Source organism: Bradyrhizobium sp. UFLA05-112 (assembly GCF_053572325.1).
In genome coordinates this window covers 1-100,030 of sequence record NZ_JBANBK010000025.1, presented here as the reverse complement: position 1 = coordinate 100,030, position 100,030 = coordinate 1, and the positions used below count along the sequence as shown (strand labels likewise).

General features: G+C 63.5%; 100 protein-coding genes and 1 pseudogene. 54 read left to right on the top strand and 47 right to left on the bottom strand.

Annotated features, from left to right (window positions below; translation table 11 throughout):
- Nucleotides 1-261: 261 nt before the first annotated feature.
- On the bottom strand, nt 262-1,635 hold the full coding sequence (locus tag SO180_RS17050; RefSeq protein ID WP_449379986.1) for a PleD family two-component system response regulator: 1,374 nt from the start codon (nt 1,633-1,635) through the stop codon (nt 262-264).
- A gap of 12 nt (nt 1,636-1,647) precedes the next feature.
- The gene (locus tag SO180_RS17045) at nt 1,648-2,013 is read right to left on the bottom strand and encodes a response regulator (protein WP_027523000.1); all 366 of its coding nucleotides are present in this window, start codon (nt 2,011-2,013) and stop codon (nt 1,648-1,650) included.
- 231 nt (nt 2,014-2,244) lie between these two features.
- Between SO180_RS17045 and SO180_RS17040 the strand changes: the two genes are divergently transcribed.
- On the top strand, nt 2,245-2,556 hold the full coding sequence (locus tag SO180_RS17040) for a DUF3572 domain-containing protein (protein WP_449379985.1): 312 nt from the start codon (nt 2,245-2,247) through the stop codon (nt 2,554-2,556).
- The gene (locus tag SO180_RS17035; RefSeq protein WP_449379984.1) at nt 2,553-3,845 is read left to right on the top strand and encodes a DNA polymerase IV; all 1,293 of its coding nucleotides are present in this window, start codon (nt 2,553-2,555) and stop codon (nt 3,843-3,845) included. The genes SO180_RS17040 and SO180_RS17035 overlap by 4 nt, the downstream gene beginning before the upstream one ends.
- Nucleotides 3,846-3,969: 124 nt before the next feature.
- Here SO180_RS17035 and SO180_RS17030 read toward each other — a convergent pair whose 3' ends face one another.
- The gene (locus SO180_RS17030; protein WP_449379983.1) at nt 3,970-4,371 is read right to left on the bottom strand and encodes a RidA family protein; all 402 of its coding nucleotides are present in this window, start codon (nt 4,369-4,371) and stop codon (nt 3,970-3,972) included.
- 250 nt (nt 4,372-4,621) lie between these two features.
- Complete coding sequence (locus tag SO180_RS17025) at nt 4,622-5,470, bottom strand: cell envelope integrity EipB family protein (protein WP_449379982.1); 849 nt, start codon at nt 5,468-5,470, stop codon at nt 4,622-4,624.
- Between SO180_RS17025 and SO180_RS17020 the strand changes: the two genes are divergently transcribed.
- The 5 genes from SO180_RS17020 to SO180_RS17000 all read left to right on the top strand — a co-directional run bounded on the left by SO180_RS17020 (nt 5,469) and on the right by SO180_RS17000 (nt 8,843).
- Nucleotides 5,469-5,678, top strand: coding sequence for a hypothetical protein (locus SO180_RS17020; protein ID WP_449379981.1), 210 nt, complete (start codon nt 5,469-5,471; stop codon nt 5,676-5,678). The genes SO180_RS17025 and SO180_RS17020 overlap by 2 nt on opposite strands.
- A 38-nt stretch (nt 5,679-5,716) precedes the next feature.
- The gene (locus SO180_RS17015) at nt 5,717-6,184 is read left to right on the top strand and encodes a RidA family protein (RefSeq protein ID WP_449379980.1); all 468 of its coding nucleotides are present in this window, start codon (nt 5,717-5,719) and stop codon (nt 6,182-6,184) included.
- A 16-nt stretch (nt 6,185-6,200) separates the two neighbouring features.
- Nucleotides 6,201-6,947 (top strand): glycerophosphodiester phosphodiesterase, encoded by a 747-nt coding sequence (locus SO180_RS17010; protein WP_449379979.1) that lies wholly within the window; start codon nt 6,201-6,203, stop codon nt 6,945-6,947.
- A gap of 178 nt (nt 6,948-7,125) precedes the next feature.
- Nucleotides 7,126-8,367, top strand: a complete 1,242-nt coding sequence (locus SO180_RS17005; RefSeq protein ID WP_449379978.1) for a GNAT family N-acetyltransferase — start codon at nt 7,126-7,128, stop codon at nt 8,365-8,367.
- Nucleotides 8,368-8,417: 50 nt separating this feature from the next.
- Entirely contained in the window at nt 8,418-8,843 is a 426-nt protein-coding gene (locus SO180_RS17000) for an HIT family protein (RefSeq protein WP_449379977.1), read from the top strand.
- Between the two features lie 34 nt (nt 8,844-8,877).
- Here the strand turns inward: SO180_RS17000 and tsaA are convergent, their stop codons facing one another.
- The 4 genes from tsaA to SO180_RS16980 all read right to left on the bottom strand — a co-directional run bounded on the left by tsaA (nt 8,878) and on the right by SO180_RS16980 (nt 11,734).
- Nucleotides 8,878-9,369, bottom strand: coding sequence for a tRNA (N6-threonylcarbamoyladenosine(37)-N6)-methyltransferase TrmO (tsaA, locus tag SO180_RS16995; RefSeq protein WP_449379976.1), 492 nt, complete (start codon nt 9,367-9,369; stop codon nt 8,878-8,880).
- A 178-nt stretch (nt 9,370-9,547) separates the two neighbouring features.
- Complete coding sequence (locus SO180_RS16990; protein ID WP_449379975.1) at nt 9,548-9,892, bottom strand: AzlD domain-containing protein; 345 nt, start codon at nt 9,890-9,892, stop codon at nt 9,548-9,550.
- On the bottom strand, nt 9,889-10,629 hold the full coding sequence (locus SO180_RS16985) for an AzlC family ABC transporter permease (RefSeq protein WP_449379974.1): 741 nt from the start codon (nt 10,627-10,629) through the stop codon (nt 9,889-9,891). The genes SO180_RS16990 and SO180_RS16985 overlap by 4 nt, the downstream gene beginning before the upstream one ends.
- 133 nt (nt 10,630-10,762) lie before the next feature.
- Nucleotides 10,763-11,734 (bottom strand): transglycosylase SLT domain-containing protein, encoded by a 972-nt coding sequence (locus SO180_RS16980; protein WP_449379973.1) that lies wholly within the window; start codon nt 11,732-11,734, stop codon nt 10,763-10,765.
- Nucleotides 11,735-11,875: 141 nt separating this feature from the next.
- Here SO180_RS16980 and SO180_RS16975 point away from each other — a divergent pair, with 141 nt between their 5' ends.
- Nucleotides 11,876-12,523: an HAD family hydrolase gene (locus SO180_RS16975; protein ID WP_449379972.1), complete on the top strand. Its 648-nt coding sequence runs from the start codon at nt 11,876-11,878 to the stop codon at nt 12,521-12,523.
- Nucleotides 12,524-12,554: 31 nt separating this feature from the next.
- Here SO180_RS16975 and SO180_RS16970 read toward each other — a convergent pair whose 3' ends face one another.
- A complete protein-coding gene (locus tag SO180_RS16970; RefSeq protein WP_449379971.1) occupies nt 12,555-13,571 on the bottom strand; it encodes a carbon-nitrogen hydrolase family protein in 1,017 nt (338 codons plus the stop codon).
- Between the two features lie 174 nt (nt 13,572-13,745).
- Here SO180_RS16970 and SO180_RS16965 point away from each other — a divergent pair, with 174 nt between their 5' ends.
- From SO180_RS16965 to SO180_RS16950, 4 genes are all read left to right on the top strand, one after another.
- Complete coding sequence (locus SO180_RS16965) at nt 13,746-14,699, top strand: AraC-like ligand-binding domain-containing protein (protein ID WP_449379970.1); 954 nt, start codon at nt 13,746-13,748, stop codon at nt 14,697-14,699.
- 15 nt (nt 14,700-14,714) lie between these two features.
- Nucleotides 14,715-15,866, top strand: coding sequence for a transporter substrate-binding domain-containing protein (locus tag SO180_RS16960; protein WP_449379969.1), 1,152 nt, complete (start codon nt 14,715-14,717; stop codon nt 15,864-15,866).
- A 195-nt stretch (nt 15,867-16,061) separates the two neighbouring features.
- Nucleotides 16,062-16,295: a hypothetical protein gene (locus SO180_RS16955; protein ID WP_449379968.1), complete on the top strand. Its 234-nt coding sequence runs from the start codon at nt 16,062-16,064 to the stop codon at nt 16,293-16,295.
- Between the two features lie 107 nt (nt 16,296-16,402).
- Complete coding sequence (locus SO180_RS16950) at nt 16,403-16,564, top strand: hypothetical protein (protein WP_449379967.1); 162 nt, start codon at nt 16,403-16,405, stop codon at nt 16,562-16,564.
- An 18-nt stretch (nt 16,565-16,582) separates the two neighbouring features.
- On the opposite strand, the gene SO180_RS16945 is transcribed toward SO180_RS16950, so the two are convergent.
- Entirely contained in the window at nt 16,583-17,470 is an 888-nt protein-coding gene (locus SO180_RS16945) for a helix-turn-helix transcriptional regulator (protein WP_449379966.1), read from the bottom strand.
- 180 nt (nt 17,471-17,650) lie between these two features.
- On the opposite strand from SO180_RS16945, the gene SO180_RS16940 reads away from it, so the two are divergent.
- Nucleotides 17,651-18,562, top strand: coding sequence for a DMT family transporter (locus SO180_RS16940; RefSeq protein WP_449379965.1), 912 nt, complete (start codon nt 17,651-17,653; stop codon nt 18,560-18,562).
- Nucleotides 18,563-18,730: 168 nt separating this feature from the next.
- Nucleotides 18,731-19,186, top strand: a complete 456-nt coding sequence (locus SO180_RS16935) for a PEGA domain-containing protein (RefSeq protein WP_449379964.1) — start codon at nt 18,731-18,733, stop codon at nt 19,184-19,186.
- A gap of 69 nt (nt 19,187-19,255) precedes the next feature.
- Here SO180_RS16935 and clpA read toward each other — a convergent pair whose 3' ends face one another.
- From clpA to SO180_RS16920, 3 genes are all read right to left on the bottom strand, one after another.
- Nucleotides 19,256-21,670, bottom strand: a complete 2,415-nt coding sequence (gene clpA / locus SO180_RS16930; RefSeq protein ID WP_449379963.1) for an ATP-dependent Clp protease ATP-binding subunit ClpA — start codon at nt 21,668-21,670, stop codon at nt 19,256-19,258.
- 188 nt (nt 21,671-21,858) lie between these two features.
- Entirely contained in the window at nt 21,859-22,191 is a 333-nt protein-coding gene (clpS, locus tag SO180_RS16925; RefSeq protein ID WP_027523020.1) for an ATP-dependent Clp protease adapter ClpS, read from the bottom strand.
- A gap of 726 nt (nt 22,192-22,917) precedes the next feature.
- The gene (locus SO180_RS16920; RefSeq protein WP_027523022.1) at nt 22,918-23,256 is read right to left on the bottom strand and encodes a phasin family protein; all 339 of its coding nucleotides are present in this window, start codon (nt 23,254-23,256) and stop codon (nt 22,918-22,920) included.
- Nucleotides 23,257-23,693: 437 nt separating this feature from the next.
- Between SO180_RS16920 and SO180_RS16915 the strand changes: the two genes are divergently transcribed.
- Nucleotides 23,694-25,514 (top strand): serine hydrolase, encoded by a 1,821-nt coding sequence (locus tag SO180_RS16915; RefSeq protein ID WP_449379962.1) that lies wholly within the window; start codon nt 23,694-23,696, stop codon nt 25,512-25,514.
- Between the two features lie 241 nt (nt 25,515-25,755).
- On the opposite strand, the gene SO180_RS16910 is transcribed toward SO180_RS16915, so the two are convergent.
- The 4 genes from SO180_RS16910 to SO180_RS16895 form a co-directional block, all read right to left on the bottom strand.
- Nucleotides 25,756-26,481, bottom strand: coding sequence for a DnaJ domain-containing protein (locus SO180_RS16910; RefSeq protein ID WP_449379961.1), 726 nt, complete (start codon nt 26,479-26,481; stop codon nt 25,756-25,758).
- Between the two features lie 67 nt (nt 26,482-26,548).
- Entirely contained in the window at nt 26,549-27,304 is a 756-nt protein-coding gene (locus SO180_RS16905) for a vWA domain-containing protein (protein WP_449379960.1), read from the bottom strand.
- Between the two features lie 130 nt (nt 27,305-27,434).
- On the bottom strand, nt 27,435-28,295 hold the full coding sequence (locus SO180_RS16900; protein ID WP_449379959.1) for an alpha/beta fold hydrolase: 861 nt from the start codon (nt 28,293-28,295) through the stop codon (nt 27,435-27,437).
- A gap of 333 nt (nt 28,296-28,628) precedes the next feature.
- Nucleotides 28,629-29,552 (bottom strand): division plane positioning ATPase MipZ, encoded by a 924-nt coding sequence (locus tag SO180_RS16895; RefSeq protein WP_449379958.1) that lies wholly within the window; start codon nt 29,550-29,552, stop codon nt 28,629-28,631.
- A 311-nt stretch (nt 29,553-29,863) separates the two neighbouring features.
- On the opposite strand from SO180_RS16895, the gene panC reads away from it, so the two are divergent.
- Nucleotides 29,864-30,715: a pantoate--beta-alanine ligase gene (gene panC, locus SO180_RS16890; RefSeq protein WP_449379957.1), complete on the top strand. Its 852-nt coding sequence runs from the start codon at nt 29,864-29,866 to the stop codon at nt 30,713-30,715.
- A gap of 19 nt (nt 30,716-30,734) precedes the next feature.
- Here the strand turns inward: panC and SO180_RS16885 are convergent, their stop codons facing one another.
- The 5 genes from SO180_RS16885 to SO180_RS16865 form a co-directional block, all read right to left on the bottom strand.
- On the bottom strand, nt 30,735-31,175 hold the full coding sequence (locus SO180_RS16885) for a DUF1489 family protein (RefSeq protein ID WP_449379956.1): 441 nt from the start codon (nt 31,173-31,175) through the stop codon (nt 30,735-30,737).
- Nucleotides 31,176-31,216: 41 nt separating this feature from the next.
- Nucleotides 31,217-32,194, bottom strand: coding sequence for a hypothetical protein (locus SO180_RS16880; RefSeq protein ID WP_449379955.1), 978 nt, complete (start codon nt 32,192-32,194; stop codon nt 31,217-31,219).
- Nucleotides 32,195-32,341: 147 nt separating this feature from the next.
- Complete coding sequence (locus tag SO180_RS16875) at nt 32,342-32,545, bottom strand: hypothetical protein (protein ID WP_156944292.1); 204 nt, start codon at nt 32,543-32,545, stop codon at nt 32,342-32,344.
- A gap of 196 nt (nt 32,546-32,741) precedes the next feature.
- The gene (locus SO180_RS16870) at nt 32,742-33,110 is read right to left on the bottom strand and encodes a YidB family protein (RefSeq protein ID WP_449379954.1); all 369 of its coding nucleotides are present in this window, start codon (nt 33,108-33,110) and stop codon (nt 32,742-32,744) included.
- Nucleotides 33,111-33,227: 117 nt separating this feature from the next.
- Nucleotides 33,228-33,887: a glutathione S-transferase family protein gene (locus SO180_RS16865; RefSeq protein ID WP_449379953.1), complete on the bottom strand. Its 660-nt coding sequence runs from the start codon at nt 33,885-33,887 to the stop codon at nt 33,228-33,230.
- Between the two features lie 125 nt (nt 33,888-34,012).
- Here SO180_RS16865 and SO180_RS16860 point away from each other — a divergent pair, with 125 nt between their 5' ends.
- On the top strand, nt 34,013-34,711 hold the full coding sequence (locus tag SO180_RS16860) for a DUF599 domain-containing protein (protein ID WP_449379992.1): 699 nt from the start codon (nt 34,013-34,015) through the stop codon (nt 34,709-34,711).
- An 8-nt stretch (nt 34,712-34,719) separates the two neighbouring features.
- On the opposite strand, the gene SO180_RS16855 is transcribed toward SO180_RS16860, so the two are convergent.
- A complete protein-coding gene (locus SO180_RS16855) occupies nt 34,720-34,929 on the bottom strand; it encodes a hypothetical protein (RefSeq protein WP_449379952.1) in 210 nt (69 codons plus the stop codon).
- 283 nt (nt 34,930-35,212) lie between these two features.
- Between SO180_RS16855 and SO180_RS16850 the strand changes: the two genes are divergently transcribed.
- Nucleotides 35,213-36,730 (top strand): hypothetical protein, encoded by a 1,518-nt coding sequence (locus SO180_RS16850; protein ID WP_449379951.1) that lies wholly within the window; start codon nt 35,213-35,215, stop codon nt 36,728-36,730.
- Nucleotides 36,731-36,736: 6 nt separating this feature from the next.
- Here the strand turns inward: SO180_RS16850 and SO180_RS16845 are convergent, their stop codons facing one another.
- From SO180_RS16845 to SO180_RS16820, 6 genes are all read right to left on the bottom strand, one after another.
- Nucleotides 36,737-37,462, bottom strand: a complete 726-nt coding sequence (locus tag SO180_RS16845; RefSeq protein ID WP_449379950.1) for an amino acid ABC transporter ATP-binding protein — start codon at nt 37,460-37,462, stop codon at nt 36,737-36,739.
- The gene (locus tag SO180_RS16840; RefSeq protein ID WP_449379949.1) at nt 37,459-38,208 is read right to left on the bottom strand and encodes an amino acid ABC transporter permease; all 750 of its coding nucleotides are present in this window, start codon (nt 38,206-38,208) and stop codon (nt 37,459-37,461) included. Before SO180_RS16840 ends, SO180_RS16845 begins: the two co-directional genes overlap by 4 nt.
- Entirely contained in the window at nt 38,205-38,918 is a 714-nt protein-coding gene (locus SO180_RS16835) for an amino acid ABC transporter permease (protein ID WP_449379948.1), read from the bottom strand. The genes SO180_RS16840 and SO180_RS16835 overlap by 4 nt, the downstream gene beginning before the upstream one ends.
- Nucleotides 38,919-38,948: 30 nt before the next feature.
- Entirely contained in the window at nt 38,949-39,779 is an 831-nt protein-coding gene (locus tag SO180_RS16830; RefSeq protein WP_449379947.1) for an ABC transporter substrate-binding protein, read from the bottom strand.
- A 169-nt stretch (nt 39,780-39,948) separates the two neighbouring features.
- Entirely contained in the window at nt 39,949-40,632 is a 684-nt protein-coding gene (locus SO180_RS16825) for an RraA family protein (RefSeq protein WP_449379946.1), read from the bottom strand.
- Between the two features lie 38 nt (nt 40,633-40,670).
- Nucleotides 40,671-41,330 (bottom strand): RraA family protein, encoded by a 660-nt coding sequence (locus SO180_RS16820; RefSeq protein WP_449379945.1) that lies wholly within the window; start codon nt 41,328-41,330, stop codon nt 40,671-40,673.
- 182 nt (nt 41,331-41,512) lie between these two features.
- Here SO180_RS16820 and SO180_RS16815 point away from each other — a divergent pair, with 182 nt between their 5' ends.
- Nucleotides 41,513-42,412 (top strand): LysR family transcriptional regulator, encoded by a 900-nt coding sequence (locus tag SO180_RS16815; RefSeq protein ID WP_449379944.1) that lies wholly within the window; start codon nt 41,513-41,515, stop codon nt 42,410-42,412.
- 187 nt (nt 42,413-42,599) lie between these two features.
- On the opposite strand, the gene SO180_RS16810 is transcribed toward SO180_RS16815, so the two are convergent.
- The 4 genes from SO180_RS16810 to mgtE all read right to left on the bottom strand — a co-directional run bounded on the left by SO180_RS16810 (nt 42,600) and on the right by mgtE (nt 46,182).
- Nucleotides 42,600-43,424: a hypothetical protein gene (locus tag SO180_RS16810; RefSeq protein ID WP_449379943.1), complete on the bottom strand. Its 825-nt coding sequence runs from the start codon at nt 43,422-43,424 to the stop codon at nt 42,600-42,602.
- Nucleotides 43,425-43,473: 49 nt separating this feature from the next.
- Nucleotides 43,474-44,292, bottom strand: a complete 819-nt coding sequence (locus SO180_RS16805; protein ID WP_449379942.1) for an aldo/keto reductase — start codon at nt 44,290-44,292, stop codon at nt 43,474-43,476.
- A 108-nt stretch (nt 44,293-44,400) separates the two neighbouring features.
- Nucleotides 44,401-44,697, bottom strand: coding sequence for a helix-turn-helix domain-containing protein (locus SO180_RS16800; RefSeq protein WP_449379941.1), 297 nt, complete (start codon nt 44,695-44,697; stop codon nt 44,401-44,403).
- Between the two features lie 63 nt (nt 44,698-44,760).
- A complete protein-coding gene (mgtE, locus tag SO180_RS16795; RefSeq protein WP_449379940.1) occupies nt 44,761-46,182 on the bottom strand; it encodes a magnesium transporter in 1,422 nt (473 codons plus the stop codon).
- Between the two features lie 82 nt (nt 46,183-46,264).
- Between mgtE and SO180_RS16790 the strand changes: the two genes are divergently transcribed.
- A complete protein-coding gene (locus tag SO180_RS16790; RefSeq protein WP_449379939.1) occupies nt 46,265-47,065 on the top strand; it encodes a polysaccharide deacetylase family protein in 801 nt (266 codons plus the stop codon).
- 181 nt (nt 47,066-47,246) lie between these two features.
- The gene (locus SO180_RS16785; protein WP_449379938.1) at nt 47,247-48,512 is read left to right on the top strand and encodes a polysaccharide deacetylase family protein; all 1,266 of its coding nucleotides are present in this window, start codon (nt 47,247-47,249) and stop codon (nt 48,510-48,512) included.
- Between the two features lie 14 nt (nt 48,513-48,526).
- On the opposite strand, the gene SO180_RS16780 is transcribed toward SO180_RS16785, so the two are convergent.
- Nucleotides 48,527-48,901, bottom strand: a complete 375-nt coding sequence (locus tag SO180_RS16780; RefSeq protein WP_449379937.1) for a hypothetical protein — start codon at nt 48,899-48,901, stop codon at nt 48,527-48,529.
- A 342-nt stretch (nt 48,902-49,243) separates the two neighbouring features.
- On the opposite strand from SO180_RS16780, the gene SO180_RS16775 reads away from it, so the two are divergent.
- Nucleotides 49,244-49,501: a hypothetical protein gene (locus tag SO180_RS16775; RefSeq protein ID WP_449379936.1), complete on the top strand. Its 258-nt coding sequence runs from the start codon at nt 49,244-49,246 to the stop codon at nt 49,499-49,501.
- A gap of 130 nt (nt 49,502-49,631) precedes the next feature.
- Here SO180_RS16775 and SO180_RS16770 read toward each other — a convergent pair whose 3' ends face one another.
- Complete coding sequence (locus tag SO180_RS16770) at nt 49,632-50,057, bottom strand: Lrp/AsnC family transcriptional regulator (protein WP_449379991.1); 426 nt, start codon at nt 50,055-50,057, stop codon at nt 49,632-49,634.
- Between the two features lie 120 nt (nt 50,058-50,177).
- Here SO180_RS16770 and SO180_RS16765 point away from each other — a divergent pair.
- Nucleotides 50,178-51,188 (top strand): annotated as a pseudogene (locus tag SO180_RS16765) (ornithine cyclodeaminase); the annotation flags it as partial.
- 244 nt (nt 51,189-51,432) lie between these two features.
- Here the strand turns inward: SO180_RS16765 and SO180_RS16760 are convergent.
- A complete protein-coding gene (locus tag SO180_RS16760; protein WP_449379935.1) occupies nt 51,433-52,251 on the bottom strand; it encodes an IclR family transcriptional regulator in 819 nt (272 codons plus the stop codon).
- Nucleotides 52,252-52,403: 152 nt separating this feature from the next.
- On the opposite strand from SO180_RS16760, the gene SO180_RS16755 reads away from it, so the two are divergent.
- Genes SO180_RS16755 through SO180_RS16715 form a run of 9 tightly spaced genes read left to right on the top strand, consistent with a single transcriptional unit; the run spans nt 52,404 to nt 61,227 of the window.
- Nucleotides 52,404-53,399 carry an ABC transporter ATP-binding protein gene (locus tag SO180_RS16755; protein WP_449379934.1) on the top strand — a complete coding sequence of 332 codons (996 nt, stop codon included), beginning with the start codon at nt 52,404-52,406 and terminating at the stop codon, nt 53,397-53,399.
- Nucleotides 53,392-54,087, top strand: coding sequence for an SDR family NAD(P)-dependent oxidoreductase (locus tag SO180_RS16750; RefSeq protein ID WP_449379933.1), 696 nt, complete (start codon nt 53,392-53,394; stop codon nt 54,085-54,087). Before SO180_RS16755 ends, SO180_RS16750 begins: the two co-directional genes overlap by 8 nt.
- A gap of 44 nt (nt 54,088-54,131) precedes the next feature.
- On the top strand, nt 54,132-54,368 hold the full coding sequence (locus SO180_RS16745; RefSeq protein ID WP_449379990.1) for a (2Fe-2S)-binding protein: 237 nt from the start codon (nt 54,132-54,134) through the stop codon (nt 54,366-54,368).
- On the top strand, nt 54,365-55,735 hold the full coding sequence (locus SO180_RS16740; protein WP_449379932.1) for an FAD/NAD(P)-dependent oxidoreductase: 1,371 nt from the start codon (nt 54,365-54,367) through the stop codon (nt 55,733-55,735). Before SO180_RS16745 ends, SO180_RS16740 begins: the two co-directional genes overlap by 4 nt.
- Nucleotides 55,732-56,892 (top strand): NAD(P)/FAD-dependent oxidoreductase, encoded by a 1,161-nt coding sequence (locus SO180_RS16735; RefSeq protein WP_449379931.1) that lies wholly within the window; start codon nt 55,732-55,734, stop codon nt 56,890-56,892. The genes SO180_RS16740 and SO180_RS16735 overlap by 4 nt, the downstream gene beginning before the upstream one ends.
- Nucleotides 56,870-58,420 carry an ABC transporter substrate-binding protein gene (locus tag SO180_RS16730; protein WP_449379930.1) on the top strand — a complete coding sequence of 517 codons (1,551 nt, stop codon included), beginning with the start codon at nt 56,870-56,872 and terminating at the stop codon, nt 58,418-58,420. The genes SO180_RS16735 and SO180_RS16730 overlap by 23 nt, the downstream gene beginning before the upstream one ends.
- A gap of 31 nt (nt 58,421-58,451) precedes the next feature.
- Nucleotides 58,452-59,390, top strand: coding sequence for an ABC transporter permease (locus SO180_RS16725; RefSeq protein WP_449379929.1), 939 nt, complete (start codon nt 58,452-58,454; stop codon nt 59,388-59,390).
- Nucleotides 59,387-60,256: an ABC transporter permease gene (locus tag SO180_RS16720; protein ID WP_449379928.1), complete on the top strand. Its 870-nt coding sequence runs from the start codon at nt 59,387-59,389 to the stop codon at nt 60,254-60,256. Before SO180_RS16725 ends, SO180_RS16720 begins: the two co-directional genes overlap by 4 nt.
- Complete coding sequence (locus tag SO180_RS16715; protein WP_449379927.1) at nt 60,253-61,227, top strand: ABC transporter ATP-binding protein; 975 nt, start codon at nt 60,253-60,255, stop codon at nt 61,225-61,227. The genes SO180_RS16720 and SO180_RS16715 overlap by 4 nt, the downstream gene beginning before the upstream one ends.
- A gap of 100 nt (nt 61,228-61,327) precedes the next feature.
- On the opposite strand, the gene SO180_RS16710 is transcribed toward SO180_RS16715, so the two are convergent.
- The gene (locus SO180_RS16710) at nt 61,328-62,089 is read right to left on the bottom strand and encodes an enoyl-CoA hydratase-related protein (RefSeq protein ID WP_449379926.1); all 762 of its coding nucleotides are present in this window, start codon (nt 62,087-62,089) and stop codon (nt 61,328-61,330) included.
- A 26-nt stretch (nt 62,090-62,115) separates the two neighbouring features.
- On the bottom strand, nt 62,116-63,036 hold the full coding sequence (locus tag SO180_RS16705) for a LysR substrate-binding domain-containing protein (RefSeq protein WP_449379925.1): 921 nt from the start codon (nt 63,034-63,036) through the stop codon (nt 62,116-62,118).
- A 98-nt stretch (nt 63,037-63,134) separates the two neighbouring features.
- On the opposite strand from SO180_RS16705, the gene SO180_RS16700 reads away from it, so the two are divergent.
- From SO180_RS16700 to SO180_RS16600, 21 genes are all read left to right on the top strand, one after another.
- Entirely contained in the window at nt 63,135-63,911 is a 777-nt protein-coding gene (locus SO180_RS16700) for an ABC transporter ATP-binding protein (protein WP_449379924.1), read from the top strand.
- On the top strand, nt 63,908-64,630 hold the full coding sequence (locus SO180_RS16695) for an ABC transporter ATP-binding protein (protein ID WP_449379923.1): 723 nt from the start codon (nt 63,908-63,910) through the stop codon (nt 64,628-64,630). Before SO180_RS16700 ends, SO180_RS16695 begins: the two co-directional genes overlap by 4 nt.
- A 1-nt stretch (nt 64,631) precedes the next feature.
- Nucleotides 64,632-65,546 carry a branched-chain amino acid ABC transporter permease gene (locus tag SO180_RS16690; protein WP_449379922.1) on the top strand — a complete coding sequence of 305 codons (915 nt, stop codon included), beginning with the start codon at nt 64,632-64,634 and terminating at the stop codon, nt 65,544-65,546.
- Between the two features lie 4 nt (nt 65,547-65,550).
- The gene (locus SO180_RS16685; protein ID WP_449379921.1) at nt 65,551-66,624 is read left to right on the top strand and encodes a branched-chain amino acid ABC transporter permease; all 1,074 of its coding nucleotides are present in this window, start codon (nt 65,551-65,553) and stop codon (nt 66,622-66,624) included.
- 30 nt (nt 66,625-66,654) lie between these two features.
- The gene (locus SO180_RS16680) at nt 66,655-67,842 is read left to right on the top strand and encodes an ABC transporter substrate-binding protein (protein ID WP_449379920.1); all 1,188 of its coding nucleotides are present in this window, start codon (nt 66,655-66,657) and stop codon (nt 67,840-67,842) included.
- Nucleotides 67,843-67,930: 88 nt separating this feature from the next.
- Complete coding sequence (gene pxpA / locus SO180_RS16675; RefSeq protein WP_449379919.1) at nt 67,931-68,659, top strand: 5-oxoprolinase subunit PxpA; 729 nt, start codon at nt 67,931-67,933, stop codon at nt 68,657-68,659.
- Between the two features lie 43 nt (nt 68,660-68,702).
- Nucleotides 68,703-68,945, top strand: coding sequence for an acetyl-CoA carboxylase (locus SO180_RS16670; protein WP_449379918.1), 243 nt, complete (start codon nt 68,703-68,705; stop codon nt 68,943-68,945).
- Nucleotides 68,946-68,961: 16 nt separating this feature from the next.
- A complete protein-coding gene (locus SO180_RS16665) occupies nt 68,962-70,356 on the top strand; it encodes an acetyl-CoA carboxylase biotin carboxylase subunit (RefSeq protein ID WP_449379917.1) in 1,395 nt (464 codons plus the stop codon).
- Nucleotides 70,357-70,399: 43 nt separating this feature from the next.
- On the top strand, nt 70,400-71,275 hold the full coding sequence (locus SO180_RS16660) for a 5-oxoprolinase subunit B family protein (protein ID WP_449379916.1): 876 nt from the start codon (nt 70,400-70,402) through the stop codon (nt 71,273-71,275).
- The gene (locus SO180_RS16655) at nt 71,265-72,242 is read left to right on the top strand and encodes a 5-oxoprolinase subunit C family protein (RefSeq protein WP_449379915.1); all 978 of its coding nucleotides are present in this window, start codon (nt 71,265-71,267) and stop codon (nt 72,240-72,242) included. Before SO180_RS16660 ends, SO180_RS16655 begins: the two co-directional genes overlap by 11 nt.
- A 186-nt stretch (nt 72,243-72,428) precedes the next feature.
- Nucleotides 72,429-73,394 carry a LysR family transcriptional regulator gene (locus tag SO180_RS16650; protein ID WP_449379989.1) on the top strand — a complete coding sequence of 322 codons (966 nt, stop codon included), beginning with the start codon at nt 72,429-72,431 and terminating at the stop codon, nt 73,392-73,394.
- A gap of 106 nt (nt 73,395-73,500) precedes the next feature.
- Nucleotides 73,501-74,460, top strand: coding sequence for an AraC-like ligand-binding domain-containing protein (locus SO180_RS16645; RefSeq protein WP_449379914.1), 960 nt, complete (start codon nt 73,501-73,503; stop codon nt 74,458-74,460).
- Nucleotides 74,461-74,629: 169 nt separating this feature from the next.
- Entirely contained in the window at nt 74,630-76,654 is a 2,025-nt protein-coding gene (locus SO180_RS16640) for a hydantoinase/oxoprolinase family protein (protein ID WP_449379988.1), read from the top strand.
- A gap of 3 nt (nt 76,655-76,657) precedes the next feature.
- On the top strand, nt 76,658-78,613 hold the full coding sequence (locus SO180_RS16635; protein WP_449379913.1) for a hydantoinase B/oxoprolinase family protein: 1,956 nt from the start codon (nt 76,658-76,660) through the stop codon (nt 78,611-78,613).
- Between the two features lie 105 nt (nt 78,614-78,718).
- Complete coding sequence (gene torT / locus SO180_RS16630; RefSeq protein ID WP_449379912.1) at nt 78,719-79,819, top strand: TMAO reductase system periplasmic protein TorT; 1,101 nt, start codon at nt 78,719-78,721, stop codon at nt 79,817-79,819.
- 66 nt (nt 79,820-79,885) lie between these two features.
- Nucleotides 79,886-81,424, top strand: a complete 1,539-nt coding sequence (locus tag SO180_RS16625) for a sugar ABC transporter ATP-binding protein (RefSeq protein WP_449379911.1) — start codon at nt 79,886-79,888, stop codon at nt 81,422-81,424.
- Nucleotides 81,421-82,437: an ABC transporter permease gene (locus SO180_RS16620; protein ID WP_449379910.1), complete on the top strand. Its 1,017-nt coding sequence runs from the start codon at nt 81,421-81,423 to the stop codon at nt 82,435-82,437. The genes SO180_RS16625 and SO180_RS16620 overlap by 4 nt, the downstream gene beginning before the upstream one ends.
- Nucleotides 82,430-83,443 carry an ABC transporter permease gene (locus SO180_RS16615; protein WP_449379909.1) on the top strand — a complete coding sequence of 338 codons (1,014 nt, stop codon included), beginning with the start codon at nt 82,430-82,432 and terminating at the stop codon, nt 83,441-83,443. Before SO180_RS16620 ends, SO180_RS16615 begins: the two co-directional genes overlap by 8 nt.
- Nucleotides 83,440-84,333, top strand: coding sequence for an FAD binding domain-containing protein (locus SO180_RS16610; RefSeq protein ID WP_449379908.1), 894 nt, complete (start codon nt 83,440-83,442; stop codon nt 84,331-84,333). Before SO180_RS16615 ends, SO180_RS16610 begins: the two co-directional genes overlap by 4 nt.
- Nucleotides 84,334-84,349: 16 nt before the next feature.
- Nucleotides 84,350-84,805, top strand: coding sequence for a (2Fe-2S)-binding protein (locus tag SO180_RS16605; protein ID WP_449379907.1), 456 nt, complete (start codon nt 84,350-84,352; stop codon nt 84,803-84,805).
- Nucleotides 84,806-84,823: 18 nt separating this feature from the next.
- Nucleotides 84,824-87,196: a xanthine dehydrogenase family protein molybdopterin-binding subunit gene (locus SO180_RS16600; protein WP_449379906.1), complete on the top strand. Its 2,373-nt coding sequence runs from the start codon at nt 84,824-84,826 to the stop codon at nt 87,194-87,196.
- A gap of 65 nt (nt 87,197-87,261) precedes the next feature.
- Here SO180_RS16600 and SO180_RS16595 read toward each other — a convergent pair whose 3' ends face one another.
- The 5 genes from SO180_RS16595 to SO180_RS16575 form a co-directional block, all read right to left on the bottom strand.
- Nucleotides 87,262-90,366 carry a DEAD/DEAH box helicase gene (locus SO180_RS16595; protein WP_449379987.1) on the bottom strand — a complete coding sequence of 1,035 codons (3,105 nt, stop codon included), beginning with the start codon at nt 90,364-90,366 and terminating at the stop codon, nt 87,262-87,264.
- Nucleotides 90,367-90,560: 194 nt separating this feature from the next.
- Nucleotides 90,561-91,064, bottom strand: coding sequence for a hypothetical protein (locus SO180_RS16590; RefSeq protein ID WP_449379905.1), 504 nt, complete (start codon nt 91,062-91,064; stop codon nt 90,561-90,563).
- A 132-nt stretch (nt 91,065-91,196) separates the two neighbouring features.
- Nucleotides 91,197-92,729: an AMP-binding protein gene (locus tag SO180_RS16585; protein ID WP_449379904.1), complete on the bottom strand. Its 1,533-nt coding sequence runs from the start codon at nt 92,727-92,729 to the stop codon at nt 91,197-91,199.
- 56 nt (nt 92,730-92,785) lie between these two features.
- Nucleotides 92,786-93,907, bottom strand: coding sequence for a DUF5938 domain-containing protein (locus tag SO180_RS16580; protein WP_449379903.1), 1,122 nt, complete (start codon nt 93,905-93,907; stop codon nt 92,786-92,788).
- A gap of 132 nt (nt 93,908-94,039) precedes the next feature.
- Nucleotides 94,040-94,843, bottom strand: coding sequence for an SDR family NAD(P)-dependent oxidoreductase (locus tag SO180_RS16575; protein ID WP_449379902.1), 804 nt, complete (start codon nt 94,841-94,843; stop codon nt 94,040-94,042).
- Nucleotides 94,844-95,167: 324 nt separating this feature from the next.
- Here SO180_RS16575 and SO180_RS16570 point away from each other — a divergent pair, with 324 nt between their 5' ends.
- On the top strand, nt 95,168-95,806 hold the full coding sequence (locus tag SO180_RS16570) for a TetR/AcrR family transcriptional regulator (RefSeq protein ID WP_449379901.1): 639 nt from the start codon (nt 95,168-95,170) through the stop codon (nt 95,804-95,806).
- A 128-nt stretch (nt 95,807-95,934) separates the two neighbouring features.
- Here SO180_RS16570 and SO180_RS16565 read toward each other — a convergent pair whose 3' ends face one another.
- The 4 genes from SO180_RS16565 to SO180_RS16550 all read right to left on the bottom strand — a co-directional run bounded on the left by SO180_RS16565 (nt 95,935) and on the right by SO180_RS16550 (nt 99,888).
- A complete protein-coding gene (locus SO180_RS16565; RefSeq protein WP_449379900.1) occupies nt 95,935-96,939 on the bottom strand; it encodes a substrate-binding domain-containing protein in 1,005 nt (334 codons plus the stop codon).
- Between the two features lie 55 nt (nt 96,940-96,994).
- Nucleotides 96,995-98,098 carry an ABC transporter permease gene (locus SO180_RS16560; RefSeq protein WP_449379899.1) on the bottom strand — a complete coding sequence of 368 codons (1,104 nt, stop codon included), beginning with the start codon at nt 98,096-98,098 and terminating at the stop codon, nt 96,995-96,997.
- Entirely contained in the window at nt 98,088-98,873 is a 786-nt protein-coding gene (locus tag SO180_RS16555; protein WP_449379898.1) for an ATP-binding cassette domain-containing protein, read from the bottom strand. The genes SO180_RS16560 and SO180_RS16555 overlap by 11 nt, the downstream gene beginning before the upstream one ends.
- Nucleotides 98,874-99,078: 205 nt before the next feature.
- Complete coding sequence (locus SO180_RS16550; protein WP_449379897.1) at nt 99,079-99,888, bottom strand: SDR family oxidoreductase; 810 nt, start codon at nt 99,886-99,888, stop codon at nt 99,079-99,081.
- Nucleotides 99,889-100,030: the final 142 nt, after the last annotated feature.

Below are 100,030 nucleotides of genomic sequence, written 5' to 3'. Positions count from 1 at the left end.
CCTTGACGCCCGCCGCACCACAGGCGGCCAGCCGTCTTGAGGTCAGGACCAGCAGACGTCCGCCTCCTTCGAACAAGCAGATGATCTGAAATGATCTAACAACCACTCATCCTTGACCAAGCCCATACAAGTATTCCAGAGACGGTTGTTGGATACTGATAGGCTGCGGCGTACTGGATTCCCCGCTTTCGCGGGGAATGACGGCGGAGTGGACGGCAAGAACAACGCGCCCCTCACCCGCCCTGAATCACGCCTTCAGCCTCACGCCGCCTGGGCCACCACGCGATTGCGGCCGTCGTGCTTGGCGCGATAGAGCGCGGTGTCGGCGCGCTTGAGCACATCGGCCACTGCTTCGCCCTTCGTCTCCAGCGTGGTGAGGCCGATCGAGATCGTGACCTCGATGCGCTTGGTGCCCTTGTGGACGGAGAATGACTCGCCCGCGATCGAGCGGCGCAGGCGCTCGGCGACCATGCCGGCAACGTGCAGGTCGGTCTCCGGCATCACGATGACGAACTCCTCGCCGCCATAGCGGCAGGCGAGATCGATGCCGCGAATTGATTTGCGCACGCGCACCGCGAATTCGCGCAAGACGTCGTCGCCGGCATCATGGCCGTAATTGTCATTGATCGACTTGAAATAGTCGATGTCCAGAATCATCAGCGCCAGCGGCTTGCCGCGTGTCGAGGCCTGTTCGGCGAGCGTTGCCAGATGGCTTTCCATGTAGCGGCGATTGTGCAGGCCGGTGAGCGCGTCGGTGATCGCCATCTCGATCGAGTTCTGCACGTTGTCGCGCAGATGATCGGTGTAGCGGCGACGGCGGATCTGCGTGCGCGCACGCGCGAGCAGCTCGTTCTTGTCGACGGGGCGGAGGAGATAGTCGTTGACGCCGATCTCGAGCCCGCGAAGCAGCCGCGTGCCGCTATCGGCGTCGGCAATGGCGAGGATCGGCACGTGGCGGGTGCGCTCCAGCGAGCGCGCCTGGCTGCATAGCCGAAGCCCATCGAAATTGTTGAGGTCGAGCGAGACGATCAGCAGGTCATAATTGCCCTCGGCGGCGTGGAACAGCGCCTCCGTCGGGTTGGGCTCGACGTCGACGGTGTGCTCGGCGGCGAGCAGGCTCGCCAGCCGTTCATAGGAGGACTGGCGGTCGTCGACCAGGAGGATGCGACCGCCCTTGCCGGTGTCGGCCACCGCGCTGCGCTCCGGCGCTTGCACGCCGATCTCGAGCGAGGTGATGGCGCGCATGCGCAATTCGTCCGTCATCATCTTCAGCCGCGTCAGCGAGCGCACGCGCGCGATCAGCACGACGTCGGAGACGGGCTTGGTGAGAAAGTCATCGGCGCCGGCTTCCAGCCCGCGCACGCGATCAGCGGGGCTGTCGAGCGCGGTCACCATCACGACGGGAATGTGATGTGTCTGCGGATCGGTCTTCAGCCGGCGGCAGACCTCGAACCCGTCGATGTCGGGCATCATGACGTCGAGCAGGATGATGTCGCACTCGGCTCTCCGGCAGATCGCCAGCGCCTCGGCGCCGTTCGAGGCCGTCATCACGTCGAAATATTCGGCCGAGAGTCTGGCTTCCAGCAACTTGACGTTGGCAGGGACGTCGTCGACGACGAGGATACGCGCGGACACCTGACTCACTCCCTACCCGATAAAACGCCGGACCGTCTCGATGAATTTGCCGACCGAGATCGGCTTGGAAAGATACGCCTCGCAGCCGCCCTCGCGTATGCGCTCTTCGTCACCCTTCATCGCGAACGCGGTCACCGCGACGACGGGAATGTTGCGCAGCTCCGGATCATCCTTGATCCAGCGCGTCACCTCGAGCCCCGACACCTGCGGCAGCTGAATATCCATCAGCACGAGATCGGGACGCATCTTGCGAACGAGATCGAGCGCCTCGTAGCCGTTGCTGGTGCCCGACGTTTGATAGCCGTGCGCCTCCAACAGGTCGCGAAAGAGCTTCATGTTGAGCTCGTTGTCCTCCACGATCAGGACGGTCTTAGCCATCCCGTCCCTCCCAATTGTCAGGAGACCTGTTCGACATCTGACGCCTCAGGCGCCTTCCGCGGGCGCTTCGAAAACTGGATTCAAACTAGCCTCAGATTCGCTCTAGTTTCGTTAAACCCGGGGGCCAACTTTCCGCGATGTGGTTTCCAGTTGCTTGTCTGGGCTTACTAGACTCGGGCATGATGATTCCAAATTAGAGCCCGAAAGTTAACGGAAAGGCAAATCGTCCGCTTGAAAAAGCCTGTTCAAAACCCCCGCGAAGTAGCTGAAATCGTTGCGATTCAAGCCTTATCCTTCGTCGCCGGCGATCCCGAGCGGCTGGGCCTGTTTCTGGCCGAGACAGGCATCGGGCCGGAGACGCTGCGGAACGCGGCCTCCGACCCCAATTTCCTGATCAGCGTGCTCGATTTCGTGCTGCGCGATGACGCGACCGTGAAGGCCTTTGCGGGCGCCTCGGAGCTCCATCCGACCAACATTGCCGCGGCCCGGCAAGTCCTTGGAGATGCGCTGGGTGACCCGCATTGGGAGCGTGACGTGCCGTGACCACTCCTGAGGCGGCCGGGCCCCGCTGCTTCTGCCGGGATTGTCTGGCCGACCAGGGCGTGACCGCACGGCGCTGTTCCGCCTGCGGTTCCCCGCGCCTCGCCCGCCACCGCGCGCTCGCCGCGCTGACCATCGCCCATATCGACTGCGACGCGTTCTACGCGACGGTCGAGAAGCGCGACAATCCCGACATCGCCGACAAGCCCGTGATCATCGGCGGGGGAAAACGCGGCGTAGTGTCGGCCGCCTGCTACATCGCGCGCACTTTTGGCGTGCGCTCGGCCATGCCGATGTTCAAAGCGCTGGAAGCCTGCCCGCACGCGACGGTGATCCGGCCGGACATGGCCAAATACGTCCGCGTCGGCCGCGAGGTGCGCCACGCCATGCAGGCGCTGACGCCACTGGTCGAACCACTCTCGATCGACGAGGCATTTCTCGATCTCTCCGGCACCGAGCGCGTTCACGGCATGATCCCGGCCAAGGTGCTGGCGCGCTTTGCCCGCGACGTCGAACGTGACATCGGCATCACCGTGTCGGTCGGGCTCTCCTGCAACAAGTTTCTGGCCAAGATCGCCTCCGACCTCGACAAGCCGCGCGGCTTTGCGACCCTCGACCAGGAGGAAGCGCGCGTGATGCTGGCCGACAAGCCGGTCGGCTTCATCTTCGGTGTGGGACCGGCGACGCAAGAGCGGCTGGTGCAGCGCGGCTTCCGCATCATCGCGGACCTGCAGAAGGCCGACGAGATCGAGCTGATGCGGCAGTTTCCGAGCGATGGCCGCAGGCTCTGGCGGCTCGCGCGCGGCATCGACGATCGCCGCGTCGAGCCCGATCGCGGCGCCAAGACGATTTCCAGCGAGACTACATTCGAGAGCGACATCCGCGACTTCGCGACGCTCGAGAAGATCCTGTGGCGGCTCTGCGAGAAGACCTCGTCACGGCTCAAGAGCAGCGAGCTTGCAGGCTCGACCATCACGTTGAAGCTGAAGACCGCCGACTTCCGCCAGCGCACCCGCTCACAGTCGATCAACGCGCCGACGCAGCTTGCCGCAAAGATATTTTCGATCTGCCGCGAGATGCTGGCCAAGGAGATCGACGGCACCGCCTTCCGCCTCATGGGCGCCGGCGTCAGCGCACTCCGCACGGGCTCGGCCGCCGACGATACCGACATGCTCGACCGGCGCGCCGCCCACGCCGAACGCGCCATCGACGGCTTGCGCAAGAAGTTCGGCAGCGCCGCCGTGATCCGCGGGATTGCCTATGACGGGCCGGAGAAGGCCGAGCAGGAGTGAGGGACAGCATGTCCCTGCCCACATACCGGCGTCATGCCCCGGCTCGACCGGGCATCCAGTACGCCGCGGCTTCTCGATTGATCACGACCGCCTCTGAGCGCGTGCGCCAATCTACGATCGCGCCTCAATCCGCGACCGCCACCGCCTCGATCTCGATCAGCCATTCCGGCGCCGCGAGCGCCGTGACACCGACGAGCGTGCTCGCCGGCGGGTCCATGCCTTCGAAGAAGGCGGAGCGCGCCTTGCCGATGATCGGACGGAGTTCAGGTTTGTAGCCGACCACGAAGGTCGTGATCTTCACGATGTTGGCGTAGGTCGCACCCGTAGCCTTGAGCGCGAGACCAAGATTCTGCATCACCTGCGTCGTCTGCGCTGCAAGATTGCCTTCGCCGACCACCCGTCCCTCCTCGTCCACGGAGACCTGCCCCGAGATGTAGATCGTGCGCGCGCCGGAGGCCGTGACGACGTGGGAATAGGCCGGGTTGTGGTGCAGGCCGCTCGGGCGGAGATGGTCGATTTTCGGCATGTGTGCCTCCCTGATGTTTGTGATTGGGAGGGAGCGTAGCGGGGGACAGAGCTCAAAGCCAGACCGTCATTGCGAACACAGCAAAGCGACGAAGTGCCGGACCCTCAGCCTGAGGAGCGCGCTCTTCGCGCGCGTCTCGAAGGGCGAGGCCACCAGCGGGGCCTTCATCCTTCGAGACGCGCGTTCCGCGCTCCTCAGGATGAGGAATTAAGGTTGGACTATCTCGCGCCCCCCGGAATGATGACGCTTGTCAATTACACGGCTTCGTATCCTTGACGTCGAACTTGCCGAGTGCGCCCGAGATGACGAAATCGTTGTAGTCGAGCACCAGCGCGCGGGAGACACCGTTTTCGTAGAGCTCGAACGACATCGCGTAGACGGGGGTCTGCTCCCCCTCTTTCTGCTGGGCTTCGCGATCGAAATAGCTGACCGTGACCGGCCAGCGCGTCAGCGACTTCATGTGCTCGTCCGCTGTCGACGGATCGGGCGAGGACGCCGCGCGGTCGGCCGGGATCGGCTGCCCGATCACGGTCAGCGTGTTGTAGACCTTCTCGCCATTGTCGGAGCCGTCATAGACGGAAAGCTCGAGCAGCGACTTGCCCTCCTTGGCGGCGGCAATGATGCGCTGGATCTGCTCGGTCGGAAACACCGTCCTGCCGTCGAGCGTGAAAGTCTTCGGCGCCGGCAGCTTCAATTTGACGTTGATGTGGTCGCCATCGCGCTCGGCCGATCCATCGACCTGGCTCGAGTCGACGTCGTTCATTCGCGTCTCGATCTTGAAGCGATAGCTTTTGCCGGCCGCGTCCTCCCAGGAATTGGAGCGGAGGTCGCTGAGCGTGACCTTGCCCTCACCGCTGTCGAGCTCGGAGACCTGGCGGAATTCCGACGTGTAGCCCTCGCAGGAATTGCCGGCGAAATTGTAGAGGATGCGCCCGCGCGCGCTGTTGATCGAACTCGAACGCGACTTGACCAGGCTTAAATCGTACAGGGCCTGATGCGAGAGGAACGGACCATTCGCGGCCTCAGCCCTGCCAGAAACGCCAACAGCCACAACCGCGAGCGCCATGACACCGAGCGACGTCCGGAAAAGGTGCACCATGAATATTCCTTGGGAAATCGAGATTCGTCATTTTAATGACCGGCGCATTGCGTCGCAACTGCGGCCGCTTCACGGAAAGTTGCGCTTTTTCCCAGAAAATCGCAGCCTTGCCTCGGAAACATGCAACCCTGCCGGGCGTCCGGGCCATCGCCTCGCCGCCTTGCATGTCACCGCGCAATCGGCGAAACAGGCGCGCCGGCCGGCTTGAGGCCGGGCAGAATTTCCAGATGACATCGAGGTCGGAACATGGCGGGCACGGTCGAGCAGAAACTGGCGGAACAGGGCATCAAGCTGCACGAGGCCCCCACTCCCGTGGCCAATTACGTGCCGTTCGTGCGGACCGGCAACCTCCTCTTCGTTTCGGGCCAGCTCTGCTTCGATCCCACCGGCACGCTGATCGCCAAGGGCAAGCTGGGCGCCGGCGTCTCCATCGAAGAGGGTGCAGCGGCGGCGCGCGGCTGCGCCATCAACTTGCTGGCGCAGGTCAAGGCGGCGCTCGGCGATCTCGACAAGGTCGTGCGCGTCGTGCGGCTCGGCGGCTTCATCAACTCGGCGCCGGATTTCGTCGACGGGCCGAAGGTGCTGAACGGCGCCTCCGACCTGATGGTCGCTGCCTTCGGCGACAAGGGCCGCCATGCCCGCACCACCGTCGGCGTCGCCTCGCTGCCGGCGGACGCGGCGGTCGAGGTCGAAGGCCTGTTCGAGGTCGCCTGATCCGGGAGCAACAGACGTGCGTGCTCCGGATTGGCTGACGGCGCGGCCGGTCGCGCACCGCGGCCTGCATGACATCTCACGTGGTATCGTCGAGAACATGCCGGGCGCCGTGCAGGCTGCGATCGCGGGCAATTTCGCCATCGAGGTCGACATCCAGCTCTCCGCCGATGGCGAGGCCATGGTGCATCACGACCATGCGCTCGGCCGCCTGACCGAGGACGAGGGCGAGCTGATCAAGAAGACCGCGGCCGAGCTCAGGGCTGTCAAGTTCAAGGACACGCCCGAGCGGATGATGTCGTTGTCCGACCTCTGCGCCATGGTCGCCGGTCGGGTTCCGCTGGTGATCGAGGTGAAGAGCCATTTTGGCGGCGACCGCAAGCTCGTGAAGCGGATGGCGGAGGTGCTGGCCTCCTATGACGGCCCCGCCGTCGGCATGTCCTTCGATCCCGACCAGGTGCTGGCGCTGCGGGAGCTGTTGCCGTCACGCCCGCGCGGTATCGTGGCGCAGCGGACCTATGAGGACGAGTACTGGGCAAAGCTCACGCAGGCACAGCGCGACGGCATGCTGTACTTGCGCCACGGCGTTCAGACCCAGCCGCATTTCGTCGCCTTCAAGGTCGATCATCTGCCGGCGCCGGCGCCATGGATCGCGCGCAACGTGTTCGGCTGCGCGCTGCTCGGCTGGACCGTGCGCACGCCGGAACAGCGGGCGCAGGCCGGACAATATGCAGACCAGATGATCTTTGAGGGGTTCGTGCCGTAGGGAGTCTGCCTTCCCAACGTCGTCCTGGCGAAAGCCACAACCTCACCCTGGATCCTGGCTTTCGCCAGGACGACACGTGGATGGACCTGAGCATTCATCCCCCGGTGTGAGTTCCTGCCCCCTTGAAGTCGCTGCTGCAATGCACGATCTTCGGCTAGTGGGTTCTTCAAGACACGCGATGGCATCATCCGAAATCACGCTCGAGGCCGTGCCTTCCATTGGCGACGTTTCCGCTGAGGGTTGGGACGCCTGCGCCAATCCTGCTCGTGTCTGCAACGGCAAGGACGCGGGAACTTCATCCGGGCTGGCCGGCGCCTCCATCGCGCTCTCAAAACCGGCCTATAACCCCTTCGTCTCCCATGCCTTTTTGTCAGCAGCGGAGAATTCGGGTTCAGCAACTGCGCGGACCGGCTGGGGAGCACGGCATCTCGTTGCCAAGCTCAACGGCCGCGTCGCAGGCGTTGTGCCCTGCTATCTGAAATCGCATTCGCAGGGCGAGTACGTTTTCGACCGCGGCTGGGCCGACGCCTATCAGCGCGCTGGCGGGCGCTACTATCCCAAGCTGCAGGTCTCGGTTCCCTTCACACCGGCAACCGGCCCGCGCCTTCTGATCCGCGACGGGGTTGATCGCGAGCGCATTGCCTCCGCGCTGGCGAGCGGGCTGATCGCGTTGTGTGGGGTGAGCAAGGCCTCCTCGGTCCACGTCACCTTCGCGCGCGAGGCCGAATGGAAGCTGCTCGCCGAGCACGGCTTCCTGCAACGGACCGACCAGCAGTTCCACTGGCACAACGATGGCTTCGCGACCTTCGACGACTTCCTCGCCACCCTGAATTCGCGCCACCGCAAATCGATCAAGCGCGAGCGGCGCGATGCGCTTGCCGCCGGCATCAGCATCCACTGGCTCACCGGAAGCGACATCACCGAGGAGGCCTGGGACGCGTTCTTCGAGTTCTACATGGAGACGGGCTCGCGCAAATGGGGCCGCCCGTATCTGACGCGCGAATTCTTCTCGCTGATCGGCGAGACCATGAGCAACGACGTGCTGTTGGTGATGGCCCGCCGCAATCACCGCTGGATTGCGGGCGCCATCAACTTCATCGGCTCGGACACGCTGTTCGGCCGCAACTGGGGCGCGGTCGAGCATCATCCGTTCCTGCATTTCGAGGTCTGCTACTACCAGGCCATCGACTTTGCGATCAAACACGGCTTGACGCATGTCGAGGCCGGCGCGCAAGGCGAGCACAAGATCGCGCGCGGGTATCTGCCGCGAACGACGCATTCGGCGCATTTCATCGCCGATCCAGGCCTGCGCCGGGCCATCGACGATTACCTCAAGCGCGAGCGCGCCTATGTCGCGGAAGCCGGCCGCGAGCTCGCCGATCTGGGCCCGTTCCGCAAGGGCGCCGAAGAGGCGCCTTGACGGCTTCTTCGAGGTGATGACAGTAAGGCCGCAACTTCAGGAGCTGCCGCATGACCGCCTACGATCCCAACAATATCTTCGCAAAGATCCTGCGCGGCGAATTCCCCTGCTACAAGGTCTACGAGGACGAGCACGTGCTCGCGTTCCTCGACATCATGCCGCGCTCGCCCGGCCATACGCTCGTCATCCCGAAAGCCCCGGCCCGCAATATCCTCGACATCAAGCCCGACGACTACGCCCATGTCGCGCGCGGCGCGCACAGGATCGCTGCCGCCGCGATGAAGGCGTTCGATGCCGACGGCATCACCGTGCAGCAGTTCAACGAGCCCGCCGGCGGCCAGGTCGTGTTTCACCTGCACATGCACGTGATGCCGCGCCACGACGGCGTCGCACTGCTGCCGCCGGCGAGCCGCAAGGAAGACGGCAAGGTGCTGGAAGAGCATACGGCGAAGCTGATCGCGGCGTTGAAGGGCTAGGTCCTTCCCCTCGGCAACGACGACGGTGAGACCGTCACTCCGTCTCGAAATCCCCGGCCTGCGGCGCGGCAAGCGGCGTGAACTCGCAGCGGTCCGGCTTGATGTCGATCAGCGGCGTGTTGTCGATGCAGTCGAGGCCGCGCACCAGGATGGTGTTGCCCTCGATGCCGACCAGCTTGACGATCGAGGTGCCTATCGGATTGGGCCGCACCGGCGAACGCAGCGAAAACGTGCCGCGGGTCTTTTCGTTGTTCTTCGGGCTCTGCAGGATGATGTCGCGACGCGACCGGTCGAGCCAGTAGAGCACTTCGAGATTGCTGTAGAAATCGACGCCCTTGATCGCCGGCACGAAGGGCTCAAAAATCTCCAGCCGGCACACGGGGCCGTCATGCCGCCCCTGCCGCGGCGTCTCCAGCCGCGAGGTCCAGGGCGTGCGGATCCGGCCGATGAAGACCAGGCCGGCGTCCTGCGTCGCCGGCAGCTCGATCGCGACCTCGCCTTCGCGGAGCTCATTTTCGCGAACCATTTTTCTGTTCCTTGCTGTTCGAGCAGAGTCTAACCGATCAGCGCGCTGCGGCAAACACGGCTCTCTCCCCTCATCCTGAGGAGCGCGGAACGCGCGTCTCGAAGGATGAAGGCCACCAGCCGGGGCTGCATGGTTCGAGACGGCCGCTCCGCGGCCTCCTCACCATGAGGAGCAGCAGCTACCCCAGCCACCACCTGCCGGCCAGCATGAACAGCTCGCCGGTGACGACGCCGGCAAAGATCGAGCGGCGTGTCAGCATGAAGACGATGAAGCCCGCAACCACCGCGCCATAGCGTAGCACGTCCGGCACGCTGGCGAGCGCGCCCGGCGGCTGGACCACGATCTGGGCGATGACGCCGGCCAGGATCGCGGTCGCCACCGCCCTCACCCAGACCAGAAGCTCCGAGCCCTCGTCGATGCCGCCGCCGAACCACAGGCCCAGCATGCGCCATATCTGGTTGGGAATAACGCCGGCCACGAACAGCACGGCAAGCGCATGCCAATCGCCGATGAAGGCACTCATGTGCGCGCCTCCCGCCAAAGATGAACGCCATAGGCGATGGTGCCCGCCACGACACCGCTGACGAGGATGTCGAGGCCGCTGTTCATCTTCGCGGCCAGCGGATAGAGCACGAGCCCGAGCACCAGCGCGACGACGTCGGCGATCTCGCGGCTGTTGCGCGCGGTCGAGAACAGGAACGACAACGGCGTGAGCAGCAGGATCGCCGCGCCCAGCGTCTGCGTGAGGTTGGCGGCGAGGAAATAGCCGACCGTATTGGCAGTCAGGCACACCGAGACCAGGCCGCAGCCGAGCCCGTGGACGAAGGCAATGCGTCGCTCGCGCGGCACCTGCGGCAGGAAGCGATGGCATTCGACCCACAGTGTCACGGCGGTGAGATGCGCCGCGAAGATCATTTCGCGCCGTTTTGTCGTCGGCGTGCGCATCAGCGGCAGGACCGACACCACCATCGGAAACAGCCGGATGGCGCTGACCGTAACGGCGATCGCCGACTGGATGATGGTCGCCCCGGAGCCAAGCGTGGTGATCAGGATGATCTGCGCCGGCCCCGCCCAGACGAACAGCGTCGAGGCCAGCGCCCACGCCAGGCTGAAATGCGTGTCGTGGGCGAGCGCCCCGATGCCGAGATAGGTCACGAACAGCACGACGGTGAGGATGGTCTGCGTGATCGAGCGCAGCCCCCACGCAAAAGCGCGGAAGGCACTGTGCCATTCAGGTGAATCGAGCGGAGGAAGCGCCACGGAGAGACTTGGTCGGGAGAGGAATCGTGCCTGCATAACGGGCAATACGAAGCGTCACGTCAAGGAACCAGGCGGCGGGGCTGGCATGCACGCGCACCAACCGCCCGTCATTCCGAGCGCGACCCGGAAGCCCCTACCCCGTAACGCCCCTGTTCTTCAGCACGAAGCAGGCACCGCCGGCTCTACGGATGCGGTTGCAGAGATCATCCGCCTCTGGCCGCGTATCGGCACCGATGCGCACCTGATAGAAGGTGTGGGTGCCGCGGCTGCGCATCACCGAGGAAAGCAAGCTCGGGTCGCGATCGCCGACCACCGAGCTCAGGCGCGTGACCGCGCGGGAATACATCGCGAGCGCCTTGTTGCGGTCGAAGCCGGCGGCGAGCTGCACGCCCCAGATCTTCGCGGCGGCAAGCTCGACGTGCTGCTCGAGCCCGGCGACGAACGGGTTGGGCGCGCGCTTGAGCAGCGCCATCAGTTCGCGGCAGCTCGTCGGCGGTGAGCTTTGCAGCGTCTTGCCGCCGCGCCCGGCCGCCTTCCAGTCCTCGACTGTCGAGCCGGTGATGGCGACGACGTAGTTGCGCGTCTGCTCGGGCATGCCGCCGGTGCCGGCGAGCCACTCCAGCACGCGGCGGGGACCGGCATTGTAGGCGGCCGCCGCAAGCCCGAGATTGCCGAACTGGCTGCGCAGCTCGTTCAGGAATTCCGCCGATTTCGGCAGCGCCTGCACCGGATTGAAGGGATCAAGCAGCCCGCGCTCGCTCGCGGTGCCCGGCATGAACTGCGCGATGCCCTGCGCGCGCTCACCGCTGCGCGTCACCGGGCCGACCGCGTCGCTCTGGAACCGGCTCTCCTGCCAGATCACGCGGGCAAAGAATTCGAGCGGCAGGCTGGCATCGCGCGCCGCCGCCTCGATGATCAGGCAGATCGATTCCCGCGTGTCGCTCTCGCGCGCCGCCTCCGCGGGCTTTGCCGGCGGCATCGCGAGCTCCTCGACGCTCGGCACGGCGACGTCAGTCTTCGCTGGCGAATTGTCCCAGGCCGCCGCCGGCGCAACCAAGAACAGCGAGGCGGCGGCCTGGCAGAGCGCATATCGGGCTCGTGTCATTGGCAGGTACCGGCGATATCGGGCAGATCGGCTTGAACTCCAAGGCCCTTGAACTTCAAGGCACTTGAACTCCAAGGCACTTGAACTCCAAGGCCAAGCCAACTAGCAACTGGCGGCATAATCAACGCAGGCCGGGGCGGAATGGCAACAATCTATTTTGATCTCGACGGCACGCTGACCGATCCGAAGCCGGGGATCACCCGCTCGATCCAGTATGCGCTGGAACGGCTCGGACAGCACGTCCCGAGCGAAGACGATTTGACCTGGTGCATCGGGCCGCCGCTGCATGCGAGCCTCAAGAAGCTCACCGGAACCGACGAGCTCGCCGACCGGGCGCTGCTGCTCTATCGCGAGCGCTTTGCCGATATCGGTCTGTTCGAGAACGAGGCGTATTCCGGGATCGAGGAGACCCTGTCCGCGCTCTCTGCGACGGGTGCGCGCATGTTCGTGGCGACCAGCAAGCCGGCGGTGTACGCGACCCGGATCGTCGATCATTTCGGCCTCAAGCGTTATTTCGAGCAGGTGTTCGGATCCGAGCTCGACGGCACGCGCGTCGACAAGGGCGACCTCCTGGCTTACGCGCTCGACACCGCCAGGGTCGATCCGCAAACGGCTGTCATGATCGGCGACCGCAGCCACGACGTGGTCGGCGCCCGGAGGAACGGCATGACGTCCATCGGCGTGCTCTATGGCTATGGCAGCGAGGCTGAGCTCAGGGAGGCCGGGGCGCATCATATCTGCGCCGCGCATCCCGAGCTGCTCGCCCATTGCGCGACGCGCGCCGCGTGAACGTCAGGCACTGACGATCGCGATCCGCCGGTCAGCTCGCTGCCGCCGCGATATCCGCAGGCTCGACGCTGTCGACCGGCAGCGCGAACTGCTCGACCCGCTTATACGGCCTCTTGTTGAGCAAGAGCCGCGTCACGTCGGGCCGCGAATAGTGCCCGGCCGGATCGGCGGCGTTCTTGGCGACGCCGATGGCGCCGAGATCGATCTCTGCGACCAGAAGCCCTTCCTGATCCGGCGCCAGCTTGTCGCCGATCTGGCTGCCGTCGGGGCCGTAGATCGCGGCAAAGCCGCCACCGGCATGCAACAGCGCATGCTTGTCCGGCCGGTCGCAGAGCTCATCGATCATCGCCTGAGAGACGGTCGCGCAAGGCGCAAGCACGAAGCACGAGCCCTCCACCGCATAGACGCGCGACGCGGCGTTGTTCACCTCTGCTCCCAAGGCGGGCGCGAAAGGATCATAGAGCGAGAAGCTCGGCCAGGACGCCACATGCACCTGCTCGTTCTGGGCGTACATCGCGTATTTCGACAGCGGCTGGAGATGCTCCCAGCAGCACAGCGCGCCGAGCCGTCCGATGTCGGAGCGGTCGTGGACGGCAAGATCGCTGCCGTCGCCTTCGCCATAGACGGTGCGCTCGGCGTGGGTCGGCCTCAGCTTGCGACGCTTTGCAATGGTCTCGCCATCAGGTCCGATCAGCCATTGCGCGATGTAGAGGCTGCCGCCGTCGCGCTCGGAGAGCCCGATGACCGCGGTCAGGCCGGCTCTGCGCACGGCCTGCCGCAGCTTTTCGGCCTGCGGGCTGTCGTAGGCGAGCGAATTGTCGAAATAGCGCTGCACGAAGCCGCGGCCGATCGACCAGGCCGGCGAGTCCAGCCAGATATGCCAGGGGTATCCGGGGATGAACACCTCCGGGAAAGCGATTAGCTTCGCACCCTTTCCTGCGGCCTCCTCGATCAGCGCGATCGACTTGTCGACCGACGCATCAAGGTCGAGCCAGGCCGGCGCCGCCTGCACCACCGCGACCCTGTATTTCGGATGTTCGATGCCCATTCCCGCCTCCATGCTCCCTGGGACAGGGCCGCTTTCCAGTTGATCGAAGGCCCAAGTCCGATGCAATCTTCCGACGCAGTCTATTGAGCCACGGCCGGACGACGCCTGCTCGACCGCCATGGCATGAAAATTCGACCGGGACGACGGCGTGGTATGTGAAAGGAAGGCCTGCCGATGACCATCCAGTTCACGACGGACGGCAGCCCCGGCCACCGGCGCCTGGCGCTCTGGCAGGACATCGTCTGCGACGTCTTCGTCGAGCTCGACTGCAAGTCGGATCTCGGCAGCGCCTTCCGCGGCTCGGTGACACAAGCCTCCCTTGGGCGCGCGGTCTGTTCGGATGTCTGCTCGGACCGTCAGCACGTCTTCCGCACGCCGTCACGGATCGCCCGCTCGGATCTCGACTTCGTCCTGATCGCGCTGGGCAATCAGGGCGTCGGCGGCGTGGTGCAGGATGGCCGCGAGACCGTGATCCATCCCGGCGAATTCGCCCTCTACGACACCACACGGCCCTATGAGCTGAAGTTCGATCACGCCTTCACGCAGACCATCTTCAAGGTGCCACGCGAAATGCTACAGCGGCGCCTCGGAGCCACCGAGGCTCTAACGGCGATATCGTTCGGCGACGCACCGCTGCAAATGCTCGCTTACGATTTCATCTTCAAGCTTTGCCACACCGCCGATCAGATTGATCCGCAGCATGCCGTCGCGCTCTCCGAGCAGGCGGTCGATCTCGTCGCCATGGCGCTGAGCGAACGGCTCGGCAAGACGTCACTGCCCTCCTCGACGCATCGCTCGGCCCTACTCTACCGGCTGAAGATGCATATCCGCAGTCATCTCGCCGAGCCCGATCTGTCGTTGTCGGATACCGCAGCCGCGCTGGGCATCTCGCCGCGCTATGTCAACGATCTCCTCAGCCGGGAGCACACCTCATTCCAGCGCTATGTGCTCGCAGAGCGGCTTGCCCAATGCAGGCGCGATCTCGCCTCGCCCGCGCTCGCAGGCCGTCAGGTCGGCGAGATTGCGTTCGCCTGGGGCTTCAACGACCTTTCGCATTTCGGTCGCGTCTTTCGCGAGCATTTCGGAATGTCGCCGCGCGACTTCCGGCAGAGCCAATTGCCGCACTAGACTGGAAATGATTTGATGCTTTGCGCCAATCTTGCGGTCCGTTTTCGCACAAGGACCGTCCGGCTGATCCTGACGCTCGTGCGCAGCGCTGCGCTGGCGTTGGCACTTTTTGTCTGCACCTCCGGCTCCATGGCCCAGGAGGGGACCACCAAGCTGGAGACCACCAAGCTCCGGGTCGCGACTCGAATAGTGCCTCCCTTGGTCATCGAGAAGAACGGCACCCTGAGCGGCTTCAGCGTTGAGCTCTGGAACGGCATTGCGGAGCGGCTGCATCGCGAGACCGAGTACGTCATCACGCCCGACGTCGCTGAGTTGCTTGCGGCCGTGGAAAGCGGGCGGGCAGATCTCGGAATCGCAGCCATCTCGATCACATCCGAGCGGGAGAACAGGTTCGACTTCTCCCAACCGATCCTGAATTCGGGACTGCAGATCCTGGTGCGCGGTACCGCCGCCAATGTCGAGCCGAATCCGCTGCTCGAGTTCGTGGAGCTCTTCTTCTCCCGCACTCTCCTGATCTGGCTTGGCATTGCGCTGCTCCTGATCCTCATTCCGGCGCATCTGATTTTCCTGGTGGAGCGACATCATCATAACGGAATCATCCCAACCAGCCGGTATTTTCCGGGAATCTTCCATGCGATGTTTTGGGCTGCAGGCACGCTGGCGACCCAGGCGGATCAAATGCCCCGGCACTGGATCGCTCGCATCGTCGCCGTGTTGTGGATGTTCACGGGCGTGGTCTTCGTAGCCTTCTATACGGCGCAACTGACGGCATCGCTGACGGTCCAGCAGATCAGGGGACCGATCAACAGTCCGCAGGATCTCGTCGGCAAGCGCGTCGGCACGACACGGGGAAGCACGGCCACACTCTATCTGAACGAGGTCAAGGCCGAGGTCCGCGAATTCGATAAAGTCGATGACCTCTACAAGGCCCTGCTGGACCAGGAGGTCGACGCGGTCGTCTTCGATTCACCTGCGCTGCTTTATTACACAACCCACGACGGCAGAGGATTGGCACGGACCGTCGGCAGTGTCTTCCATCGGGAAGACTACGGCATCGTCTTTCCGACCGGCAGCCCGCTGCGCAAGCACGTGAACGAAGCGCTTCTCGCACTGCGCGAGAGCGACGCGTATCAGCGGATTCACGAGGAATGGTTCGGCAAGCGCTAGGCCGATCCGACGCGCTCGGAGGAGCCACCACAGATCCCCGCCGTTTTCGACGCCTCGCGGACCGACGCAATTTATCCAATACGAGCGTCGCGCGCGATGCCGCCGATGTGACCGATCGTGAAGCCGCGGGAGATTGCGGCGCCGCGAGGCGAGCCTCACCTATGCTTGGTGGCAGGTTCCATCGGGGAGAACGCAATGCGTCCCATCTTGCTTTTGAGCCTTCTGATCGCGTTGTCGAGTGCTGCCAACGCCGCGCCGGTGCATCACACGCACCGGCACTATGCCGTTGACCCTGCCGCTCGCGTGTTCAGGGATCCCATGTCGAGCTATGGCTATGCGCCGCCTCGGGCGCCGGCCCCCTATCTGTACGCGCCGAGCTATCAACCCGATGCGACGTATGACAGCCCCTACAAGAATTGGGGCGGCTAGCTGATATCGCGTGCAGCCGGTCGTTTCGCACGGTTGCGCGTCACGCATTGACGTGCGTCAAGCCGAGGTTTCCCGAACGTGCCATGGTGCACGCGCGAGGATCGTCGATGCGCCGATTTGCCATGAAGGCACTGTTCACCGCCCTCCGGCTCAACCGAGAGGACAGGACGCGGATCGATTGGGATCGCAATGTCCTGATCTTCTCGACGGCGGTCACTGCGGGTCTGATCACGCTCTACGTCTTCGGCAAGGCGACGGCGCGCTGGTAGCAGCCTCTCCACTTCGGCTCAACCTTTCAGCATGCGCGTGTATTGGCGCGGCGTCATGCCACTCAAGGCACGGAAGCGCTGCGTGAAGTGACTCTGGCTGCTGAACCCGCAGGCGAGCGCGACCTCGGCAAGTGGAATATCGACTGTCGCCAACAGTTGCTTCGCGCGCTCGATACGACGGCGTAAAACAAAGCCGTGCGGGGTTTCACCCGTGGCACGCTTGAACATGCGCGCGAAATAATACGGGCTGAGCTCGGCGACCCCAGCAAGATCCTCGATGCCGAGTGGCCGGTCGAGATGGGTTTCGACAAAGTCGGTGATGCGTCGCAGTCGCGCCGGCGGGATACCGCCACGCGTCCGCAGCGCTGCCGGACCACGCGTGGTGAGGCGCGCGACCACATAGGCAAGGAGCGTCTGCGCGGCATGGCCAAGCGTCACCCGCTCCGCCGGCTCATCCCAGGCAAGAGGCAGCATGGCCTGGCGTATCAACGTCTCGATGTGGGGATCGCGAAAATACGTCTCATCGCGCAGGTCGATGGCGGCAGGATCGGCGTGAAGCGCCTCCACGGCGGCGCGCTCGAAGGCCGCGCGCGCGACATAAAGGTGGAACATGGCGATGGGACCGCTGACGTCCCAATCGCTGGTGAGACCGCGCGGCATGGTGCAGAGGCTGCCGGCGCCGTGACTGCCGATGCGCTCCCCGTCGCGACGACGATAGATGCCTTCGCCGCCACGCAGATAAAGGCTAATCGTGTGATGGTTGGGCGCGGCGTAGCGCGTGAAGGCCGTCTCGTCGCGCTCCCACAATGCCACCGCCAGGCCGCCGCCGAGCGCGACGGCGCTCCGCAACGACACATGGGCACCCTTGAGGCAGTCGAAGACGGTGAATCCCTGGAGACCGGACATCGCTAGCCGTATGGCGGTTGAAGACGCGTCCGATTAGAGCAAAAGAGCCATCGCGCCACAACGTCAGGCGCCTCGGACGCCGCGCTTTTGGAGCAAGATCCTGACAAGAACAGGCAGCGTTGCGACAGACAAGCTAGCAAGAGCCGGACTAGGGATCGCGGACTCCAACGATCGAGTGCCATGACCGCTCTGCTCTTCATCACCGTCGTCCTTGCCTGGGGCTTCACCTGGTTCGCGATCAAGCTGCAGCTCGGGATCGTCGCTCCGGAAATCTCGATCCTTTGGCGTTTCGCTCTCGCGACGGCCTTGATGTGGGCTGGCCTTGCGGCAACAGGGCGGTTGCAGCGCGTCGACTTGCAGCAGCATGGCTGGTTCGCGGCCATGGGCATCTGCCTCTTCTGCGTCAACTATATCCTCACCTATGCCGCGATCGGCCATGTCGCGAGCGGCGTCGCCTCCGTCATCTTCACGACGGTCACGATATTCAATCCGCTCAACCAATGGCTCTTCCGGGGCGAGCGCCCGAGCCGGCGCATCCTCAGCGCCGGTTTGCTGGGAATGGTCGGCATCATCCTCCTTTTCGGCGAGGCGTTCGCGGGCGTTGCGGTCGATGCCGGCACGGCGCTCGGCGTTGCGCTGCAGCTCGCCGCGGCGCTTGTCTTCTCGCTCGGCAATTTCGCCTCCTTGCGTGCCACGGCGAACGGGACGAACCTTCCCAACGCCGTCGCCCGGGCCATGACGTGGGGCACGGTCTTCCTCGCTCTCTTCTGTCTGGCACAAGGCGCAGCCTTCGTGATCGACCCCTCGCCCACCTACCTCCTCAGCCTGCTCTATCTCGCGGTGATCGGCACGATCGCGGCGTTTCTCGCCTATCTCTCGCTGGTGGCGCGGTTGGGTGCCGATCGCGCCGCTTATGTGACGGTGCTCTACCCCGTGGTCGCGCTCGCCGTCTCCAGCGCCTTCGAGGCCTACCCCTGGTCGCCCTGGTCGATCACCGGATTGGCACTCGTTGGCCTCGGCAATGTCGTCCTCTTCGTGCGCCTGCCGCCGAGCCGAGCCGCGACTTTGGAGCGAGCCGCGACGCGGGCTTGATGTCCTGCTGCGCCCGGGGGACGGCTACGGCAGCATTCGCCGCTTCATCCCACCCTGCCCGCGCGTCCGCCGCACAACCTGTGCGTGGCTTAACCATTTGGCATGCCTGCCACTTGCCCTCGCGCACTGGTTGCGCTTGATTTGCGGCGGGGATTTTAGGGGCATTTCATGCGAATATTTGGAATTGTGGCGCTCGGCGTCATGCTGGGCGGCTGCGCGTCGGTCACGCGCGGCACGACGGAAAACATCGCCATTTCATCAACACCATCCGGCGCCGAGGCGGTTGTTTCGGGACTTGACGTGCCGACCACCTGCACCACGCCATGCTCGGTCGTTGCCAAGCGCAACGCCGATATTTCCATCACCTTCCAGAAGCCGGGTTACGAGTCACAGGTGGTCCAGCTGCAACGCGACATCCCGGGCACCGGAGCCGCCGGCTTTGCCGGCAATCTGCTGCTGGGAGGTGTCGTGGGCATGGGCGTCGACGCGGTAACGGGCGCGGCAACCGACCACAAGCCCAATCCAGTCATCGTCACGATGCAGCCTTCGGCTCCGCCGCCGCGCGCGCCGGCGCCGGCTGCGAGAAAGCCGCGTCCGCCGAAGGCGCCCGAAGCCGGCACCTAAGCCTGCTCCGCAGATCGACAAAAAAGGCCGGCTCTTCAGCCGGCCTTTTTCAATTCATGACGCTCCCGATCAAACCTTGACCAGCGGCCCCTTGGAGGTCGGCCCCTTGGAGGGGCCGCCGGGACCGCCCGGCTTGGACTTGCCTGACGGCGGGCGCTTGCGGGTGCCGGGCAGCTTCTCCTGCTTCGGCGTGACCGGGCCCTCGACGAACTCGAAGCCAATCTTGTCCTTCTCGGCGTCGGCCTCGTCCTTGACCAGCACGACGCGGACATGGCCGCCGCCCTTGAGCTTGCCGAACAGGACCTCGTCGGCGAGCGGCTTCTTGATGTGCTCCTGGATCACGCGGGCCATCGGCCGCGCGCCCATCTGCTCGTCATAGCCGTGCTTGATCAGCCAGGCCTTGGCCTCCTCGGAGAGCTCGATCGTGACGTCGCGGTCGCCGAGCTGGGCCTCGAGCTGGAGCACGAACTTCTCCACCACCATGCCGATCACATCGGCATTGAGATGGGCGAAGGAGACGATGGCGTCGAGACGATTGCGGAACTCCGGCGCGAACTGCCGGTTGATCGCCTCGTGGTCGTCGCCTTCCCGCTTGGAGCGGGTGAAGCCGAAGGCCTGCCTGGCAAGGTCGGCCGCGCCGGCATTCGTGGTCATGATCAGGATCACGTTGCGGAAGTTGACCTGCTTGCCATTGTGATCGGTGAGCCGGCCGTGGTCCATGATCTGGAGCAGCACGTTGTAGAGATCGGGGTGCGCCTTCTCGATCTCGTCGAGCAACACCACGCAATGCGGATGCTGGTCGACGCCGTCGGTGAGCAGACCGCCCTGGTCGAAGCCGACATAGCCGGGAGGCGCGCCGATCAGGCGCGACACGGTGTGCCGCTCCATGTATTCGGACATATCGAAGCGCAACAGCTCGACGCCGAGGCTGGAGGCAAGCTGCTTTGCGACTTCGGTCTTGCCGACGCCTGTGGGCCCTGAGAACAGGTAGCAGCCGATCGGCTTCTCCGGTTCGCGCAGGCCGGCACGCGCCAGCTTGATCGAGGCGGACAGCGACTCGATCGCCTTGTCCTGCCCGAACACGACGCGTTTCAAGGTCTGCTCGAGATGCTTGAGCACCTCGGCATCGTCCTTCGACACGCTCTTCGGTGGGATCCGCGCCATCGAGGCGATCGTGGTCTCGATCTCCTTGATGCCGATCGTCTTCTTGCGCTTGTTCTCGGCAACCAGCATCTGCGCCGCACCGGATTCGTCGATCACGTCGATCGCCTTGTCCGGCAGCTTGCGGTCGTGGATGTAGCGCGAGGAGAGCTGCACCGCGGCCTCAATGGCCTCGTTGGTGTATTTCAGCCGGTGGTAGTCCTCGAAGTACGGCTTCAGCCCCTTGAGGATCGCGATCGCGTCCTCAACCGTCGGCTCGTTGATGTCGATCTTCTGGAAGCGCCGCACCAGCGCGCGGTCCTTCTCGAAATGCTGACGGTATTCCTTGTAGGTGGTCGAGCCCATGCAGCGGATAGTGCCCGAGGCGAGTGCCGGCTTGAGCAGGTTCGAGGCGTCCATCGCGCCGCCCGACGTCGCACCCGCACCGATCACGGTGTGGATCTCGTCGATGAACAGGATGGCGTTGGGATGCGCCTCGAGCTCCTTCAGCACCTGCTTCAGGCGTTCCTCGAAGTCGCCGCGATAGCGCGTGCCGGCGAGCAGCGTGCCCATGTCGAGCGAGAACACGGTTGCCGCCGCCAGAACCTCCGGCACCTCGCTGTCGACGATGCGCTTTGCAAGGCCTTCCGCGATCGCGGTCTTGCCGACACCGGCCTCGCCCACGAACAACGGGTTGTTCTTCTGCCGGCGGCAGAGCACCTGGATGGCGCGGTTGATCTCGGAATTGCGGCCGATCACCGGATCGATCTTGCCGTCGCGCGCCTTCTTGTTGAGATTGACGCAGTAGGTCTCGAGCGCCTCGCCTTTTTTCTTGGAGTCCTCGTTGCCCTTTGTCTCGGTTTCCTCGTCGACGCCGCGAACGGGGCGCGCCTCCGAGACGCCCGGCCGCTTGGCGATGCCGTGGCTGATGTAGTTGACCGCGTCGTAGCGCGTCATGTCCTGCTCTTGCAGGAAATACGCGGCGTGGCTCTCGCGCTCGGCGAAGATCGCGATCAGAACGTTCGCACCGGTCACTTCCTCACGACCGGATGACTGCACGTGAATCACGGCGCGCTGGATCACGCGCTGGAAACCGGCCGTCGGCTTGGCGTCGTCGGCTCCGTCCGTCACCAGATTTTCGAATTCGGTCTCAAGATAGTTGACGAGACTGGTGCGCAGCTTGTCGAGATCGACGCTGCAGGCCCGCATGACGGCTGCTGCGTCGGAGTCATCGATCAGCGACAGCAGCAGATGTTCGAGCGTCGCGTATTGGTGGTGACGCTCATTTGCGATCGCCAGCGCACGATGCAGGGATTGTTCAAGGCTTTGAGAAAAAGTCGGCATTCGCGTCCTCTGTGGCCCCCACCATCATGATCGCCATCGCCCGGTCAGGCAACAACAACCTTTGTCACATATAGTTATACAAGATCGCGGCGAAAGAGCGGTTCCGCGACACAGGACTCATGCGCGGTATTTTCGATGCAAAACCCGTTCCGATTTGGGCGGAGGTGACCCCAGGACTCGGGAGGCGCCTACTTCTTTTCCATCACGCATTGCAGCGGGTGCTGGTGCTTGCGGGCAAAATCCATCACCTGTGTGACCTTGGTCTCGGCGATCTCGTAGGTGAAGACGCCGCATTCGCCGATGCCATGATGGTGGACATGCAGCATGATCTTGGTCGCTGCCTCGATGTCCTTGTTGAAGAACTTCTCCAGCACGAGAACCACGAACTCCATCGGAGTGTAGTCGTCGTTCAGGATCAGCACCCGGTAAAGGTTGGGTCGCTTGGTCTTGGGCTTGACCTTGGTGATGACCGAGGTGCTCGGGCCGGACGGACCATTAGAACGGTTCTCGTCATTGCTCATCCGCGGAGCATAGGCGACGGCTGACGTGGGCAGATCGAGGCTGGAAGTTAGTTGCGGCATGGCACAGGCGTTCAAAATCCCCACGGAAGCGTATGGCAGCCCGCCGCGCTGCTCCGTCGTCGGAGCCTCGCATAGGCGAGCCGTCTTGTTCGATCGCCGCTCCCGACCGGTCCGGTCCTCACCGGAACGGCATCAAGGAATATGGGCCTGCCCCCGACCCGCCGCAAGCGTGCAAAGGCTCGACCAATGCGGCCGCAGCGGTCCCGATTCCCGGTCACTGGCGATCCTGACCAAGGTTAATCAATCCGGACCCATTTGACAAAAAAATCCGATCGGCAGGAACCCGGCGTGAATCCCCTGGCGGCCGCGGACCGAACACACCTCCGGTTTTCTACGGTCGAATTAACCAGCCCGCTCTTCACCGACAAAGCACCTCGCTGGCGATGTCATGAACCGCAGCGATCATCAAGCCAGTGTGCGCAAGCAACAGCTCGACGGTTTCGACAATTCCAGTCGACGACGATCCGACACCGTTCTGCGGGACTGCGCGAGCAGCTCGGCAAGTTCTGCATGCTGACCAGCTCGCCTCAGATTGTGACGACCTTCAACACGATCGATACCGCGCTCAGCAAGCTCAGGGTCTCGCAATAGCCCACGCGAACCCACCCACGAAAAAAGCCCGGCTGAACCAGCCGGGCTCTTCCGATTCCAAGACTTGACGAAGTGTTAGTGAGCGGCCGGGGTGAACTTCGAGACGATGGTCTCGACCGGCTTGAACGCCTGCTTGGCGAGGTCGTTGTAGAGGCCGGCGATCTTCTGCGATTCCGCAACGAAGGTCTCGTAGGCGGAGCGTGCGAAATCGGTCTGCGCTTCCAGCGCCTTGTCCAGCGACTTCACGCCGGAAAGCTTCTCAACGAAGGACTTGGTGTCCTCGAACGACTTCTTGGTGTAGTCGCCATAGGCGCTGGCGATCGCCTGGAGGCCGTGCTGCACCGAGCTCGCAGAGGCGACGCACTGCTCGAACTGCTCTTTCCCGTAGTTCTGAAAGTCTTCAACCTTGAACATCATGGAATCCTTTTTTCCCTGGCTCTCGTCCGGAAGCCTTAGATTTCTCAAGCCTTGGATATCTCAAGTCTTGGTTCTCTCCTTGGGGCCGCCTGACGCTGCCCACAAATAGTGCAACGCACAAAAAAGTCAAGAATCTTTGTGCGACGCACAATAATACGTGCAACTTGAGATGATTCCCGGATATCTACGCAAGGGTTCCTTAAGCTTTTGGAAACCGGCCGCCCCTACCCTGATTCCCTGGACGTGTTCAGCTTCCGACAGGCGGTCAAAAGCCGTTTGCGAACATCGCCTTAGCCAGAACAGCGGTTTGAGCCTCGATTGCCGGCGATGAGCGCCGGCGGATTGGCGGCTTAAGCAGGTCATGGTCCCGGATCTGGAGGGCACAATTTTGCCTAACGAACCGGTGATCAAGTCAGAAACGGGGACGGGGTTTCATGCTTCGTAAGAACTGGTCATCCTCGCGCTTGGCGCGGGCTGGGGTTTTCGGGCTTCTTACAGTCACCACCGCAGTCATCTTCACGACCGATGCTGCCGAGGCGCGGCGCCATCGCGGCAGGCATTATGCGCACCGCGTGCATCGCGACTCCGGCGAGAGCTATAGCCCGCAATTCGCCTCGATCATCGTCGACGGCAATTCCGGCACGACGCTGCAAGCGACGAGCCCCGACGGGATTCGTCACCCCGCTTCGCTCACCAAGATCATGACACTCTATTTGCTGTTCGAGCGTCTGGAGTCCGGCAAGGTCAAGCTCGACACCGAGATGCCCGTATCCGAACACGCTGCCGACCAGGATCCCACCAAGCTGGGCTTGCGCCCCGGCCAGACCATCCGGGTCGAGGACGCGATCAAGGGCCTCGTCACCCGTTCCGCCAACGACGCCGCGGTCGTCATCGCCGAATATATCGGCGGCACCGAGGACGATTTCGCCCAGATGATGACGCGCAAGGCGCGTGCGCTCGGCATGTCCAGGACGGTCTATCGCAACGCCTCGGGCCTTCCCAACGACGAACAGAACACGACGGCGCGCGACCAGGCCACGCTTGGCCGTGCGATCCAGGATCGCTTCCCGCGCTACTATCGCTACTTCTCGACCACGGCGTTCAATTTCCGCGGCCGGACGATCACGGGCCACAATCACCTGCTCGGCAGTGTCGAGGGCGTCGACGGCATCAAGACCGGCTATACCCGCGCCTCCGGCTTCAATCTCGTCAGCTCGATTCACCGCGGCAACCACTTCCTGGTCGGCGTGGTCCTGGGCGGCCGCAGCGGCGGCTCACGCGACGCCATCATGCGCAACCTGCTCGCAGAGAACCTCGAGAAGGGCGCCAGCAGCCGCACCGTGGCCGCCATCACCGAGCGCAATGGCGCCGACACCAGCACCGACGTCGCCGATGCCTCCGACACGCCAGCGCGTGCAGCACCGCAGGCCCAGGCCGCCGCAGCCCCCGCCCCCGAAGCGCCCGCGCCGCGCCCCGCCTCACGCCTCGCCACTCTTGCGGCCGCTACCGCGGCCATGCCGCCGGCCGCCAAGCCGGAGCCCAAGGTAGTCGAATCCAAGGTCGAACCCGCGCCGTTGACCAATGGCGTGATCTCGAGCCAGCCGCTCTCGATCATTCCGGGCTCCTCCGAACCCATGAAGCCGGTCAAGGTAAAGACGGTTCAGGTCAAGGCCGGCGCCGTGAAGATCGCCTCCGCGGCCCCGTCGCAGCCGGCACCGCCGATCACCAACACGATCTCCAGCGCGCGTGCCGAAGTCGCGGAAACCTCCGGCGCCGTCGTCGCCAAGGCTGACGTCGTCAACAAGCCGGAGGTCATCGCCAAGCCTGAAGTCGCCCGCAGCGAGTTGCCGCCGCAGCCGCCGGGCTTTGGCACCGGCAACGGCATCCTCGGCGTCCTGCCGGCCTCCAGCGCCGCGGCCCCCGCGCCTGCGCCTGCCGCAAAACTCGCCTCGGCCGAGCCGGCCCCGCAGCCGATCCAGACGAGCGCAACGACCAAGCCGGTCGCCGCGCATAGTGGCTGGATCGTGCAGGTCGGCGCGCTGGAAAGCGAGAACGAGGCGCAGCAGCGCATCGAAGCCGCCCGCAGTTCGGCCCGCGGCCTGCTCAGCAAGGCCGATCCGTTCACCGAGGTCGTCGCCAAGGACAATCGCAAGCTGTTCCGCGCCCGCTTTGCCGGGCTCGAGCGCGACCAGGCGGAGGCCGTCTGCCGCACGCTGAAGCGTGCCGACATCTCCTGCATCACCGTCCGCAACTGACGCCCACCAAATCGATCCGATCCCGATGCCCGCGCCTGGTGCGCGGGCATTGTCGTTTCAGGCAAGTCGTTTGAGACAAGCGCGAAGACTGTTTCGCAACAACCTCTCGTCAACGATTTACGGTTAAGATTTCGCTCAAGGAATCGACCACGCTGACAATGGCGGGCGACATCGGGGCGACGGCAGGCAGAGCAATACGGAGCTGACGCGGTACGGGCGTTTGTAGCGTTAGTTGCCGGAGTTAGCCGTTATGCGTGCGAAGCAGAGTATCCTTGGCCTCGTTTACCCGAGCAGCGAGATACGTCGAGCCCCCCTGGTCGGGATGCAGTTTCTTCATCAAGGTCTTGTGGGCCCGGCCGATCTCCTCGCGCCCCGCTCCCGGCTGCAGGCCAAGGATCTGATAGGCTTCCTCCGCCGTCATTTTGCCGCTCGGCGCCGCGCGACCCTGCCGCCCTGCCGCATCTCCCTGCGCGTTCTGACGCCAGGCGGGAAACCGGCGGTCAAGATAGCTTTCGAGTAGCGCGACGCTCTCCGCGTCGAAGGCGGGGCACATCGCAAGCAGCGCGGCAAGATCGAACTCGTCAAGCGAACGCCCGGCATAAGACCCGGCGACGATCTCGCCCGCAAGCTGGCCGGATTCGTGGTCCAGCCGCATGTCCAGAAATTGCGAGCGGACGCGCGAGGTCTGCCCAGGCGAGCGCGGCGCGCCGCCGAACAGCCCGCCGATATTGCCGAAGGTCGAGTTCGCGAGCGGCGTCCAGCCGAGCAGGCCGGCACCGAAGATGCCGAGCGGGATCGCGACCGCCAGTTCGCCCCGCAGGCCCGTGAAGGCAGCAACCGCCAGCGCCACGACCCCGCCGCCGACCTTGATGGCGCGCGCAAGCACCGCCGGATTGGCGGAACGGAACATCTGCAACAGCAGGTACAGGGTAACGACGGCGACAGCGCCTGCGATCAGGGTCGGCATGATCGGAATATAGTCGCCTTGGTCACAAAAAGCATGCGGGCCGGTTTCGACGCGGACGGCTAGCGCCTCACTTCATCTGCCCGATCAGCTTCGCCGCGCCGCTCGTCGTCTTGGCCAGCCTGAGCAGCGCCTCGCGGCCGCCGGCGGCGTAGGCCGCTGCCGCGCGCAAGAGCTCGCGCAGTTGCGCCGCCGCGCCCGGATCGAACCTGCACCACGCTCCGCCGGTCAGCCGTGCGATCTCGCGGAACGCCTGCTCGGCGGTCGCATCATGACCTTCCTGAAACACGAAGACCGGAACCTTGAGCATGCCGAGCTCGCCCGCCTTGGCACAGAGCTCGTCGACCTTCTCCTCCATGGCATCGCCGACGAAAACCACCGCGCGTACGCCGGAGGATGCCGCTTCGCGCCGTGCCTCCGAAAGCACCCGGCCGATCTGGGTGTCGCCGCCGCGGCAATCGATCTTGCTCATCAGGCGCGCGAGCTTGGTGCTGTCGGAGATCCATCCTGTCGCACGACACTCGTTGAAGCCACGGTAGTAGACGAGGCGGATATCGAGGCTGCCGAGCGCTGCCGCCTCGCGGAACATGTCGGCCTGGAGCGCACAGGCCATGTCCCAGGTCGGCTGCCGGCTCATCGTAGCGTCGAGCGCGAAAATCAACCGGCCCTTCGCACCGGGCGCATGCGGCGACATCGCGCGTGCCTTGGCGACGAAGGCCGCGATGTCGTCGCTGGTGGAGGTCTTTGCCTGCGGCAACCTCTCGTCGGCCTCGGCCCGCGCCGACACGGCATCGCCGCTGCGTGGTTTGGTCGGTTCGCCGGACATCCCTGCTCGCACACTAGACTACATCACCAATATGTGGCGAGCGCGCCATGATCGGTCAATGTGCAAAGGCCCCCGCGGCGGTCAGCAGCGGAGGCCCGGCAGGGCGAAAGTTCGGAGGTCGACGGAAGCGTCAGCTCTTGGAAGGTGCCATCAGCGCGACCGGGCCCGGCTCGAGCACCTTGGGCGGCGCGTTGAGGGTGTCGACGGGCGCCACTTCGCTGTCGGTGTCCGCCAGGAACTTGTCGAGCATGCCCTGGATCGAGTTCTTCGCGTCATCCGGTCCGGTGTCGCGCATGTCGTTATGCTGGAAGTCGGTCTTCACGACGGTGATGCCCGCCTTCTCGCACTCCTCGTCTGTCGGAAGCACGCCAGGATCGGTCTTGAACTGCGGATCCTTCGAGCGGAACGACAGGATCTTGAACTTGCCGGCGGTGACGAAGGGTACGCGCAGATTGTCGAGCGTCACGACCTTCTTGACCTCGTCCGGATACTGCTTGGCGAAATACATGGTGATGTCGCCGCCCATGGAATGGCCGACCATCGTCACCCTGGAATAGTTGGCGTTGGGCTGGACGGTCTTCATGTCATGCAGCGCCAGATGGATGTTGGCCACACCGCGCAGAATTTGCGGCAGGCGGCCGACATAGAGTTCGCCCGGCTTGGTCACCATCGGCGGATCGGTCGGCAGGTCATGCTGCGGGCTCACCACGAGATAGCCACGCATCGCAAAGACGTTGGCGAGGAAGCCATACTCGGTGTTCTTGACGGTGTTGCCGTGGTTGATCACGGCGACCGGCAGCGTGATCAAGCCGCTATCCGCCTGCATTTCGCGGTCACGACGAACGGCGACATCAACCGGCACCGGGCGGTTGTCGCGCGAGGCATCATAGAAGGTGATGGTCTCGTGCTTGATGGCCCACTTCGCCATCGTGAAATAGGCGACGCCTGCAAGGGCGGTGACGGAAACCAGAACGGCAATTCCACGCTTCATCTTCGTCCTCAGCCTCACGCTCAGGCTCTTCTGGCCTGAACTCCCGTTTGAAATTGTATTGCTTGAAGGCTCTTGGGCCCCTTGTCGGTTATTCCTTAATATATGTCACAGCGTCGTGACGGGAAGACCAAAAATTGTGAACCGGCAGCTCTTTCATTGTGCGCCGCACTCGTTTTCTGAGCACGGTATTCCAAGACCACTACGTCAGGTACTATTATCCCTCTGACGCAACCTGTCTGCGCCAGGTTCAATCGCAGATGGTCCCGCCGGTTCCCGTGGAACCCGGGCGCCGATCAAATATCTTTGGTGGAAGTAGCTTCGTACCGCGCCCGGTCAGGCACCGACGATGTCGTGAAGCTCGAGCGGCTTGTCGACCTGGCTGAACCATTCGGCGCGATTGGCGGCGCGGCGGCGGCCGCGCTCGTCGAGCGGCAGCTTGAGCTGGCGGAGCAGGCTCGTCACCTCCTCGCGGGCGGTGACGTGGCCGAGATTGGGCCGCATGCCGAGGGTCGCTTCGTCGATATCGTCGAGGGCGGTCAGGCCGCGCGGGAAAAATTCGCGGTAGACGACGCGCTCGGCAAAGCCGTCGACATAGCGGAAGCCGAGCCGCAGTGACAATTCCTTCAACCCGTCGGCGACGAGCTGCTTGTTGCGTGAGCCCAGCATCGACAGGCGGTTGCGCACGACGATCCAGTCGGTGGTCGAGCCATCGAGCTGGCGGCGCTTGCGCCTGACGTCGCGGACCATCTCGGCATAATGACTCTCGCCGGTCACCGCATAGTTGGCGGGATCGACGGTGCCGAGCACGTCAAAGTCGAGGAAGCTGTCGTTGATCGGGGTGACCAGGGTATCCGCCATCGAGTGCGCGAGCCGCATCAGGTAGCTGTCGGTTCCGGGCGTATCGATGACGATGAAATCGAAGTTGCTCTCGACCGCCGCGACCGCCTCCATGAACTGGAGGAACTCGGAGTTTTCGTTGTCGGCGATCTGCATGGTCTCGCCGAGTTTGATGCAACGATGCACCGGCAACTCGAGGGCGAGGCCGGTACGGCGCCCCCAGGCGGAACGGTTGTTGATGTAACGGGTAAAGCTCTGCTGGCGGCAGTCGAGGTCGATGGTGGCGACGCGTTGGCCGGCCTTCAGCAGCGCGACCGCGATGTGCAGGGCCGTGGTGGATTTCCCAGAGCCACCCTTCTCGTTGCCGAGCACGACAACATGCGCCGAGCCCAATTGGCCTTGGCTAGCCTGCACAAGCATGTAGGAATCCTCAACGCCCCTAACAAATATCTTCAAGTTGACCGGGTCTGCGGTCAAGTGAAATGCGCGACAGGAAATGCAAATCGCAACGCGCGTTTCTTAATCATGAATCGCGCACGTGTTTCGCGTCCATGATCCAGCCCACGCACCCGCGAAACATTCTCTGACTCCTGCACGTGCATGGCGTCCACCCGTGCCGCTTGTTAAGGTTAGCCCTGTCTCGCGGAACGCCGCTCCCGCGGCTACGACTTCAGCAAAGAATCCAGAAGCCGAGAATCCAGAAGCCAAGACTCCAACAGCCAAGAGTCCCGATGCCACGAAGTCCCCTGATCGCCCGCACGGTCCCTGCCCTGCGGCGCAGCCTCGACGTTTTTCACAAGCGCAAGGCCACGGTCGCGCTGGTGCCGACGATGGGCGCGCTCCATGACGGGCATATGTCCCTGGTGCGCCTCGCCAAGCGACGCGCGAACAGGGTGGTCGTGTCGATCTTCGTCAATCCGACGCAGTTCGCGCCGACTGAGGACTTCGGCGCCTATCCGCGCACCTGGAAAGCCGACATTGCAATGCTCGCGGCGGAAAACGTCGACCTCGTCTGGCACCCGACGGTCGAGGCCATGTATCGGGAGGGCTTTGGGACCCGCATCGTGCCGGAAGGACCGGCGCTCGCGGGGCTCGAGGACCGTTTCCGTCCGCACTTCTTTGGCGGCGTAGCCACCGTCGTCGCCAAGCTGTTCACGCAGTGCCGACCGGACGTCGCGATCTTCGGCGAGAAGGACTTTCAGCAATTGCGGGTGGTCACGCAGATGGCCGGGGATCTCGACCTCGGCGTCAAGGTGGTTGGCTCGCGCACGGTGCGCGAGCGCGACGGGCTCGCGATGTCCTCGCGCAACGTCTATCTGTCGGCCGAGGAGCGCAAGCTCGCCCCCACCCTCTACCGTGCCATGAAGGAGAGCGCTGGGCGGATCCGCGCCGGCGAAGCGATCGCGCCGGTGATGGCCGATGGCGCCGGCATGATCGAAAAGTCCGGCTTTGCGCTCGACTATTTTGAAGCGCGCCATGCCGAGACGCTGGCGCCGGCCACCTCGCGCATGGACGGGCCGCTGCGCATCCTGGTGGCGGCGCGGCTCGGCACCACCCGCCTGATCGACAATATCCCGGTGTAGGACGCGTTTTGGCGGCGTCTCAGAGCAAGCCGAGATCGCGCAACTCGCGCCGCATCGGCTCGGGCATCGCCGCGATGGTTCCGGCGGCGGCCTTGCCGAGATCGGGCGGCACGGCATCTTCCGTCAGATAGCGCCAGCCCTGGAACGGCCGCATCGGCCGCGGCGACACCGCGAACACCTTGGGCTGCATCACGATGCGGCAGCGCCCGATGCCGTCCTTGTCGCGGAACGGCTCGATACCGATGATCTTTTCGCGTGCGGCGATCTCGCCCTTGATCACCCAGTAAAGGGAGCCACCCGAGAGGATTTCATCGCCGCGCTTGGGCACCATGCGGGTGACGTGGATATGGCGTTGCGGCAGGCCCTCCTTCTTGGCGGTCTGCATCCGCTCGGCGATCCACTCCTTCAATTCCTTGACGGAGTCGCAGCCGACGGCGAGCTTGATCAGATGTAATGGCATGGCCCAGCATTAGCGGGCCGGCCGCGCCTTTGAAAGCCGAACTAATTGTTATCCGCAGCCGCGGGAGCAGCCGGAGCTGGCGCGGGCTGAGTTGGCGGCGCGATTTGAACCGGCGCGGGCGCAGGCGCACGCGCAGCCTTCGGAGCAGGCGGCTTCTTCGCAGCCGGAGGCGGTGCCGAAGCTTGCGCCGAACTCGCCGCAGCAGGCGCGCGCGGCGCAGCCGGCGCTGCAGCGGTTCCCGACGGCGCCGGCCGGGTGCCCGGCTCCGGCGCCATGATGCTGACCGCCGGCGTCGATGCGGCGCTCGGGAACTCCGCATTGGTCGGCTTGCCAGTCGGCATTGAAGGCGGCAGCGCGGCGACCGCACCCGGCATCGCCGCCACCGGCGTGTTCCAGCTGGATGCGTAGCGCGCGACCAGCCCCTCATAGAGATGGGCGTCCATGTTGGCGGCGACCTGTTGCTGATCCGTCAGCGAACGGAACGCGGCACAGTCGAATTGCGTGCAGCCGTCGCGGGCGACAAGCACTTGCGCAACGAGGCCATAGCGGTCGTGCTCGATGGCCCGCCGCAACGCCTTGAGCTCCGGGGGCAGGTTCTTGCCGGCGGTAGCGGCATCGCCGAGCGCCGTGAGCCGGCTGATCTGGGCCGCAGTGTAGGAGACGGCGGCGGCGACCGCTTCAGGCGAGCCGAACAGCGCCTTCTCGCAGGCCGCCAGAACGGTGTCGCCCGCGAGATCGTCGATGCAGGACAGCGCGGGCAACGCGGCGGTCATTCCGGGCCGCGCGCGGGTTTCGCTCGCGGCTCCTTCTCCGCTCGGTGCATAGGCGCGAATGGTCGCCGCGACCGCTATGCCGATCCCGAGCAGCGTGATCACGGTCAGCGCACCGTTCGCAACCGATCGCTCGGCGCGCAGCAACGTGATCAGAAGGATCAAGCCGAAGAAGCCGGCGGCCGCCAGTGTCAGCCACATCGGAAAGCCCGCTGAGCGCCAGATTTCGTCGGCCCATGCCCAGTTCATGCGCGACGTCCCCTCACGCGAGCCGAGATCAAATTCGGTGATGGCAACTGCCCGCGAAACGGCTGCAGCCCGCTCATCATGTTGACTTGAACCGGGCCGTCTGACGGCGGGTCGACATCCAATTCGTCATCACACCCTTGCGTATCGTCACGACAGGGCGAGCTGGCTTTCCTTGGCAACCCGTTCGAAGGCTTCGGTCGAGCTCTTGATCCGATACTGACAATCGTCGCCCTCGGTCGGCAGCAGACGGATGACCTCGTAGGTGCCGCTGGCAGCCGGGCGCGCGATATTGCTGGCCGTGAACAGGACGCGCGCGCCCACGGGGAATTTGTGCTTCAACACCCTCTCCATCACTCAAACAACGCCTGCCGCGCCCACGTGTCCCGCTGCGGCGGCCGGCCAGAAGCCCGGCGCGGTGTATAGCACGCGGCCGGCCTTCTTGGCCAGCGCTATGCCACTATGGCGAATGTGTGATTTTTGTAATCTTTTCAGCACGATAGCGGGCAGACCGCCCGCCAATGGTACCGTCTGGAACCCGCCAACCGCGTCAGGCGCCGTGGGGCAGCTTTCCGTCGGGGCTCGCATTATCCACAGCCTTGGGCAGCTCCTGGGCCAGGATCTGGCTGATCTGGTCCACCGGGATGTTGTAGCGCGCGGCAAGCTGTCTGACCGTGTCGTTGCCGAGCACCTGACGGAGCTGGTCGGCCGAGATCGGCAGGTTCTGGCCATTGCCGAGCCACGACTTGACCTGGTCTCCGAAGCCCGCCTGCTCGAGCTTGGCGACGATGGCGCCCAAGCCGCCCTGGTTGTTGCTGCCCAGCACCTCGTTGAGCACGGCCGGCAGCACCGCTGAGCCAAGCTGGCCGAGCGCGCTGCGGAATGCGGGATTGTTCTCAAGCGCGTCGAAGATTCCCATGGCCCGTCTCCCCTTGCGCCCGATGCGCATTTCCCATTGCCGATTGAGCGCCGCCGGCCGGCCTGCCGTCAAGCCGCGCCCAATCACATTCCTGTCTGCGCGCCGATCCCGCCCCGCCTACGCGGTTTCGAACTTCTCGATGACCAGCGTTTCGGCAAGGCCGTCCCGCGTCCATTCCTGGAATGCGGGCTGCGCCAGCATGGTGTCCATATAGGCGCGCGTCTGCGGCGCAACCTCGATCGCATAGGTGCGGAAGCGATGCACCACCGGCGCATACATCGCGTCCGCCGCGCCGAAGCGGCCGAACAGGAACGGTCCGCCCGCGCCATAGCGCTCGCGGCACTGCTGCCAGATCTCCTGCACGCGCGCGACATTGGCTTGCGCGTCCGCCGACAGCGTCACGGGACGTACCGGCCGATGCAGGTTCATGCCGCATTCGCCGCGCAGCGCCATGAAACCGGAATGCATCTCGGCGCACACCGAACGGGCATGCGCGCGCGCCGCGGCGTCGTCGGGCCAAAGCTTCTTCTCCGGAAAGCGCTCGGCGATGTATTCGATGATGCTGAGCGAATCCCACACCGTGACGTCGCCGTCGACCAGCACCGGCACCTTGCCGGCGCGGCTGAAGGAGATGATGCGTTGCTTGTCCGCGGGATTGTCGGTGTAGAGCGGGATCACGACCTCCTCGAACGGGATGTCGTTGGCGCGCAGCGCGAGCCAGGGCCGCATCGACCATGACGAGTAGTTCTTGTTGCCGATCGCGAGCTTCAGCGCCATGTGACTGGTCCTTCTCAAATGCTGGTCCATCAAGCCGCTGCTTTTAACGCCATCGCCTGCACGCAATCAATCGTTGCCGCAGCGGAACATGCATGGCAATCCTGCGCGCCAACGAGGGGATCACAATGAGCGGATACTGGGTCGACATCGCCGCCGTCGGCTTTTTCGTGCTGGAATGGCTGGTTTATGCCATCACGCTGGAGCACTCGTCCTATGGCCGCGACAGCCTGTCGGCGCGCATGAATCGCTACCGCGAGGTCTGGGTGCGCCGACTGCTCGACCGCGAGGCGCGCATGGTCGACATGCAGATCATGGCCTCGCTCCAGAACGGCACCGCCTTCTTCGCCTCCACCAGCCTGTTCGCGATCGGTGGCGCACTGGCGCTCTTGCGAGCGACCAACGACGCGCTCGCGATTCTGAGCAAGCTGCCGATCGATCTCAGCCCCTCGCCCGCGCTGTGGGAGCTGAAATGCGTCGGCCTCGTCCTGATCTGCGTCTACGCCTTCTTCAAGTTCGCCTGGGCCTATCGTCTGTTCAACTATGTCGCGATCCTGTTCGGCGGCATGCCACCGGCCTCGCAGCGCGACACACCGGCGGCCGAAGCGCATGTCCTGCGCACCTCCCGCCTGTTCGAATCGGCCGGCAGGCACTTCAACCGCGGCCAGCGCGCCTTCTTCTTCGCGCTCGGCTATCTCGGCTGGTTCATCAGCCCCTGGGTGCTCTTCGTGACGACGGCGGCGGTGGTGATCGTGACGTGGCGGCGGCAGTTCGCATCCAGCGCGTGGGCGGCAATGGCGCCGGACGAGGCGTCCGCGCAGGGCTAGATTGGTCGTCATGACGAGGCGATCAGTTGCTCCAACCTTTGCCCACATACAGCTGTCATGCCCGGCTTGACCGGGGCATCCAGTACGCCGCGGCCTATCGATTCAATCACGCCCGTCTCGGAGTACTGGATCGCCCGGTCAAGCCGGGCCATGACATCGAGAATTTGGCGCGCGCGTGCCCCAATCTCGTCATTGCGAGGAGCGAAGCGACGAAGCAATCCAGAATCCCGCCGCGGAAAGACTCTGGCTTGCTTCGTGCGCTCGCAATGACGGAGTGCGGGCGGCTTGCGATCTCCTCCAACTCGCATTTCGAATTGTGGACGCCTGCTCGTCGTCAGCGGACCGATGATCATAGATATTGACGTGGGATACTTTCCCACATATGTCTCCCGTCGCGAATTCGGACGGTAGCCGGCGCGCATGCATCCTTTCCTATGGCCGGCATCGGCACACACTGCGGTGAGGCCGCGGCAATACAAGCACATCGGCTGCGCAGGCGTCTTGGCAGCGACAATTGCAGTTGTCGCTGCCGCCCTGTCCGTTCGGCTGAATTCGTTTCCCGGCCTGCACGGCGACGAAGCCTGGGTGGGGCTGCGTGCGTTCGAGCAACAGGCGCGCGGGATGTTCACCCTCCGGGGCATGAATGGCTACACGGGATCGCTCTTCCCCGAGATCGTGACGATGAGCTTCTCGATCATCTCACCCGGCGTCGGCAGCCTGCGGCTGGCGGGCGTCGTTCTGAACAGTCTCGCCCTCGGCCTCTCTGCTGTTGCTCTTTGGAGACGAGGAGGAGCAGCAATCTACTTCGTGCTGCTGATGGGTTCCTCGCTCCTGTTCCTCTTCTACAGTCGTGTCGCCTGGGAAGTGAACGCATTGCAGAACCTTCTGCTCGCAATCGTGCTCCTGACGCTCCCGCATGTGGCGGAGCCAGGTCGAGGCCGACCGAAGTGGCTCTTCCTTCTTCTCCTTACCTTCTCGCTGGGATGCTGGAGTCACGCGATCTTTGCGGCTGCCGCGCTGTCCTTTGCCGCGGCGGCAACGTTCGTCGCGCTCAAATGGCCGGGTGAAAGCAGTGCGAGGCTGCTGCTGATCGGGCAGTTGAACCTGCTTGTTCAATTCGTGCTGTCCGCAAGATATTTCGTTGGCGACGGCAGCTTCTCGAGCCGGGTGCTACCAGCGATGCTGGTGGGCCTCGCTTTCCTCGCGCTCGCAACACATGCCTATCTTCGCCTGGAATGCCGCCTTCTTCCACACGCGCTGAGGGCGATCACCGATCGGCGCGTCGCAAGCTGCGTCGATCCCATGCTTGCCGGCTTCGTGGTGCTCTCGCTGGCGGCTTCACCGATCGGCGATGTCAGCTTTTTCGGGACGGCATCGGGCGTGATCCTGCTCGAGCGCGTCGTCTCCTACCTGCCCGGTCCGATCGAGATGACCGCGCTACACGCGCGCATGGCGCTGCTTCTCGCAATATTCGCGGCGATCGCGCTCGGAGCGTTCCGCGGCAAACGGAACGGACCCGAGCAACTGATCCTGCCGCTCTTCGTCTTGTGGACGATCGCCTATTTCCCCGCGCTGCGGCTCTCGATCGCCAGCGTTGCCGATCGATACTACATCATACCGCAGTTCCTTCTCTTCGTTTCGATAGCCTTGGGCCTCGACAGCTTTCGCGCGACCTGGCGGATCCTCGTCATATCGTTGCTGCTGGTCGCCTTCGCCGCCGCGCAAGTCACGGCGTTCCGCGAAGCCCTTCGCGAAAATGACCGGACGCCCTTCGAGCTGTTCAACTATGCCGGCTACACCGACACCTCTCGCCATTTCATGAAGCTGGGTGTCCTCACGGATTACCTGAAGTCGCGGAGCTATTGCCGGGTCGAGTCGTCCAGTTTCTTCATCGCCCAGCCCATGCGCTTCCTGATGGCGGTGGATCGGCCCTGCACCGGCGCCGACACTGTGCGGGTGGAGTATTGTGCAACGTGTCTCGCGCCGGTTCCGGGATTTGCGGTGCAGTTGCAGAAGTAGCCACCCTCAGTGCCTGAGGTCGGAGAGAAAGCGTTTGACCCGCTCGTGCTTCGGTGCCGCAAAGAACTCCTTGGGAGATGCATCCTCGATCAACACGCTCTTGTCGAGGAACCAGATGCGGTCCGCCACCTCACGCGCGAAGCCCATCTCGTGCGTCACGCACATCATGGTCATGCCGGAGTGAGCGAGATTCTTCATGACCGCCAACACCTCGCCCACCATCTCCGGATCGAGCGCGCTGGTCGGCTCGTCGAAAAGCAGGACGGGAGGGTCCATGGCGAGTGCGCGCGCGATGGCGACGCGCTGGCTCTGCCCGCCAGAGAGCTGGTCGGGATAGGCATCGGCCTTCTCTGCCAAACCGACCCGCGACAACAGATCGCGCGCTCGATCCTCCGCTTTTCCCCGGTCGATCTTGCGGATTTTCACCGGTGCGAGCGTGATGTTCTCCAGCACGCTCATGTGCGGGAACAGGTTGAACTGCTGGAAGACGAAACCGATCCCGCTGCGGAGCAGATCAATGTCTACGCCCTTCGCGTGCACGTCCTGGCCGTTGACGACGATGCGTCCGCCTTGGATCGGCTCCAGGCGGTTGATGGTTCGGATCAGCGTGGTCTTGCCCGAGCCGGACGGACCGCAGAGTACGACGACCTCGCCCTTCCCAACGTTGGCATTGATGCCGGCAAGGCACTTGTGTGCGCCATACCACTTGTCGACATTCTCGAATGTGATCATGGCAGGGACTCCGTGGCGAGCGCCTCGTCGAGGCCGGTCTGAGGCTTTGCTGCATTGACCCGTTGCAGCCTGCGACGCAGCATGCGGCGCTCCATGAGGCGGGCCGTCTGCGTCAACGCAAAGCAGAGAAGAAAATAGGTCACCGCAAGAATCGAGAAGACCTGGACGGGCTTTGTGAGCAGCGCGTTGTTGACTTGAGCGGCCGCAAAGGTGAACTCGTTCATGCTGATGACGTAGCCAAGCGAAGTGTCCTTGATCAGCGACACGAACTGGCTGAGCAGGCTCGGCAGCGCGTTGTGCAGGGCCTGGGGCAGGATCACATAGGCCATCGTGCGACGGGCGCCCAACCCGAGCGAGCGAGCCGCTTCGGTCTGGCCGACTGGCAAAGCCAGGATGGCGGAGCGGATGATTTCGGCCAGGTAGGCGCTCTCATAGATCACGAGAGCGCCGATCAACGTCACGAAGCCCGGAATCGCATGACCGATCAGCATCGGCAGCGCGAAATAGCTCCAGAAGATCACCATGAGGACGGGCGTACCCCGCACCACCTGGATGACCACGGTCGCCGCGAGAGATAGCGCGCGAACTGAGCTGAGCCGGGCCAGTGCAAGGCCGAGCGCGCAGGGGAAAGCCAAAACCAGTCCCGCGATCGCGACGATCACGGTCATCGCGAGCCCGCCGAACGGGCCGTTGGGATATTGTCCAACCAGGAACAGAAGCCAGTTGTCGCGGATGATGCCAATCATGGCACGGCCCCCGTCCGCTTCCCGAGACGCGTACGCCTCTCCAGGTACTCGCCAAGCCCCGTGATCAGGAGCGAGATCGCGATGTAAATCCCGGTCGCCACCAGGAACGACTCGAAGGTGCGGAAGGTGTCGCTCTCGATCTGCCTGACCTGATAGGTCAGCTCGTGCACGCCGATCGCCATGGCGAGGCTGGTGTTCTTGAACAACAGCAGCGAATAGTTGACGAGCGGCGGAATCGCGACCCGCAAGGCCTGCGGGATAACGATATAGCGCATCGTGCCGAGATAGCCGAAACCGAGCACCCGCCCCGCTTCGTATTGCGTCTTCGGAATGGCGCGGAGTCCGGTTCGCAGCGCCTCCGACATGTAGGCAGCGAAGCAGAAGGACAGCGCGAAGAAGGCCAGGATGAATTCGCTGTTGCGCTCATTCAGCCAGATGCGGGCGTCCTCCGGTAGCAGCTCCGGAACCGCGAAATACCAGAACATCACCTGGACCAGCAGCGGGATGTTCTGGTGGACTTCCACGTATGCGGCAACGAGCCATTCGGCGGCCTTGAAGCCGGCCGAGCGCACGAGAACGAGGCCGATCGCTACGAGGAAGGCCAGGCACCACGCACAAACCGCCAGCTCAAGTGTGGTGATCAGACCCCCGAGCAGCCATTCCAGGTGTTGCCCGCTGAGCACCGGCCTGAAATCGAGCGAAAGGGTCATGGATCGTCCCCCGATGTGGCGGCCCGGCTATCAGCTCTTGGGGTCGAGGACCGGACTGCGCACCGTTTCGTCGAGACGGAAGGTGCGTTCAAGCTTGTAGGGACTATCCTTGCCGAGCCATTTGGCGAAGATGGCAGCGCCCTCACCCGAAGCTTCGAGCTTCTTGAGGGTGTCGTTGACGGCCGCGAGGAAGCCCGGCTCGTTCTTGCGCACGCCAAGCCCCCAGAATTCGACTGCAACAGGCTGCTTCAGCAATTCGAGGCCACCTGCCTGTTGCTGGAACTTCACCAGGCCAAGCTCACCGAGCGCCATGGCCTGAACCTTCGATTGCTCTAGCGCCAGGAAGGCGCTCGGCGGATCCTGGAACGTGAGGATCGTCGCACTGGGCAACAGGGTACGAACGTATTTCTCCGAGGTCGATCCCTTCGGAGCGCTGACCTTCTTGTCCTTGAGCTGGTCGAGCGACGAGATGCCGCTCGACGACTTCACCATCAGCATCTGGCGGCTGACGAACGAAACAAGGCTGTAGTCGATCAGCTGGGCACGCTCATCCAGATAGCCGAGAGCCGCCGAGAGAATATCGACCCGCCCCTGGGTGAGCTCGGGAATGCGCGCCTCCACCGCCAGGAGTTTCAGCTCCAGCTTTACACCGAGTTGCTTCGCGACTGCCTGGCACAGGTCAACCTCGTACCCCACCGTCTCGCGGGTCTTGGGGTCCTGGAAGCTGAAGGGCTCGAAGGTGCCTAGCGTGCCGCAAATGAGCGTGCCGCGCTGCTTGATATCGGCGAGCTGATCTGCGCGGGCGGCGGCGGTCATGCCGATCGAAAGGCCAAATGAAAGGACGATGGCTAAGGCTTTCATTGCGACGTTCTCCAGAGGTTGATCATCTTTGCGTGCGGCTTCCCTACTCACCAGCGCGATGCCACGTCGTTGATCGGCACGTGTACCGCCGCTCAGGGCGCAGTGCGGGGCGAGCACGAATGTGATCAAAGGAATTGGGCAGCAGCGATCCTCGAATGCGTGGAGCCAATCATTCCTTGCGTTGCAGGGTGTGGTAGCCAAGCGCTGCCCGCGCTTCGCGGATCGACGCACCGCTCGCGATGCGCTCGCGGATGGCTGCTTCGACCGTCTCGATCTTGCGGGCGGCTTCGGCGACCTCGCGCGCGCGCTGGCGCGGCACGACGACGACGCCGTTGGCATCCGCGACGACGATGTCACGCGTGGCGACACGCACCGTGCCAATGGCGACGGTTGCGCTCACGGATTCGACCTGCACACGATCCTTGCCGGTTCGCATGAAGCGACCGGCAGTGAAGAGCGGATAGCCATCCGCCAGTGCCTTGCTGACGTCGCGGCAGACCCCGTCGATGACCGTGGCTGCAATGCCGCGCAGACCCGAATATTGGGTGAGGATGTCGCCCCAAACGGTACAGTCCGTGCGTCCGCCGTTGTCGATCACAACGACATCGCCCTCAGCCACGTCGTCGATGTAGTCGCCGACCGAGCCTGCGGGTACGGTCGCGGGCACGTATTTCACGGTGAAAGCCGGGCCAACCAACACCTGCGAATAGTCCGCCAGTGGCGCAATGCCGAGCGCCTGTCCGTGCAAACCGAGCTTGTCGAGAGCATCCGAGACGCCGGGGGTGTCGAGCCCTGTGAAGAGCGCAACCAGCTCCTGATCTTCGGCGCTTGCTTTACGGGGATTCTGGGTCATTGGAGGAAGTACCTCGTCAAAGAGAGACAGCGACGCCCTCAGGCGCGGCGGATGGCTTCGAATTCCTTGTCGTGCATGACTTCAGCGACCGGACGGCCGGCTCGTACCGCAACGACCATGCCGTCCTGCCGACGCGCGATGCGCTCGCCGAGGTCGAGCACCTCGTCGATGCGGGCCGCCGGTATGAACGCCGTGCCGCAGCGGTCGGCGATGACGTAGTCGTCCTGGCTCACGGTGACGCCAGCCATCTGGACCGGCGTGCCGGAGGCGATCTGGATCACCCGATTGCGCGCGCTGATCATCGTGATGCCGCGGCCATAGACGGGATAGCCGATCGACTCGCTGCCCTCGATGTCACGGCTCACGCCGTCGATGACCGAGCCGCGGATCTGCTTGGCACGCGCGGCATTGGCGATGATATCGCCCCAGCAGGAGATTCCCTCCAACCCTCCGGCAATGACCAAGATGCGATCGTCAGTGGCGATCGCGTCGATGACCGGCGTTATGAGGTGAACCGTCGGCGCCGCATTGGTCTTCGGGCCAAGTTGGATGGTGCTGGCCCGTCCAACGATCTTCGGGCAATCCCACAACGGCCGCAGGCCGTAGGTGGCCCCGGGCAGATCGAGGAAATCCAGCGCATCGGACACGGTGTTCGTGTCGAGCGAGGCCAGACGGTCGAGCAAATTGGATATTGTCATCGCTGAGGTCCCTGTTTCCCCCGGCGGCAAGACTGAGCTGAAACTGCTGATATTGAAATTTCGATTAACTTATGTCTGTGATAGCCATTTCGGATCAGACCGCCGGATCGCGGGCATAATTGCCCACTGACGGCGTAATTGCCCACTGACGGCGGCCAGGTTCGGCGGGGACCCTGCCTGCAATGAGCACGATCGATTTCCGGCTGATCCGGCAGCTATGGATGTTTCTGGCCGTCGCCGAAGAGCAGCATTTCGGCCGGGCCGCGCGACGCCTCGGCATGTCGCAGCCTCCACTGACCGAGCAAATCCAGGTGCTGGAGCGTTCACTCAAGCTCAAGCTCCTGGAAAGATCCCGGCGCGGCACCAAGCTCAGCCCCGCAGGCGCAGCCCTGCTGCCAGCCGTCCGCCGGTTCGCCGGGCATGTCGAGCAACTGGAAACCGTCGTGAGGGAGATTGCCGCGGGGCATTCCGGCGTGCTTCAGATCGGCGCGATCACCTCGGCCATGCTGGAAACCGTTCCGCCCCTGCTGAGTGAGCTTCGGCAACGCTATCCGGCACTGACCATCTTCGTTCGGGAAATCGACAGCTTCGAGGCAGTCGCGGGGCTCGAGGCCGGGGAACTCGATCTGGCATTTGTCAGACTGGAAGGAGAAGTCGGATCGGGCATTTCCACCATGCCGCTGACCGAAGATCGGCTGGCGATTGCCCTGCCCCGAGATCATGCCCTTGCTAGGCTTCCGCGGGTGCGGCTTCGGTCACTGGATGGCGAGCAACTCGTGATGCCATCTCGGCAAGTCAGCCCGATCTATTTCGATGCGCTGGTCGCAGCATGTCGGTCCCATGGTTTCGCCCCGCGCATTCAGCACGAGGTACGCTCGATTTCTTCCCAGATCGCCTATGTGAGCTGCGGCCAAGGAATCGCACTGGTGCCAGCGACCATGCGCAAGCTCGCGCCGGAGGATGTGGTTGTTCGCCCTCTCAAGGAAAGGGTGATGGTGGTAACGGCGGCACTCGCCTGGAATTCAATGCGCTATAATCCGATGGTCGACGCGACCGTCGCATGGTTGAAGGCGCACTACTGAGGTCAAGACGTCTCGGCCAAGCGCGTAGATGTCGCCGTCGCTCGTCCGGGCCACAATATCTTGTGTTGCCAGCCGAAACGGCGATCTAGCCCTACTTTGCATGGGGTTGATTTCGAGGAATCAGATCAGCCATCGGGCAGAGCCTCTCGTCCTCCAATCGGCTTCGCTGCGCACGCCATGACGGGAACTACGACGCTCCGAAGTCCTTCGGTGTAAACGTCAGGTCGAGCACCCTCCACTCCTCGTACTTGTCGGCCGGCAGCATAGTGTAGGGCTGGCAGGCCTGGAGCGCGGCCTTGGCGGCCTGCATCAGGGCAAGGCCCTTGGCGGGCGATGCGCTGGCCTCGATCAGTGCCGGGACGGTGGCGAGCTGGCCGTCGGTGGTCATGAAGGTGCGGATCTTGATGTGGATGTTGTCGGACGGCGCGATCGTGTCAGGCAGCCTGGCGCAGCTTCGCAGGTGACGGCGGAATTCGGCGATGACGTTGGCCGGAAGCTTGGCCGCCTCAGTGGCCGTTTCACCGCCGCTCTCATTTTCCTTGGGGCCCTCTTTCGGCATGGGCGGCAGCTCGGCGGGCAAGCCCAGCATCACCCCGTATTTGAGGGTGACGTCGGGCTCAGGTGGCGTGTAGCTCGGCTGCGGCGCGGGTTGCGGCTGAGGCTGCGGTTGCGCTTCGGCCTCGCGCCTGGAAGGCGATGGCTGCGGCGGCGGTGAGGCCTGTGGCTCCGGCTGCGGCGATGGCTGCTGCGCCGATTGTGGCGATGGAGGTGGTGCGGGCGCCTCCGCCTTGTCCTTCGCGGTCAGCTCGGGCAGTGAAATCTGCGGCGACGGCGTCGGCTCCGGCAGCTTCTCCTTCAGTTCCTCCGGCGTGACGATGTCGACGGCGACCGTGTCGCTCGGCGGGGCATGGAACGGATGCACCTCGCTGATCAGGACGATCAATGCAACCAGCGTCACGTGCACGACGGCCGACGCCGCAATGTCCGTCCGTATGATCCGCCGCCGTTCCATGGCCCAACTTCGGTTGCTACCCACGGTCCTAGCATATGGATGCGGCGCCTCAATCCCATTTCGGCGCGAAGCCGAAATCGGTCAGCCGACCCTTGGGATGTGCGAGAGCGGCAATCTGGCTCATCTCGTCGGGCGACAAGTCGAAATCGAAGATCTCGATGTTTTCCGACAAACGTTCGACGCGCGAGGTGCGCGGGATCGCCACGACGTTCTGCTGCACCAGCCAGCGCAGGCAGATCTGCGCAGCCGTCTTGCGATGGACCCGGCCGATTCTGGCCAGTGTCTCGTCGCTCTTGATGCGCCCCCTGGCGATCGGGCTATAGGCGACGAGGGCAAGGCCGTGCTGGTCGCAGGCCGCCCTCACCTTGGTCTGATCGAGATAAGGATGAAATTCGACCTGATCGCAGACCAGTGGCTCCGGACACGCGGCGACCGCCTCTTCGATCAGCGCCACCGTGAAGTTGGAGACACCGATATGCCGCGTCAGCCCGAGCCGCCGGGCATGCGCCAGCGCGCCGAGCGTCTCGACAAGCGGCACGTGCGGATTGGGCCAGTGCAGCAGCAGCAGATCAACCGACGGCAGCCGCAGCCTGACCAGACTCTCCTTGACCGAGCGTTCGAGATCGTTCGGGGCAAAATGATTGGTCCAGACTTTCGTCGTGATGAAGACGTCGTCGCGGCGCACGCCGGAGGCGCGAACGCCATCGCCGACCTCGCGCTCATTGTCGTAGACCTGCGCGGTGTCGATATGGCGGTAGCCGAGCCGCAGCGCCTGTTCCACCACGCGCGCGCAGGTCCGGCCGCTCAGCTCCCAGGTCCCGAGCCCGAGAGCAGGAATGCTTGCACCATTGGCCTCGACGAACAGCATGAGGAATCCTCTCCTCGCCCGCCCCCGGTTGCATTATGGACCCCACGCACGCGGCTGCCAACCGAGACAGCCGGCATTGGCGTCAGGCCTTGTAGTCAGGCCCTGTAGTCAGGCCTTGGCGAGCGCCTGGAAGACCATATCCGGCGCATGCGCGATCACCGCAAGCAGCGCCCGTGCAGGTCCCCGCGGCGCGCGCTTGCCCTGCTCCCAGTTGCGGATGGTCTCGACGGGCACGCCGAGTTTTGCGGCGAACTCCATCTGGGTGAGACAGGCACGGCGGCGCAGGTCGCGCACTTCGAGCGGGCCGGCTTCGCTCGGCACAGCCGCGCCTTGCAGCGGAAGCTCCTGCCCGTCCCGCAATTCGACGATCCGTCCGTCCGCTTTCAGCCGCAACCGCATGTTCATCCCCAAGCGGGGCGATCATGATCGAGCTGGCTTAAGTTCGGATTAATGATAGCGCGATTGCAGCTATTTCAGCCCGAACCACAAGGTCGCAATGCCGAGGAAGGAGAAGAAGCCGACGACGTCGGTCACCGTCGTGACGAAGGTGCCGGAGGCGACCGCAGGATCGGCGCGCACCCGTTCGAGCCCCATCGGGATCAGAATGCCGCCGAGCGCGCCGGCAACGAGGTTGCAGATGATCGCCAGCCCGATGACGATGCCGAGCCCCGGGATCTTGAACCAGGCCACTGCGGCAATGCCGGTGATCACTGCAAAGGCGAGGCCATTGACGAGGCCGACGAAGGTCTCGCGCATCACCACGCGCCAGGCATTGGAGGAGCCGAGCTCGCGGGTGGCGAGCGCCCGCACCGCGACCGTCATGGTCTGGGTCGCGGCGTTGCCGCCCTGGCTCGCCACGATCGGCGCGAGCACGGCGAGCGCCACCATCTTTTCGAGCTGCCCCTCGAACAGGCCGAGCACGGAAGATGCCAGGAACGCGGTGGCGAGATTGACCAGGAGCCAGTTGAAGCGGGCGCGCGCAATGGTCAGCACGCTGTCGGACAGTTCTTCGTCGCTGGTGACGCCGCCGAGCGCCTTGAGGTCCTCGTCCGCCTCCTCCTCGATGACGTCAACGACATCGTCGACGGTGATGACACCGACGAGACGGTCCTGTGTATCGAGCACGGGTGCGGCAACGAGGTTATATTTGCCGAACATGTGCGCCACCTCCGCCTGGTCCTCCAGGACGGAGACGCGGCGGCGATCCTCGTCGCGGAGGTCGGCGAGCGGCACCGGGCGCCGGGCGCGCAAGAGCACGTCGAGCGGAACGGCGCCCTGCCAGTGCTGGTCCTTGTCGACGACGTAGATCTCGTAGAAGCGGTCCGGCAGATCGGGCGTCTCGCGCATGTAGTCGATCGCCTGGCCCACGGTGAAATCCTGGGGGACCGCAATGAACTCGGTCTGCATCCGCCTTCCGGCGGAGTTTTCCGGATAAAGCAGGCTGCGCTCGAGCGCGACGCGCTCGGGCAGCGGCAGCTTCTCGAGGATCTCCTCCTGATCCGCCTGATCGAGGGTCTCGAGCAGCTCGACGGCGTCGTCGGATTCGAGCTCGCGGACACCCTCGGCAACCGTTTCCGGCGGCAGCTCCTCGAGGATCTCCTCGCGGACGGCCTCGTCGACCTCGTTCAGGGCCGAGAAGTCGAAATCGCGCCCCGTCAGCTCGACCAGCCGGACGCGGTCATCCGCCTCCAGCGCGCCGATGAGGTCGCCAAGGTCCGCCTCGTGCAGTTCCGCGACGATGGCCCGCAACTGGGTGCTGTCGGAGGCCTCTATGGCACGCGCGATTTCCGCGACGAATTCGTGACGAATTTCGCCATCTTCATTGCGCATGGGAACGTGGTCGAGGACCGAGGTCTCGGCGGGTTCGGCAACGTCCATATGTTCGTCCATGGCGCGCCTCGCCGTTTGACAGGATGGATCAATTGGTCTGAGCTGGAGTTGAGGCAATAGTCACAAGGCAACATCGAGCGCAATGACAAAGATGCGTCTGCACCAATGGTCCCTGTCGGTCGCCATCGCGACGGCCGTGCTTGCCGGCAGCACGGCGGCGGACGCGGCCGACTGCCCGCGTCAGGATGCGCTCGGCACCGCGCGCGTGCTCAGCGTCGATGCCAAGACCTATCCGCGGGTCGGGCTGAAGAGCTTTCCGCAGACCCTGCCGCTCGCCGATCACGAGGTCGTGCTGACCTTCGATGACGGGCCCCGGCCTCCGCACACGCAAAAGGTGCTGGCAGCGCTAGCGCATGAATGCGTGCGCGCCACCTTCTTCCTGGTCGGCCAGTCATCGGCGGAATCTCCCGCACTGGTCAAGCGGATCGCTGCTGAAGGCCACACCGTCGCGCATCACACCTGGTCGCACCCGATGTCGTCGAAAATCTCCTTCGAACAGGCAAAGGAGAACATCGACCGCGGGATCGAGGCCGACGAGAAGGCACTCAACGGCGTGGCGACCCGCACGCCCTCGACGCCGTTCTTCCGCTTCCCCTATTTCGACTCCACGCCAGCGACGCTCGATCTGCTCCAGTCGCGCGGCATCGCCGTGTTCGGAGCAGACCTTTGGGCGAGCGACTGGGAGGACATCACCCCCGAGGAGGAATTGAAGAAGGTCAAAGAGCGGCTCGAGGCCGCCAGGAAGGGTATCATCCTGTTGCACGACGCGCAGGCGCGAACTGCGGCCATGATGCCCGCCTTCCTGCGGTACCTGCACGACAATGGCTACCACGTCGTTCACATTGTCCCGGCGGCGACGCAAAAGAGCGCCAATGCGCATTGATGCCGGAATGTCACGGCGGCCCAAAATGGGGTGATCGTGGGGCAATTAAGCCTCCGTTCATGCTAGGCCATGCAAATTGGACGGGGACCGGGCCTGAACCATTTCGGCTGGGCTTCGACCAAGGTTTTGAGATCGCGTGGATGTTCTGTCGCGGATCGCGTACGAGGGCAGACGGAGAGCAATGATCGGTCGTAGAGTTTCCTGCCGGATGCGGTCCTGGATCGTCTGCCTCGGATTTTTGGCCGCTGGCCCTGCCGCTGCGGTCGCCGCCGACTGTCCCGGCCATCCCGACGCGCTCGGCACCTCGCGCACGATCGTGGTCGACCCCCGCGAGCATCCGCGCATCGGCACGATGCAGTACCGGGAAACGCTGCCGCTGAGAGACCACGAGGTGGTCCTGACCTTCGACGACGGTCCGCTGCCGAAATACTCGAACCAGGTGCTCCAGATCCTGGCCGATGAGTGCATCAAGGCGACGTTCTTCACCATCGGCAATCAGGCCAAGGCGAACCCCGAGGGCGTGCGCAAGCTGGTCGCGGCCGGCCACACCGTCGGCACGCACAGTCTCACCCATCCCCTGACCTTCGAGAAGATGCCGATCGAGAAGGCGCAGGCCGAGATCGAAGGCGGCATCCAGTGGACCACCGCGGCGATGACCGATCCGTCGGCGCTGGCGCCGTTCTTCCGGATTCCCGGGCTGCTGCGCGCTGATGCCGTAGAGAACTATCTCATCTCGCGCGGCATCCAGGTCTGGAGCGCCGATTTCCCGGCTGACGACTGGCGGCACGTCTCGCCCGACCGTGTCTATCAGCTTGCCATCCAGCGGCTCGAGGCCAAGGGCAAGGGCATTCTGCTCCTTCACGACATCCAGCCGCGCACCGTCGCGGCGCTGCCCAAGATCATCCGCGAGCTCAAGGCCCGCGGCTATCGCATCGTGCATGTGGTGCCGGCGACTGCCGAACGGGCGGCAACGCCGACCGAGCCGGTTGAATGGTTGCTGCATCCGGCGAGCGAGAATGTGGCCGCGGTGCGCTGGCCGAGGATTCCGAGCTTCGTCTTCACACGGAGCGAAACGCTGCCGGCCCCGCTGCTGTCGGATTTGAACGCCGAGCTGCCGCGCCAGGCCGGCTCGTCGCATTGGGGCGTCGCGAAGGCCGGCGCGGAAAGCCTGCCCGTTCCGAGCCGGGACCTTTTCGAGATCAAGGAAGGCTCGCTCGAAGTGCTGCTGGCCAAGACGGCGTCACGCCAAGTCGCAACAAAGCTCGCGCGGGCCAACACGGCCGATGCGGTCTCCTCGAGGAATGCAAAGGGCCGTGCGGCGGTCGCAGCGCATGGCGGCCAGCATGCGCAGGCCTCGCGCGCTACCTCGAAGCGCACAGCGCGGGACGCCAATGCCAGCGCGTCGCGCCCGACAAAGCTCGCGAGCCTGAAGAAAAAGCAGCAATAAGGCTTACAAGCCGCCTACTGCCGCACGATGGCGGCGACACAGAGCAGCACGATCAGCGCCAGGAAGAACAGGTCCATATAGGACTTGAGCTCACCGTCGCGGCGCAGCCGCGCCACATCGGTCACGATCTGCTTGCGTGCATTGGTTCCGCCACTGCCGTCATTGATCGGCGCTTGCAGGCGCCGCGTCTCGCCTTCCAGCTTCTCGATCTTCTGATAAAAGTAGAACGCGCGCAGCGTCGAGGCCGCGCGCATGCCGCTATAGACCAGCACGAGAATCGCGAGGATCGCGCGGTTGGGGTATTTCTCCATGAAGTTCAGGCTGAAATAGACCATCGCCAGGAACGCGAAGTTGGTCACGAAGCGGTAGACGAAGCTTAGAAAGACCATGCTGGCTCCAGCGAAGGGCGGCGCGATCGTGCGATCGTTGTGAGTTGCGGAGATATTGGACGCAAGCCGGAACTGCCGGCCTGGAATGCTGTGGGTGCTGGTCTACGCCAAGATTGTGCAACCAAGATTAAGGGTGCCCGCGCAGTGCGGGCCGAGAATCGATCGGGGGCCGGACGCGCGCGCCTTTTAGCTACGCTTGGCCATAATGCAAGAGAGCGCAGGCGGCTTGCCGCGACGCCACGCGCGGACGGCGGCGGCCGCGTCGGCTCAATGGAGATTCAGGAAAAGTCGCGTTACACTGCCTTTGCCACCAGACTTTGCCTGACGATGTGGGGTCTGCCGATGCCGAAAAAGGGAATCACGGGCCACGACGAGTGGGTGCTCACCGAGGCGCTGGCTACCGCGCTGGTCGCGCTGGAGCAGCTCGCGCCAAAGCACCAGCCGCGCGCGCATATGGACGACATCCGCAAGATGCTCGCCAGCGGCAAGGAGCCGGCGACGGTCAGCCTGCACCTCGCCCAGGCCAAATGCCGCCTGTTCCCCGACACCGATCCGCTCGAGATCTACCGGGAATACGGGATCGGCGAGGAATATGGCTGAGCGGTCCGCTCGTGAGTCCCCTTCCTGAAGACGTGAATTTTTCGAGATCGCTGCGCCCGGGAGGGGTGGTCGCACTTGCTGCGATTTCAATGGTTTGCCGGGATCGTTGTGACGGGCGTTTGCAGTCCCCTCAGATTGAGCTCAGCATAATGCTGGTCTCGGTATTCAAGATTCCATCGATCGTGCGCACCTTGCCCAATACACGATCGAAGTCGCTGAGCCCCGACGCGCGGATTTCCGCAATCAGATCCCAGCCGCCATTGGTCGTGTGAAGCGCGTGAAGTTCCGGAAGGCCCCGCAGCCGCCGGATCACCGCGGTCGTAGAGCGGCCCGCGACTTCGATCATCATGATCGCTCGGATCGTGTTTGCGTCGTAGTCCTGCCGGACCCGCAGCGTGAAGCCGAGCACGGCGCCGGATTCTAGAAGTCGGTCGAGCCGGCTCTGCACCGTGGCGCGCGACACGCCGAGAATGGTCGCAAGCTTCGAGATCGGAGCTCGTCCATCCTCCCGCAGGGCAGCGACCAGGCGATGGTCCAGATCATCTAGAATGTGCATTGCGCAAATTGCCATCAATGACCGTGCACAATGCGCAATATAGCACGGTAAATTGTCATCTATTCCCATTTTCTATGCAAATTGTGAAAATTAACACTGCTCCTCCCAAAGGAGCAAAAGATGGTCCGATTCGTCGGGGTAGAGAACATGTTGCGGCTGGTGCGCTCGATCGGCGTCGAGCCGTACCTGGTCGGTCTTTCGTCCTATATTGAAGAGGACTTCCGCCGCTGGACCGTCTTCGAGAAGACGCCGCGCCTGGCCAGCCATTCGCGCGATGGCGTCATCGAGCTGATGCCAACCAGCGACGGCAGGCTCTACGGCGTCAAATATGTCAATGGTCATCCCAAGAATACCCGGGCCGGACTTCAGACGGTGACGGCGTTCGGCTTCCTATCCGATGTCGATACCGGCTATCCCCGATTGCTCGCCGAAATGACGATCACGACGGCACTACGAACGGCCGCCACCTCGGCGCTCGCCGCCAAATATCTGGCCCGCGCTGACTCCCGAACAATGGCCATTATCGGCCTGGGGGCGCAGTCCGAGTTTCAGGCACTGGCTTTCAAATCGTTGCTCGGCATCCGCCATCTTCGCGTCTACGATATCGAGGCCGCGGCGACGCGAAAATTTATCGCCAATCTCGCATCCTTCGGCTTCGAGATCGAAGCCGCCCGAAGCGTGCACGAGGCGATCCTTGGCGCGGATATCATCACGACCGTGACTGCCGACAAACTCAAGGCGACCATCCTCTCCGACAACATGGTTGGCAGTGGCATCCATATCAACGCGGTCGGGGGCGATTGTCCTGGAAAGACAGAACTGCAACGCGAAATCCTGCTACGCAGTGACGTCTTCGTCGAGTTTCCCGAGCAGACGCGAATAGAGGGTGAAATCCAGCAGATGCCGCCGGACTTTCCGGTCACCGAGCTATGGCGAGTGATCGTCGGCGACGTGCGCGGACGAAGCTCGCGCGAGCAGATCACTATTTTTGATTCAGTGGGATTTGCGACCGAGGATTTCTCCGCGCTGCGCTTTCTGGACGATCTTGTCGACGGAACAGATTACTATGACGATATCGATCTGCTCGCCGAACCGGCCGATCCGCGCGATCTCTTCGGTTTGTTGTGCAAGAAGAGCAGCGATTTGCGCCGAGCTCGCAGTGCAGCAATTGTGCAAAAGCTCTCCGCGCAGGCGATTGCTGACTTGATTGGCGAGCACCCGCTCGTTGAATGAAATGCAGTCCGGCTCCAGTGCGCCCATTTTGCCTCGTGTCCAGGATGCTTTGGCCTTGGGTTCGGAGAGTGTGCACACAAACTGCGCAGAAAGGCGACTGCGGACCACATGAAAGAGACCATGTTGGTGCACATGGGACATCTCAATACGAGCCGGCATATTGGCCCGGCCTCCGCAAGGCGACATCGAACGGGTTGACCTTCTGTGCCAGCGCCTCGGCCTCGCGCCTGAGCACCTGGACCACAATCGGCAAGCGCTCCGAATTGAGCCGCTCGACTGTGCTGCCGATACTGATCGCGGCGAGCGGCCGTCGTTCGCGATCAAGGATAGCAACGGCAACACCAGCCATGCCCGGCAGAAGCCCGGTACCGCGCGCTGCGTAACCGTTCTCCCGCACTCGATCGATTTCATTGCGGAAGAACACCTCGTCGAACAGGCCGAAATTGAGGAGGCGCGGCAGGTTGAAACGGATCACCTCCTCACGCTCCGCCTCAGGCAGGTGAGCGAGGATGGCCATGCTGCCCTGCCCGACCCCAAGGATCACCTTGCCCCCGATATCGCCGGTGAAAGAGCGGATCGGCACCGGTCCTTCGCAGCGATCGAGGCAGACCGCATCATATCCACTGCGTACCAGGAGAAAGACCGTGTCCCCCAAAGCCGCCGACAGCCGCAACAGCGTCGGCCGGCAAACCTCGCGCAGATTGCCGGGGTTTCCGGCCCGGGCGGCAAGCGCAAAAAACTCGATGCTCAGTCGGTAATACTTGCTGCGCCCATCCTGCTCTACCAGGCCTTCGTCGATCAGCATGCGCAGCAATCTGTGCGCCGAGGCCGGTGTCAGTCCGGCCGTCTCGGCCGCATTCGTCAACCGCGTCCCCGCGCTGCCGCACGTGGCTAGCGCACGCAGCAAGGCGACGGCGCGCGGCAGACTTCCGGAAGGTCCAGCACTCGAAGTATCATCCATCAGATGAAAATATCCTCTCCGTCGCCGCCTTCAAATTACACATACCGAAAGAGTCGTGTCGGATGTTTGCACATATCGGAATATGGCATTGACATACCGCGGATCAAAGACCTGAATGGTGAGTAACGCCCTCGCTCTGGCAGTCCTGCTCCATGCGCGAACCGGTCTTGCGTGTCGAAGATCTTCGGACCGAATTTCGCATTCGTGCCGAATGGTATGCGGCCGTCGATGGGGTGTCCTTCGCGCTCGACCGCAACGAGACGCTGGCCCTGGTCGGCGAGTCCGGCTGCGGAAAGTCGGTCACGGCCCTCTCTATTATGGGTCTCGTGCCGCAACCGCATGGTCGCGTGCCGGCGGGCCGCATCCTGCTCGATGGCGTCGATCTGCGAACTCTTGATGAAGCGAAGTTCGAGGCTCTGCGCGGCGATCGCATGGCGATGATCTTTCAGGAGCCGATGACGAGCCTCAATCCGGTAATGAGCATCGGATCGCAGGTTGCCGAAGCGCTGCGCGTCCATCGCGGCCTGCCCCGGGCAGCCGCCGAGGCGAAGGCGCTCGCGGTTCTCGAAGAGGTGAAAATTCCGTCCGCCAAGCAGCGTTTCCACGATTATCCGCATCAATTCTCGGGCGGCATGCGCCAGCGCGTGATGATCGCGATGGCGCTCGCGTGCGAACCGACGCTGCTGCTCGCCGACGAACCGACGACCGCCCTCGACGTGACCATCCAGGCGCAGGTGCTCGGGTTGCTCGCCGATCTGAAGTCGCGGCACGGCATGGCCATGCTGTTCATCACGCATAATCTCGGCGTCGTTGCCCAGATCGCCGATCGCGTTGCGGTGATGTATGCGGGCCAGATTGTCGAAGAGGCGCCGGTGCACGAGATCTTCACAAAGCCCGCCCATCCCTATACGCGCGCGCTGTTCTCGGCTATCCCGCGCATGGATCGCGCGGAGCAGACTCTCGCCGCCATTCCCGGCCGCGTGCCGCCCCTCAACGACATGCCGAAGGGATGCCGTTTCGCGCCGCGCTGCCCGTTGCGCCGCGAAGGTTGCGAGACGCCGCAAGTTCTAGCCGCGGCTGCCCCACGGCATCTCGCCCGGTGTCATATCGCGACCAACACTTTTGCGAAGGAGCTTGCCCATGCTTGAGGCGGCCGGTCGCGTGGTGATGGTCTCTGGCGCTTCGCGCGGGATCGGCCGCGCCGTGGTGGAGCGCCTGGGCGCAGGCGGCTATCACGTCTCGGCCGGCGTGCGCGATACCCGCGGGCTGGTCGGATCCGACCGGCTGATGCTGCAGCGCTACGACGCCGAGTCGCTGGCCTCGGCGGAAGCATGGGTTGCGGCGACGATCGAGCGTTTCGGGCGCCTCGACGGCCTCATCAACGCTGCTGGAATCAATCCGGATGCCAATCTGACCGATCCGGACGAAACGGCGCTCGACGCCATGATGCTGATCAACGTCAAGGCGCCGATGCGGCTCATGCGACTCGCGCTGCCGCACCTCGCCGAGAGCGGCGAAGGACGCGTGATCAACGTCGCCTCGATGTCGGGCAAGCGCGTCCGCAATCCCAACGCCGGTTATGCAATGAGCAAGTTTGCGCTCATCGCGCTCACCCATGCCGTACGGCAATACGGCTGGGACCACGGCATCCGCGCGACCGCGATCTGCCCGAGCTTCGTTGCCACCGACATGACCGCGCATGTCACCAAATGGCCACGCGAGAAAATGAGCGACCCACGCGACATCGCCGAACTGATCGCGACGGTCCTGCGACTGCCAAACACCGCGACCATCGCCGAGTTGCTGGTCAATTGCCGGCTGGAGGACATGCTTTGAGATTGCAACGCCTGGCGGAGACCAATCGGGCCGCCGTGTCGTTCATGCTCGACGGTGCGCCCGTGGCCGCGCTCGAGGGTGACACTCTGCTCACGGCCATTCTCGCACAAGACGGCTACCTGCGTGCGAGCGAATTCGGCGATGGTCTGCGTGCGGGCTTTTGCCTGATGGGAGCGTGCCAGGATTGCTGGGTGAACGTCGAGGGAGGCGGCCGCGTGCGCGCCTGCACGACCCCAGTCGCAGAAGGCATGCACGTGTCACGCAGGATGGTGCAGCCATGAGTATCGTCATCGTCGGCGCCGGTCCGGCCGGCACACGCGCGGCCGAGGTTCTTGTCTGCGCAGGCCTGCGTCCAATCGTGATCGACGAAGCGCCGGAGAATGGCGGGCGTATCTATCAGCGCCAGCCCGCCGGATTCCAGCGCACCGCGCGTGCTCTCTACGGCTTTGAGGCTGCAAAGGCACAGGCCATACACGACACATTCGACCGGCTGCGGTCCTCGGTGGATTTCCGGCCACGAACACTCGCATGGAATTTGCGTTCCGGCGTGATCGACACGATCTGCGACGGAAGGGCGAGTGTCGTGCCGTTCGCGCAGACCATCCTTTGCACTGGTGCGATGGATCGGGTGATCCCGCTCCCGGGCTGGACACTGCCGGGGGTATTCACTCTGGGCGGATCGCAGATTTCACTGAAGGCGCAGGGCTGCGCCATCGGCGCGCGCGTTGCCTTTCTCGGAACTGGGCCCCTGCTTTATCTCGTCGCCTATCAATATGCCCGCGCCGGCGCGCAAATTGCGGCTGTGCTCGACACGACTCCGTTCGCCACGAAGGCAACACAGGCGTTCAGGCTGATGCGCGGCCGCGCAACTTTCGCCAAAGGCCTTTACTACATCGCCTGGCTGCGGGCGCACGGCATCCCCATCGTCGAGGGCGCAATACCGCTCGCGATCGAAGGCGACGGTCGAGTCGAATCGCTGAGCTGGCGCGATGCGCGCGGCTGCAAGCACGGGGCGGCAGTCGACGCCGTCGCGCTCGGCTTTGGGCTGAAACCGGAGGCGCAGCTTGCCGATCTCGCCGGCGTGCCGTTCGACTTCGATCCCGTGCAGCACAACTGGCAGCCCCGCAAGGACCAGAGCGGGCAAACATCCGTCGAAGGCGTGTTCCTTGCCGGCGACGGCAGCGGCATTCGCGGTGCCGATCTTGCCGAGGCAGCCGGCGCGCGAGCCGCCTGGGCGGTGCTGGCAGCGCGCGGTCTGCCGGTCGATGCGCGCGCAGTCGCGCGCCTCGATGCGAGACTGGCAGAAGGTGAAACCTTCCGCGCCGCATTGGAGCGCGCTTTTCCATTCCCAACAAAGCTCGCCGCAGACATGGCCGACGATACGATCCTTTGCCGCTGCGAAGTGATCACGGCGGGCGAATTGCGCGCAGCCGCGAACGAAGTCCTCGCGACGCTTCCGCCGTCGGAAGTCAATCGGGCCAAAGCCCTCACCCGCGTCGGCATGGGACGCTGCCAGGGGCGCGTCTGCGGCGCGGCCGCGGCCGAGGTGCTGGCGGCCACGATGTCCTGCCCGGTCGAGCAGGTTGGCCGCCTGCGCGGACAACCGCCCGTGAAGCCGATCCCCATTCTCCCCGCGGAGGCCGCATGAGCGCGACGTCCGCCGATGTGTTGATCGTGGGGGGCGGTGGCGCCGGCTGCTCCACGGCCCTGCATCTTGCAAAGCGTGGCGTGCGATGCATTCTGCTCGAACGCGGCCAGATCGGCGGGCAAGCCAGCGGCGTCAATTACGGCGGCGTACGCCAACAGGGCCGGCATCCGGCCGAATTGCCGCTCGCCCGCCGCGCGCGCGAAATCTGGGCACGGCTGCCGGAACTCATCGGCACCGACTGCGAATTCGAGGTGACGGGCCACCTCAAGCTTGCGCGCAACCAGGCCGAGGAAGCCGAGCTGATCGCTTATCTCGACGTCGCCAAAGCCAACGAACTTCCACTGATCATGATCGGAGGCAACGCCATCCATCAGCAATATCCCTGGCTGGGCCCCGACGTCGTGGCCGGCTCGTTCGCGCCAGACGACGGCGCCGCAAATCCCCGTCTGTTGAGCCCGGCTCTCGCACGGGCCGCGCGCGATGTGGGTGCCGAAATCCGTCAATTCACCCCGGTCAGCAAGCTGGCCCACGATGGCGCTGAGTTCATCGTGACGTCGGGCCACCACGAATTTCGTGCCCGATATCTCGTCAACACAGCCGGCTATTGGGGCGGCGCGGTCGCCGCGGCATTCGGCGAGCAGGTTCCGGTTTCGCCGCTCAACCCGAACATGCTCGTGACCGAGCCCCTGCCCTATTTCATTGCGCCCAATCTGGGCGTCGTCGGTGGCGACGTCTACCTGCGTCAAATCCGTCGGGGGAACGTGATCTTCGGCGGTGGTCGCGGACATTCCGATCCAGATGTTCCCTCGTCACGACCATCGCCCGAAGCAAGCGCCACAGCCATGGCGAAGGCGCTGCAGCTCGTGCCGCAGCTCGCCGGCACCCAGGTGATCCGGAGCTGGACCGGCATCGACGGCGAAACGCCGGACGATATTCCGGTCATCGGGCCGAGCCGCACGACGCCTGGCCTGTTTCATGCATTCGGATTCTCCGGTCACGGTTTCCAGCTTGGCCCGGCCATCGGAGCCATCATGAGCGAGCTGGTCCTCGACGGACACACGGATGTCCCGCTCGAGCCGTTCCGTATCGATCGTTTCGCAGAGAACGGATTGTTCAACCAGCAGGGACAGAGACATGACGCTTCGCATCACGCTTAGTGCGGCACTTGCGGCCGCCATCTTCATTGCAGTGCCCGCTTCGGCGGCGCCGAAGAGCGATCTGAAAGTCGGGATGGCTGCCCAGGACGTCGGCCAGCTCGATCCTCATCGTGCGGTCAGCACCATCGACCGCACCGTGGTTGCCTGGATGTATAACGGCCTCGTACGCTTCAAGCCGGGAACCATGGACCCGACGCTGATCGAGCCGGATCTCGCGGAGAAGTGGGAATCGAGTGCCGACAAGCTCGACTGGACTTTCCACTTGCGCCACGGCGTCAAGTTTCACGCCGACTTTGGCGAGCTGACCGCGGATGACGTCGTGTTCAGTCTCAAGAGAGCCAGCGACGCCAAGACCTCGGCCTTCTCCGCCGACTTCGCCGCGTTCAAGACCATCGAGGCAACGGACCCTCATACGGTCCACATCGTCCTGGCGCGCCAGGTGCCGAGCCTGCTCGGGTTGCTCACCAATTATTCCGGCGGCTACATCGTCAGCCGCAAGGCGGTCGAGAAGCATGGCGCGGACTTCACGCGCAATCCGGTCGGCACAGGCCCCTTCGCCTTCGTTTCCGACACCCCGAACCAGTCGCTCGAACTCGCGGCCTTCGACGGCTATTTCAGAGGCAAGCCGAAGCTCGAGCATGTAAGCTACCGCTACATTCCCTCCGACTCATCGCGCGACCTTGCCTTCCAGAACGGCGAGATCGACCTCATCTACGGCAAACAGGATCAGGCCTGGATCAACCGCATTCGCGCATTGCCGAACTCGGTCGTGGACGTCTTCGAACCCGGCGAACTGGCCAATCTCAATCTCAACATCACGGCGAAGCCACTCGACGACATCCGCGTGCGGCAGGCGATCGCCTATGCCGTCAACCGGCCGGAACTCGTCAAGTGGCAGGGCACCGATACCGCACGGCCCGGCCAGAGCGTGATTCCGGCGGGTTATCTCGGATTCTCGAAGGATGTCGGTCTCGTCAACACCGACGTCGCCAAGGCCAAGGCGCTGCTCAAGGACGCCGGCTATCCCGATGGCGTGACGATCAAGATCATCCACACGCAATTGCCGCAGATGCTGGGCAGCATGCAGGTCGTGCAGGCGCAGCTGCGCAAGGCAGGCATCAATCTCGACATCCAGGTCGTCGATCACGCCACCTTCCACCAGCAGATCCGCAAGGATCTGAGCCCGATCGTCTACTACGCAGCGGCGCGCTTTCCGGTGGCGGACATCTACCTGACGCAGTTCTTCCATTCGGCAAGCATCGTCGGAAAGCCGACGGCGGTCACCAATTTCAGCCACTGCGACGTGGCGGACAAGGAAATCGACGCCGCCAAGACCGAGACCGATACCGAAAAGCAAGTTGCACTCTGGGTCGAGGCCCAGAAGAAGATTGTTGCAGCGCTCTGCGCCGTTCCGCTGGCGGAGGCCTTGCAGATCTGGGCGCATCACACCGACCTCGACTACGGCTATGAGTTGAAGGCGTCGCTCTCGCTCGGTCCGCTCCTGACCGAAGCCACGCAATTCAAGTGAGGCAAGCGCGACCAAGCTAGGGGATCGCCCGGTGATTGGCTTCATCGTCCGCAGATTGCTGGCCTCGATACCGACGCTGCTCGCGGTATTGACGCTCGTCTTTCTTCTGGTGCGCGTGGTCCCCGGCGATCCGGCTATCGCCATCCTCGGCGATCGGGCCACCCCGGAAACGCTCGCGGCCCTGCGCGCCGAACTCGGCCTTGATCGCTGGATCGGCGCGCAATATTTCGAGTTCCTCGGTCACGCCTTGCGCGGCGATCTCGGCACCAGCATGGTCACGCATCGCGCGGTCTGGACCGAGATTGCCGATGCTTTGCCGCACACCATCGTGTTGACGCTGACTGCCATGGCGATCGGCTGCCTGATCGGCATTCCAGCCGGCGTCTGGGCTGCCCTCCACCGCAACGGTCCGATCGACGTGCTCACGCGCCTGCTGTCATTGCTCGGGTTGTCTTTTCCCGTGTTTGTTTCGGGTATTTTTCTCCTGATCGTCTTCGCGTTGCAACTGCACTTGTTTCCGGTGATCGGCAATCCGCGCCCGGGCGACTGGATCGACGGCCTGCACAAGCTCGTCCTGCCCGCGACGACCCTTGGCATCGTCATGGCGGCCTATGTCGTCCGCGTGACGCGCAGCTCGATGCTGCAGGTTCTTGGCGAGGATTACATTCGCACCGCGCGCGCGAAGGGTGTGCCACGGCGCGCCATCATCTGGCGCCACGGCTTGTCCAACGCCCTGATCCCGGTGGTCACCGTGGTCGGCCTCTATGTCGGCATCCTCATCGGCAATTCGGTGCTCACCGAAATCGTCTTCAATCGGCCCGGCCTCGGCAAGGTGATCGTCAGTGCGCTGACCCAGCGCGACTACACCATGTTGCAGGGCATGATGGTGATCTATTGCTTCCTGATCGTGGTGGTGAACCTGATCACCGACATCAGCTATGGCCTCATCGACCCGAGGGTTAAGCAATGACTGATGTGGCCCTTTCCGCACCGCGTTCGCCCTGGCGTGTGATGGCCGGCCGGCTCTTGAGCGACCCGACGACACTCGCCGGCGTCGTGCTCTGCGCGATCGTCGTCATCGGCGCGCTGCTCGCACCTTGGATTGCTCCTCGCGATCCCCTCGAACAGAATATTCTCGATCGCCTGGCGGGACCCGGTTTCGACTATCTGCTCGGCACCGACCAGTTCGGCCGTGACGTGCTGTCACGGCTACTGTGGGGGGCCCGGGTATCGCTACTGGTGTCCTTTCTCTCCATTGTCGGCGCCATCGTCGTCGGCGGTGCGATCGGCATGATCAGCGGCTATGTCGGCGGCCGTTTCGATCTCGTGACCATGCAGGTGATGGACGTCCTCCTGTCGTTTCCGAGCCTGATCCTAGGCATGATCATGGTGGCACTGCTTGGGTCGAGTGTCACCAATCTCATCATTGCCATTGCGCTCACTGCGATAGCCCCCTTCGCGCGCATTGCGAGAGCACCCGTCCTGGTGCTCAAGGAACGCGCCTTCATCGAGGCCGGCCGCGCGCTCGGGTTCTCGCACTTGCGCATTCTGCTGGTGCATGTGCTGCCGAACATCGTCACCGATCTCCTCGTCATGGGCACACTCTGGATGGCGACCGCAGTCCGCACCGAGGCCTCGCTGTCCTTCATCGGGCTCGGCGTCAAGCCGCCGACGCCGACCTGGGGCGGCATGATGCGGGACGGATTCGAGAACATTCTGGATTCGGCATGGCTGTGCATATGGCCGGGACTGGCCATTCTTGTCCTGGTGCTTGGACTGAACCTCCTGGGTGACGGCCTTTGCGACGTGACCGATCCGAAAGCGAACGCCCAATGACCGCGTCGCAAGCCCTGCTCGAGGTTCGTGACCTCGCCAAGCATTTCACGGTGACGAAGGGCTTTCCCCGCCCGATCACAACGAAAGTCCGCGCCGTCGACGGCGTCAGCTTCGTAGTCGCGCGCGGCGAGGCATTCGGCCTCGTCGGCGAGTCCGGCTGCGGCAAGTCGACTGTGGCGCGCGCCGTGCTGCGCCTGATTCCGCCTGATGCCGGTCGTGTGCGCTTCGCCGACATCGACGTGACCGGCGCCCATGGATCCATACTGCAGCGGCTGCGCCGTCGCATGCAAATCGTATTCCAGGACCCCTATTCGTCGCTCAATCCGCGACGCACGATCGGCCAGGCTTTGACCGAGCCGCTTGGCGTGCACGGCCTTGCCCGCGGTCGCGCCGCACGCGAACGCGCAATCGCATTGCTGGAGGAGGTTGGGCTGCCGCCGTCCGCCTACGACCGCCACCCGCACGAGTTTTCCGGGGGACAGCGTCAGCGCATCGGAATTGCTCGTGCGTTGTCCGTCGAGCCCGAGCTGATTGTTGCCGACGAGCCGGTGTCTGCGCTCGACGTTTCTGTGCAGTCGCAGGTGCTACTGTTGCTGAAGGATCTTCAGTCACGGCGTGGTCTGACATTCGTGTTCGTCAGTCACGATCTCGGTGTCGTGCGGTGGTTCTGCTCGCGCGTCGCGGTGATGTATCTCGGGCGCATTGTGGAGGACGGTTCGGTGGCACGCGTATTCGGCGCACCACGTCATCCCTACACCCGTATGCTGCGTGATGCTTCGCCGATCCCCGACCCGGGCATACGAGGCACACTGCCGCGCATCGTCGGCGAAATCCCCTCCGCCGCCAATCCGCCGGCAGGATGTCACTTTCATCCCCGTTGTCCCCGCGCGTCCGATGTATGCAGGACCGCGTATCCCGAATGGCAAGTTGATGCTGATGGAGGTGTCGCCTGTCACCACCCAGAGACCTGATCAGTCGTGGCAACAAGTGTTGACGATCCCTCCAGTTTCACCCTTGTTGCCCGTCGGAGTGAGCCGCTTGGTCGCGTGAAACTAGGGCGGCGCGGCGATCTTATCTGACCTTGCGCGCAAAGAATTTCTGGAATGCTGCGAGCGCCTCTGGCGAGCGCATGCGCTCCGCGAAGAAATGGTTCTCCTGGCCTATCCGGCGCTCGATCTCTTCGGTTGGGGGCTTCAGGAGCTTACGCGCGGCCGCGACCGCCTCCGCCGGCAGCGCGCAGATTTCGCGCGCGACTTTCTGCGCCTCGACGACGGCGTGCCCGGGCGCCACGATCTGATTGACCAGGCCGGCCTCCTTCGCGTCTTCCGCGCTCATCTCGCGGCCCATCACCAGCATAGAAAACGCGCGCTGATGCCCAACCATACGCGGCACGAGCAGGCTGGTGGCGCCATCGGGCAGGAGGCCATAGTGGATGTAGGGTGAGGAAAACGTCGTGGTCGTGCTCGCGATCACGTAGTCGCAATGCAACACCATGGTCATGCCGATGCCGATCGCAATGCCATCGACGGCGGCGATGATCGGCTTGGTGTTGTTAACCAGCGCCTGAAGGAAAGTGACCGAGTTGCGCGGCCGCGCGCCGTCGTCGGCTTCGGTCGCAGCTTTCAGGAAATCGCCGATGTCGTTGCCGGCGGTGAATACGCCCGAGCGGCCCGTGAGGATCAGGCAGCGGATCGCGGGATTGGATTGCGCGGCATTGATGGCATCGCTCATCGCCAGGTACATGTCCTGGGTCAACGTGTTCTTCTTCTCCGGCCGGCGCATCGTGATCATGCGGGTGGCGCCGTCGTCGGTGACGATGATGTGCTCGGTCATGACGCTTCCCTCGCAATCTCGTTCTCTTAGTCGAACTGGACCGGCTCAGATCCGGGGTAGGAATGAGCGACGAACTCGCAAAACGCGCGAGCTGCCGGAGAAAGATCCGCCTTGCTCTTCCAGGCAAGCCCGACATCCATGGTGTGGACATCGTCATCGAGCGTCTTCAGATCGATGCGATGTCCCTCGAGCGACCAGGGACGATAGACCATGTCCGAAAGGATGGTAATTCCCATGCCCGTCGCAACCATGCTGCGAACGGCCTCGACCGACAAGGTGCGGAAGATAACGTTCGGAACATGCGTCGTGTGCTGCCAGTAGCGCATTGCGGAGCGTTCGGCTTCGTCGACGGTCAACATCAGATAGGGTTCGCTCGCCAGATCCGCCAGTTTGATGCTGTCTCTGCGGAGGAGCGGATGATTGGCACAAGTCCACAAGCGACGCCGCGAGCGCAGCAACAGCCGTGAGCGAATGGAGTGCCGGTCATGCAGATTCGAAACGAGCATGACCGCAGCATCGACGCTGCCGCTGATCAGACTCTGCTCGATCGCATCGCGCTGAAATTCGTGCAGGCGTACCGTTATACCTGGAAACGAACGCCAGAAGCGGGACAACAGCGGCGGCAGGAAATATCCGGCAACGGTATAGCTGACGGCCACGTCGACTATGCCGTCAACCTGCGTTCCCCAGCGATGCGGGCCGCGCATCGCATCTGAAACACTCGCCTCGATGGCGCGGGCGCGTTGCAAAAACTCCTGTCCGTCGAAGGTCAACGTCACGCCGTTCGAGTGACGGTCGAATAGCTTGCGGCCAAGCTCGGCTTCCAGCATCTTGATCGAGGCTGTAACCGCCGACTGCGAGACGTTCAGAGCAGCTGCGGCCGCCGAAACGCGTCCGGTTTCGGCCGTGGCGATGAAATGCCGAACCTGACGGAACGTCAGAGACATCAAATTTTCCGATATCAGTGAACGATATTTCGAATTTTACAATCACCCGGTGGAACGGAAAAATCAATCCATCGGTTCGCGGGTGAGAAGGCATTAAGATGATGTCCGGTGGCTTGGAGTTGGTCGCTCGCGATGTCAGCGTCCAATTCGAAGGCTTGAAAGCGTTGTCCGGCGTTACCCTGACCGTACCGCGGGGGCGCATCACCGGGCTGATCGGCCCCAATGGCGCCGGCAAAACCACTCTTATTAATGTACTTACAGGTTTTCAGCCGGTCGGCATCGGTAGCATCGAACTTGAAGGCGAGCCGCTCAATGGCATTGCGGCGCACAAGTTGCGACGCAAAGGCGTAGCGCGGACTTTCCAGTCGGGCCGACTTTTCCGTGATCTGCCGGTGATAGACAACCTGGAGGTGACCGGCGTCGGTCTCGGCCAGGCTCGTCGCGACGCGATCGCGGAGGCCGAGCGGGTTCTGGCCTGGCTCGGCATTTCGCACCTGGCGAGCACCATCGCGGGCGCCCTGCCCTACACGGACGAGCGGCGTGTCGCCGTCGGCCGCGCTATCATGTGCACGCCGCGCTATCTGCTGCTCGACGAGCCGGCGGCGGGCATGTCCGAACATGAGAGCCACGAACTCGCCACGATTATCCGGCGGATCGCGGATGAGCTCAACGTCGGCGTACTCCTGATCGAGCACAATATCGGCCTCGTGCTCGAACTCTGCGAGCGCATCTTCGTCCTCGACTCCGGCGAAATCATCGAAGTCGGCACACCCGCAGAGATCCGCGATAGCGACGCCGTGCGACATGCCTATATGGGTACGCAACGCGACGAGTTGATTCCGCCGATCGTCGCTGAAGAGGCGGTCGCATCATGACGTTGCTCGCCGTCGACGACATCACGGTCAGCTACGGGCGCTTGACGGCGCTGCGTGGGGTCACGCTGAAAATCGACGAAGGCGAAGTCTTGTTCGTGACTGGCCCGAACGGCGCCGGCAAATCGACCCTGCTCAATGCGATTGCGGGCGTCGTGCCGGCGGGCTCGGGCTCCATCATGATCGATGGCGCAACGGTCACCGGCACCTCGCCGGAAGAAATTGCCCGGCGCGGATTCTCGCTGGTGCCGGAGGGACGCAACGTCTTCGGCGGCCTGACGGTCGAGGAGAATCTGAAGGTCGGCACCGGCATGCGGACCGACCGGAAGAAGATCGCGGACGATCTGGCGTCCGTCTACGACGAATTCCCGATGCTAGCCGAGCGCCGCCACACCCCGGCCGGCATGCTCTCCGGCGGCCAGCAGCAGATGCTCGTCATCGGTCGCGCACTGATGGCCGCACCGCGCATCATGGCGATCGACGAGCCGTCGCTCGGCCTTGCGCCAAAGATCATCGACCAGGTCTACGAGATCCTGGTACGGCTGCGCGCGCAGCGCAAGCTCACCCTCCTTATCGTCGAGCAAAGCTCGACCCGCGCCATGATGACCGGTGGACGGATGGTTCTGATCCGCGGGGGGCGCATCGTTCTGGAGGGCGCCGCCACAGACATGATCAAGGACGATCGACTGAAGCAGGCCTATTTCGGCTTCGGAGATCACTGAGATGACGGACATCCTGCAGATCGTCTTCGACGCGCTGAGCCTCGGCAGCCTTTACGCGCTGGGGGCGCTCGGCATCGCTCTGATCTTCGGCGTCATGCGGCTGGTCAATTTCGCCCACGGCGATTTCATCGCCTTTTGCGTGTTCGCAATGCTGTGGCCCTCGGTCGACGCGGCGGCGATCGTATTTGCCGGCCAACTGCCGTCCTATCTGCTAATCCCGCTTCTGCTCCTGATCGGCGCGGTGCTGTCGATACTGTCGGAGATCGTGGTCTTCCGCCGCTTCCGCAACACCAATCCGGCGACGATGATGATCGCATCCTTTGCTCTCGGCTTCGTCATCCGGCATCTCCTGCTGATGCTGTATTCGAGCCGGCCGAAATCGATCACGCTGTGGCCGAGCCTGGGCCTGCCGGTCGAATTCCTCGGCGCCCACATCCCGATGCTCCAGGTCGTGACCATCATCATCACGCTGGTCGTACTCGTCGTGCTCGTCCTGTTCCTCAAGCGCACGCGCTATGGGCTGGAGATGCGCGCGGCGGCGGAGAATTTCACCATGGCCCGCATGCTTGGGGTTCGCGCCAATGGCGTGATCCTGCTGGCTTTCGCCATCAGCGGCATGCTGGCCGCGGCGATCGGCCTGATCCTGGCCACCAACTCCGGCACCGCCGATATCAGTATGGGAGCCAACGTGATGCTGATCGCCTTCATCGCAACCGTGATCGGCGGCCTCGGCAGCATTCCGGGTGCCGTTGCGGCCGGATTCCTGATCGGCGCGGCGAGTGTCGTGTTCCAGGCGACGTTGCCTCATGACGCCCGCGTGTTCCGCGATGCCTTCGTCTACGGCGCCGTCATCGTCGTGCTCCTGGTGCGGCCACAGGGCCTGTTCGCACCGAAATCAGCCAAGCAGAGAGTTTGATCGAATGTCGACGCGGCCATCCGTCATCCGGCAGACGATCGTGACTCCGATCATCCTGATCGTAGCGCTGCTCATCATGGCCGCCCTCGCCTATCAATTCGGCAGCCGGGCCTTCAATCGCACCGCCGTCGAGATGTTCATCAACATCATGGTCGTCGTCGGCCTCTACGTCTTCGTCGGCAATTCGGGCCTGCTGTCATTCGGCCATATCAGCTTCATGTGCCTCGGCGCCTACATGACCGCCTGGCTCGCCATCCCGCCGGTGATGAAGTCGATCACGCTCAAGGGACTGCCGGCTTGGCTGCTGCACACGCAACTACCGATGTGGGTGGCGACCCCAATCTCGGGCGTGTTCGCGGCGCTGTTCGCGCTGATCATCGGACGCGTGATCATGCGCCTGTCGGGCATAGCCGCCTCGATCGCGACTTTCGGCCTGCTCGGCGTCGTCAACAACGTCTATTCGAATTGGGACTCCGTGACGGGTGGACAGGGCTCGATCGTCGGCATTCCGCCAACCATGAACGTCTGGATTGGGTGGCTCGGTGCCGCGATTGCGATCGTAATCGCCTATCTCTATTCGATCTCGCGCTCGGGACTTGCGCTTCGCGCCACGCGCGACGAGGCCGTCGCCGCGAGCGCCTCCGGCATCGACGTCGTCCGCGAGCGGCTGATCGCCTTCGTCGTCAGCGCCTTCATCATCGGGCTCGCCGGCGCGCTCTATGCACACTTCCTCAGCATCGTGAATCCTGGCGCGTTTTATCTGCGGACGACCTTTGTCACGCTGTCAATGCTGGTGGTCGGCGGCATGTACAGCCTCAGCGGGGCCGTCTCGGGCGTAGTCGTGATGTCGTTGCTGATCGATCTGTTCCGCAATCTCGAGAGGGGCATCAGCCTCGGCGGCCACACCATCGCATTGCCGAATGGCGTCCAGGAGATCGCGATCGGCATCATCACCATTGTGATCCTGATGTACCTGCCCACGGGACTAACCCGCAACCAGGAATTCTCCTGGCGCGGATGGCCGTTGCAGCGGCGTCTGGCTCGCCCCGTCCAGACGGCGCTGAAGGAACTGAACTGACGTTCGTTTGCTCAATTGGAGGAGTGGCTCATGCGTTTTACGACAATACTCAGTGTTCTGGCGGGAGCGACTGCGCTCTGCTTCACGCCCGCCCAGGCGGCCGACGAGATCGTCGTCGGCTTTGCGACCGCGGCATCCGGATTCATGCAGGCCTATGACAAGCCGGCGCAGGATGCGGCTCTGATCAGGATCGATGAGATCAACAAGGCCGGCGGGCTGCTCGGCAAGAAGATCAAGCCTGTCTTCGCCGACACCAAGACCGACCAGGCCGAGGGCGCCAAAGCTGGTCTTGCGGTGCTCGACCAGGGCGCCGACCTCGTCATTGTCTCTTGCGACTACGATTTCGGCGCGCCCGCGGCGCTGCAGGCCCAGGCAGCCGGCAAAGTCTCCTTCTTCCTCTGCGCAGAGTCGATCAAGGCCGGCATTCCCGGCGTCGGCCCGTTCTCGTTCTCAGCCTCGGTGCTGGCGGCGGTCCAGGGCGCGACCATGGCGGAATGGGCCTACAACAAGAAGAATGCGCGCAACTTCTACCGGCTGCTCGATAGCTGGACCGTCTACAACAAGGGGATTTGCGACGGCTTCGACTGGCAGATGCCGCACCTGAAGGAGGCCAAGCTCGTCGGCAGCGATACTTTCAAGAACGATGACGCCTCGATCGCCTCGCAAATTACGCGCATCAAAAGCCTACCGAAGGAACCGGACGCCATCATGCTCTGCACGATGATGCCGGGCGCCGTATCCGCCATCAAGCAGATCCGCGCCGCCGGCATCAAGTCGATGATCCTGAACGGCTCCGGCGTCGACGGCAGCTATTGGCTGAACGCCACACCGGATCTGTCGAACTTCTACGTTCCGGTACAGGGCTCGGTCTATGGCGACGATCCCAATCCCAAGGTCAACGAGTTCAACAAGAAGTACAAGGAAGTCACCGGCGGCGATCCGTCGAGCCAGTACGTCTATCCCGGCTACGTCCTGATCGACGTCTGGGCCAAGGCGGTCGAACGCGCCAAGTCTACCGACGCGCCGGCGGTCGTTGCCGAACTCGAGAAGATGACCAACGAACCGACGCTGTTCGGGCCTCGCACCTTCACCAAGGACATCCACCATCAGAACCAGGGTCGTTACCTGATCGTCGACACCGAGGCCGGCAAGCCGAAGGTGGTCGATCAGTGGACGATCTCGGAGAAGATTCCGCTCGACTATCTGGTGTCCAAGTAAACCGGCAATGCGCCGTCCGGGGTACGCCATGCGGACCCCGGACGACCTTGCTTCTTCGTCTGCAAAGTCGTTGGGAGGAAATGGAGAGATGGTCGTGATCAACTGCGACATGGGCGAGGCCTACGGCCTCTACAAGATGGGCGACGACAAGGCACTGATGCCCCATATCGACGTCGCTAACGTCGCTTGCGGCTTTCATGCCTCCGACTTCAATCACATGCGCAAGACGGTGCAACTAGCCAAGGAGTTCGGCGTCAAGGTCGGCGCGCACCCCTCGCTACCCGACTTGCAGGGTTTCGGCCGCAGGGAGATGAAAATCAGCCGCGAGGAGCTGGCCAACTGCCTGCTCTATCAGATCGGAGCCCTCAAGGCGTTTCTCGACGCCGAGGGCATGGCCCTCAACCACATCAAACCGCACGGCGCCCTCTATGGCATGGCGTCGCGCAACGAGGAGATCGCTGAAGCCGTAGCCGATGCCGCCGACGTCTATAAGGTGCCACTGCTCGGCATGAAGGGAACGCTGCATCAAACGGTCTATGAGCGCCGCGGCCACACCTTCGTCGCCGAATATTATGCCGACCTCGATTACAACGCCGACGGCAGCCTCATCATCACCCGCGAGCACGAGGCCAAGGACCCCGTCGATGCCGCCTCACGGTGCACGCGCGCCGTGAGCGAAGGCAAGACGCGGACAGTGGCCGGAAACGACATCACGGTCGGCGCCGATTCGATCTGCATCCATTCCGACACGCCCAACGCAGTCGCGATCGCGGAGGCCGTTCGCGAGGCGGTCCGTCCCTATCTCACTGCGCGCTGAGCCAGTGCGCCAACAATCGAAGCAATCACGTCACGAGGAATCCATGGCAACCCAACAGATCTTCTCGCCGCTTCCGGGCATCTTCTATCGCAAGCCAGCCCCCGACAAGCCGGCCTACAAGAACGACGGCGACGTGGTCGCAGACAGCGACACGATCGGGCTCATCGAGGTGATGAAGTCGTTCAACGAGGTGAAGGCTGGCGCCGCCGGCAAGATCCTGCGGTTCCTCGCCGAGAACGAGGAGCCCGTGATGGCCGGTCAAGCGATCGCCGAAATCGACACTTGAGGCTCACCGCATCTCCATGCCGATCAAAAAGCTCCTCATAGCCAATCGAGGCGAGATCGCAGTGCGCATCATCCGCGCAGCGCGCGAGCTCGGCATTGCGACCGTGCAGGTCTATAGCAAGGCCGACAAGGACTCGCTCGCTGTCCGGCTCGCCGACGAGTCGATCGAGATCGGCCCGCCCCAAGCTTCAAAGTCATACCTCAATCAGGCGACCATCCTTGCTGCCGCCAAGACCTCTGGCGCCGATGCCATCCATCCCGGCTACGGCTTCTTGGCCGAGAACGCCGAATTCGCCGGGGCTGTCGAAGCATCAGGCCTGATCTTCGTTGGTCCGACCGCGCAATCGATCCGGCTGATGGGAGACAAGGTCGCGGCGCGGGAAGCTGCAGCCTCGGCCGGCGTTCCCACTGTCCCTGGCAGCCGCGGTCGCCTGGAATCGATTGACGACGCTTTCGCGCTTGTCGGCAAGACGGGCTTTCCCGTCATGATCAAGGCGGCAGCCGGCGGCGGTGGGCGCGGCATCCGCATCGCGCGATCGGCCGAGGAATTCCGTCATCTGATGCCGCAGGCCCAGGCCGAAGCGCTCGCCGCGTTCGGCGATGGTGGGCTGTACGTCGAGAAGCTGGTCGAAGGCGCGCGGCACATAGAGGTGCAGGTGCTCGGTGACGGGCACGACGTCATTCATTGCTTCGAGCGCGAATGCTCCTTGCAGCGACGTCGCCAGAAGGTTTGGGAAGAGGCCCCCTCGCCTTCGCTGGCTGCAGCCGTCCGGGAAAAACTTTGCGCTTCTGCTGTTGCGCTGGCCAAAGCGGTCAACTACCGCGGCGCCGGAACGCTCGAATATCTCTACGACGACAGGACGCATGAATTCTATTTTCTCGAGATGAACACCCGCATCCAGGTCGAGCATCCCGTCACAGAGATGATCACCGGCATCGATCTCGTGGGCGAGATGATCCGGATCGCCGGCGGCGAGCGCCTACGCTTGCGCCAGGACGAGGTGTGCGTCAGCGGCCATTCGATCGAGGTCCGCATCAATGCCGAGGATCCCTCGAAGAACTTCCTGCCGAACCCGGGAACCGTCAGCGCGCTCGACGTACCCGGCGGCGACGGCGTGCGCTTCGACAGCATGCTCTATCAGGGCTACACCGTACCACCTTTCTACGACAGCCTGCTCGCCAAGCTGATCGTGCATGACAGAGATCGAGCGAGCGCGATCCGAAAGCTCGAGCGCGCCCTTGCCGAGCTCAATGTCGAGGGCCTGGCGACGACGAAGTCGCTGCATCAGGCGCTTACCCGCGACGCCGACGTGCAGGCCGGACGCTTCCATACAGCCTGGCTCGAACCTTGGCTGGACTCCCATGCCGCGACGCTTGCGGCGCCGTTACCGACGGCAAAGGCTGCCCCATGATCACGAGAGAACCCGCCCCGTCAGCAACAGGAGGCCGCTAGTCATGCAAACCCGATTTTCCTTTGGCGGTGATGAGCACATCTTCGCCGAAGTCGGCGAAGCGATGTCGCTGGAGGCTTTCTTCAAGAGCCTCTTCGTCACCAATGCGGTGCGTGACGCCAAGATCAAGGGAGTGACCGAGATCTGTCCGGCGAATGCATCCTATCAAATCAAGTTCGACCCTGATCAGATCAAGCCCGACGATCTCCTTACCGAGCTGAAGCGGCTGGATACGGGATCCGAGAAGTCCGAGCCGGTGATCAAGACGCGGATCATCGAGATCCCCGTGCTCTACAACGATCCCTGGACGCACGAGACCCTGATGCGCTTCCGAGAACGGCACCAGGATCCGAACGGGACCGACCTCGAATACGCCGCGCGCATCAACGGGCTCGATGGCGTCGATGCCTTCATCAAGGCGCATTCGAGCTCGCCCTGGTTCGTCTCAATGGTCGGCTTCGTCGCAGGCCTACCCTTCCTCTACCAGATGGTGGAGCGCAAGCGGCAGCTTCAGGCGCCGAAATATCTGCGGCCACGCACGGACACGCCAAAGCTCACCGTGGGGCACGGCGGATGCTTCAGTTGCATTTATTCGGTGCGCGGTGCTGGCGGCTACCAGATGTTCGGCATCACGCCGATGCCGATCTACGATCCCAATCAGAAGATCAGCTATCTGCGCGACTTCATGTGCCTGTTCCGACCGGGCGACATCGTGAAGTGGAAGCCGATCGACCGGGCAGCCTATGACGCAGCAGTCGCCGACGTCGATGGCGGCCGCTTCGCGCCGGTCATCCGCGACGTCTCGTTCTCGCTGACCGAGTTCAACCGCGACATTGATGCCTACAACCGCAAGCTCGATGGAGTCCTCCATGGCCATTAAGGTTTTGAAGCCGGGTCTGGCGACCACCGTCCAGGACCTTGGGCGCCCCGGGTATTATCACATCGGCATCCCGCTCTCCGGCGGCATGGACCGTCACGCGCTCGCGGCCGCCAATTTACTCGTCGGCAACCCGGAAGGTGCGGCCGTGCTCGAAGCAGTGTTCATGGGACCGGAACTCGAATTCACCGAGGACGCCACGGTCGCGATCGCCGGCGCCGAGCTGCCGCCGAAGCTTGATGGCGAGCCGCGCGAGACCTGGACCAGCTTCAAGGTGAAGCGCGGCCAGATCCTCTCGTTCGACTTCCTCAAGCAGGGCGCGCGCGGCTACATTGCGGTCGCCGGCGGCATCGATGTTCCCGTCGTTCTCGGCTCGCGCTCGACCTATGCACTCGGCGCGCTCGGCGGCTTCAAGGGCCGAAAGCTCGAAGCCGGCGACGAGCTGCCGGTCGGCAAGGCCGCAGCAACCGTGAAAGATGGCCGCACGGTCGCGAAGGACCTGCGCGGCCAGCCGGCCGGCATGCCGACTGAGTTGCGCGCCATGCCGGGGCTCTACTGGCATCGCATCACCGAGGCCGCCGGCAACGCCTTCTTCTCCGACACCTGGAAGGTTGCTCCAGAAGCGGATCGCATCGGCTACCGCTTCAAGGGCGGCAAATCACTCGAATTCGTGCCGCGTGAGCCGCCGTTCGGCGCCGGCTCGGATCCCTCCAACATCACCGATGCCTGCTATCCCTATGGCTCGATCCAGGTGCCCGGGGGCACCGAGCCGATCGTGCTGCATCGTGACGCAGTCTCGGGCGGCGGTTATTTCATGGTCGGCACCGTCATCGCGGCAGACATGGATTTGATCGGCCAGCTCCAGCCCAACACGCCGGTCAAGTTCGTCAAGGTCGGCATGGATCAGGCGCTTGCAGCTCGCAAGAACCGGGCGGAGTTGCTGGGCAAGCTCCGGGCAGCCCTGGCGTAGTCGCCGGAGGCCGCATGATCTGACAGCGCCCCGGCCGGCACCGGTCGGGGCGAACAGATGTGTTTGCTTCCACATTCGCGGCTGGTGGCCGTCCTGGCAAACTCCCCTTCGGCATGAGAGTTGCAGCGGACGCGCTTGGGCTGAGAAACACCAGACATGAGCTATGCAAACATCGGAACAACCGCGATGTCCGTTTCTCTGAAACAGATCCGCTATTTCGTCGCCGCTGCCGAGACTGGACGCATCAGCCAGGCGGCCATGGACCTCAACGTCTCGCAATCGGCCGTGACCGCGGCAATCCAGCAGCTTGAAGCAATCGTTTGCGCGCGCCTTCTGGAGCGCACGCCGAACGGCGTAACCGTTACGATGGAGGGCAGTCGCTTCCTGTCTCAAGGCCGCCAGATTCTGGCTGCGGTCGCCGAAGCGGTGCGGAGCACGCATATGTCAGCGGGTCCACTCTTCGGGACGGTGCGCGTCGGCGTGACCTACACGGTGTCCGGCTATTTCCTGCCGCGCCACCAGATGCGCTTCCAGGCGAGCTTTCCCGGCATCACCATCGAGCTGTTCGAGGCGCCGCGCGACGTGCTCGAACGTGCACTCGTCGACGGCGCGCTCGATCTGGCGGTGATGCTGGTCTCCAACCTGCGCGACAATGCCATGCTCGTCAGCGAGACCTTATTGCGCTCGCCGCGCCGGCTGTGGCTTGCACCTGAGCATCCACTGACCCGCGCCGAGCGGGTGCATCTCTCGGAGATCGCGACCTATCCCTACGTCATGCTCACCGTCGACGAGGCCAAGCACACCTCGATGCGCTATTGGACCCATGCGGCGCTCGAACCGAAAACTGTCTTCCGCACCTCCTCCGTCGAAGCTGTGCGCTCCATGGTTGCGGGCGGCATGGGTATCGCCATTCTGTCCGACCTGATCTACCGGCCCTGGTCGCTGGAAGGGCAGCGGATCGAGACCCGCGTTATCGAGGATGAGGTTCCCAGCATGGATGTGGGCCTCGCTTGGCGGCGCGACACCAAACTCTCGGAGGCCGCCAAGGCGTTCCTCGATTTCATGCGCTTTGCGGTTGCCGGCGTCGGTCCGGCCAGGCCCCCGGTCAGCTTAGACCATCGGCATCGGGCCGAGGAGGCGATCGAAATCTAAGATATCTGTTTTCCGTATTTGTTCGACTTGACGCCGTCCGGCTGCCCTCGCCACACTCGCGCGGGGACACGACAACCGGAGGCACAGCCGGCGGCGGGAGTGAGACATGCAAATCACCTACGCGACCACCGACATTCCGTTGCAAGCCCGGCGTCAGTACTGGCAGGACGTCGTCTCCAGGACTTATTTCTCGCTGGACCTGCGCTTTCCGAGCCGCAGTGACTTCAGCGCCAGTCTCGGTGCCTGGTCCATGGGGCCGGTCTCCGTATCCCGAAACATCGCGAACGGTCTGCTCTACAAGCGCCACGAGCGGCATCTCCAGAATGCGGGGGACGAATCCTTCCTGATTACCGTGCCAGAGCTCGCCGAAATTCGCTTCGAGCAGGACGGCAAGGATGTGCGCTGCCGGCCTGGCGCCTTCGTGATCGAGCGCAGCCACCTACCTTACGAATTCAGCCACCATGATCCAGCGGCGCTGTGGGTGCTGAAAATCCCGAGCGCGGTCCTGCGTGCACGTATCTCGCGCCCAGAACGGCTTGCCACGCTGCAATTCGATGCCAACCGCAGCGTCGGTGCGCTGTTCGTCGACACACTGCGACTTGCCGGCGAGCGCATTGGCGAGATGGACGAGACGGCGCGCACGATGATGGGCAAGCACCTTATCGAACTCGTGGCCATGGCCATCGAGTCCGACGACCGCGTGCTGACCGGGCACTCCTCGTCGGTGCGCAACGGCCACCTGCTGCGCTGTGAGCATTTCATTCGTACTCGCCTCGAGGACATGCGGCTCACGCCCCAGATGATCGCCGATGGTTGCGGCATCTCGCTTCGATATCTGCACCAGATTTTCGAGGGCGAGGGTATGACCGTCTGCGCCTATATCCGCAACCAGCGTCTTTCGATGTGCGACGCACTGCTGCGCGATCCCAATTGCCGAAAGAGCATTTCGGAAATTGCTTATCAGTGGGGCTTCGCCGACCAGGCACAATTCAGCCGCAACTACCGCGGCCGTTTTGGCCGTACACCGAGCGAGGCGCGAGCGACCTCGCGCGCTTCCAATTCCTGAAAACAACGTCACCTGTGTCCAGTTGACCGATTTCTAGGCAACCCGCCGCCGATCCGGGCACCCACGCCCGTCGCTCTCTCGCACAAATCTTCCTGCGCTCAGCGTCAAGAAGACAAGCCGCCGATCTGCCTATGATCGGCGAAACGCTTGTTCGAAAGGAAGACGCATGGTGCAGAATCTTCGCGTGGCCGTCGATGTCGGCGGCACCTTTACCGACATCTGCATCATGGATGAGACGACCGGCCTCATCCGGATCGAGAAGACATCGTCCACGCGCGATCCGATCGAAGGGATCATGGGCGGCGTCTCGAAGGCGGGAATCGATCTGTCCAAGGTCGCCTTGTTCTCGCACGGCACCACGGTCGCCACCAACGCGCTGATCACTCGCCGCCTGCCCCGCACGGCCGTGGTGACGACCAAGGGCTTTCGCGACGTCATCGAGATCCGACGCGCCAACAAGGAAGATCTCTGGGACACCTACAAGGACGTCGTCAAACCCTATGTTCCGCGGCGCGACCGCCTGACCGTACCCGAACGGGTCGATGCCAGCGGCAAGGTGATCGAACCGCTCGACGTCGAGGCCGCGCGCAATGTCGCAAGCATCCTCAAGCGCAGGGGCGTCGCCGCGATCGCAGTGTGCTTCATGAACGCCTATCTCAACGGCGCCAACGAGCGCGCCATGCGCGACATCCTGCTCGCGGAGATGCCCGACATCCCGGTCTCGATCTCCTCACAGGTGCTTCCTGAAATCTTCGAGCACGAGCGATTTTCGACGACAGTTGCCAATGCCGTCGTCAGTCCGGTCGTCGTGAACTATACGAGCCGGCTCGGCGATCGCCTCGCCCACGACGGCTACTCCCGCGATCTCCTGCTGCTTCATACCGGTGGCGGCGTGATGACACCGGCCAGCGTGAAGGACTTTGCGGCACGCCTCGCCGGCTCCGGCATTGCCGCCGGTGCCATCGCCAGCCGCTACATTGCAGGGCTCTGCGGTTTCCCCCATTCGATCGGCCTCGACATGGGCGGCACCTCGACCGACGTGTCGCTGGCCTATGAGGGGCAGTCACGTATCACCAAGGACTGGCATATCGAGTTCGGCTATCCGATTCGCTTTGCCTCGATCGAGGTGCTCACCATCGGTGCCGGCGGCGGATCGCTGGCCTGGACCGATCCGGCGGGCTCCTTACGCAACGGCCCGCAATCCGCCGGCGCCTATCCCGGACCGGCCTGCTACGGCAACGGCAACACCCAGCCGACCAACACGGATGCCAACGTCACGCTGGGCCGCCTCGGCACCAACCTCGCCGGCGGCAAGGTGAAGCTCGACCCCGCACTGGCCGAACGGGCAGTCGAAGACAGCGTTGCAAAGCCATTCGGCCTCGGTCTGCACGAGGCAGCGGACGCGATCGTCAAGGTGGCTAACGCCAACATGTCGGATGCGGTGCGGTTGATCTCGATCAGCCGCGGCTACGATCCACGCGACTTCGCGCTTGTGGCCTTCGGCGGCGCCGGCGCCCTGCACGGCGTCGACGTCGCGCGCGAGCTCGCGATCCCCGTCGTGATCGTGCCGCCCAATCCCGGCGTGACATCGGCGCTCGGCTGCCTGCTGGTCGACATGCAGCACGATTTTTCGCAGAGCTGCATGGTCGACGCGGCCGACGCCGACGCGGCTGACATCGAGGCGCAGTTCGCGGAGCTGGAGAAGGACGCTCTCGCGCGACTCAGCCATGAGGGCGTTGCTCAGAAGGACATCGTTCTGCAGCGCTCGATCGACATGATGTATCGCGGCCAGTGGCGCTCGCTCGCCGTCAACGCACCGCACCCGATCGGTGCAATTTCCGATCTCGTGCAGAGCTTCCATGCCGAGCATCAGCGCGAATACAATTTCCGCCGTGACAGCGCACCGGTCAGCTTCTTCCGCCTCAATCTGAAGGCGGTCGGCATCGTTCCCAAGGCCGAATTTGCCGTTCACGAACCGACCGGTGTGATCCCTGAGCCGATCGGCCGCCGCAGGGTCTGGTTCGACGGCAACGGGCTCGACACGCCCATCTACGAGCGCGACGACCTGCCCTGCGGCTTTTCCTTCCAAGGCCCTGCGATCATCGAGCAGGTCGATGCGACCACCGTCGTGCCGCCCGGCGCCAGCGCCGAGGTCGACAAGTATCTCAACATCATCATCCGCGTGAAGGAGTGAACCATGGCCGGAGATCTCCCGCTCGACCCCGTGACCTTCGAGGTTCTCAAAAACTCCTTCATCACCAGCGTCGACCAGATGGGCGAGCAGGTGCTGCGGACATGCTACTCCTTCGTCATCTACAACCGCGACTTCTCGAGCGCGCTGCACGACGCCAAAGGTGAATGTGCAGCCCAGGGTAATCAGGACATCGCCGTCCACGTCGGCACGTTGCACTTCACCTGCCAGGACGTCATGCGCCATTTCGATGGCGACATGCATGAGAGCGACGTCTTCGCCATCAACGACCCCTATGCCGGGGGCACGCACTTTTCCGACGTCCGCTTGATCCGCCCGATCTTCGCCGACGGCAAGATCATCGCCTTCAGCCAGTCCAACGGACACTGGTCGGACGTCGGCGGCAGCGTGCCCGGCTCGTTCGACGTCTCCGCGCGCGAAATGTTCCGCGAGGGTCTGCGCATCACGCCGATCCGCCTGTTCGACAGGAATGGTCTCAAGAAGGACGTCGCACATCTCATCGCCTCCAACACGCGCGACCCCGCCTCGATCATCGGCGACATCCAGGCCCAGGCGGAGGCAACGGCGGTCTGCGGGCGCGAGATCCTGCGTCTCGTCAATAAATATGGGCGCGATACCGTCGAAACCGGGCTTGCCGCCGTGCAGGACTATGTCGAGCGCTCGGCGCGCCAGCGGATCGCGGCGCTACCCGACGGTGAGTGGGAGACCGTCGACTTCATCGACCGAGATCCGGCCGGCGGCGAAGGCATGATCCCGATCCGCATCAAGATGACAATCAAGGGCGATCGGGTCATCTACGACTTCACCGGCAGCCATCCGACGATCGGCTCGATCTACAACTCGGCGTTCGGCTCGACATTCTCCGCCGTTGCCGCCGGCATGAAGACGTTCTTCCCGGACCTGCCGTTAAACTCCGGCTTCTACCGCTGCTTCGAGATCATTGCGCCCGAGGGCTCGATCGTCGATGCCAAATGGCCGATCGCAGTCACCGGCTTCCTTATGCCTTTCGAGAAGATCATGAACTCGATCTACGAGATGTGGTCGAAGCTGATGCCGGAGCGGGCCCTCGCCTGCGCCTTTAATCTCGAATATCTGCTCACCGGTGGCCTCGATGCGCGCAGCTCAGACAAGCCGATCTTCATGTTCTACGACTGGCTCCCGGGTGGCTGGGGCGGCCGCAACGGCAAGGACGGTAGCAATGTCACCACGGCCTGCTTCGGCACCGGGCTGATGTCGCAACCGGTCGAGGGCCAGGAGCGAGCCAATCCGATCCTCACCACCGAGTGCGAGATCCTGAAAGACTCCCCCGGCCCCGGCAAATGGCGCGGCGGCGCCGGCGTGGTGAAGACGTCACGCATGCTCCAGGCCGAAAAGACCGTCATATCCTACATCTGCGATCGCGAGCGCGCCGTGGTCTGGGGCATCGAGGGCGGCCTGCCCTCCATGCCGCACGGCCTGACCTTGAAGCGCGCGGGCAGCAAGGCCGAGGAACGGCTCGGCTCGATCTTCTCTGACGTCCCGATCGGCGAAGGCGATATTTTCTCCCGGCCGACCGCCGGCGGCGGCGGATTCGGCGATCCGCTCGAACGCGATCCGCACCTCGTGATCGAGGACATCAAGGACGACTACGTCTCGGTCGAACGCGCGGCCAAGGATTATGGCGTCGTCGTGCACACGATCGATGCAGAGCTTTGCAGCTACGAGATCGACAAGGTCGCGACCGACGCTCTGCGCGCAAAGATCCGGGCCGAACGCGTCGCCAATGTCCGGCTGGACCCGGAAGTCGTGGCGGAGCGCTATCGCAGCGGCGCGATCAATGCATTCGACGTGATCCGCAAGCACGCGGTGATCCTCGACTGGGGCACTGGAGCGCTGCTTCCCGAATCGACACGCCAGTTCCGCGACGTATTCGAACGACGCTCGGTCGCGATGTGGACCTGATCACCATCGGTAACCGCGCCGCCCACGGGCGGCGTGGCGCGTGAATAAACGAGGATCCCGAAGTCGTCGGTCCTTACCTTTCATTCAAACCCCGAGGATTGCACTATGACGAGCACAACATGCCTTTCTCCCAACCGGTTTCGGCCGATCCGTTCCGCACTCGGCCTGGCTGCTCTCGCACTTGCCGCCTCTGCGATGACACCGGCTGCGGCGGACACGCCCTGGTTCCCGATGAAGATTTACGACGCCTCATCCGGAACGCCCACGCCTGCGGAGTACACGCCGCTGCCGAAAGCAGAGAAGCCCTACAAACTCTGCGTGCTCTTTCCCCACATGAAGGACAGTTTTTGGGTCGCCGTCGCCTACGGCATCGTGAAGCAAGCGGAGGCGATGAACGTCAACATGAACCTCTACGAAGCTGGTGGTTACGAGAACCTACCCAAACAGCTCTCGCAATTCGATGACTGCCTGGCGAGCGGTCCCGATGCGATCATCGTAGGCGCCATCTCCGGCGCCGGACTGAGCAAGAAGTTCGAAGAGGCCAAGGCCAAGGGCGTTCCGGTCGTTGGCGTCACCAATCCGCTGCCGCCTAACGCCCTGCCCGCTGCCAACTATGTCGACTTCGTCGCTATGGGTGAGGTCACCGGCGAAGGCCTGCTGGCTCAGACCAAGCCTGGCGACAAGCTCAATATCGTGACGTTCCCCGGACCGGCCGGCTCGGGCTGGGCCGAGTCGTTCAACGAAGGCTTCAAGAAGGCCATCGCCAAGAACTCGAACGCGAAGATTCTGGCCGAGAAATTCGGCGACTCCGGCGTCGCGGTGCAGCTCCAGCTCATCCAGGACGCGCTGCAGGCCTATCCCGGCATGAACGTGATCTGGGGCACCGCGCCAACGGCCGAAGCTGCGATCGGCGCCGTCGCCGAGGCCGGTCGAAGCGACCTGAAGATCGTCTCGTCCTATGAAAACCAAGCCATGCTCGACGCGCTGAACCGCGGCGACATCCTCGCCTTCGCAACCCAATATCCAGTCGGCGAGGGCGCAATCGCGATCGACCAGGCGGTGCGTCTGATCGAGAAGAAGCCGGTGATGAGCCTCGTTCAACCGGCGGCGGCGGTGATCGACAAGACGACCGTGCCGAAACTGCAGATGGATCTCGTGCTGGCGCCGGCGAAGTGGACCCCGGTCTACTCGGTCAAAGCCAAGTAAGTCTGCGCATCACTGAGGCGGGAGATGTGTCTCCCGCCTCTCATCCCAGCGCCTGCGGAGCAGCAGATGGATGTCGACATCGACCCGAAGCCGGCCAAGCCTCTGCTTCAATTGCGAGGCATCTCGAAGCATTTCACGGGCGTCCGTGCGCTCGACCGGGTCGATCTCGATGTCCGTGCGGGCGAGCTGCACGTCCTGTTCGGCGAGAACGGCGCCGGCAAATCGACCCTGATCAACGTGGTGTCGGGGACGTTTCCGCCCGATGAAGGCACCTTCCATTTCGAGGGTGAAGAGATCCGTCATCTTACGCCGCAACGGGCGCGCGCGATCGGCATCAGCCCAGTGTTTCAGGAGTTTTCGCTCGTTCCAAGTCTCACCGTGGAAGAAAACCTGTTTCTGGGCCGGGAGATCACGAACGGCAGCGTCCTGCGTGCCCGCGAGATGCGCAAGCGTGCCGGGGCGCTCATCGACGAGCTTGGGTTCGACCTCGATCCCTCGCGACGGGTCGATGACCTCTCCCGCGCGCATCAGCAGATGGCCGAGATCGCCAAGGCACTGCTCGGCAAGGTACGCCTGTTGATCCTCGATGAGCCGACCGCGTCCCTCACCGAGCGCGAGACCGGACGCCTGTTCGAACTGATAGCCCGGCTGAAAAGCCAGAACGTCGGGCTGATCTATGTCTCGCACCGCATGCGCGAGATCCGCGCCCTGGCCGACTGCGTCACCGTGCTCCGCGACGGCCGCCACATCCGCACCCTCGATGCTGCGACATCGACTGACGGAGAGCTCGTGGAGCTGATGACCGGCCGGAAGATCGATCTGCTGTTCCCGACCATCGCGCACAAGCCGGACAAGGTGATGGTCGACGTCGAAAACCTCAGCCTTGCCGACGGCAGTGTCCGCGATGTGAACCTCTATGCCCGAGCCGGCGAGATCACTGGCATCGCCGGTCTTGTCGGCTGCGGCAAGTCGGAGCTGATCCGCGCCATCTACGGCATCGAGCCGGCGACATCCGGCGTGATCCGGATCGATGGCTCACCCTATGACTCCGCTGCCCCACGGCGCAGCCTGAAGCGCGGCATCGCCTATTTCCCCGCCAACCGCATCGCCGAAGGGCTCGCGCTGTCCCGGCCGATACGCGAGAACGCCTCGATGACGGTGCTCGACCTGCCCGCCTTCGCCCGGTTCGGCGTGCTGCGGCAGGCCGCGGAGCGCGCCAGCATCGGCGGCATCATGGCGCAGTTGCAGCTCAGGCCACCCAATATCGAGCGCGCCGCCGGCGCGTTGTCCGGTGGCAACCGCCAGAAGGTGATGCTCGGCCGCGCGCTAACGCGCGAGCTCACCGTGTTCCTGTTCGACGAGCCGAGCGTCGGCATCGACGTCGGCGCCAAGCTCGAGGTCTACGAATTCATGAAGCGCCTGGTTGAGGCCGGCGCCGCGGTGATCGTGGTCTCGTCGGAATTGCCGGAGGTGCTGGCGCTCTCGAACCGGCTCTATGTAATGCATCACGGCCGCATCGCCGCGGAATTGACGGGTGAGGCGAAAAACGAGCAGAACGTGCTTTCGAGCTTCTTCCGCGATCTTCTCACCGCGGAGGTAGCATGAGCACGGCGCTCGCCACCGCGGGGCCGAGGAGTTCGATCGGCCTCAGATCGATCGTCGGCCGGATTGGTTTTCTGCCGACACTTATGGTGCTGCTCGTGGTCGGCATGTCAGCGGTCGATCCCCAGTTCTACGGCATCATCAACATTCTCAATATCCTGCGTAACGGCGCCCTGCTGGCCATCATTGCCTGCGGCCAGGCGCTCGTGATCATCGCAGGCGGCTTCGATCTGTCCGTCGGCGCCGTCGTCGCACTCGCGAGTGTCGTGACCGCCAAGACAATGGCGACCACCGCTGCCGCGTTTCCCGAGAGCACAGCCCTCATCATTGCAAGCGGCGTTGCAGCCGGGCTCGGCTGCGGGCTCGTGGTCGGGCTCATCAACGGATTCTGCGTGGCAAAACTGAAGGTCTCCGGCTTCGTGGTGACCCTGGGCACGATGTCGGCAACTGCCGGCGTTGGCCTCATGATTACGAATGGAATCCCCGTTTACGGCATGCCCGACATCTTCGTGAAGGGCTTTGGGCGCGCGCAGGCGTTTGGCCTACCGACCGCCGTGCATGTCGCGCTGATCGTGATCCTCGCGATGGTGTTCGCGCAGCGGCGCACGCTGTTCGGCCGTTACGTCTACGCGATCGGCGGAAACGTGGACGCGGCCATGGTATCGGGCGTGTCGATCCAGCGCCACATCGTGGGCACTTACGTTGTCTCGAGCGTGCTTGCGGCGCTGACCGGTATCCTGCTCACCGCGCAGGTCGGCTCCGGCCAGGCAAGCTTTGGCGGCGATCGGATGATGCTGCAATCGATTGCCGCCGCTGTGATCGGCGGCGTGAGCCTCCGCGGCGGTATCGGCCGGGTCGAGATCGTCGCCGTCAGCGCGCTGTTTCTGACGATTCTCGGCAACGCGCTTAACCTCCTGCACGTCGACTCGCGCCTTCAGCCGGTCTTTCTCGGCGTCGTCATGGTGGCAGCCGTGGCGCTTGACGAACTCAGCCGACGGAGGAAGGCCCGTGTCTGACCTCGAATTGTCCGTCATGGCCAAGGACACAGATCGCGCCAAGCCGCAGTCGGGGCGGTGGCTCTGGAATATGGTGATGCCGGCTGCGCTGGTGGCGCTGTTGCTCGGCTTCGCCGCGTTCGACCATGGCGTGCTCTCGCCAGCCAACCTGCTCAATATTGCGCAGCAGACCAGCTACCTGGCTCTGTTCGCGATGGCTCAGACGGTGGTCATCCTGACGCGCGGCTTCGACCTCGCGCTGGGCCCGACGGTGTCGATGGTGAGCGTCGGCACCGCGGTCGCAATGGCCGGTGCCACGGCGACAGGTCACGACACCAGCGTGGTGCTATTCGCTGGACTCGGCGCCGGATTCGGCCTCGGCATCGCCTGCGGTCTCTTCAATGGCATGGTCATCGCGCTGCTCGGCGTCAATCCCTTCGTCGCGACGCTCGGCAGCTACAACATCGCGATCGGGATCGCGACCACGCTCTCCTCCGGTCGGCCCGTGCAAGGCGTGCCAAAGCTATTCTCGCAAATTTTCTATGGCGGCAGCATCTTCGGCGTGCCAGCGGCCATCGTCATCACCATCGCCATCGGAATCGCGCTCCACCTGGTCCTGTCGTGCACCGTGTTCGGGCGATCGCTCTATATCATCGGCACCAATCCGCGCGCGGCCGCAGTGGCCGGCCTGCCGGTGAAGCGCATCCTGGTTACGACTTATGTGCTGTGCTCGGCCCTTGCCGCGCTCGGCGCCATCATGATGACGGCGCGGACCGGATCGGGCGAGCCGAACCTCGGCGGTGCGCTATCGCTGCAAGCGATCGCCGGCGCCGTGGTCGGCGGAACGAGCCTGGCAGGCGGACGCGGCGGGGTTGGGACCGCTGTAGTCGGCGCGTTGTTCATCACAATCCTATCCAACGGCATGAACCTCACCCGCATTGACGGATATGTCCAGATGGTCGTGCTGGGCGCGATCGTCATCATCGGCGTGCTGCTGGATCGCCTGAGACAGGAGCGTAGCCAATGATCACCGGCTCTTCCGTGCAAAGCGCCCCGGCCGAGGCGCACAATGCGGCGTCGTCAATCTATGTCGCGCCTTCGCTTGCTAGTGCGCTCGATGCGCTGAATGAATACGGCGCGGCCGGCGCGGCCTTTGCTGGCGGCACGTGGATTATGAGATCACCGATCCGGCACGAACCGTTGCGAGCACACTACGTCGTGATAGGCCGGATCGCCGAACTCGGAGGGATCAAGATCGGGACCGATGCGGTCGAGATTGGAGCCGCGGTGACGCACACGGCACTCGCGGCCGCTTTGGCCGACCTCCCCGAATTCGATGTCCTTGCGGCCGCTGCCGCTCGCTCCGCGAACCCGGCGATCCGCGCGATGGCGACGATCGGCGGCAATCTTGCAACGCCAGACTTCGCCGCAGCCGATTGCGTACCGGCGTTGCTCTGCCTCGATGCCGAGATCGAGGTCGCAGGCCGGGACGGTCGCGAACGCACGAAGCTGGAGCATTTTCTCAAGATCCGATCGACATTGGCCCCCGGCCGACTCGTCACACAAATCGTCGTGCCCCGCAGCGAGCGCAAGACTGCTCATGCCCGCCTTCCCTTGCGCAAAGCCGGTGATTATCCGGTCGCAATCGTCAGCCTCGCGGCCAGCGTCGATGCCGCGGGTCGGGTGCAGGCTGCGCGGATAGCGGTGGGTTCGGTCGAAGCGGTTGCGCGGCGATGGGAGCGGCTCGAGGCTGCCCTGATTGGACGTCCGCTCGATGCCGAGGGGGCAGCGCGGACCGCGGCTGAACTGGCAGACGAATTCATCGGCCGCGACGGCGTTGACGCGCCGGCCTGGTATCGCGTCAGCGTGTTGCCGGGCCTTGTTCGTCGCGCGGCGGCTTCCGCGCTTGGCGCCTAAACCACTGGGGATGCACATGGCTATCAGCCTGACCGTCAACGGCGACCGGCTCGCCTCGACCGCCAATCCTGCCACCCCGCTCGTCGATATCCTACGCGAAGAACTTCATCTGACCGGCGCAAAGCCGGTCTGTCGCGAGGGCTTTTGCGGCGCCTGCATGGTACTCATCGACGGCAAGCCCACTCCATCCTGCCTGACGCCGGCGGCGCTCGCCTATGGCCGCGAGATCCACACGATCGAAGGCCTTGCATCTCACGGCCAGTTGAACCGCATCCAGGCTGCGCTCGAGGTCAGCGATGCCGTTCAGTGCGGCATGTGCTTTCCCGGCATGGTGGTCAGCCTGACGCATCTCTTGACGACCAGACCCGACGCCACGCGCGAGGATATTCGTGCGGCGCTGACCGGTAACATCTGCCGCTGCACCGGCTACGAACGCATTATTGATGCGACGCTGCTCGCACTGACCAAGTAATGATCGGGAGACTCTGACATGTCCGATGTTTCCGCGACCATGGACTTCCGCCGACGCGATGCTGCCGACAAGCTGCGCGGGCGCACCCGCTATACCGTCGATCGCTACCTGCCGGGCATGCTGCACGCCGCGGTGCTCCGGGCCAGCATGCCTTCGGGACGGATCGTCCGTCTCGACACCTCCAGAGCCGCCCACATGCCCGGCGTGCGTGCGATCGTGACGGCCGCAGACGCACCCGGCATGATGGGAATCGGTGTCGCCGATCATCCGCTCTTCGCGCGCGACGTCATCCGCTATGATGGCGAACCGCTGGCTGCGGTTGCAGCCATCACATTGGCGCAGGCGCAAGCGGCGCTCGCGGCGATCGAGGTGGAGATCGAGCCCCTGCCCGCTGCGCTCACGATGGCGGACGCGCTGGCGCCCGACGCGCCGCTGGTCCATTCCAACTGGCGCGACTATGAGGTCCTGTTTGAAGGCGGTGCGCGTGAAGGCAACGTCGCCTGGGAGGCAACCGTCGTCCGTGGCAATGTCGATGCCGCCTTTGCCCGGCCCGACGTCGAGATCGTCGAAAGCTCGTTCCGGGTCGGTCGCCAGAACCACGTCGCATTCGAGCCGCGCGCGGTGGTCACGAGCTACGAGGACGGGCGGTTTCACATCGAGACATCGACGCAGGTCCCGTGGGGCATCCGCAACGCCACCGCGCGCCTTCTGGGCGTGCCGGCATCGCAGGTCCGCGTCACGGTGCCTCCTGTCGGCGGAGGCTTCGGCCTCAAGTTCGATCTCGCGATCGAACCCGTTGCCGCCCTCCTCGCCCGCGCCAGCGGCCGGCCGGTTCGGCTCGTCAATTCGCGCGAAGAGGAAATGCTCACCTGCCTGTTTCGCGAAAATGCTGATATCCGGATTCGATCGGCGGTAACGCGCGAAGGAGAGATCGTCGGCCGCGAGGCGGTTGTGCTGATGGACTGCGGCGCCTATGGCGGCGAGCAGATTTTCCTGACAACCATGACAGCACATACGCTCGGCGGAAACTACCGGCTCGGCGCGGTGCGGCTGGTTTCGCGCGCGGTCTACACCAACACCGCACCGAATGGTGCCTTCCGTTGCTGCAACGGCGTCTACAATACCTTCGCGTTGGAGCGGCATACCGACGAGATCGCCGCCAGGATCGGCATGGATCCGCTGCTCTTTCGTCGCCGCAACGTGCTCGGCGACAAGGACATCGGCGCCACCGGCCAGGTGTTCGAAGCCGACGTGCTCGGCGCGATGCTCGACCGGATGGACACACTGCGCGATGCCATTGCGCCACCGCCCAGGCGCATCGACGGCCGCCTCTACGGGCGTGCGACCACCGTCGGCACCTGGTTCGTCTTCGTCGGCCCGTCAGCAGCGACCGTGAATATGAATGCCGATGGCACGGCGACACTCGTCACTTCAGGCGTCGAGATCGGATCCGGCTCGATGATGCAAAGCCTGCCGCAGATCGTCGCGAGCACACTCGGCATTGCGCCAGAGAGCGTCATCGTGCGTGCCGCCGATACGGACGCCGCCGGTTACGATGTCGGCGTCGGCGGCGGCCGCACCACAGTCTCGCTCGGCGCAGCGAGCCTGTCGGCGGCACAGGAGGTGCGCACAAAGCTATTGAAGGTCGCCTCCGACATGATGGAGGCCGCGCCCGAAGACCTTGTGATGCGCGAGGGGCGGATCGAGATCGCCGGCGCGCCCGGCTCGGGCCGCACCGTGACCGAGGTTGCGATGCGAGCCCAGGCGCTGTGCGGCCCGGTCTCCGGCACAGGTGCTTTCACCGGCGCCGGCGTGCCGGCGATGCCCGGATGCGTCGCCGGTCATTTCATCGACGCGATCGACATCCCCGTCTTCGCTGTCCACGATTGCGAGGTCGCTGTCGATCCGGAAACCGGGCATGTCGATATCCTTAACTATCGTGTGGTTCAGGACGTCGGCCGCGCACTTAATCCGCGCGCGATCCACGGCCAGATCCAAGGCGGTGTCGTACAGGGACTGGGCTATGCCCTGCACGAAGAAGTAACCATCGGCAGTAACGGTCGAGTCTGCCAAAGGGGCTTCGAAACCTATCGCGTGCCGCTGGCGCTCGATGTCGTGCCGGTCGAGATCAGTCTGTACGAGGGCGCGCCGTCGATGGGACCGCTCGGGACCAAAGGTGCTGGCGAGGTGCCAATTCTCAACGTCGGAGCGGCCGTCGCATGCGCCGTTGCAAACGCCACAGGAAAGCGTGTCCAAGAGCTTCCCTTGACGCCGCCGCGCGTCCTCGAGCTTCTGCTCGATCGGAAGTGCGACCTGACTCTTCCCCACATTGCCGCGACATGGTCGGACAATCTGGTGCGCCCTCACAAGACTCCCCGGGGTAACGCATAGGAATCGATCATAGCAACAGGCTCGCGGTCCGTGCGCGCCTCGCGGCGGCCTGCCCGACGCCGCGATCACTCATCCAGAGCGTCGAGAAACTCTTCGACCTTTCTCAACGCCCCCTCGTGATCCTTGCTTGCGTAGACAACCCGATCCCCGTCGCGTTGCAGCGATCGCGCCCTGGACTTCCGGAGTCGTCCCGGCAGGAAAGTCGCGGCTACCGCCTCCGGTCCCACGTCCAGTCTTACGATACCCCGTCGCCTGCAGTCGATCCTGAGCTTTGCAGCGGCAAAGAAATCGCGGGCTGCCGATGGCAGTTTGCCGAAGCGACGTAGGGTTTCCTCCTTCAGATCTTCCAGTTCGTCCTCACTTCGGCACCTTGCGGCACGAGCGTAGATTTCCAGACGGACCGCCTCCGACTGTATGTAGCCCGGCGGCAACATGTCGACGACGGGAAGATTTAGGTCAGGCACCCACAGATCGGCAGCCCTGTCATCTGCTTTCTCCGAGGCTAATTTGAGAAGGTGGCTGTAGAGCACCGGTCCGAACACCTGCAAATGGCCCGACTGCCGCTCCGAAAGCAGATCCCCCGCTCCTCTCAGGTCGAGATCGCGAGCGCTGATTGCAAAGCCCGCTCCGGGTCTGCTGAACTCCTCGAGAACAGCCAGTCGCTTCTCGGATCGCTCCGCGACTGTATCGGTCAGCAAATGCGCAAACGCGCGTATCCCGCTGCGCCCAACCCTTCCTCTGAGCTGATGGAGTTGCGCCAGACCGAACCTTTCGGGCCAGCAGACCACGATCGTGTTGGCCCGCGGGATATCGAGACCGCTTTCGACGATGTTGGTCGCCAACAAAACGTCCGCAGCGCCCTCGACGAAGCTCATCATCCGGTCGTCCATTTGGTCGGCGGATAGCTTGCCATGAAGGCAGACTATGCGGAGATCCGGAGCCATCGAATGTACCCGCGCCAGCATCGGATCCAGATCCTGGATACGCGGACAAATCAAGAAGCTTTGTCCATGGCGCCTCTGTTCGCGCAACAGCGCCGCGACAATTGCAGCGTCGGAAAGCGGAGCGATCTTCGTGACGACCGGAAGTCGATGAACGGGCGGAGAGGCGATAACGCTGAGATCTCTGAAGCCTGCCAAGCCTGCCGCGAGCGTCCGTGGTATTGGCGTGGCGCTCATCCAAAGGGTATGGATGCCCTTGGTCAGCGCTGAAAGCTTCGCCTTTTCCGCTGCGCCAAAATGCTGTTCCTCATCGATAATAACCAAGCCAAGCTCGGCGAACTTCACGTCCTTCGAGGTGAGAGCTTGCGTTCCGACAACGATTTTCAGTCTTCCGCTCTTGAGATCTTCCTTCGCTGCCCTTGCCTCGGACGTCGAGGCACCTCGCGACAGGCTTCCGACCTCGATACCGAACGGAGCGAAACGCTTGCGGAAGGTCGCGACATGCTGTCTTGCCAAGACGGTCGTCGGTACAGCCACCGCCACTTGCTTCCCGGACAGCACGACTGCAGCCGCCGCACGCAAAGCCACCTCGGTCTTGCCGAATCCGACGTCACCGCAAATCACTCGATCCATAGGGTGACCTGAGGCAAGATCATCCAGCACGTCCCGGATGGCCTTGGACTGATCTACCGTCGTAAAATAGGGAAAACGCGCAACAAACCTCTCGTAAATCGAACCCGGCGGCACGAGTTTCGCGGCCCGCCGGCGACGTCGCTGGCTGATGTGCTTCGCAAGCTGCTTGCCGGCAAGCTGAAGCTCGCGCTCCGCCTCGGTGCGCCGCGCCCACCATGTGCTTCCGTCGGCTTTGTCCAGAGTCAACTCCCCGAGTTCCGACGCGTAGGGCCAGATCAGGGACAGGTCGGCTGGCGGAACGAGAGCGGCATCATCTCCTGCAAATGCGAGCCTGATCATCTCACGCGACGATACACCCCCAGTTGCTACCGTCTGCAACCCCTCGAGCAAAGCCAGTCCTCGCTGCAGATGAACCACGACTGAGCCCACCTCCGGCACATCAGCATGGTCGAAGGCAGCATTCCACGCTCTGGCCATGGGTTGTGGATGATGGGCCCGGCTGCCAAGCACGTCGGCTGCCGTCACGACGACAAGAGGTTTCCGGCCAGATTCGACAAATCCAGTATCGAAGTCGGCCAATAGCGCCGCTGCGCGATTGGATCCGACCGCAGCCTCGCTCCAGCCAGAAAAGCGCTCGGCTTTGACCCCGCTCATCCGCTCCATGATGCGCAGGTCTTCTCCCAGCGCTGCAACAAACATGAGCCGCGAACCAGCGCGTCGCGTTTCGTCGACGAATGTTCGCAGCGCTTTCCTTGGCGAGGCCAGCTTCGAAAAGTCCGGCGTGGAAGTGAAGGGTGCCTTTGGGGGCAGCACATGCATACGCCTGGTCGCCGGCTTCCAGTCGCGCCTCCCAAGGTATTCGCGCTCCCGGTCCGCGCGACAGGCCGCCTCCTCGATCGTGCTCAACCAGCCGTCGGCGTGCGCTGGAACCTTAGCATCCGCAATCCACCTGGCTCGCCCGCAATAATCGAACAGATTGGAGCGTTTGCTGCGCTTACTCCCGTATGTAAGGCGCTCCGACATGGGATCGATGATGAGCTCTTTCGCGTCGAATAGAACCTCTTGCTCTGCCGGATTGAACGCCGAAATCCGACGTATGACATGGCCGGAATGCTCCACCCGAAATGGACCAAGTGCCCCGGCGGGAAAGATCTCGAATGTCTTCCCGTGAAACAGCGCGCCGCCTGGGTAGTCCGCCTCGTCATCGAGATCGTAGCCGAGTGCCTCAAGCCGCGACTTAAGGTGCTGTTCGGAAAAAGCGGCACCCACTTTCAGACGCTCAATCAGGCGGGACCAACTCGCCGGCATCGGCAGGCGCTCCATCACGGCCTCCGCCGTGGACACCAGCAGGATCGGCTTCTCGGGCTTCGCAAGGCGCCTTAAGACCGAACTGCGTCTGCCTGCGATCTCATGCGACGGCTCCAACTGGTCGAACGGCAACGTATTCTGCCGCGGAAAAACAAGCGCGTCGCACGAGGGATCGAGTGCATGAATAATGGCACCCAGCCGCTCGGCCCTGTTCTCGTTCTCGGCGAGAAAGACAAGACCATTGCGCGCGGATTTCCTCCATTGCGCCAGCAGATGGAGCGCCAACATGCCGAGCGGGGACGAAGAAGAGATCGCAGTCCGCGGCGCAGGATTTTTTTGCTTCTTTGCGCGGTCCGCAACACGCGTTTTACTGGAACGACCCACTTTGATCCCGTCGTTGATTCGCAGTCAGCTTAGGCTAATGGCCACGAATTTTCGATCGATGCCATCTCTTGCAGAGGTTCCCTCAGCTTTGTCCGACCTTACGAACCGAATCCTGCATGACGATCTTTGGAGGACTCGTTCAGAAGGCCAGCAAGCCGGAGCCCCTCCAAAATGCCGTCCAGGCGCTGCTCCCGGATCAACGCAGCAAGCATTGAAACGGCGCCTCTCTGATTGACGGTGAAGTGAACGGCAGGCGATCGATCAGAAAGGAGATCCAAGAGAGTCGGCGCATCCGCTAGGTGATGGCGCAACGTGGAAACCGTGTCCTCTGCAAGGTAGCCAGCCAGATCTCCACTCGATGGCGGATCAAAATCGAAATCGGCTTTCGCGCGTTCATTGATCGATTGTCGTATCAGCCCACTTTGTCGCTTTGCCGCCATCGAGAGCATAAACACCGCATCGGCGAGCTTCTCCCGCGGCACGTTTCTCAATTGAGCGATGCCCGCCTGGATGTCCTTGCCGGAACGATCGTCCCGGTCGGTTGGTTGCAGCACAGGCTGCGCATCACGCGCGCGCGAGCTTTTCTTCCGCCTTCGAAACATTGTCGTGCTCTCCGGCGACGATATATCCCGGAGAAACAGTCAAATGGAAGCACGAAATTGCACACCACCAAATTCGTGGCACCAAAAGCGCGGGTTTACATGCAAGTGTCGGCACGTTTGAGTGAGCGCAGCTCACCCCGGGCCTTGCAGCAGCCTGGCGCGCACATCGGCCTTCAACACCTTGCCAACCTTGGAACGTGGCAGGTCGCTCCAGACCTCGATCTGCTTCGGCGTCTTGACGCTGCCGATGCGAGCCTTGACGAAGGCGGTAACGGCGGCAGCATCGACGCTTTGGCCAGGTCTCGGCTGAACTACCGCAACCACGCGCTCGCCCCACTTGGAATCGGGTAGACCTACGACGGCACAGTCCTGGATACTCTCGATCGCCCGCAGCGCGTTTTCGACCTCGACGGAATAGACGTTGAAGCCGCCGGTGATTATCATGTCCTTGGCGCGATCGACAATATAGAGGAAGTTGTCGGCATCGAGGTAGCCGACGTCGCCAGTGTGATGCCAGCCATGGAGCGAGGCTTCCGCGGTGGCCTCGGGGTTCTTGTAGTACCCGCCCATCACCAGCGAACCCCGCACCACGATCTCGCCGCGTTGCCCGCTCGGCAGGAGATTGCCGTCGCCATCCATGATGCCGACCTGGACGAGCGGGCTCACACGGCCCGCGGACGACAGCCGCTCGGTGGCGATCGAACCGTCGGCCTTGAAATGCTCATCCGGCGCCATGGTCGAGATCATCATCGGTGCTTCGGTCTGCCCGAACAGCTGCGCCATCGGCCCGATGCGCTGCAGCGCTTCCGCCAGCCGTGAGGCCGAGATCGGCGCCGCGCCGTACCAGAAGCACTGCAGCGAGCCAAGTTCCGCGCTGTCGAGCTGCGGATGATCGAGCAGCATGTATATCACCGTCGGCGGCAAAAACGTGTGCGTGACGCGATGGCTCTCGATCAGGGCGAGGAATTCGCCAATATCGGGGTGATGCATGATGACGATCCGCCCGCCGAGCGCCATCACGGGAAAGCACAACACACCCGCGGCATGCGTCAACGGCGCCAGGGCGAGGTAGGTCGGACGCCCCTTGAACGGATAGCTCATCAATGTGAGCGCCGTCATCGTCTCGATGTTCCGCCCCGACAACATCACTCCCTTGGGCTTGCCGGTGGTGCCGCCGGTGCCCGGCAACATGACGAGGTCGTCGACCGGGGCGCGCTGAAAATATCCGGCGTCATCGGACAGCCAGGCCTCGAACGATTGGGCGAACGGCAATACAGCGTCGAGGCACACTATCACCCGCAGCTTCGGCAGATTGGGGCGGATCTTCTCCACCATCCCGGCGAAACTGGAATGAAACAACAGTAGGCTGCAGTCGAAGTCGTCGAGGATGAGCTTGTTCTCCGCCGCCTCGTTGCGCGGATTGACTGGACACCAGACCGCGCCCGCGCGCGAAATGCCGAACACGCACGCAAACGCGACCGGATCGTTGCCCGACAGGATCGCGACCTTGTCGCCGGCGGCGATACCGGCGCGCACAAGGCCGCGGGCGATCCGGTAACTCAACCGCTGCACGTCTGCGTAGCTCAGGTCGCGACCGTCCATGGTCAGGCATGGCGCGTCCGCGCCCAGCGAGGCACCCTTGTCGAGATAGTCGATCAGCCGCATGGCCGCCTCCGCGCGAACGAGAGGCCGGCGCGGACAAGGCCGCGCCGGCCGGACCATCAATTATGGATAGTCAGGATCGGGTTCATCACCAGGCCGAAGCTACGCAGCTGGCCGAGCAATTCGCGATGTCCGAACGCCTGGCAACCCGACGCGAAGCCGACCTTTTTCGGCGGAGTCTGCAGCAGTGAGAACGCCGCATAGGCCTGCAACATTCCGGTCTGCTTGTAGTTGCAGTTGCCGTGGATAACACAGTGTGCGCGGCCAAGCGGGCCAGAGGCGTACACGGAGTCGATTGAGGTGTTGATGCGTGGATTCTCTCGGGGCGGCATGGCCGCCTGAATGGTCGCGGCGATGTCTGCGAGAGCCCTCTCCTGCTGATCGGGCGGCAGCGGTTTGATTTTCTCTTTGACCATTTGGGTGGTCTGAACCACCCCCTCCATGACGGGGCGCGCGAGCACGCCGCCGAGCACGCGGCAGTTCGAGACGCGCGGATCGTTCTTGAACCAAACGGGATGCGCGGTACCGCCCCACGGCACCGCAATGGCGGTTTCGTGCTGACCCGGCACCACGACGTCGGCCCGAGCGGTGACATCCCATTCGACAAACTTGTTTTGTTCGAGATAGTACCAGTTCGCCTTCAGGATCGTGAAGATCGTCTGGGTTGAGGCGTAGGTCGGGAGGCCCTTCCAGAACACGAGGATGTCCAGCGTGTCGAGGCCGGGGTGTTCGAGACAGATGTTGGCGGCGATTTCGCCGGTCGTATACATCTGCGCGATGTTCGGTGCGAGCAGCAGGTTTCTTGCCGCGAATTTATCGCCCCAGGTCTCCTGACACTTCAGTACCCAGTCCTGTTCGCCGGTCGTGTCGCTGTAGTGGCAGCCTGCATTGAGGCAGGCCTCGACGACTTCATTGCCGTATTTGATGAACGGGCCGACCATGTTGCTCACCACCTTCGCGCCCCTGAACAGCTTGGTCAGCGCTTCGACGTTGTGCTCGACGCCGACGACTTCGTAGTCGGCGGTCTCGATGCCGGGGATCTTCTCGACCACTGCCTTGACCTTTGCGGCATCGCGGCCGGCGGCGATGAAGGGAATGTTGTATTCCCGCAGATATTCGCAGACCAGCCGGCCGGTGTAGCCGGACACGCCATAGACGACGACGGGGCGCTTCTCACTCATGTTGAATCCTCCAGATGATTTTGAGTTTTGATTTGGATCGCAGTTCAGCCGGCCGCGACCTGGCCAAGCATCTTCGTACCGAAGGGCGATTGCGCCTCCCCGGCGACGTCGGTCAGGACGAAGCGAGCGGCACTACATGCCCATGCCGCCGTCGACCGGCAGCCCGGCTCCCGTGATGAAGCGGGCCTCGTTGGAGCAGAGGAACACAGCCGCGTCAGCGATATCGCCGACCTCCGCGAGCCGGCCGAGCGGGGTCTGCTCGACGACTGACGCGACGGCGGCATTGGGATCCGGCGCGAGCCCGACCTTCACGATGTCGCCGGCGAGCTTCATGCCCATGTCGGTCGCCACCAGGCCCGGATAGAGGCAGTTGACTCTGACGCCGTAGCCAAGCTTGCCGGCCTCCATGGCCGCGACCCGCGTCATGCGATCGACTGCAGACTTGGTCCCCGAGTACCCGGCGATGGCCGGAAACGCGATGGTGGCTGCGACGGAGGCAATGTTGACGATCGCGCCGCCTGCCCCGGCTGCGCCGCCGGGACGCATCGCGCGGAACGCGTGCTTCATACCGAGCCCGACCCCGACGATGTTCACGTCGCACATGCGGCGCAGATCTTCGGCCCGTACATCGATGACAAGCGACGTGATCTCGATCCCGGCATTGTTGATGAGGATGTCGTAGCCGCCGAGCGCGGAAACGGTCGTTGCCACCGCCCTTTCCCATTGCTGATCGTCGGTGACGTCGAGCTTCACAAATCCAGTCTTCGCACCCGATTTCGCGATCGTCCCAGCAGTGTCCTTGCCGACATCCTCGAGGATATCGGCGATCATGATGGCCGCGCCCGCATTTGCCAGGCCTTGTGCAATCGCCGCGCCGATCCCCCGCGCGCCTCCGGTCACCAGGGCCTTTTTGCCAGCAAGTGTCTTCCCACTCATGACGTCTCCTCCGTTGCTTATTTTGATTCAGGGCGGCGATCGCGGGCTTTCTCGGTGCGACGCTCTCACGCGCGTCGGCTCGCGGGCAGTAGCAGACGATCAACGAGACGGGCTTCCGCTCGATTATCCTCCACCAAGTCGCTTTTTGCTTTTCTTGACGATCGTCAAAAATAATTTTTACAAGTGTGCAGTTATTCCTTTACACTTGTCAAGGCGTGGCTTGACGATTGTCAAAATTCTTGATGCAGGTAAACTGACCATGTTGGACGGAGGCGAGTCATCTTCGCCTCCCCGACTGCAGAGCAGGACGAGGACCGGACGTCGATGGCGCAGCAGGTGGCGAGTGCAAGGAAGCGCGTTTTGGACGCGACCGAGGCGCTCAAGGAGGAGAAGTTCAATGCGCGCCGGCTCGAACTCGCCGAAGCCGCGCTCGAGACGCTGGGCGAACTCGGCTACGCACGTACCTCCTTGCGTGAAATCGCGCAGAATTCAGCGTTTACGCATGGGGTCTTTCATTACTACTTCCGTGACAAGACCGATCTGATCTGCTGCTGCGTCAGCCACTACAAGGCCAAGTGCGTGACCCGCTACGATCAGGTCACCGCCAGTGCGCAAACTCGCGAGGAGCTCATGGAGGGCTTCCTTGCCAAGCTCGCCGAAACCCTCCGCAAGGAGGCGCGCATGCACCGCCTCTGGTACGATCTACGTGCCCAGGCTCTATTCGAGGACGCCTTCCGCAAGGACGTCGTCGAAATCGACAAGAGCCTCGAAAACATGATCTGGCGGATCGCCTCGCGGTATGCGGAACTCGGCGGCAAGCGTCCAGCGGTCTCTGCCGGTGTGCTCTATGCGCTGTTCGACGGGCTGTTTCAGAATGCCCTGCTAAAGTATCTGTCGAACGACGACAGCGCTGTTCCCGAATTGCTGGAAGAGGTTCGGCGACTACTTCCAACCATTTGCTGAACGGCTCGCGTTGTTCGAGAGCTCGCCAAGAATGGTCAGAAGATCAGGTACGGCCAAACGGCTCGCGGCCGCATCGTTGTGAAAGGGCAGCGGGCTAGGCTCTCTGGCCCGCTGCCGTCACGCACGAACTACTTGGCGATGCAGGTATCGACGGTCTTGGCTGTGCAGACGTCGAGGCCGGTATAGGTCGGATCTTTAGGCGGAGCCTTGCCTTCCTTGACGTCCTTCAGCGCGAACATGGTCTTGTACCCCATCTCGAACGGACGCTGTCCGACCTGGCCGAGCGACAGGCCCTCCTTCATCTGGTCGATCTGAACCGGCAGCGTGTCAGCGACCACCAAAGCCAAGTCCTTGTTGGCGATCTTGGCCTTGAAGGGCGCGACCGCGGCGCGGTTAGCGTCCGGCACGAATTGCGGGAAGCCGCCCGTCGGCGTGAACGCGTCCAGGCTCGGGTTCTTTGCCATGGTGTCCTGGAATTGCTGCACGGACAGCGGGAAATCGTCGTTGGTATAGAGCGGACACCCGTCGATCTCCTTCCAGCCATTCTGTCCGGTCAATCGTTCTCCGGGCGATTGGGCAGACTCCTTGCCGGCCAGCGTGTCACGGATGCCCTTCATGCGCTCGTTGTGATTGGCTGCTGCCGCGCCGCCGGACTGGATGCAGATCGTGCCGCCTTTCGGCTTGATGGTCTGCACGATCTTGGCGATGTTGACGCCGATCTCATAGTTATGGGTGCCGATATAGGCAAGGCGCAGGTCCTTGTTCTCGGGTAGCAGATCCGAGTCCCATGTCAGCACAGGAATGCCAGCACTCTTGGCGGCCTGCAGCGCAACCGCCATCGCAGCCGCGTTGGACGGGGACACGGCAATGCCGTCCACCTTCTTTGCGACGAGGTCCTGCACGATCTGCACCTGCTCCTCGCCGCCGCCATGCTCGCCGGGGCCGATATACATGCATTGGAAGGCACCCTTGGACTCGGTTTCCGCCTTCTTGCAGCCGTCCCGCGCCTGATCGAAGAACGGATTGTTCATGTTCTTGGGAACGAGCGCAAAGGTAAACTTCTGCTGCGCGTAGGCCTGTCCTCCCATGAGCGCAGAAAACGCCACGGCGGCCATCAATAGATGTTTATGCACGTTTCTCCTCCCTCTTTGTTGATTCCAAGTCTCCGACCTTATTACCATCGGATTTCTAACTACGCTTCCAGGCAACCCACTCGCGGATCGTAGCAACAAGCGACGTTCCGCTCGTCTGCATGCCGAGAAGCACGGCAATGACGATGAACATGCCAACGAAAGCGCCCTGCCAGTTCGAGTCGATGCCGGCCATCAGAAGCGCGTTGCGGATCACCTCGAGGAAGGCCGAGCCTATCACGGCACCGAATGCAGTTCCGTAGCCACCCATCAGGTTGGCACCGCCAATGACGGTGCCGGCGATGACTCGAAGCTCGTAGCCAGTCCCCATCGCGTTAATAGCCGAACCGCTGTAACCGAGGAGCAGCAACGAGGCGATCGAGGCCGTGAAAGACGAAAACACGTACGCCTGGAATTTGATCCAGTCGACTGACACGCCGGTCAGGCGCGCAGCGCTCTCGTTGGAGCCGATCGCATAGAGATGACGGGCCCACGCGGTAAAGACGAAGACGGCGCCGAGGATCAGAGCAAGGATCACCATCACCCAAAAATGCGAAGAAAGTTCTGGCATCCAGTGTGGGGCCCAGCCGGCCGGCGCATGCAGGGGCCATTTCGCCTGGCCAATTGCCCTGACGATCGGCGCGTCCGGACCGAACTTGTACAGCATCTGGTTGCCGGAAAGCACCACGGCAAGCGAGCGCGCGATCGACAGCATACCGAGCGTCACGACGAAGGACGGCATGCCAACATAGGCCACGAAGAAGCCGTTGAAGGCTCCGCAGGCTAGTCCCGCCAAAAGCCCCGCCGCGAAGGCGACGTACCAGGAATACTGCCAGGTCAGCAGCAGTCCGCTGACAATGGCAACGAGCCCCATTACCGAGCCGACTGACAGATCAATCCCTCCCGTGATGATGACCACAGTCATGCCGAGGCTCATGATCGCAAGCGGAGCGAAGTTGCGCGTGATGTTCGTCACGTTGTCCGCGGTGCCGAAGGTCGGCTCCAACCAGGTCATGAAGACCACCAGAGCAAAGAGCGCAGCCGCCACCCAGAATGCCTGACTGGTCATAAAGCGGTGGAGGGCGCCCTGCTCGCGGATGTTGACGATATCGCTGATTGCGGCGTGTGTTTCTTCTATCGCTTTGGCAGAACTAGGCTTCACGGATCGCCCCCGTAATCAGGCCGGTGATCTGCTCGGGCGAGGTCGTCGCGGTTTCCTTGTCGGCCACCTTCGAGCCACGCCGGAGCACAATGATACGATCGCAGACAGTAAACACGTCGGGCATGCGGTGACTGATCAGCATCACCGATACTCCGCGAGATTTCAGCCGACGGATCAGTTCAAGCACCTCGGCAACCTGTCGCACGGAAATGGCCGCTGTCGGCTCATCCATCAGGACGAGCTTGGCATTGGACAACCGCGCCCGGGCTATCGCAACAGCCTGCCGCTGCCCTCCCGACATCTTCTTCACGAGATCGCGGGGCCGCGTTTCCGATTTGAGCTCGTCAAAGAGTTCGCCAGCACGCCTGATCATGGACTGCTTGTCGAGGATGCGGAGCGGCCAGAACCCTTTCTTGATTTCGCGTCCGAGGAAAACGTTCTCCGTGGCCGTCAGATTGTCGGCTAGCGCGAGCTCCTGATAGACAACCTCAATACCTTCCGCCCGGGCCTCGATCGGCCTGTGAAAATGGCATGCCTTGCCGTCAACGACAATGGCGCCCTCCGTAGGCGGGAAGTTTCCGGCAATGAGTTTCACCATGGTCGATTTGCCGGCGCCGTTGTCGCCCATCAGGCCGACCACCTCCCCTGCATCGACCGAAAAGCTGACGTCGTGCAGTGCCCGAATGGCACCGAAGCTCTTCGAGATGCTTCGCACATCAAGTAAAGCCACGCGTTCCCTCCATCGTGCGGTGGCAGCTCTATCCGGCCGCTTCACCTCCCCGATCTACGCAATTAATATTGCACAAGCAGCAATCTCGCAACGTCTATTTCATGTGGTGGACGGCGCCCTCGCATGGACAATCATTACGGCTCGACCCGAAAGCGTGGAAATCGGAGGTGTGAGAGACGACGTCCTGCTTGCTCCACGCGACGCCGTAGCCGCGCCCGCCCCTTACGGGGACAAGCCATGGCGGAATTGCTCAAAGCGGCGCTTCCGGGTGCGGTGATGTATCGTAGGCGCCCCAGATACTTTGATCGAAGTTGATCGTGGCTCCCGTCATCATTCCCGACTCATCGCAGGACAGGAACGCAACGGCCCGCGCAACCTCGATGGGATCGAGCAATCGGCCGAAGGGCTGTCGCCCGGCGACCTCCTCGAGCCACTCCGCAGAGCGGCCATGGTAGACCTGCTGCGTGTTGAATTCGCCTTCCGAGGCCATCCAGCCAATATTGAGACCATTCACGCGGATGCGGTTGCGGAGCAGCGCATGGGCCGTATTTCGCGTCAGCGTGTCGAGCGCGCCTTTCGATGCGCAATAAGCGGCAATGAAGGATTGGCCACCCATCGCCGACATTGAAGAGACGTTGACGATCGTGCCCTGCACTTTGTCGCGGCGCATGAGCTTGATCGTGTGCTGCATCAAGAAAAAGGGTGCACGCGTGTTGACGGCGAAGATCTTGTCAAACAGTTCGGGGCTTGTATCGACGATCGTGCCGCGGCTTGTGTCACCAGCGGCGTTCACCAGGACGTCGACGCGCCCGAACACCCTGTCGGCCTCAGCCACGACTTTGGCGCAGTCCTCGATCTTTGTGAGGTCAGCGCGCACAAATACGACTTCTGCGCCGGTGGCTGCGGCAATCGCATCGGCCTTTGCCTGTCCCTTCGTCTCGTCGCGCCCGCACGTTACGATGCCCTTGGCGCCGCGCTCGGTGAAGAGTTTAGCGATGGCCGCACCGAGCCCCTGCGTGCCGCCCGTGACAATTGCGATCTTTCCATGCATCGAAGTCATGCAAGCTCTCCAACAATCGGTGCGGACGCTCTCAGCCTATCTGTTTCGCCCTGAAACGCGACCTTGCGTAGTTTGACCCTAGTGCGGCTCGACGCCCGCAAGCACGTCCCGTTCAATGTCATGCGATATCGCGGACCTCGAC

Coding starts and splice junctions, on each gene's coding strand:
- SO180_RS17045 (WP_027523000.1), bottom strand. CDS start 2,013: ATGGCTAAGACCGTCCTGATCGTGGAGGACAACGAGCTCAACATGAAG.
- SO180_RS17030 (WP_449379983.1), bottom strand. CDS start 4,371: ATGCCGAAAATCGACCATCTCCGCCCGAGCGGCCTGCACCACAACCCG.
- SO180_RS17020 (WP_449379981.1), top strand. CDS start 5,469: ATGAATATTCCTTGGGAAATCGAGATTCGTCATTTTAATGACCGGCGC.
- SO180_RS17025 (WP_449379982.1), bottom strand. CDS start 5,470: ATGGTGCACCTTTTCCGGACGTCGCTCGGTGTCATGGCGCTCGCGGTT.
- SO180_RS17015 (WP_449379980.1), top strand. CDS start 5,717: ATGGCGGGCACGGTCGAGCAGAAACTGGCGGAACAGGGCATCAAGCTG.
- SO180_RS17005 (WP_449379978.1), top strand. CDS start 7,126: ATGGCATCATCCGAAATCACGCTCGAGGCCGTGCCTTCCATTGGCGAC.
- SO180_RS17000 (WP_449379977.1), top strand. CDS start 8,418: ATGACCGCCTACGATCCCAACAATATCTTCGCAAAGATCCTGCGCGGC.
- tsaA (WP_449379976.1), bottom strand. CDS start 9,369: ATGGTTCGCGAAAATGAGCTCCGCGAAGGCGAGGTCGCGATCGAGCTG.
- SO180_RS16990 (WP_449379975.1), bottom strand. CDS start 9,892: ATGAGTGCCTTCATCGGCGATTGGCATGCGCTTGCCGTGCTGTTCGTG.
- SO180_RS16980 (WP_449379973.1), bottom strand. CDS start 11,734: ATGACACGAGCCCGATATGCGCTCTGCCAGGCCGCCGCCTCGCTGTTC.
- SO180_RS16975 (WP_449379972.1), top strand. CDS start 11,876: ATGGCAACAATCTATTTTGATCTCGACGGCACGCTGACCGATCCGAAG.
- SO180_RS16970 (WP_449379971.1), bottom strand. CDS start 13,571: ATGGGCATCGAACATCCGAAATACAGGGTCGCGGTGGTGCAGGCGGCG.
- SO180_RS16965 (WP_449379970.1), top strand. CDS start 13,746: ATGACCATCCAGTTCACGACGGACGGCAGCCCCGGCCACCGGCGCCTG.
- SO180_RS16960 (WP_449379969.1), top strand. CDS start 14,715: ATGCTTTGCGCCAATCTTGCGGTCCGTTTTCGCACAAGGACCGTCCGG.
- SO180_RS16955 (WP_449379968.1), top strand. CDS start 16,062: ATGCGTCCCATCTTGCTTTTGAGCCTTCTGATCGCGTTGTCGAGTGCT.
- SO180_RS16950 (WP_449379967.1), top strand. CDS start 16,403: ATGCGCCGATTTGCCATGAAGGCACTGTTCACCGCCCTCCGGCTCAAC.
- SO180_RS16945 (WP_449379966.1), bottom strand. CDS start 17,470: ATGTCCGGTCTCCAGGGATTCACCGTCTTCGACTGCCTCAAGGGTGCC.
- SO180_RS16940 (WP_449379965.1), top strand. CDS start 17,651: ATGACCGCTCTGCTCTTCATCACCGTCGTCCTTGCCTGGGGCTTCACC.
- SO180_RS16935 (WP_449379964.1), top strand. CDS start 18,731: ATGCGAATATTTGGAATTGTGGCGCTCGGCGTCATGCTGGGCGGCTGC.
- clpA (WP_449379963.1), bottom strand. CDS start 21,670: ATGCCGACTTTTTCTCAAAGCCTTGAACAATCCCTGCATCGTGCGCTG.
- clpS (WP_027523020.1), bottom strand. CDS start 22,191: ATGAGCAATGACGAGAACCGTTCTAATGGTCCGTCCGGCCCGAGCACC.
- SO180_RS16920 (WP_027523022.1), bottom strand. CDS start 23,256: ATGTTCAAGGTTGAAGACTTTCAGAACTACGGGAAAGAGCAGTTCGAG.
- SO180_RS16915 (WP_449379962.1), top strand. CDS start 23,694: ATGCTTCGTAAGAACTGGTCATCCTCGCGCTTGGCGCGGGCTGGGGTT.
- SO180_RS16910 (WP_449379961.1), bottom strand. CDS start 26,481: ATGCCGACCCTGATCGCAGGCGCTGTCGCCGTCGTTACCCTGTACCTG.
- SO180_RS16905 (WP_449379960.1), bottom strand. CDS start 27,304: ATGTCCGGCGAACCGACCAAACCACGCAGCGGCGATGCCGTGTCGGCG.
- SO180_RS16900 (WP_449379959.1), bottom strand. CDS start 28,295: ATGAAGCGTGGAATTGCCGTTCTGGTTTCCGTCACCGCCCTTGCAGGC.
- SO180_RS16895 (WP_449379958.1), bottom strand. CDS start 29,552: ATGCTTGTGCAGGCTAGCCAAGGCCAATTGGGCTCGGCGCATGTTGTC.
- panC (WP_449379957.1), top strand. CDS start 29,864: ATGCCACGAAGTCCCCTGATCGCCCGCACGGTCCCTGCCCTGCGGCGC.
- SO180_RS16885 (WP_449379956.1), bottom strand. CDS start 31,175: ATGCCATTACATCTGATCAAGCTCGCCGTCGGCTGCGACTCCGTCAAG.
- SO180_RS16880 (WP_449379955.1), bottom strand. CDS start 32,194: ATGAACTGGGCATGGGCCGACGAAATCTGGCGCTCAGCGGGCTTTCCG.
- SO180_RS16875 (WP_156944292.1), bottom strand. CDS start 32,545: ATGGAGAGGGTGTTGAAGCACAAATTCCCCGTGGGCGCGCGCGTCCTG.
- SO180_RS16870 (WP_449379954.1), bottom strand. CDS start 33,110: ATGGGAATCTTCGACGCGCTTGAGAACAATCCCGCATTCCGCAGCGCG.
- SO180_RS16865 (WP_449379953.1), bottom strand. CDS start 33,887: ATGGCGCTGAAGCTCGCGATCGGCAACAAGAACTACTCGTCATGGTCG.
- SO180_RS16860 (WP_449379992.1), top strand. CDS start 34,013: ATGAGCGGATACTGGGTCGACATCGCCGCCGTCGGCTTTTTCGTGCTG.
- SO180_RS16845 (WP_449379950.1), bottom strand. CDS start 37,462: ATGATCACATTCGAGAATGTCGACAAGTGGTATGGCGCACACAAGTGC.
- SO180_RS16840 (WP_449379949.1), bottom strand. CDS start 38,208: ATGATTGGCATCATCCGCGACAACTGGCTTCTGTTCCTGGTTGGACAA.
- SO180_RS16835 (WP_449379948.1), bottom strand. CDS start 38,918: ATGACCCTTTCGCTCGATTTCAGGCCGGTGCTCAGCGGGCAACACCTG.
- SO180_RS16830 (WP_449379947.1), bottom strand. CDS start 39,779: ATGAAAGCCTTAGCCATCGTCCTTTCATTTGGCCTTTCGATCGGCATG.
- SO180_RS16825 (WP_449379946.1), bottom strand. CDS start 40,632: ATGACCCAGAATCCCCGTAAAGCAAGCGCCGAAGATCAGGAGCTGGTT.
- SO180_RS16820 (WP_449379945.1), bottom strand. CDS start 41,330: ATGACAATATCCAATTTGCTCGACCGTCTGGCCTCGCTCGACACGAAC.
- SO180_RS16815 (WP_449379944.1), top strand. CDS start 41,513: ATGAGCACGATCGATTTCCGGCTGATCCGGCAGCTATGGATGTTTCTG.
- SO180_RS16810 (WP_449379943.1), bottom strand. CDS start 43,424: ATGGAACGGCGGCGGATCATACGGACGGACATTGCGGCGTCGGCCGTC.
- SO180_RS16805 (WP_449379942.1), bottom strand. CDS start 44,292: ATGCTGTTCGTCGAGGCCAATGGTGCAAGCATTCCTGCTCTCGGGCTC.
- SO180_RS16800 (WP_449379941.1), bottom strand. CDS start 44,697: ATGAACATGCGGTTGCGGCTGAAAGCGGACGGACGGATCGTCGAATTG.
- mgtE (WP_449379940.1), bottom strand. CDS start 46,182: ATGGACGAACATATGGACGTTGCCGAACCCGCCGAGACCTCGGTCCTC.
- SO180_RS16790 (WP_449379939.1), top strand. CDS start 46,265: ATGACAAAGATGCGTCTGCACCAATGGTCCCTGTCGGTCGCCATCGCG.
- SO180_RS16785 (WP_449379938.1), top strand. CDS start 47,247: ATGATCGGTCGTAGAGTTTCCTGCCGGATGCGGTCCTGGATCGTCTGC.
- SO180_RS16780 (WP_449379937.1), bottom strand. CDS start 48,901: ATGGTCTTTCTAAGCTTCGTCTACCGCTTCGTGACCAACTTCGCGTTC.
- SO180_RS16775 (WP_449379936.1), top strand. CDS start 49,244: ATGCCGAAAAAGGGAATCACGGGCCACGACGAGTGGGTGCTCACCGAG.
- SO180_RS16770 (WP_449379991.1), bottom strand. CDS start 50,057: ATGCACATTCTAGATGATCTGGACCATCGCCTGGTCGCTGCCCTGCGG.
- SO180_RS16760 (WP_449379935.1), bottom strand. CDS start 52,251: ATGGATGATACTTCGAGTGCTGGACCTTCCGGAAGTCTGCCGCGCGCC.
- SO180_RS16755 (WP_449379934.1), top strand. CDS start 52,404: ATGCGCGAACCGGTCTTGCGTGTCGAAGATCTTCGGACCGAATTTCGC.
- SO180_RS16750 (WP_449379933.1), top strand. CDS start 53,392: ATGCTTGAGGCGGCCGGTCGCGTGGTGATGGTCTCTGGCGCTTCGCGC.
- SO180_RS16745 (WP_449379990.1), top strand. CDS start 54,132: ATGCTCGACGGTGCGCCCGTGGCCGCGCTCGAGGGTGACACTCTGCTC.
- SO180_RS16740 (WP_449379932.1), top strand. CDS start 54,365: ATGAGTATCGTCATCGTCGGCGCCGGTCCGGCCGGCACACGCGCGGCC.
- SO180_RS16735 (WP_449379931.1), top strand. CDS start 55,732: ATGAGCGCGACGTCCGCCGATGTGTTGATCGTGGGGGGCGGTGGCGCC.
- SO180_RS16730 (WP_449379930.1), top strand. CDS start 56,870: ATGACGCTTCGCATCACGCTTAGTGCGGCACTTGCGGCCGCCATCTTC.
- SO180_RS16720 (WP_449379928.1), top strand. CDS start 59,387: ATGACTGATGTGGCCCTTTCCGCACCGCGTTCGCCCTGGCGTGTGATG.
- SO180_RS16715 (WP_449379927.1), top strand. CDS start 60,253: ATGACCGCGTCGCAAGCCCTGCTCGAGGTTCGTGACCTCGCCAAGCAT.
- SO180_RS16710 (WP_449379926.1), bottom strand. CDS start 62,089: ATGACCGAGCACATCATCGTCACCGACGACGGCGCCACCCGCATGATC.
- SO180_RS16705 (WP_449379925.1), bottom strand. CDS start 63,036: ATGTCTCTGACGTTCCGTCAGGTTCGGCATTTCATCGCCACGGCCGAA.
- SO180_RS16700 (WP_449379924.1), top strand. CDS start 63,135: ATGATGTCCGGTGGCTTGGAGTTGGTCGCTCGCGATGTCAGCGTCCAA.
- SO180_RS16695 (WP_449379923.1), top strand. CDS start 63,908: ATGACGTTGCTCGCCGTCGACGACATCACGGTCAGCTACGGGCGCTTG.
- SO180_RS16690 (WP_449379922.1), top strand. CDS start 64,632: ATGACGGACATCCTGCAGATCGTCTTCGACGCGCTGAGCCTCGGCAGC.
- SO180_RS16685 (WP_449379921.1), top strand. CDS start 65,551: ATGTCGACGCGGCCATCCGTCATCCGGCAGACGATCGTGACTCCGATC.
- SO180_RS16680 (WP_449379920.1), top strand. CDS start 66,655: ATGCGTTTTACGACAATACTCAGTGTTCTGGCGGGAGCGACTGCGCTC.
- pxpA (WP_449379919.1), top strand. CDS start 67,931: ATGGTCGTGATCAACTGCGACATGGGCGAGGCCTACGGCCTCTACAAG.
- SO180_RS16670 (WP_449379918.1), top strand. CDS start 68,703: ATGGCAACCCAACAGATCTTCTCGCCGCTTCCGGGCATCTTCTATCGC.
- SO180_RS16665 (WP_449379917.1), top strand. CDS start 68,962: ATGCCGATCAAAAAGCTCCTCATAGCCAATCGAGGCGAGATCGCAGTG.
- SO180_RS16660 (WP_449379916.1), top strand. CDS start 70,400: ATGCAAACCCGATTTTCCTTTGGCGGTGATGAGCACATCTTCGCCGAA.
- SO180_RS16655 (WP_449379915.1), top strand. CDS start 71,265: ATGGCCATTAAGGTTTTGAAGCCGGGTCTGGCGACCACCGTCCAGGAC.
- SO180_RS16650 (WP_449379989.1), top strand. CDS start 72,429: ATGTCCGTTTCTCTGAAACAGATCCGCTATTTCGTCGCCGCTGCCGAG.
- SO180_RS16645 (WP_449379914.1), top strand. CDS start 73,501: ATGCAAATCACCTACGCGACCACCGACATTCCGTTGCAAGCCCGGCGT.
- SO180_RS16635 (WP_449379913.1), top strand. CDS start 76,658: ATGGCCGGAGATCTCCCGCTCGACCCCGTGACCTTCGAGGTTCTCAAA.
- torT (WP_449379912.1), top strand. CDS start 78,719: ATGACGAGCACAACATGCCTTTCTCCCAACCGGTTTCGGCCGATCCGT.
- SO180_RS16625 (WP_449379911.1), top strand. CDS start 79,886: ATGGATGTCGACATCGACCCGAAGCCGGCCAAGCCTCTGCTTCAATTG.
- SO180_RS16620 (WP_449379910.1), top strand. CDS start 81,421: ATGAGCACGGCGCTCGCCACCGCGGGGCCGAGGAGTTCGATCGGCCTC.
- SO180_RS16610 (WP_449379908.1), top strand. CDS start 83,440: ATGATCACCGGCTCTTCCGTGCAAAGCGCCCCGGCCGAGGCGCACAAT.
- SO180_RS16605 (WP_449379907.1), top strand. CDS start 84,350: ATGGCTATCAGCCTGACCGTCAACGGCGACCGGCTCGCCTCGACCGCC.
- SO180_RS16600 (WP_449379906.1), top strand. CDS start 84,824: ATGTCCGATGTTTCCGCGACCATGGACTTCCGCCGACGCGATGCTGCC.
- SO180_RS16595 (WP_449379987.1), bottom strand. CDS start 90,366: ATGTTGGCGCTCCATCTGCTGGCGCAATGGAGGAAATCCGCGCGCAAT.
- SO180_RS16590 (WP_449379905.1), bottom strand. CDS start 91,064: ATGTTTCGAAGGCGGAAGAAAAGCTCGCGCGCGCGTGATGCGCAGCCT.
- SO180_RS16585 (WP_449379904.1), bottom strand. CDS start 92,729: ATGCGGCTGATCGACTATCTCGACAAGGGTGCCTCGCTGGGCGCGGAC.
- SO180_RS16580 (WP_449379903.1), bottom strand. CDS start 93,907: ATGAGTGAGAAGCGCCCCGTCGTCGTCTATGGCGTGTCCGGCTACACC.
- SO180_RS16575 (WP_449379902.1), bottom strand. CDS start 94,843: ATGAGTGGGAAGACACTTGCTGGCAAAAAGGCCCTGGTGACCGGAGGC.
- SO180_RS16570 (WP_449379901.1), top strand. CDS start 95,168: ATGGCGCAGCAGGTGGCGAGTGCAAGGAAGCGCGTTTTGGACGCGACC.
- SO180_RS16550 (WP_449379897.1), bottom strand. CDS start 99,888: ATGACTTCGATGCATGGAAAGATCGCAATTGTCACGGGCGGCACGCAG.